The following is a 99,896-nucleotide window of genomic DNA, read 5'->3' as shown; positions in this document are numbered from 1 at the left end:
GGTTTTTTATTGTAATCCTTATCGTTTCCACTTACACTATTCTCCCCAGCATAGCTGGGGGATTAGGATTTTTCATTCATTTCCATGACCGCTGAATACCATATTCCTTTCCAAAACGTTGAGTACCGTGTTGTTTCCATCCTTCAATTGCATTATTCATAATGTTTGCGATTCCTTTGCTTTCCCACTGTTTCATCTCACCTGTCCGATGCAGTGCATCATCAAACAAAAGCTTTGTACATACATCATCGTCTTCATAATCATCAAGAAACGCCTGGATAATTCCTGCATTTGTATCTTCCGGCATAAATTCTTTCTGCAGTTTCTTCGCTTCTTCTTCAATCTCTTTTGTAAAACTAAGGTATATATTTCCCTGTTGATAAATCACCATAGCCTCTGCCCATGCCTGTACAATATAAGCTTTGCTCTCTTCTTCATTGTTCAGAATATGAACTTCTGCTTTTGTTACATCTGTCATAATCGGGGCAAATCTCCTGTTTCTGGTTCTGTCTAATGGAAGAAAATTAAGATTATTCGATGTTCCGCAGAATACGCACTGTCGTGGTCGGTCCTCTGGGTAAACCTCATAAGGAACTTTGTAAGTTTCTTTCTGTCTGCTTAAAAACGATTTAATCTGTTCAATGTTCTATGCAGTCACAGTTGCTTTCATTTCTCCCATCTCTATAATCCAATGGTTCTGTAATTTCCGGTAAATATTTTCATCATCCAGGTGAACCAGATTGTCACTGAACCAATCGTCATTTATCGCCAGATATTTGAAAAAAGTAGATTTTCCGGCTCCCTGACTTCCTACCAGACAAAGCATAATATCATACCTTATTCCCGGTTCATATATCCTGGATATTGCTGCCAGCATGTGCATTTTCATCACACCAATCGTATAACTGTTCTTGTCAGCTCCCAGAAACCGTGTCAGTAAATTCTCAATTCGTGGAACACCGTCCCATACCAGGCTCTCCAGATAGTCCCGAATCGGATGACACTTATTTTCATTGGAAACAATATCCACTCCTTTTTTATTACTCGTTCACTTGTGATCTCATGATTTTCTTCCAGATACATCTTCAGATTACTATCGTCTGTATCTGTCACTGTGAGGATCTCGCTTCTCCGTTCCCAGGGCACCTCTTTCACAATGTCCATTCTGCCGGAAAGCTCATTTCGTTTAATTGCTTTTTTCAACACTGGATCTTTTTGTAATACTGTTACGCAGTTTCTGATAGCTCATATCCAAAAAGTCCAATGTCTTCGCTTCACTGACTGAACCATCCAGTAAAATCGTGATCCAGTGCTGTTTATTCATATGGTATCCTGGTAAAAATCCATAAGTCTGAATAATCATGCTGGTCATTTCTGGATCGCACTTTACGTCCATGATGGCAACCAGATCATTTCCCTCTAATCCCAACTTAGATTTCTCAACTGTCATGAATACTGCATACCATTTTCCATTTTTATGACGAAGTACAACACTGTCTGGAGATTTACTCCATAAATATTCTGGAACTGTACCGTACTGTTTCTGCACGTATTCAAAGATTTCTTCCGTCTTCACAATCTTTTCAACTCCTGATTCTTCTGATATCCTGCCCATAATCATACCACATTTTCGTATCCCGTACTACCTGCCAAATTCTTTTGCATTTTCCCGGTTCTCCTGACTTTAACTAATAGAGGGGTAAAACAGCAGCAAGGACAGGAAGTGAGGATACACTTCCGGAAAATCCCAATTTAGGGTACCCTGCCCTGAATTGAAAAACGCTGAAAGCAACGATACTACTGCCCTCTCAGAAAGGAGAAACTGCTAATGGCTGAAAGAAAAAGAAACAAAGAAATTCATTTTTATGTCACAGAAGAAGAACGAAAGCTAATCCGCAGGAAGATGATAGAATCAAAAACCAAGAACATGGGAGCTTATCTGCGTAAGATGGCAATCGACGGCTACATCGTCAACACAGATACAACTCCTCTGAAGAAACAGTATGAGGAAATGCACAAGATTGGCATAAATATCAACCAGATTGCAAAAAAGGTAAATACCACCGGAGATCTATATCCGGAAGAAATGCAAGAATTGAAAGAGATGGTGAAAGAACTATGGCATATATTAAGATCTTCCCCATTAAAGTAACAGACAAGAAAGCTCTGGACTATATCACGAATCCAGACAAGACTGATGAAAAACTGCTGGTTTCCAGTTTTGGCTGTTCCCCGGAAACTGCTGATCTCGAATTTTCCATGACTAGAGAAATGGCAAAAAAGAATGGAATGGACAAAGGTGATAACCTGGCATTTCATCTGATCCAGTCATTTAAACCTGGAGAAGTTGATGCCGAAACTGCCCATCGCTTAGGACAGCAATTTGCAGCCGAAGTACTGAAAGGAAAATATGAATACGTGATCAGTACCCATGTTGATAAAAAGCACATTCATAACCATATCATCTTCAACGCTGCAAGCTTTGTTGATCATCACAAGTATGTTTCCAATAAGCGGAGCTACCATAAACTCTGCAGAATCAGTAATCGTATCTGCCTGGAAAATGGACTTGCCACCAGTATGCCAACCGGAGAAAAAGGAAAAAGCTATAAAGAGAACATGGAATATCATCGTGGCACCAGTTGGAAAGCCAAGCTACGTGTTGCAGTTGATAAAGCAATCTGGACTTCCATCAACTATGAGGAATTTCTACAAAAAATGCAGTTAGCTGGATATGAAGTCCGGCAGGGAAAGCATCTTTCTTTCCGTGCACCGGAACAAAAAAATTTCACTTATATGAAATCTCTGGGAAGTTATTATACGGAAGAAAACGTCCGCATCCGCTTAGCTAAAAATCGTAGCAAAGTGAAAACTCCAAAACATCTGTCCAGAGAAGCTCGCCTGTATATCAATATCTCCACGTATGTAACGACTGGCAATCGAGAAGGATTTGAACATTGGGCAAAACTCAATAATCTAAAAGAGGCAGCCCGCACCTTCAACTATCTTTCAGAAAATAACCTACTGAATTATGAGGATTTCAGGCAGCATGTTTCTGATGTTGATGCTTCTGTTAAAGCGGCTGATCAGAGAATAGCACACATCACCAGTGAGCTAAGCACGCAGAAAGTCATTCAGAAACACTGTGATTCTTACCGGCTCTGCCGTAAAGTGATAGAAGATTGCAAATCTGCAAAAAATCCAAAAGAATACCGTTCCAAGCATCTGGCAGAATACCAACTCCACGATTCACTAAAAAAAGAGCTTCAGGATCTCGGTGTTACCAAAATCCCTAGCTCTGAAAAAATCCAGAAGCGGATTGAAAATCTTGAATCTGAACAAGCTGCTACCGTCCGGGAAAAACAGAAATTACAGAAAAAGCAGAAAACACTGGATATCATTCAGCAAAATTTCTCTGTGCTGCTCGATGCTCCTGAAATCAATTCAGACTTACTTCCGGCAAAACGGGAACCTGTTTCTGTCACAAGAGATAAATAAGATTGCACTGACAACTCAATTATTCTCTTCCAAATCTTCCCAAGGTTTCAGACCCATTTCCTCCCAGGTGACACCATACGGTGCACCTCCGGAGGTAATTCCATTCTGAATGTCTCTCAGGATACGTTCTTCATAACTCTTTTCACGCTTTTCAACAATTTTATAAAATTCTTCATATTCCGTTTTAGGAGCAAGCGATTGAACTGCCGTAAACAAACTTTTGCATATATCATTCATTTCAGTAGCATCCGGCATTCGCTGATTCTCAAGATAAAACTTCAAGTGCATTTTGTATGTTTTATCTGCTATTGCACTCTTCTGTTTTTGTTTTAAGTCTTTATAGCTTCTGTCGTTCCTCTGCATCTACAATTCCTCATCTGCCTTCTTTCTCCCGTGCCATCAAAAGCATTTTTTCAAAAGACTGAGCGAATCTTTCATCATCTTCCTCCGTCCGCTTCTTCGGTCCCTTGACATGACATTTACGGGAACTTCTTCTGGCTTTTTTACTCAGGTGACGTTCCATTAGCATCTGATCAATATTATCATCCGTGTACCATTTACCTGATTGATGAATAGCATAAGCACCTTTTCCCAATGCCATTGCAGCCACACCATAGTCCTGTGATACGACAATATCTCCTTTATGGCAGATACTAATCAGTTTATAATCTACTGCATCTGCTCCTGCACCGACAACAACAACTTTACTATAAGTCGATGACAGAACATGGTTTGTATCACACAACAACATTACCGGAACACTATTATCTTTTGCAATCTTTTCAATGATCGCAACCACTGGGCAGGCATCTGCATCAACAAATATTTGCATCTTTCTATTTCTCCTCTGAACCATTATAAGAATAAGCTCTGCTGTTCGTATTCTGCCTCTCGTTTTAGCTGAACCGGTACCTGATGCAGAATTTGCTCCATTTTCCTGTCATCGAACCAATCTTTCAGCTGTCCTTTTTCCAATATCAGCGGCATACGATCATGTACTTTTATCATAGATTCATTGGCTGCTGTAGTCATAATCACAAATCGTCGTTCATTCTCAAACCAATCACAGAAGCCAGCCATATACAATACTGGTGCATCATATCTGGAAAATGTATTTTTCTCTTTTAACCGATTCCATTCATAGAACCCACTTGCCGGTATCAAAATGCGGTGATAGAGGATTCCATTTCGAAAAGAAGGTTTGTCCATAACAGATTCTGCTCTTGCATTTATAACCAGATTCTTTCCTTGTGACAATGGATATCCCCACTTGCAAACATCCAGTTTCAATCCATGTTCTGATTTTTCAATGATCGGTGCTACATTGGTTGGAAAGATATCTCCTGCAAAATGTTCCTGCCGGATCCGTTGGTCTATATCATGCACTACTTTTTCGATTTCATCTGCCATATCAGAATCAATATAATATCTACCACACATAATACTTCCTTCACTTATAGATTCTATTTCATCAAATATACATCATTTATTTCTAGGCACTTTAAACTCAGTTAATCTATAATTTTGAATCCACCCCATACATTCTTCACCATCTTCATTCTCCCAAATTATCTGTCGCCACTTTTTATATTTATCTATAATTCTAACAACTTTCCCTTCCTCAAGCTTTTCAATTACAATCGAATGGCAGTCATGCTTCAGTCGTACAATAGATTCTCTATTAACGATTCTATATTTAGTCGTATTTAGCTCCTTCGCATCATATCCCATTCCAACGATGTAATAATTATTGACTTGTTGTGTATAATTGTAATTATTTATCGTTGTTGCTGAAGAATTCGTAACTCCCAAAACAACTGATATAATCGTAATAATAAAGTTCAGCCATTCTCGTATTTCTTTAACATCTATCGTTCGTTTTTCTTCTATTGGCAAATTCTGCTTCTCTTTATTTATCGAAAGATTCGTTGCTCTTTCATATTCCGATGCAATAGTTTCTGACACCGTATCAATATCCCATTCTTCGGATTCTGAGAAAACTTGATCGGTAACTCTTCCCAATAAATTTATATGAGGCTTCTGGCATAATGGTGGAAGCCTAACACCATAAATTAACAACACCATATTGAAAAAACACTTGTGTCCTTTAATGTATTAACTGCGAAGAAAAACACAAAAGGAGTATTCACAAGTGGCTTCAGTTAATACATTATGCAAAAGTGTCCTTAATGTCAAGAACACAGTTATAAAAAATTGTAATCTTTACTCTGATAAGAATGGAGTTAAACATATTCGTATCCAAGCAAGACCTAATAAATGGCACGAGAACGACTGCCCATTCTGCCATAAATCATGCCCTGTTTATGATAAACATTCCAGTAGTATAATGCCGAGATATTACGAAGATAACTCGTAGAAAATGCAAAGTCCAGTCGCAAGTTTAGACACGATATTGCTCTTAACAGTCGTATAAAATCAACATTTGCAGGGATTTATCAAATTCCGACATACCGTCTTAGAAAATGAATAATCCCTCGCAATTCATTATGAACTACGAGGGACTGCTTACTGACTGTTAAAGCGGTAGCCGATCTCACGAACACTATCTATGGAAAAGTGAGAGTTTGTATCACAAAGTTTTTTACGAAGATTCCGAATGTGAAAGCCTACGGTATCCTTTTCATTGCCTGCTGATATTTCGCCCCACACCTTATCATAAATCTGCTCGTATGTAAGAACACGACCTTTATTGGCTGCGAGCAAGCAGAGTATATCGTACTCTTTGACGGTCAGTTCAATTTCCTGACCGTTATTGATAACTCTGCGCCGGCTCAAATTGATTTCTAAGCCGGAAAGGGATAATGTCGGCTCATATGAAATCTCTAATTTTTCAAAATCAGGGTGCTGTTTTACAAAAGCCAGCATATCGTCAAAGGCTGTTGAGTCTTGTGCTTTGAACTCCATTATTACGATTCGTCCGATATTATCACCCCCCTTGGTTAGTTTTTTTGTCTTGGACAACATAAGATTTATTGCGTGAGATAATACGATTCATCAATCGTTTTCAGAATAAAATTCACATCGTCATAACGAGAGGAATCGGACTGAGAGCCTAAACTGCATATCAAAAACTCTTTTCCGTGCTGCTGATAAAGCACAATCAAGTTATAGTCGTCAGACAGAGAGCCAGTCTTAATTCCGCATACATTTTCGTTGTAATATTCGGATGTCGGATCAAGGAAGGCGTTTGTATTCTGCCATATTTGTGTACTGCCATCAGGCAGTGTTGCCGTATAAGTGTTTTGAGATACAATTTCTCTAAACCACGAGTATTCCAACAACCGATATACTACTTCTTTCAAATCTAAAGTGGTGGTAAGTGCCTCCATATCAAAACCACTCGGATCATATAAAACTGTGTCTAAGTACCCCTGCTGTTGCAAATGCAGGTTTAAGTTCTCCATGAAAATCCTCACACGCTCTTGACAGCTTTCTGCTTGCGGCGAAAGTAATCCTCCACAATAATCAGCAACCACATAAGCTGCGTCATTCCCTGACGGTACTAACATTGCCGCAAATAGATTGTGTAAAAAGTATTCTTTTTCCTTGATTTGAGCAACAGACGAGCCAGGTTTCGTGAGTGAAATAGCACCATAGTCTGCAACAACGATACTATCAAGGTCTGCTAAAGTTGACGCATACTCAATAACAAACAGCTTGGCTAAACTTGCAGGAATTTGTGGCTCGTTCTCGTTTTTTGAAACAAATATTTCATCATCAGAACAATCCACCAAAATCAGCGATTTTGCATTATAAGAGTCAGGAAAATCTTCTTTGTAGAGAAAACCATTTATTTTATTCTTTACCTCTCTGAAATTTTCCGGCTGCATTGCCCACGGCACAAACATTATACCTATGCCGATACAAACTACAAGCAAAAACAAAAATACTCCAAATCGTTTTTTCTTACGGCGTTTTCTCTGCATATATGTGCTCACCTCCCAACACCAAAACTCCTATGTGCCATTTTTAATCGGCATAATTTGCCTGAATACACTCTGTAAATCCAGACGGATCTCCCAACTTAGCTTTATCAATATTATCACGAAGATATTTGCGTGTGGCGTCATCACAGCGATCTGTTCCCATATAAGGCATATCAAAGGCTTTTTCGAGTTCAGCTAAGGCTTTTGCCGCCCTTTCCGAATCCGTATTGTAAGTATCAAGCCATTCCTGCATCCAAGAATATTCCCAAAGGTTAGATGCTCTTGTATCGCCATATCCTATCTGAAAAGACGCTCCCGTATCTTCGCCTTCCAAAGCATCAGGCGGCGTAAAGCCCTCCGGCCAATTCAAACTCTCAATGGTCGTTAGGTATTCTTCTTCAATGGTAGCAAAGTCCGTGAAACCTCTTGTGTTTGTGTCGGAGTCCGAAGAAGTGGAGCAGCCTGCCAGCATAATCACCAGCAAAGAAATCATAACACACAATAACAGTCTGTACGGTCTTTCGGATTTTGAGATTGTTCGTTTCATTTTGTTTCCTCCTTGAATTGAGTTTTATTATCTAAGAGCCAATGCAGGCTCTAATTTTGCTGCTTTCAATGCTGGTAATAATCCGCCCAATAATGCTGTAAGCACAGACACAGCAACTGCAACAACAGCAACGCTGATTGGATAACTCGGTGTTCCCACCGGGGAATCCACAGGGAGCAACGCTCCAATACAATGCACCAAAATCAGCGAAATCAAAATAGCTGCAAAGCAAACGAATATTGATAAAATCAACTGTGAGCCTAAAACCAATGCCACAATATTTGTTCGTGAAGCACCTATCGCTCTGCGGATCAGCAACTCATGTGTGCGCTGTTCCAATGAAGATAGTCCGATATTGATCTGCCCTAATACGGAAACAAACAGCAACAAAAGCGAAGTAACCAAAAGCCCTAATTGCAGTATGGACAATACCGAATCATAGGTATCTCCAATATCACTCCGCCCAGCACTTTCCCAGTAACCGCCAATGGTATCAGTCAAAATGTCGCCAAGGGCAGAATGTATCTGTTCGATTGTCAGTCCTGTTGTGGGATGCCAATACACATTTGCATTTTGTACTTGCCACATTGCTGGTGCGAAATTGAGGATCGCCGCAGAATCCGCATAGATAGTCGGAAAATCCCTGCCATCGTTTACTACTCCGACAATATTGAATGGGGTTAACGAAAGTGTGCTTTTTACATTTCCTGCAGCATAGGGCGAATCATTAAAATAGTTTTTAGCTTCTTTGTTTATGACCACTTCAAGCGATCCGCCCTCACTCGAAGGCTCTAACCATCTACCGGATGTCATTGGAAGATTATAGACTTGACTATATGCCTCCGTGGTGCAAACTAAATCAAAAGCCATCAGGTTTTGGTAAACATCATTCGGCGGTATTGGCGTTAAATCTTTCATTGGTGCAAATCGAATATCTTCTCCCATAGAAAAAGTAACAGCGGCTACATCATCAATGGCTTCAAATCTCTGGAATAATTGTTCCATTTTATTTCTATCGTGAAAATCGGATTCCGTTATCACGAATGAGTAAGTAGGTGACCAGCCATATACCTGTGCGTTTACGGAAATCAAATACTCCCGTCCAAGCGTACCAACTAATACCGATCCAAGCATTGCGATAATGCCTACAAGCATTGAAACACTTGTCAGAATACTTCTAAGTGGAGACAGACGAAGGTCTTTAAGTATCATTTTTAGCACAAGTTATCCTCCCTCCATCCATTTCAAAAATCGTATCACAGGTATCTGCAATATCAGGATCGTGCGTAACCAACAGCAGCATAATTCCATTTTCTTTTACGACGCTGTGCAACAGTTCCATAATCTGCGTTCCCGTCTTTTTATCCAACGCTCCCGTAGGCTCATCACATAAAATGGCTTCCGGAGATACTGCAAGCGCCCTTGCGATTGCAACTCTTTGTTGTTCACCGCCGGACAAATTGATTGGGTAATCATTTTCCTTGCTTTCTAAGCCGACACTTTTTAGCAAGCCTGTAATTATCTCGTGACGCTGTTTGGCGGTAAACGACTTTTTGGCATAGAGTAGGGGTAATTCGATATTTTCCCATACCCGCAAGTGCTTAATCAGAGAGTAGTTCTGAAATACAAATCCGATATTATTGGCTCGCAGTATAGACAGATCACGGTCTTTCAAAGCAGAAATAGATATACCATCATAAAGGTACTCGCCCTCATATTCCCGATTTAACAAGCCAATAATGGATATAAGGCTTGTTTTGCCTGAGCCGGACTTTCCGACAATGGCATAACTGCGCCCTCGTTGCAATTCCATATTAGCGTTGGTTACTGTTGTCAGCATATCGCCATTATTCAATTTGACGCTTGCTTTCAAATCCTTTATTTTGATTAAAGTCTTTTCGGAAATTCCTTTCATTTTATCAAATCCCCCTCGGATCAAGGTTTGGCGGAGTAGCAGAAACTACATCGCCCTCCTCTAAGCCGGACAGTATTTCTATATTGGCTCCGTCTGTCACACCCAATGTCACTTTTGTTTCCACTCTTTCTCCATTCGGAGTAATTACAGTAACCAATCCCGTCCCTTGTCTACCCGCTATTACCGACAGCGGCAATATAAGGACATCATTTCTCGTTGTCGCCGTTATGACTACCGTTGCACTTTGCCCCGATTTCACATCGACTGTTTGACTGATCAAGCATTGCAGAATGCCCTCTTGCGGCACGATTCCCGTAAACGCATTTTCATCTGCGGCAGGCGACACCACGGCAATCATATCGGTTGGTCCTACACCATCATATACTTGAAATTTTGCTTTCAACTCTGCATACTCCGGTAAGGTACTCAAAAAATTATCTGCCTCTACATTGAGGGCAAATCCTGTATAATGCACTATCGCTACGGGATAATTACTCGGTACGCTTTCATTGGATGGGGCAATAGAGGTAATTGTACCATCCACCGGAGATTTCAATTCTTTGCCGTTCACAGTTCCAATAATTTGCCCGGCAGTGATTTTTTCTTCTAATTCTACCGCTGTATTAAATATGCCATTTTCGGGTGAGAAAATAATAAACGGTACTGCCGGAACAATAGTCGTTTGCGTTGAAACGGTTGGAGTAATTGTCCCTCGTACAACTGATACCGTTTTTTCTGCGGATGTTGCGCTATCTGTAAGATTGTTTTCGTCTGTCTGCCCAATTGCAGAGCAGGCAGATAGCGTAAATACAAGAAACAAAATAGAACATAGCAGCATTTGTTTTCTTAGCAACTTCATCATTCCTCCTTATGCTGTATCACAAAAAATACGAGCCTCTATCTTGATACTTTTATTGTACCAAAACAGAAGCCCGTATTTTCTTGATTGCTCGTAAGATATTCCTCTTTTTTTCTATGCAAATTCTTACAATTTTCCTACGCCAACGGCAAAGTAATTGAAAACTTGTTTTGATCCTCTTGGCTCTCTGCAACGATTGTACCATTGTGTAGTTCAACAATCTGCTTTGCAATCGCCAAACCTAATCCAGCTCCTCCACTGCTTGTACTTCTCGCTGCGTCAAGCCGATAAAACTGCTCGAAAATCCTGTTTAACTTTTCTTCCGGCAGAGTATCGCCGTGGTTACAAAAAATAATGCTGACCGTATCTTCCTGACATTGTGCGCTGATCGTGATATCCGTATTTTCAAAACTGTAGATAACCGCATTTCTCAAAAGGTTATCAAAAACACGCTGAATTTTGTCTGCGTCACATCGAAGCATTATATCATCATCAACACAAAGATTACATTGCAAATTCTTTGATTTGAGCATAGGCTTAAATTCATATACAAGTTGCTCCAGCAGGCGAGTTAAATTGATTTTCGTGTATTGTAATGTAATATCGTATATATTGAATCGTGTTATCTCGAAAAACTCGTTAATCAGATCCTCTAACCGTTCTGCCTTACCAAGAGTGATTGAAAGGTACTTTTCTCGAAGTTCCTTTGAGATTTGCGACTCATCACGCAGTAAAGTAAGATACCCGATTACAGAAGAAAGCGGTGTTTTCAAATCGTGTGCAAGATACATAATCAGGTCATTTTTTCGCTGCTCATTTTCTTTTGCAAGCCTTGCATTACTTTCAGCCTCTTGTTTTAACTGATTGATGTTAGCGGCGATTTCACTCAACTCCGGGGACATTTCAATGTAACTGACATTCTGATCGAACATTTTTCCTGTCGCAGCCTGTACCTCGTACACATAGGCGACTACTTTTTTCAAAAGTAGGTATGTCATGTATATAATACAGCCACCCCACACGATTACAGCCACTATATAAAGATATACTGTTCTGTAATACAAGTAATAATACAAAACATACTTGCGGAGAATTTCCTCTGCCATAATTCCTAAAAGAAAAGTACCGCCAAAAATAAGCACAGAGCAAATCGCACATTGAATTACATACCCTTTGAACAAGGTAGAGAGCAGATAGTTTTTTTCTTTTTTATTCAATTTCATACCCTACCCCCCAAACAGTTTTAATGAACTTCGGATTTTTTGAAGGTTCATTCAATTTTTCCCGAAGCCGCCCAATGTGCGCCATTACCGTATTGTTACTGTTGCGAAGATACTTTTCTTTCCACACGGCTTCAAATAATTCCTCCGAGGCGACAACTTTACCCTGATGTTCGCACAGATACCACAGAATAGAAAACTCCAACGGAGTCAAGGCTATTTCTTTGCCATACAAGTAGCACTTGTGGCTGACTCTGTTTATCAGTAGACCTCTGATGTCATACTCGTCTTTTTCTTCGGATTGGCTCAAATTAGGACTGTTATAGCTCTGATAACGCCTTAATTGCGTCTTTACTCTTGCCACAACCTCTAAAGGATTAAACGGTTTCGTTATATAATCATCCGCACCAATCGTAAGCCCCATAATCTTGTCGCTATCCTCAATTTTGGCGGTAAGCATAATAATAGGGAAGTAAAACTTTTCCCGAATTTTTTGGCAAAGTCGAAAACCATCAATATCCGGCAGCATAATATCAAGTATCGCTAAATCAATCTGCGACTGTTTGATACATTTCATCGCCTCTAACCCATTATAACATTTATATACTGAATAACCATCGTTACTCAAATACACTTCAAGCAGATCAACGATTTCTTTTTCGTCATCCACAATTAAAATCTTCTTGTTCATTGATCCTACACCTCATTTTCGGGTACGGCTTCCATTATGTCGCCAAAATCACACTCTAAGTATTCGCATATATTCAACAGCACGGGAAGGGTAACATTTTCATTTTTTCCGAGTTTCGCAAATGTACTTTTGCTTGCCCCGACCGCTTCTCGTAATTGACTCTTTTTCATTCCCTTGTCAATCAGAAGTTTCCAAAGTTTGTTGTACCGTACTTTCATTTCCGCACCTCCACCCAAATATAGTTTGTATTATAGCACTTTGAGAGTGAAATCGCAATTATTAAGTCTGTATTTTGAGACTTTTAGTTTTCAAACCGGCACAATATCTTTCTGATATGTAATCCAACCGCCTGCAAAATGCAGGCGGCTTGTGTATTTTAATAGGCAGGTGCGCCGTAGCCAAGAATCTCGTAATAACCGATAGAATACTCATTGACTCGGCAACTGTCGCCGGAGTTGCCCTCGACCGTATAAACCTTGCCGTTTTCGACCTTTTGAACAATACCCGTATGGTCGGATAATCCATCCTGACCACTTTCGTCTGCCCAATCGAAGAAAATAATCATTCCGGGGGCAGGCTCGGCGCTGCCATCCAGCCATTGTCCACGATCCTTAAACCATTGTACTCCGTTGACACAGCCTGCATATTTTGGGATAACTCCAGCGTCGATATAGCCGCACTCGTTGGCACACCAAGATACAAAGCAAGCACACCATTCTACACGGGAGTTAAAACCGTACCACGACCAATACGGCTGACCGCCCACATTGCCAACCAGAGAGAGTGCAACGGTCACGATCTGTCCGTCGCCGCCTGTAATGCCGTAAAGCACCTGTGACCAAAGGTAATTGTTTTCATCTGCAAGCAGTTCAGCGAGGTAGCCTTTCTGTTCTTCGTTAAAACCATATTGCGCCGCCATTTCCTCGGCAGTCTTGTGGCTGACGGTAATATACAGATAGGTTTGTGTGACCGTGCTTTCAGTTTCCACGATATTACCGTGTCCGTCATCGGTTTCGGTAATAACTGTTTCGGTCTTGCTCTCTGTTCGGGAAGATATTTGATTCATCTCCCAAAAGATGTCTTTTAAGAGTTGCTTTTTGCCATCGTCCATTGTGGCAACCTCTTGGGGGTTATCTTGATCCGTATTCGTTTTTACAGAGTAAACGGCAAGCACCTCTTTCCAAACGGCTCTGCTGCCACTCATTTCAAGAACATCATAGGATACCGAGTTCTTTTCCTCTTGCAGCTTGGTATCGTATCTGCAAGTGCTCCGGCAATCATAGCCTTTACCCTGATATCCTCCAGCATAAGAAGTTCTTTCACACCAAACTCTTCGCCAAATACATCCTGATATCTCCGTAAATCATCCAAAAGATATTCCGGTTTTAAATCTCTATCAATTTCCCTCCTTTTGTCTTCACCATATAAACACCAATCCATATTCTTTTCTCCTCCAACTTCAAAAAATTGGGGACTGCTCTGCACAGTCCCCATAAGCCATCGTTTTCTTTTCACTTTATAATGCTGTAGCAAGATCTCTCGCCTTACTCTTTGGGATTGTATCCGTCCCTTTTGCCTTGATTTCTGCCTTAGCTTTCTCCAATCTTCCATGGATTCCACCTTTTACTTCCGCTTTTTCGGCTACTTTTTCTTTCTCCAGACGTGCTTCCCTGCGCTCAGCATTTTCCAATACTGCGGTCTTTTTGTCACAGAACTGAACCTTATCAGAAAGCTGTTCCTGTCTTTCCACTTGTGTCTCATTGACTTCCTGTACCATCGCATTTAATTCTGGAACCTGTAAAATACCGTTATCCGGGAGAATCAGCACTTCATGAACGGAAGATGGGATGACAAAGTAATCACTTCCCAGGCATTCCCCAATCTGTTTTCGAATATCTTCCTGCAGTAACAGGGAAGCTCCATTCATCTTAGATTCATTGGTAAGGCAGAACATTGGATTCTCCACAGTTTCCATATCCAGTTTTTCATTCAAAAGATTCTTCGGTGTTCCTCCAAAAATCATAGATTCGATAATCTGTGTCATATCCACCAGTTGCACGCCTCTGTTCTTATCTGCCATCATCGCATCTGCCTGAATCTGTTCGACAGATACTCCCCATTCGTTCATCAGAGAAACAGTTACTGGAATACTGCTGATTCCCTCTCCATTTTCCTCCAGATTTACTGCATAATAAGCTGCAAAATCTCCGTGTTCTGTGACTACTTTGTCTGCCAAACGATCGGTATTCCATTCTTTGTCACAAATTCTCATCTGTAATTTGTCCTTCATCTTTTCATAATCAAGAATATCCGGAACTCCCATATCAAAAAATTCTGCTTTACCCTGTGCTTCAATACGCATATCAGCTACATCCCCAACACAAGAATCTACATCTTTCCCATTGATATATTCCTGGTAGAGGGAATCCAGATAGACCGTCGGTACGATTCTCTGATCTCCGTTTGGAATCGTAATACCTGTCAGCTTCAAACCGTTGTTTTTTTCTACTTCCTGAAGTTTAATTTCTGCGTCCCTGTAAGACTCTGGCAGATACTCCTTTACATTGTCTTTGACATATTCATAAAATTCTTTTCTGTTCATCATACGCTTTTACCCCTTTCTGATCATGTGATGGTTCATTCTTTTTCTGCTGACCATCTGCTCAGCTTTCTTCTGATAAGCCATCATTCTCTTTAAAGTTTTCTCCTGGTTTTTTCGTGCTTCCTGTCTTTTTTCCATTGCTTTCATCATAGTTTTCTGTTCCTTTCTGTGATTTTGTGTATGAAAAAGGGAGCCTCACATAGAAGCTCCCAATCATAACCGTTGGTTTCCTTATTTGTTTTTCCTTTTTCTGCTGATATAAAGTCCTGCCATACCTCCTGTGGAGATTATCAGAAGCAGGATCGGCAGCCAGATATTTGTGCTGTCACCTGTTTTTGGTGCGTTTGATACCTTCGTCTCTTCATGGGACTGTGGTGTATCCGGTGTGTTCGGTGTTTCTGGAACTTCCGGCTTCTCATTTGTCAGATTAAAGGTAACTTCTACAACTGTAAGTGTTTCATTACTGTCATCACAATCACGATATCCAAATCCTGCGGATACATCAGACTGTGGATCGGCATCAACGATTAACACTTTCATATTTTTTTGTGCTAATCCTACTGCTAAATTAGCTGTACATGCGGACTTTCCAGTTCCCCCTTTTTGGTTTACAATAGAAATAATTCTAGCCATTTTTTCATCACCTTTCAATCAATAAAAATGACCGAATCAGCTAAACAGATTTTCATCCATTACGAGCTAATTCGGTCCTGTTTTCGCTATTAAATTGTAATATCATCACTTTCGTGATACAGTAAAAGCATCTCAGATAAAAGCGAATATTTTCTTTCATCTGAATAAGGTTTTTATAAAAGATAGGCCTTTCCTTCATAAATTTGTTGATTCGTTGCAAGTTTTTTTCAGGACCAAATCGCCTCAACCCCTTGTATTTACTGGGTTTCCGTTGATTTAGTCTTATTTTATCATCATCATCTCCTTCCCTGATTCCTGTCCAGAACAGAATTTCAAATATCAGATAATCCTCACTCCCCGGCTCAATCCCGGCGATAAATCTGTCATATTCTGCTTTCGTCCAGAATTCCAGCTTATTTGCATCCGATTTCCCCATCTTTTTTACTTTCTTACATGGATTTTCCTTCAGATTGTAAATTTTCTGTGCATGGTTAAACAGTGCATTTAACTGATTCTGAATCATACGCTCATAAGTCTTGCTGTATCCTTTTTCCTGAATGGTGTTCTGCCACTGGATAATCTCTGCCGGTGTAATCTCATTCATTTTTCTTGTTCCAAAATACGGAACAATGTGCTTGTTCATCATGTGCTGCTTATTACGGATTGAATTTTCTTTCAGTTCATTCTTTTTATCTTCAAAATAGACTTGAATAAAACTGTTCATCTCCATTTTCATATCCGCTGCAGTTTTTCTTATGAATTCCTTTTCATAATTTAATGCTTCTTTCTTTGTCTTGAACCCTCTTTTCAGCTTCTGTGTTTTCTTTCCTGTCCAGTCAATATAGCGAAAGCTCACATACCAGGTTCCCTGTGTTTTGTCTTTGTAAGCTGACATCTTAAAACCTCCTTCATACTGCTCTCTGAGAGCATCCATAAAATTTTGTTTCCCAGTAGGGACGTGGAATCTTTCCACGAACTGCTACATATCCTTCCTTTGCCAGTTCATCATTGAGCTGCTTCAGAATAGAATATGTTTTACTGCGTTTCACACCTAATTCTTCCATGACATCATCAACGGTCATCATATAATTAGTTCTCATAGCGCCCTCCTTTCCAGTCATTTTTGTGACTCTTTCATTGTTCTCTTATAATAATTCACTTTTGTGAATTTCCCAACAAACATTTGCGAATTTATTTTTCCCATTCCATATCTATTGCTTGCGTATCGACAATTTGTTAAATCTCACTCTTTTGTATCATTCACTTTTGTGCTAGAATAGAAGCACAAATATTATTAAGGAGGCAGCATTATGGTTGGTAAAAAAATCCGGGCATTCCGGGAATTTAGAGGATACAGTCAGATACAATTAGCCGAGCTGTCCGGCATTAACGTAGGAACAATCAGAAAATATGAACTGGGAATCCGGAATCCAAAACCGGATCAATTAGAAAAGATAGCAACTGCACTAGGATTAAATGTAAGTGTTTTTCTGGATTTTAATATTGAAACGGTCGGAGATGTACTCTCTCTGTTGTTTTCTATTGATGATTCAGTGAACCTCTCACTCGTAGAAACGCCTGATCAGAAGATTTCACTGACATTCGATAATCCTACGATGCAGGACTTTTTCAGGAAATGGTGTCAATTTAAAAATGTCTATGAAAAGGAAAAAGCTGAAATATTAGCTATTGAAGATACTGATAAAAGACAGGAAGAACTGGATAAGCTGAACGCTACCCAGGAAGAATGGAAACTGCGTGCTATGGGAACTACGATAGGTTGCCATACTATCGTTAAGAAGGGTGCTGAAGGCAATGACATCAAGACATATGATTTGACATAAGGAGGCTTATTCTATGACATCTTATCCAGCCGGGGGAATAGTTCCACACTATACACAAGGTACAGAATTCTATAGCCATGATGAAGCTAAGGTTTTAGCAGAAACATATTACAGTATTGGAAATGATTTATATCAATCACTGCTCCCCAAACTCCAAACACAAACGCCTTCTCAAGAAGACATCTGGCGTTTGTACCCTGCATTTGTTAATCTGTCATTTTCCTGTGAAATAATTCTAAAACTCTTTTATGAAAATGATCATGGAAATATTGTCAGTGGCCATAAACTATATAAAGATCTCTTTAACAAATTATCCGATGATTCAAAAAAGATTATTTCGGACTTAACAATAAACGCTATGAAAGGTAACTCTGATTCAGATTACACTTATGAAATGTTTATTAGCGATTTAAAAAAAAGCGAAAACACTTTTGCTCATGAACGTTATTCATTTGAAATGATTCCTAGAAAATCACATAGTTTGCAATGTAGTTTTCTACTTACATTTTCACGTATGCCTTACTGATTTTAACAGGTAAGCGATTATATCTTATACGCAATCTCTGTCATCACAATTTCATCCACTCTATTTCTTATCGAATTCATCCTGCGTACCCATTCCATCTGATTACGGCTTTTCAAATCCTCACTAATACCTTCTACCGCCACTAGCTGCTTTGTGAGGCATTCTGCCATATTTTCTGCCTGTTCCTGTATATCGAGGCAGTGCTCTTTCAATGTACCCGTCAACAGCTTTCCTGTGTAAATGCCTTTATGATTATTTTTCAGAAAGCTCTCCCGGAGCATACCATACTTGGTTAGTGTCTGCTCCGGCTCCTCGTTTGTAAATATATTTGGAATTAAATAATCCCCTTCCGTCCTGTATGTAATATTCATTCATATGCCCCTTTCACTTTAAGACATTAAAGTATTATATTCGTTGTTAATACAGTTTTCAAGATTTATTTCATAATCATTCACAGCAACGAAACTCTCTGTTCTTCTCATATATTCTGTTCATAAATTCCTCTCTTTCTCCGACCATCCCGGTCTGTCTGCTCATTCCTTGCTCTTGCCTCTGCATTCTTCCTGTCTATCCTTTCCTGCATAGTTTCCTGTTCCGGTTTTCTCGTCAGATTCAGAAACTCATGCAGCAGATCCTTCTCCGTCAGAAACTTCTTCATTTCTTTTATACGATTTGTGAATTTCTCCACCCGTGTTTTCAGACAATCCACGGTCTTCTCAAGCTCGGCTATCTTTGCCCCATACTTATCCAGCAGCTTGTTTCTTGTAAGTGCTTTCTCAAATGTCGCCACGATCCTGCTCCATTCGGACTTCTTGACCTTGACATACTCCTCGCCGCCGAATATGGATTTGACAGGCGTTGCCGCTGCCTTTACTATCTTGACCTCTGCTGACACTTCCTTTGATATCTTGTCAATGCCATCAGCTCTGATGCCGTATGTATCTATTCTTTCCTGTTGCTCTTTTTCCTTTGTTTCAAGCAATTCTATCTGTCCGGTAAGCTCTACTGCACGTTCCTCCAACTGTTCCACATCGGCATTCAGTTTCCGGGCTTCCACCTTCAACTGTATATTTTCATGCCTCTGCTCCATATTATTTTCCTTAATCTTATCTGCCCGTTCTTCCAGACTCTCAACCTTCCGCATAGCCGCCTTGTACTCCGGCAAGGTCAGATTGTCACGACTGACTCCGAGAACGTCTATCTCTATTCCCTGCTCTCGGCAAAGCTCCGTCAGATATTCACGCTCCCTCTTCTGCCATGCAACAGTTTCATTCTCATTCCGGCTCTTTGCCTTATCGAATCCCATCTGCTGCAACGCCTTTGTCGTCTTTATACACACCCATTAAATCAACCCCTTTCAACAAACAAAGGTGTTAGCTAGGCTAACACCTTTGCTCAGAACTTATGCACAACTCATACCGTACCATCGCTCATTAAAATAAGCTCGTGATACTTTTCCGGGAATGGTGATGTAATTATTTGCTTCAAGCTCTGCATTCAGGCTTCTTATCATCTGATATGCTTTAGAGCGACTGATCCCAAGTAAGCCTATCAAATCATCAGCAGAATAATATATTTTCTCCATGCCATCACATCCTTTCCTTAAATTTATGTTGGGGCATTTATGCCGTTTGGTGTATGTTTTTTCCTCTCTGTATATATAATACCTTCTCCTCTATACACAGTCAAACGACCACAAAAGGCTGTAAATCTCCTCATAAACGAGTAGATTTTTCTTATCTCAAAAAAAAATCTGCTCATTTATGAGCAGAAAAAATAATTATAAAATTTTTATAAATTTTTATTTTTCGACGTTTTTCATTGCAGTAGTGGGCTTCGGCATCACCTGCTTTTGTGCCGGATACACATTCGGTAAAGATAGTAATAAACCACAAAAATAGCCGCCCACGTTTGGAAAACTAAGCGGCATTTTTGTCAAACTAATTTTCTTGGGCTAACCGTCTATCAGTAGCACCTTTTTCTGTATTCAAATTAACACGCATCTACGTGTATGTCAAAATATTTATCCCCTGTACCCTTAATATCCTATCCTTAGATCTTCCCTCTGAGATTTTTATGTCATTTGTAGGGTCAAAGCTTATTTTTTGCTCTAAAATAGGGTCAAAATAGGGTCAAAAACCATTTTCAAGCAGAAAAAAAGACCTCCGAGGGCGAACCCTCGAAGGTCTGAAAATTCTTTATTTATGCGGTTTATCAAAGATTACTCGATGATAGATGCAACTCTTCCTGAACCTACAGTTCTACCACCCTCACGGATAGCGAATGTAAGACCCTGGCTCATAGCGATTGGGTGGATGAGCTCGATTGTCATCTCTACGTTATCACCAGGCATGCACATCTCTGTACCAGCTGGAAGGTTACATACACCTGTAACGTCTGTTGTTCTGAAGTAGAACTGTGGACGATAGTTGTTGAAGAATGGTGTATGACGACCACCCTCGTCCTTTGTCAGAACGTAAACCTGTGCTGTGAACTTTGTATGACATGTAATTGAACCTGGCTTACAAAGAACCTGTCCTCTTACGATATCCTCTCTCTTGATACCACGAAGAAGGGCACCGATGTTATCACCAGCCTGACCTTCGTCAAGGAGCTTTCTGAACATCTCGATACCTGTTACTGTTGTCTTCTGGATCTCTGGCTTGATACCAACGATCTCAACTTCATCATTGAGGTGAATTACACCAGCCTCTACTCTACCAGTAGCAACTGTACCACGACCTGTGATTGTGAATACGTCCTCTACAGGCATGATGAATGGCTTATCTGTATCTCTCTGTGGATCTGGAATATATGAATCAATTGTATCCATAAGCTCCATGATCTTGTCTCCCCAAGGTCCCATTGGATCCTCAAGAGCCTTAAGAGCTGAACCCTTAACGATAGGACAATCATTGAATCCGTACTCCTCAAGCTGCTCTGTAACTTCCATCTCAACGAGCTCGATAAGCTCCTCATCGTCTACCATATCACACTTGTTAAGGAATACAACGATGTAAGGAACACCAACCTGACGTGAAAGAAGGATATGCTCCTTTGTCTGAGCCATAACACCATCAGTAGCAGCAACAACAAGGATAGCACCATCCATCTGAGCTGCACCAGTGATCATGTTCTTAACGTAATCAGCATGTCCTGGACAGTCAACGTGTGCGTAATGTCTCTTCTCTGTCTCGTACTCAACGTGAGCTGTAGAGATAGTGATACCTCTTTCTCTCTCCTCTGGAGCCTTATCAATGTTCTCGAAATCTGTAGCTGTGTTACCAGCAACTCTCTCTGAAAGAACCTTTGTGATAGCAGCTGTAAGAGTAGTCTTACCGTGATCTACGTGTCCGATTGTACCGATGTTACAATGTGGCTTACTTCTATTAAACTTTTCCTTTGCCATGATATAAAATCCTCCTTAAAAATTATACCCCACGCGGGTTACTCGGCTAAAAATCATTATATAGAAAATACTAGAGATTTTCAACCATTTTTTATCTCTTTATACCAGCAGGCTAACGATATGTAATCTTTAACCTGCCAGCATATATAATTTTTTATTTATATGACCTGAAAGACCAGGAAAATGTCTTTCGTCAAATATCTTACTTAGAATGCTCTGCGATAACCTTCTCCTGAATGCTCTTTGGACACTGAGCGTACTTCTCAAAGAACATTGAGTAGTTACCACGACCCTGTGTTGATGAACGAAGCTCTGTTGAGTATCCGAACATCTCTGCAAGTGGAACGAATGCTCTGACGATCTTACCACCGCCGATATCATCCATACCCTCGATCTGGCCTCTCTTAGCATTTAAGCTTCCGATTACATCACCGAGGTACTCCTCAGGCATTGTAACCTCAACCTTCATGATAGGCTCAAGAAGAACTGGGTCAGCCTTAGCCATAGCCTCCTTGAATGCCATAGAACCAGCGATGTGGAATGCCATCTCTGATGAATCGACCTCATGGTATGATCCATCGTATACGTTAGCATAAACACCAAGTACTGGGTAGCCGCCAAGGATACCAGCCTTAGCTGCCTCTTCGATACCCTCTCCAACTGCTGGGATGTACTCCTTAGGAATAGCACCACCGACAACTGTTGACTCGAACTTGAATGTCTCCTCACCGTTAGGATCCATAGGCTCGAACTTAACCTTACAATGACCGTACTGTCCACGACCACCTGACTGCTTAGCATACTTGCTGTCGATATCAACTGGCTTTGTGAATGTCTCCTTGTAAGCAACCTGAGGTGCACCAACGTTTGCCTCAACCTTGAACTCACGGAGAAGACGATCAACGATAACCTCAAGGTGAAGCTCACCCATTCCGGCAATAATTGTCTGTCCTGTCTCTTTGTCTGTATGAGCCTTGAATGTAGGATCCTCCTCAGCAAGCTTTGCGAGTGCCTCACCCATCTTACCCTGATCATTCTTGGTCTTAGGCTCGATAGCAAGCTCGATAACTGGCTCTGGGAATTCCATTGACTCAAGGATAACTGGATGCTGCTCATCACAGATTGTGTCACCTGTAGTTGTAAGCTTGAAACCTACAGCAGCTGCGATATCTCCTGAGTAAACCTTATCAATCTCTTTACGAGCGTTGGCATGCATCTGTACGATACGTCCTACACGCTCCTTCTTATCCTTTGTTGCATTCAGTACATATGAACCTGAGTTCAGTGTACCTGAGTAAACTCTGAAGAATGCAAGCTTTCCAACGAATGGATCTGTCATGATCTTGAATGCAAGAGCTGAGAATGGCTCATCATCTGATGAATGACGAACAACCTCGTTACCGTCTGGATCAACACCTGTGATATCAGGGATATCTGTTGGTGCTGGCATGTACTCGATAACACCGTCAAGCATCTTCTGAACACCCTTGTTCTTGTAAGCTGAACCAAGGAATACAGGAACTGCCTCACATGCGATAGTTGCTCTACGAAGAACCTTCTTCATCTCATCGATTGATGGCTCCTCGCCCTCAAGGTACATCATCATTAAGTCGTCATCTAACTCGCAGATCTTCTCGACAAGGTTCTCATGCCACTTGTCTGCAAGCTCCTTAAGGTCATCAGGGATAGTTGTGATCTCGATGTCCTCGCCCTTATCATCTTTGTAGTAGTATGCTTCCATCTCGAACAGATCGATCAGACCGATGAAGTCTGACTCTTTTCCGATAGGGATCTGTACTGGAATTGCATTCTTGCCCAGACGATCAATGATTGTCTGAACTGAGTAGAAAAAGTCTGCACCCATTTTATCCATCTTGTTGATGAATGCCATACGAGGTACATTGTATGTGTCAGCCTGACGCCATACGTTCTCTGACTGAGGCTCTACACCAGCCTTAGCATCGAATACACCTACAGCTCCGTCAAGTACACGAAGTGAACGCTCAACCTCAACAGTGAAGTCAACGTGTCCCGGAGTATCGATGATGTTGATTCTGTGCTCTAACGCGCCAGCCTTTGGTTTGTGATGATCCTCAAGTGTCCAGTGACATGTTGTAGCAGCTGAAGTAATTGTTATACCTCTCTCCTGCTCCTGCTCCATCCAGTCCATGGTAGCTGTACCGTCATGAGTATCACCAATCTTATAGTTAACACCAGTATAGTATAAGATACGCTCTGTAAGAGTTGTCTTACCTGCATCGATATGAGCCATAATACCAATGTTTCTTGTTCTGTCCAATGGATATTCTCTTCCAGCCAACGGATTGTCCTCCTTTTGCTAATTTTCGTAACACATCTATTGTGTCCCATATACACATAAGCATGCATGCAAATGCATTCTCACACAGATAATTAGAATCTGTAGTGAGCGAATGCCTTGTTTGCCTCTGCCATCTTGTGCATGTCTTCTTTTCTCTTTACAGATGCACCTGTGTTGTTAGCTGCATCCATGATCTCCTTCGCAAGTCTCTCTTCCATAGTCTTCTCACTTCTTGCACGTGAGAAAGCTGTTAACCAACGAAGTCCGAGAGCCTGTCTTCTGTCAGGTCTTACATCGATAGGTACCTGATATGTTGCACCACCGATACGTCTAGCCTTAACCTCGAGGAGTGGCATGATGTTGTTCATAGCCTCTTCGAATACCTCTAATGCAGGCTTACCAGTCTCTTCTGCGATACGATCAAATGCACCGTAGACGATCTTCTGTGCTACACCCTTCTTACCATCTAACATAATGTTGTTGATAAGCTTTGTAACGACCTTATTGTTGTAAATTGGATCCGCTAATACGTCTCTCTTTGCGATATGTCCTTTACGTGGCACGGTTCTTCCCTCCTTAATTATTTATTAAATCTTCGGTACTCACATTCTCTCTATAATTATGGAATGTGTTCGTGCTGTTATCTGTCTTAATTGTTTCTATCTGAATTATTATCTATATAAAAACATGACCTTACCAGCACAAATTAGAATTGTGTTCTAGCATGTTTTATTTTGCATCCTTAGGACGCTTTGCACCATACTTTGAACGAGCCTGACGTCTCTTTGCTACACCTGCTGTATCAAGAGTACCTCTGATGATATGGTATCTTGTACCAGGTAAGTCCTTTACTCTTCCACCACGGATAAGTACAACGCTATGCTCCTGAAGGTTATGACCCTCACCTGGGATATAACTTGTTACTTCGATTCCGTTTGAAAGACGTACTCTGGCGATCTTTCTAAGAGCTGAGTTAGGCTTCTTAGGAGTAGCTGTCTTAACTGCTGTACAAACTCCTCTCTTCTGTGGTGAGCTTGTCTCTACTGGCTTCTTCTTGAGTGAGTTGAAACTTCTCTGAAGAGCTGGTGCAGTTGACTTCTTCTCTACTGTCTGTCTTCCTTTTCTAACTAACTGGTTAAATGTTGGCATGTTTTCACCTCCTGTATATAAATTAAAAATGATAAAGCATGTTTTTACGCATGCTTTATCATTATATAGTCGAGTATTTTCTCTGTCAAGCATTTATTTGACAAATATTTTCTTAACGAACTCAAAGACTCTCTCTGTTTCCATTGCCAGTCTGGCTTGATCAAATTCTGTATAACCTTCATTTACAAGAAACGCCTGTCCCATTATATATTTGTGCATTTCCTCATTTATCTGATCTGCAACAATCTCATCACAGTGAAGTGTATCAACTAACATCTTCTCTGTCCTGGTATCCTTAAACAGTCCATGTCCCGAGTCATTGTCTGCAACGAGCTGTCTGAACAATACCCTCTCACTGTCTGCAAACTCACAGACAATAGTGGTCTGGCTGACATAATCCGCATTCTCTTTCTTACACAGACTTGTCTTCAGGGAACCGTAAACCTCATTTATACGCTCTGTTGTAATCTCTATAACGGCTCCCATATCAACAAAATTCTCATATATTGGTTGTGTTGAACAGGAAATCTCTTTTGCCAGTTTTCTTGCTGTTATTGCGGCAATTCCTTCTCTTCTGGCAAGGTTATACGCCGCTTCTAATATACCTTCTTTATTGATTTTCTTTACAGCAGCCATATTATTCCATTTCTTTCTTACTAAATATTTCCAAAAAGAAATCCGGCATATCCTATTTCTCACAGGTATATCTGAATACCTTTATGAGAAATTGACATATCCCGGATTCCCCTTATATCCTTCATGTCGAGCAGCTTCGCAGCCACTACTTTTTTATATACATCCAAGCAAATGAGTGATTACTCTTCGTCAGCATCTCCGGCTGTATCGAGGGTCTCAAATACGATCTCCTCTGAATTTACATTCTCTAACTCTTCGTAATCATCTGTATCCTCATCTTCATCAAAGAAGTTAAGCTCTTCCATATCAGTGTCAAGCTTTACTGAACGATATCTCTTCATTCCTGTACCAGCAGGTATAAGCTTTCCGATGATAACGTTTTCCTTAAGTCCGATAAGTGGATCAACCTTACTCTTGATCGCAGCATCTGTAAGAACCTTTGTTGTCTCCTGGAATGATGCAGCCGACATAAATGAATCAGTTGCAAGTGATGCCTTTGTTATACCAAGCATTATCTGTGTTCCAGTTGCAGGCTCCTTGCCCTCTGCGATAAGCTTCTCATTTGTATCTTCAAACTCAAGCAGATCTGCCTGTGTTCCTGGAAGATAATCTGAATCTCCCGGCTCATCAATTATGATCTTCTTAAGCATCTGTCTTACGATGATCTCAATGTGCTTATCATTGATATCAACACCCTGAAGTCTGTAAACCTTCTGAACCTCACGGAGCATGTAATCCTGAACTGCACGAACACCCTTTATCTTAAGGATATCATGTGGATTAACTGATCCCTCTGTAAGCTCATCACCAGCCTCAAGTACCTGGTCATCAAGAACTCTGATACGTGAACCATAAGGAATAAGATATGCCTTTGACTCACCTGTCTCATCGTTTGTTATGACAACCTCTCTCTTCTTCTTGTTGTCACGGAGCTGTACCTTTCCGCCAAACTCTGCAATGATCGCAAGTCCCTTTGGCTTTCTGGCCTCGAAAAGCTCCTCAACTCTTGGAAGACCCTGTGTGATATCGCCACCGGCAACACCACCTGTATGGAATGTTCTCATTGTAAGCTGTGTACCAGGCTCACCGATTGACTGTGCAGCGATAATTCCAACTGACTCACCAACCTGTACAGGCATTCCTGTTGCCATGTTCGCACCGTAGCACTTTGCACACACACCGAGGTGTGACTTACATGTGAGGACTGTTCTGATCTTAAGCTTTGCATCTGATCTTACAACTTCGTTTCCATCGTCATCCTTAACGGTGAATGGAACGCCGTTGGCATCGACACCCTTCTTAACAATGAGCTCAGCTCTCTTAGGAGTTACCATATGATTTATCTTGACAAGCATGTTGCCCTCTGCATCATATACAGACTCTGCAAGGTAACGTCCTGTGATTCTCTCCTGAAACTCCTCGATCATTTCCTTGCCTTCTCTGAAGGCCTCAATGACCATACCCGGAATTGAATCTCTTCCTATACTACAATCAGGCTCTCTGATTATAAGATCCTGTGATACATCTACAAGTCGTCTTGTCAGGTATCCTGAATCGGCTGTACGAAGAGCTGTATCTGACAGACCCTTACGAGCACCATGCGCTGAAATGAAATACTCCAGAACGTCAAGTCCCTCTCGGAAGTTAGACTTGATTGGGAGCTCAATGGTCTTACCTGTTGTATCTGCCATCAGTCCTCGCATACCTGCAAGCTGCTTGATCTGCTGATTAGAACCACGGGCTCCAGAATCAGCCATCATGAATATATTGTTATATTTATCAAGACCTGCGAACAGGAGATCCTGCAGATGCTTATCTGCCTTCTCCCAGATCTTAACTACTGCCTGATATCTCTCCTCGTCTGATACAAGACCACGTCTGAACTTCTTGGTGATTTGGTCAACGAGCTTCTGTGCATCCTCAAGGATATCCTTCTTCTCATCAGGCACCTTCATATCTGAAATAGATACTGATATAGCACTTCTTGTTGAATACTTATATCCTATTGCCTTGACATCATCAAGAACCTCTGCAGTCTTTGTTGCACCGTGTGTATTGATACACTTGTCAAGGATTGGCTTGAGCTGCTTCTTTCCTACATGGAAATCTATCTCAAGCTTCAGAGCGTTCTCACGAACAGTTCTGTCTACATATCCGAGATCCTGTGGAATGATCTCATTGAAGAGAAGCTTTCCAAGTGTTGTATCGATAACACCTGTAACTTCCTCGCCCTCGAACTCACCGGTTCTTCTTACATGGATCTTGGTGTGAAGTGTAATTCCACCATTCTCATATGCAAGTATTGCCTCATTCTTGGACTTAAAATATCTTCCCTCTCCGATCTCGCCTTCCTTTTCCATTGTCAGATAGTAGATACCAAGTACCATATCCTGTGAAGGAACGGCAACAGGCGCACCATCTGATGGCTTCAGCAGGTTGTTAGGTGAAAGCAGAAGGAATCTACACTCAGCCTGTGCCTCTACTGTAAGTGGAAGATGGACAGCCATCTGGTCTCCATCGAAATCGGCATTGAAGGCTGTACATACGAGTGGGTGAAGCTTTATAGCCTTACCGCCTACAAGCACTGGCTCAAATGCCTGGATTCCAAGTCTGTGAAGTGTAGGGGCACGGTTAAGCATAACCGGATGCTCCTTGATGACATCCTCAAGAATGTCCCAAACCTGTGGCTCAAGCTTCTCTACCATCTTCTTTGCCTGCTTGATATTGTTTGCCTTACCTGTAGCTGTAAGCTCCTTCATAACAAATGGCTTGAACAGCTCGATAGCCATCTCCTTAGGGAGACCGCACTGGTAAATCTTAAGCTCTGGTCCAACTACGATAACTGAACGTCCTGAGTAGTCAACTCGCTTACCAAGAAGGTTCTGACGGAAACGTCCCTGCTTACCTTTCAGCATCTCTGAAAGTGACTTCAGTGCTCTGTTACCAGGGCCTGTTACCGCACGTCCACGTCTACCGTTATCTATAAGTGCATCAACTGCCTCCTGAAGCATTCTCTTCTCATTTCTCACGATGATCTCAGGAGCACCGAGATCAAGGAGTCTGCGGAGACGATTATTTCTGTTGATAATTCTTCTGTACAGATCGTTGAGGTCTGATGTTGCAAATCTTCCACCTTCAAGCTGTACCATAGGTCTGATATCTGGTGGGATAACAGGTATTACATTCATGATCATCCACTCAGGTCTGTTCTCTGATGTTCTGAATGCCTCCATTACCTCAAGTCTCTTGATGATCCTTGTACGCTTCTGGCCGCTGCATGTCTCAAGCTCTTTCTTAAGCTCTGCGCTCTCGGCATCAAGGTCTATTGCCTTGAGAAGCTTCTGTATAGCCTCTGCGCCCATCTCTGCAACGAATGAACCGTAACCATACTCCTTCTCTGCCTCTCTGAACTCCTGCTCGTTGAGGATCTGCTTGTAAGCAAGCGGAGTATCCTTTGGATCTGTTACTATATATGATGAGAAGTACAGTACCTTCTCAAGCACTCTTGGTGATATATCAAGGATCAGTCCCATACGGCTAGGGATTCCCTTGAAGTACCATATATGTGATACAGGAGCAGCGAGCTCAATATGTCCCATACGCTCTCTACGAACGTTGGACTTTGTTACCTCAACTCCACACTTATCACACACGATTCCCTTGAATCTGATCTTCTTGTACTTACCACAATTACACTCCCAGTCCTTCTGTGGCCCAAATATTCTCTCACAGAACAGACCGTCCTTCTCAGGCTTAAGTGTTCTATAGTTGATAGTCTCAGGGCGCTTTACCTCACCATGTGACCATTCTCTTATCTTTTCAGGAGATGCAAGTCCGATTTTTATTGCGTCAAAGTTCAATGACTTTTCCTGTTCTGCATTGTCTACATTGTATTCTGGCATCTTACAAAGCTCCTTTCTTATTCTTCCTCATTATTATCCATATAATCTGAATCGCCGAGGTCTTCCATATCACTTATATCGTCGTTCTCATCAACCTCTGAGAATCCGCTTGCCTGAAGCTCATCTGCGTCATCGCCTCTGAACACCTCAGGTGCATCGCTCTCATCCATATCATCGTCTCTGTCTGATGATCTGTCGCTGAGAAGTCTCTTGATACTTGTGTTGTAATCATAAGCTTCCATGGTCTCGCTGAGATCAACTTCAACCATCTTCTTGTTGCCTTCCTCGTCCTCTTCCTCTCTTACGACTCTTACATCAAGTCCGAGAGCCTGGAACTCCTTGAGAAGTACCTTGAATGACTCAGGCACACCAGGTGCTGGTATATTGTCGCCCTTGATAATAGCCTCATATGTCTTAACACGTCCTACAACATCATCAGACTTAACTGTCAGAATCTCCTGCAGTGTGTATGAAGCACCATAAGCCTCAAGAGCCCAAACCTCCATCTCTCCGAAACGCTGTCCACCAAACTGAGCTTTACCACCCAGTGGCTGCTGTGTTACCAGTGAGTACGGACCGGTTGAACGAGCATGGATCTTATCATCAACCAGATGGTGCAGCTTGAGGTAATGCATGTAACCGATAGTTACAGGGGCATCAAAGTTCTCACCTGTTCTACCATCACGGAGCTGAACCTTACCTGTTCTGTTGATAGGCACGCCCTTCCACTCTGCTCTGTGGTCTCTGTTCGTGTAGAGGTAATCCATAACCTCAGGCTTTACTGTATCCTTGTACTTAGCCTCGAAGTCTTCCCATGTACCATTTGCATAGTCATTGGCCATCTCCAGTGTATCCATGATGTCAAACTCTGTAGCACCATTGAATACAGGAGTGGATACCTTGAATCCAAGAACCTGTGAAGCAAGTCCGAGATGGATCTCGAGGACCTGTCCGATGTTCATTCGTGAAGGAACGCCCAGTGGGTTAAGCACGATATCAAGAGGACGTCCGTTTGGAAGGAATGGCATATCCTCAACAGGGAGCACTCGTGAAACTACACCCTTGTTACCATGACGACCAGCCATCTTATCTCCGACCTGGATCTTTCTCTTCTGTGCTATATATACTCTGACCTTCTTGTCTACGCCTGCCGGAAGATCGTCTCCATCAGCACGTGTAAATACCTTTGCATCTATAACAATACCGAATGCTCCGTGTGGAACCTTCAGTGATGTATCTCTTACCTCTCTTGCCTTCTCACCGAAGATGGCACGAAGAAGTCTCTCCTCTGCTGTCAGCTCAGTCTCTCCCTTTGGAGTAACCTTTCCAACGAGGATATCACCGGCACGAACCTCTGCGCCGATTCTGATGATACCATTCTCATCAAGATCCTTGAGGACATCATTTGACAGACCTGCAAGATCTCTTGTGATCTCCTCCTTACCAAGCTTGGTATCACGAGCCTCACACTCGTATTTCTCTATATGAATTGATGTGTATACATCATCCTGTACAAGTCTCTCGCTGAGAAGAACCGCATCCTCGTAGTTGTAACCTTCCCATGTCATGAAACCGATCAGTGGGTTCTTACCAAGTGCGATCTCTCCGCCAGATGTTGAAGGGCCATCTGCGATAACCTCTCCAGCCTTTACGTGGTCACCCTTGAACACGATAGGTCTCTGGTTCATACAGTTACCCTGGTTGCTTCGTGCAAACTTGATGATGTGATATACATCCTTTGTTCCATCCTCATCTGCTCTTACACAGACCTCTGTGCTGTTTGAATATTCTACAACACCGTCTCTCTTGGCAACGACGCAGACACCTGAATCTACAGCAGCCTTTGCCTCCATACCTGTTCCAACCACTGCTGACTCTGTCATCATAAGAGGAACCGCCTGACGCTGCATGTTTGATCCCATGAGGGCACGGTTAGCATCATCGTTCTGAAGGAATGGGATCATCGATGTAGCAACTGAGAATACCATCTTAGGTGATACATCCATGAGATCAACCTTTGACTTAGGGAACTCGGTTGTATCAGCTCTGAATCTTCCTGATACATTGTTCTTGACAAAGTGTCCATTCTCATCTATAGGCTCATTAGCCTGTACTACTCTGTATCTGTCCTCCTCGTCTGCTGTAAGGTAAACAACCTCATCTGTAACAACAGGGTTAGAAGGATCTGTCTTATCAAGCTTTCTATATGGAGCCTCAACGAAACCATACTCGTTGATACGCGCATATGTAGCCAGTGAGTTGATAAGTCCGATGTTAGGACCCTCAGGGGTCTCGATAGGACACATTCTACCGTAATGTGTATAGTGTACATCTCGGACCTCGAATCCGGCTCTGTCTCGTGAAAGTCCACCAGGGCCAAGGGCTGAAAGTCTTCTCTTATGAGTCAGCTCTGACAGAGGGTTATTCTGATCCATAAACTGTGACAACTGTGAACTTCCGAAGAACTCCTTAACAGCAGCCGTTACAGGCTTGATATTGATAAGGGACTGAGGTGTGATAGACTCAGCATCCTGTGTTGTCATTCTCTCTCTTACAACTCTCTCAAGTCTTGAAAGACCGATTCTATACTGGTTCTGAAGAAGCTCTCCAACCGCTCTGATACGTCTGTTGCCCAGATGGTCGATGTCATCGTCATTACCAATGCCATACTCGAGGTGAATGTTGTAATTTATGGAAGCAAATATGTCTTCCTTTGTAATATGCTTTGGTACGAGGTCTGACATGTCTCTCTCTATGGCAGCCTTGAGCTTCTCTGTATCATCACCATACTCCTCGAGGAGTCCCTCGAGAACCGGATAATATACTCTCTCCACAATGCCAAGCTCAGCAGGATCAAAATCCACATAGTTGGCAATGTTGACCATCATATTAGAAAGAACCTTAACGTTTCTCTCCTCTGTCTGGATCATAACATAAGGAACTGCTGCATCCTGAATTGTGTCTGCAAGCTCCTCTGATACTGTTGTTCCAGCTTCAGCGATAACCTCTCCTGTGCTAGGATCGATAGCATCCTCAGCAAGGACATGTCCTGCTATACGAGCCTTGAGAGCAAGCTTCTTGTTGAACTTGTAACGTCCAACCTTTGCAAGATCGTATCTTCTCGCATCAAAGAACATAGCATTAATAAGGCTCTCTGCATTCTCAACTACTGAAGGCTCGTCTGGTCTGATCTTCTTGTAAAGCTCTACCACGCCCTCTGCATATGACTTTGCAGGATCCTTGTTAAGACTCTCCATGATCTTTGGCTCCTCGCCAAATAAATCTATGATCTCCTGATCTGTTCCAAGACCAAGTGCACGGATAAGAACAGTCACAGGTACCTTTCTGGTTCTATCCACACGAACATAGAATACATCGTTGGAATCTGTCTCATACTCCAGCCATGCACCTCTGTTAGGAATTACTGTACATGCATACAGCTTCTTACCAACCTTATCATGTGTTATATCATAGTAAATACCAGGTGAACGCACTAACTGGCTTACTATAACTCGCTCTGCACCATTGATAACGAATGTTCCTGTCTCTGTCATAAGAGGAAGATCACCCATGAATATCTCATGATCTGACATCTCCTTAGCATCTCCGACTCTGAGTCTGACCTTGACTCTGAGAGGCGCCGCATATGTTGCATCTCTCTCCTTGCATTCCTCGATACTGTACTTCAAGTCATCTTTACAGAACTGAAAATCTACGAACTCAAGACTATACTGTCCAGAGTAATCAGTGATAGGAGAAATATCCCTGAATGCTTCCTTCAGACCGTCAGTTAAGAACCAATTGTATGAATTCTTCTGAACCTCTATGAAGTTAGGCATCTCCAGGACGTCCTTCTGCTTAGCGTAGCTCATTCTGTAGCCTTTTCCAGACTTGACAGGACTAATTCTGTTCTTTTCCATCGACACATTCACCCCTTGGAATTTATTTTTATGCTTTTTAAGACAAACCTTAGTTTAAATAAGTGTTTTAAAGCCATTTATCACCATATTATGATGTGTATGCACACGAAGCCATAATAGTGACAGTTTACTATCCTAACAGCAAATGCAATATTTGTCAACTATATTTTGGAAATTTTTTAGATTTTTTTATTAATTGAGAAAAGATGTATAGAAAAACCGGCCCGGCGGGATGAGATCCATCTCCGCCAGGCCGAATAAAGTCTGATAATAAAATAAGGATCAAATTACTTTAATGTAACCTTAGCGCCCTCAGCCTCGAGCTTTGTCTTAGCTTCCTCAGCCTCTTCCTTAGTAGCGTCCTCCTTGATTACCTTTGGAGCACCATCTACAGCGTCCTTAGCTTCCTTAAGACCTAAGCCTGTAAGCTCACGAACAACCTTGATAACCTTAACCTTGTTAGGACCAACCTCTGTAAGCTCTACGTTGAATGAATCCTTCTCCTCGGCTGCTGCTGCACCGTCTGCACCTGCTGCTGCAACTACAACACCTGCTGCTGCTGATACGCCGAACTCCTCTTCACAAGCCTTAACTAAGTCGTTTAACTCTAATACTGATAAACCTTTGATTACTTCAATAATTTCCTGAGTTGTCATTATGTTTTTCCTCCATATAATATAATTTGTTATTTTGTAATGCATCCGCACATCATTCTCGTATCATGCGGATACCATTTGTCCATGATATAGACAGTTGAATATCTGACAGCATATGATCCCGGCAGTGCCGATATATACATCAGATGTTCTATCAGGCTTAATATTAAGCCTCCTTCTGCTCTGCGATCTGCTTGATAACACGAGCGAAGTTTGCGATAGGTGACTGGATACTTCCAAGGAACTTGGAAATAAGCGCGTCTCTTGAAGGGATCTTTGCAATAACCTGGATTCCTTCTGCATCGTAGAATGTACCTTCTACAACGCCGCCCTTAAGCTCAAGAGCTGGGGCATTCTTTGCGAAGTCTGCAAGAACTCTTGCAGCCGCTGTAGCGTCATCCTTGCAGATTGCAAGACCAGTCGGTCCCTCTAAACAACCCTTAAGGCCTTCGAACTCTGTTCCCTCGATAGCGAAGTTAACCATTGTGTTCTTGTATACCTTGTATACAACACCAGCTTCTCTTAAATTCTTACGGAGCTGTGTATCCTGCTCAACTGTAAGACCACGATAGTCTACAACTACTGCAGTAGCAGCGCCTTCAAGATTTGCCTTGATCTCTTCTACTATTGGCTTCTTTAACTCTACCTTTGCCATAATGCGCCTCCTTATTTTACTAATGACTGCACATTCCAAGATATAAAAAAACTCTCAAAGCCCTAAGACCTGAGAGTAGATTGTTAATTCAATAACGATATCTTTCCTCGGTAGGTGATATAACATCTTACGCCCTAAGGCACCTACTGTCTTCGGCAGTTCATCGTTGCTTAATGTAACACACTGCAAATGCAATGTCAACAATTTTTTTATTTTTTACCCGACCTGACTCAAATCCGTTTATTGCCAGGCTCACGCTCACGCGCCGATCGTCTCATCCACAGCATTTGCTATTGCGTCTGCTATGGCTTCAAAATTGTAATCATACAGGTAATTGTCGTAATCGTTGTTGATAAAGCCTGTTTCTATGAGCACTGCGGGCATTTCAGTCCGGCGCAGCACCGCCAGCCCCGGCCTCTCCTCAACATTTATATTTCGAAAGCCCAGCTTTTCAAGCTCGCTGTTGATTTCCTGTGCAAGATTGTATTTCACTCCGCTTTTATCGTAGACAAGGGTCTGCACTCCGCTGTACTTGTTGGCCTCCGGTGCAGAGTTGCGGTGAAGCGATATAAAATAATCTGCTCCGCTCTCATTTCCCTTCTGTGCTTTGCGGACCGGAGAATCGTATACATCCTCCGTTCTGGTGTATACCACATCATATCCCCTGCGGGTGAGTTCATCCCCAAGTGCCAGCGCCAGGTTCAGGTTATCGTTTTTCTCAAGCCTGCCCTCATACGATGCACCGTTGTCATATCCGCCGTGCCCGGCATCTATCATAATTTTTGTTGCCATATAAAACATCCAGCCCCGGTTGTTTATTCCATTTATAATATGTAACAACCGGGGCTGTGATAACACGTTTATTCAAGGTTTATCATTTGAACCAGAGATCCAGATCCACGTCTCCGGATATACCGTCAACGGTTCCGGACTCGGTGTACTGCCATCCTGTATATTTGTATGGGAAATTAGGAACATTTGCATAGTGTGCAAGCCACAGCTCGTAATCCCCAAGTCTGTCCATGTCAAGGCACTGTGCGAACATATTCCTGCTGGCATATATCATCGGCGTGTAGCCTGCCGCCTTTATCGTCTCACAGAAGCCGACTATGCCATCCGTTCTCTCATCATTCGATGCGTTGTCGCCTCTCGCCTCACTGTCGCCGATAAGCTCCGAGTCGATAACTATAGGATACTTGACGTTCATCTTGCCTATCTGTTTGAGGACAAAATTCGCTTCCTCTACACCCTCGTCATATGTTATCGCCTGGGTGAAGAAGTAAAGCCCTGTCGGTATTTTGTATTTGATGACGGCCGCCTTGCTGTCCTCAAAGCTTGAATCCAGCATCAGTCCGCCCTGCGTGTAGCCTCTGTAACCCACTCTGAGCATAACAAAATCTATGTCTTTGTTCTTCGCCAGAGTCTCCCAGTCTATGTCTGACTGGAATGTTGACAGATCCACACCCACCAGTGTGTCCTTTATATTGTCATCGCTGTAATGCATATATCCATCGTCGCCCGTGTAGAACTTCTCAACATCGAGATTGTTTCTCTCCACCTTGTCGCTGATCTTGTACAGCAGCGCATCAGGGCCGAGTTCTCCGACATTGATGTACGCTGTCGGTATATAGTTCCAGTAATTGTCATATATAAGACTGGTTATCTCCGTATCCTCGAGCGTATATCCCGATTCATAGGAAAGCCCCGGAGATGCCTTGGAGTTGGTAAATCCTCCCGATCTTCCTATAAATATTCCTATAACAATTCCAGCAATAAGACATACCGATCCAACCAGTATGCACCAGTTTCTGGTAAATTTCTTTATCTGTTGTGTGTCCATATCTCTACCTGTCTCTTCCTTCTTAGCTTAGTCCGCCTTAGTCCGCATACACTGATTACATATTATCAAGGAAATGTTCCGTGCCAAGCCGCAAATGTATGACCTTGTCATACTTCTTCTTTATGGCATGTCTGAACCTTCTCGCCTCACTGTGTGAGAACATTCTCTCAAGATCCGCTTCTCTGAGTATCGGTTCATCACAGAGTATCTTGTACTTGATGTTCCAGTCATACATAAGACTTGTACAGTTATCTATGCTCACCCGCAGCATCGTTCCTTTGTTTTTACCCATGAACACTCTTCTGTTCCATCTGTGTTTTGCAACCGAATTCTTGGCATCAAATACAACCTCAGCCCCCGGATACTTCTTCCATATCGCATCCAGGAACAACTTCAGCTTGTCCTTGTCAAAATATCTCATCATATCGTATACAACAAACAGGATCGCCACATCCTGAGGCTTCTGCACTTCATCAAGCCATTCGTAATCAAATATTGAACTTCCTATGTTGACCTCTCTGTCCCGGATCTCCATGTATTTTCTTCTTATATCTATGCGCTCTGGGAGATCAACATTGTACCACTTTATACGGCCGTTATCCACACGGGAAAACATGGTATCCAGTTCGCATCCGACATTGACGATAATTCCGTCCGCATATCTATTTATGAAGTTTCGAACTCTCTCGTCCACAGCGACCAGCCTCTCCATCATGACTGTCCTGTCGTAAAATGTGTATCTGGCATTCCTCTTCTTATGCTCGATGCCTAATTTGTCCGTGAGCTTTATGGCCTCGTTGTCCTCATATAACTTTGGATAACGCTCAGCCATCATCGCCCTGCACCAGATGTCATTCTCTATGTCAGCAGGTACAAAATCCGAATCTCCCTTGATGCATCCGGCGATCTTCTTCATGATGGTCTTGCACTCCGGTATGAGGGGATGCTCGAGATAATCGTGTGTCACCGCATAATACTGATAGTAATGCACCTTCATATTCGTCCTGCTCGCGTTATCATACAGCCTTCTGGCATAGCAGTTGAGCATGTCGTCATTTGTCGTGAATATATCCATCTCATCGCATATATCCGTTATGTCGTAATACACGGGACTTGTCATATCCGTCCTGCCTGCCGCATCCTTCACCCAGTAAGCAGAGAGGAAATGCTTTATCCCCGGCGTGTAGTAATATCTGTACATAAAACGGCTCTTGTCACTCATCTTCTGTTCAAGCTCCGTGTCCTCAAATTCCGTGTCAAGAACCGGGGAGCACAGTATGAGCTTGTCCGGTCTTCTCCTGCCCTTCTTCCACAACTGTATGGCAAGCGATAACGCCAGACAGCCTCCGGATGAATGTCCGAGAAGCACCAGACGCTGGACATCCTCCGAGTCACACAGCTTGTCATACGCACCCGTAAGCATATCCAGTGCCTCTGTCACCGAATGCTCCGGCGCAAGCGGGTATATCGGAACCACCGCCCCATAGCCGGTTCTCTCCACCGTGTCGAACACAAACTTCCATTCATTGTGTGTTATCCTCGACACAAATCCTCCGCCGTGTATATACATGAAGAACTCCGTCGCCCTGCCGTCTTTAGGCATCACATAAAAGCACAGTCCGCCCTTCTCAAACACCGATCTGACCTTAAACTTATCTTCATTATAAGAAGGCGGATTATAATCCTCTTTTTTGTGAAGCTTAACCGCTGTTTTATATATGTCAGAGGCTTTCATATGCCTGTCATCAAGCATGACGTGCCCCATCTTTTCTATTGCAATAGTTAAGTAATTCTGACTCTCCATTGTCCACCTTTCCAAATGTCCGGTCTACAACTCTCTTTCAGTTATTTTTGCACATGTCAATAATATAATCAAGAAATGATTTTATTTACTGTTGCAATATTGTCAATTTATGATATTATAATTGCGGTAAACAGGATGCATACAGCATAGAAAGGCAAATCTTATGAATATTACGATGTTAAAGAGTAAGATACACCGCGCAGTTGTAACTCAGGCTGAGCTCAATTACGTCGGCAGTATAACTGTAGATTCTGAGCTTTTAAAGGCCGCCGGAATCCTTGAGTATGAATTAGTACAGATTGTTGACATAGAAAATGGTAATCGTTTCGAGACATACACCATAGCAGGAGAGCCGGGATCAGGAGTTATGTGCCTCAACGGTGCTGCTGCCCGTCAGGTCCAGGTCGGAGATCACATCATTCTCATGTGCTACGCATCAATGACACCTGAGGAGGCAAAGGAGCACACACCTAAGGTCGTATTTGTAAATGATGACAACTCCATCTCACGTATTACCGATTACGAGAAGCACGGAGAGCTTTTCAGCTAGATCATATATAGAATAAAAAGAACTATTCGTTTTAACTAAAGACGAATAGTTCTTTTTTATATTCGGATATGACCGGTCTTATCTGTCGGCATCCTCAAGGATAAGTCTGCACATCTCCGGCACATTTACCTCATCCATAATTATGTCTGCTTTTATGTCTCTGTCGGCATCATCCACCGGGGATATATTGGAGTGTACATAACAGGTGTGGAGTCCGACCTGCTTCGCCGCCAGCACATCACATACCGCGTCATTTCCCACCATTATGGATCTGTTCGGATTGATATGATTTCTGTCCAGGAGCTGCTGATAGAACGCTGCATCCGGCTTCATTGCACCGAAATCCGAAGAGAGCGATATATCTGTAAAATATCCCTCTATGCCAAGTGACTGAACCTCAGGGAAGGTGAAAACTCTCTGTGCATTTGACAGGATGTATAATTTCTTTCCGGCCTGCTTGAGCTGTTCGAGCATATCCGTCACGCCGTCATACAGTCTTATATATCCTGTAGACGCCTTGCGGAACTCCTGAGCCGCAGCCACTGTCAGCTCTGCACAATCGGACGGTGTCTGATCTTTTTTCAACGTGAGCTGCTCAAATACCTCAAGTATCTGTATCTCAGGGAATTTGAACCTCTTCTTTGCCATGGCCTGTTCTGCGCGTCTGATCTGTCTCTTGTACCTTGATCTGAGTCCTGCCGGATTGTATTTCACTCCGTGCTGCGCATAGAACTCACACATATGTTTCCACACAGCGATGTCCTCCTCATCAGTGTGAATGTCTATCAATGTTCCATATAAGTCAAATATAATATTGTCGTACACGTCATACCTCCGGGTAATTCTTTATTTTTTAGCGATAGCAGGCTCTCGCACCGCCAATGTATTTTGCACGGGTTCTCGCCATAACCACATGTGCACTTCCAACCATGCTGTGCTCAGATCTGACCGGAACGGCCACCGGCGCAAGATGCATGCCTATGAGAGTATCTCCTATATCAATGCCTGCCTGTGCCTGTATAGCCTCGATAGCCACTGGCTCCTTCATATCTGCGTATGCCGCTGTGGCAAATGAACCGCCCGCCTTGAGCTGTGGCACAACATTGACTATCGGTATCCTGTTCGCCTTTGCATATTCCTTCTCAACTATTATTGCCCTGTTCAGATGTTCACAGCACTGCGCCGCCATGTAGACACCTGTGTCTTTGAGTTCATCGAGTATTGCTCCCGCTATACATTTGCCGATCTCCTCACTGGAGAATGAGCCTATCCTCATATTTGCAACTTCGCTGGATGAGCAGCCGACCACCAGCGCATCGCCGGGTTCAAGTCCCGCAACTGCAAGAAGATCCTTCACAGCGCCACGGACCTCATCTTCGATCTCCTTCAAATGGTCAAAGGCTTCTGTTGAAACGCCCTGTCCCGCAGGTCTGAGTCCTTCCTCAATGCTCGTAGGTTCAGCTTTCTCCGGCTCAGAAATATCCTGAACCTCCTCATATTCATCCTTATCTATGGACACCGGCACACCGGTCTTGCCGAGCACAGTCACGCCGCCGTACCATGTGCTGTCCACCTTGAGCACATCGCCCACTTCATATTCCATTGAGTATTCATCTTTCTTTTTTATTATCTTCACCATCTTTGCCATGTCACAGATCTCCTTTCCTGTACATTTGCATTTACATGCGCTTTATTATCTTATATAGAAGAGAGCCATACATAACTCTCATAACCTCTTCGTATTCGTCCCGTGTCACGTACTCTCCGTAGGTCATCATCTCATATGTAACACCGGCTTCTCTGACCTGGTAATCCAGGCAGGACAGGCCATTGCGCTCGTAGAACGCCTTTCTCCGGCACCTCTGGTCGTAATTCGGCGCATTCTCATCAAGGGGCTCGATATTCAGAAACAGCTTCTGATCCGGATACTCTGCTCTCACCTTTTTTAATATTGCAGAGCCGTATCCACCATCTCTTGCCGATTCATCTATCGCAAGGAACATGAGCGTTTTCACCCTGTCATCACCTATCACATATGTCAGTCCGACAAATCTGCCCGAGTCCACAACCGCACGAAACCTCGCCTTTCCCTGTCTGCATCTTCTGGTGAGCATCCACATAGGAGGTCTTTCTTCCCTTGGGAACGCAGTCACGAACAGGTGCTTTACCTGTTTTCTATAATCATCAATATCAACAAATTTTAATTCCATATTATAACCTTCTAAGCTCAGTCGTCCTATCTGTCAACATATTTTATCTGAACATCGCCCGATGCGGTATCGACAATGCACTTGTTTTCATTTGCCATATGGGGCTCAGGTATGTCCACCTCTCCGCTCTTGCTGTTCACAAGGAAACGTTTCTCCGACAAGAATGATATATCCACGTTACCACTCTCCGTCGCAAACCAGAGCATATGTCCATCGCACGCATCTACATTTATATCTCCTGAAGATGTCATGAACTGTCCAACCTTTGCCGCCTTTATATTATACCCCTCAAGCAAACCCTTGCCCGCGGATATTATGACATTGTCGCCGTGGACGTTCATTATCGAAAAGTCGCCGCTGCTGCCATTCACCTTCACACTGTCCGCATCCACAGAAGCCATGGTGACCTCACCGGAATCTGTGACGACATTTACATTTTCTGCGGTTATATTGGACAGATACGCTCCGCCATTCACCTCAGTTACTTCAAATGTCCCACAGGATATCTGCACACTGGACACCAGAGTTCCCGTCTTCGAGGTCATGGATATATCTCCATACTCTCCCTCCGGTATACTCACCACGACATAAGGATCGTCTCCAAAGCCCATGTCTGAGCCAAATGTCCTGTTGTCGGCACAGGTCATGACCAGTGCATCATCCTGCACCGTCACGGAATGTATGACGTCGGGCGAATCGAAATATGTGACGTGACATTTGTCATCGTCGGATTCCACCAGTTTCACATCCATGTCGTCTGCCACCTGTATGTTAATGTCCCGGAACTTCTCAGTTATGGTCATCTCTTTTTCTGTGTAAGAGTTTTTCGCTTTTGCCTTTTTTTCTTCTTTCATCGTCATACGCGCCTGTCTTCCAAGCCCAGCGGATATGATCACCGCAGTCAGCATGACTCCGACCACCAGAACAACTATGGCACGCATGATCCATTTTGCAACTTTCAAATGCATTTACCTCAATACAAATATGTTTTTCATCCAACCCATTATATATACAAAACGGATGTATTGCAAATCCTGCAATACATCCGCGTGTTGTAACTCTATAATTCTATATATCCAGTGCCTTGTGGTTCATTATTTCTTAACCACAATATTTTTTGCAGCACTCCATGTTGAATAATATGTCACCTTGCCGGTATCCTGTGCCCAGGCGGTCACTTCCGGCATATTCACCGAGGTCAGCATCATAGCCGCCGACAGTACAAATGCCATAAATCATTTCATCCTTCTCATAAGCCTCTCCTTTTATTCACATAATTTTTTTGACAACATTCTGGAAAAATTATACCGCCGATGGAACCAGGCCCCTCCACTATCTCTGCCTAAAATAGAAAAAATCCACAGGTCGGCTGACATTTGCCAGATATCCTGTGGATCCTTAGACTTCATTATCACTATACAATTATTTCCCCAGCGTGTTCGCCCTGTTGTCGATATTCTTCTGGAAGTTGATGACCTTATGGTCGTATGGCTCATCCATCAGCTTGGACTGGATCATGAAGTCCGCTGTGGCTTTGTTGTTCGCCATCGGTATGTCGTACACCTGAGCGATACGGAGCAGAGCCTTCACATCCGGATCGTGTGGTGCTGCCGTGAGCGGATCAGAGAAGAATACCACGAAATCTATCCTACCCTCCACTATCTTGGCACCGATCTGCTGGTCTCCTCCAAGCGGACCGCTGTTGTAGCCCTTCACCTGAAGGTTTGTCCTGTCTGTTATCATGCGGGCTGTAGTTCCCGTTCCACACAGCTCATGCTGGCTCAGTATGTTCCTGTTGTCCTCGCACCATCTGATGAGCTCTTCCTTCTTCGCATCATGGGCAATAAGAGCTATCCTTTTCTGCTTTGGTATGGTCATTGTGATGTAATCTGCACTCATGTCTGTACCTCCTGTTCCTGCTATTTGCGAGCATTACTCCCATACCCTTACTCTACCCAATCCATCCATCATTTTCAATATAAAACACTATAATATAGAAAAAATTTACTGCATTATTACATTTGCAATTTTGCCGAACTTTCCTCTGTTTTTTCTCCCATCTGTGTGGTATTCTCTTATAGGACGCTTTATAAATTTAAGTATTCTTACTTATTACATTATTTCATAAAGAGATACACAGACAAAACCATATGTCTGTTCAATTATAGTTTAAGGAGATTCACAAGATGAGAAAAATTGGCTTTGACAATGACAAATATCTGTCCATGCAGTCTGAGCATATCAGAGAGAGGATCGGACAGTTCGGAGACAAGCTGTATCTGGAATTTGGTGGAAAGTTATTCGACGACTATCACGCATCCAGAGTCCTTCCAGGATTCGCTCCGGACAGTAAGCTTCAGATGCTTCTCCAGCTTGCAGACCAGGCTGAGATGATCATATCTATAAATGCTGCCGACATAGAGCGCAACAAGATCAGACACGATCTCGGCATCACTTACGATCAGGATGTCATCAGACTTATAGGCGTATACAAAGAAAAGGGACTGTATGTGAGCAGTGTGGTAATCACCAGATACGCTGGACAGTCTTCTGCGGATGTTTTCCAGAAGAAGCTTGAAGCAATAGGGATCAAGGTTTACCACCACTATTCAATCGACGGATATCCAAACAACGTAGAAAAGATCGTCAGTGATGAGGGATACGGCAAGAACGAGTATGTTGAGACTACCAGACCTCTCGTCATCGTCACAGCACCTGGCCCTGGAAGCGGCAAGATGGCTACATGCCTCTCCCAGCTCTACCATGAGAATAAGCGCGGTGTGAAGGCTGGCTATGCAAAGTTTGAGACATTCCCTATCTGGAATATTCCTCTCAAGCACCCTGTAAACCTGGCATACGAGGCTGCAACTGCCGACCTCAACGATGTGAATATGATCGATCCGTTCCATCTGGAAGCATACGGTGAGACCACAGTCAACTACAACCGTGATATAGAGATCTACCCTGTCCTTGCGGCTATGTTCGAGGGAATCTACGGACACTGCCCATACAAGTCACCTACAGACATGGGTGTCAACATGGCAGGAAACTGCATCGTTGACGACGAGGCTTGTCAGGAGGCTTCAAAGCAGGAGATCATCAGAAGATATTATCAGTCCGTGAACAGATTTGTCAGAGACGAGGCTACAAAGGATGAGGTCTACAAGCAAGAACTCATCATGAAGCAGGCAAAGATCACCGTGGATGACCGCGCCGTTGTCCCTGTTGCTAACAAGCTTGCCGAGGAGACCGGTTCTGCTGCCGCTGCACTTGAGTTGCCAGACGGAACCATCGTCACAGGTTCTACCTCAGACCTTCTCGGACCTTCATCAGCAGTCCTCCTGAATGCCATCAAGATACTTGGCGGCATCGACAAGAAGACACACCTGATCTCAAGAACATTTATCGAGCCTATACAGAAGCTCAAGACTCAGTACCTTGGCAGCAAGAATCCAAGACTCCACACAGACGAGGTTCTCATCGCCCTGTCCATGTGTGCAGTATCAGATCCAAATGCCAAGCTTGCTCTGCAGCAGCTTCCAAAGCTTGCCGGATGCCAGCTTCACACATCTGCCATACTGTCGGCGGTTGATATGAACACATTCAAGAAGCTTGGAATCGAGTTCACGAACGAAGCGGTGTATGAGGGTAGGATGTAAGCGCATAATATTTTCGCATTTTTATGAAAAACGGCAGAAAGATACAAAATAATTTAAAATTGTATCTTTCTGCCGCTTTTTTGCTATTTAGCGATAATTTTGTGATATTTTGAACATCCAGCTACTCTTCAGATAAAAACAGTGTGTTATCTCTTCTCCTTATACATCATGAGATGTGCCACCATAAGAAGTGCACTGGATATCCAGATCGACTTGAACCCCAGATGCAGCGTGCACACGCCGCCAGCTCCGGCGCCAAGTGCGAATATGATGATGATTCCATAATAGTGCATGGCCTTTCTGAGTGCCCCAGGCTCTTTGTCCCTGAGGTATACCGACAGACTCTCCGTTCCGCTTCGGAGATTTCCTATACACATCGTGCTGGCATAGCCGTAGCCATTTACCTTTCTGAAAGTCTGAACCTGCATGGAGCAGGCAAATGACACAAGCATCGTGGCGAGCAGATTGAACCTCACCGGTATGAATCCAACCGCAAACAATATCACGATCTCCACCAGCACAACTATCTGTCTCCAATGTATGCGGGATGCATTCTTGTATCTATGGCTTATCCTCTCCGCCACCAGCACGCCAAGTGCAAATGCGATCAACGGAAAAAGGTATCTCAATGCAATCTTAAAATCTCCCATCATAAGATGCTGGCTCATGAGAACCACATTTCCTGTCTGGGCGTTGGAGAACACCTCATCTCTGGCATTGTATGTATATGCATCCTGAAATCCCCCCGAAAGCGCAAGTATCGCACTGAGCAGGAATGTTTCGGATGTCTGTCTGAGTTCTCTGTTCTTTCTTAGCATACGCATCGTCTCTTTTCTATCTATATTTAATATTTGCAGTCTGTCTCATGCAGTAGGTAGTTCCCTGATACAAACTGCAATCCAATTAAACAAGATAACACAAATTCTTTATTTTACAATATGTATTCTTTTATAAACATTCTGTTAAATATCCTTGGCTGTTATTGCATTTTTTACCATAACAAATTATTATACTTACACAACTTGACAAATGCTGGTTCTATGCTATTCTATAGTCATATGGAGAGTCCTACCAATTATATAAGTGGACATTCAGCAGAATAGCGTCACCTTTCAGGTGAACTATAAAAAGGACTATGTACGCATAGTCCTTTTACATTTTATAAGGAGGCATATTGAAACACGAATTAAAATTATATTGGATAGATATGAAATATATCCGCAATCTACACGCCAAAGATGACAGAATATACAACTCAAGTCCACAACTAGCTAAACATACTCGACCATATATCGGAATTATAGTCACTTGTAATGGTCAAAAATATTGTATACCATTAACATCCTTCAAACCAAAACACGAAAACATGTCTGATAGGATTGATTTTTCTCGAATTATTATAAATAGCAAAATCATCGCCGCTCTCAATTTCAGCAGAATGATTCCAGTTGAAACATCCCAATTATCAAGAATAGATACCAAAATAAGAAAGCACGATACCTCTGAAATTGCCAAAAGAAAGCAACTCTACAGGCAGGAGCTCCAATGGTGTAATGAAAATTACGACAAAATAGTCAACAAAGCCAACGTTCTTTACAACAAATACATGTCCGGCGAATATTTTAAACGAAGGCATGATTGCTTAAACTTCGCAGAATTAGAAAAGATATGCAAGCACTATAATTCACAATAAAAACCGCCACAGTCGGAAACCCATCCGGCTGCAGCGGTTTGCTATCCTTTATATTACAATTTACATTGCCTTCTTATATATCTCAGCGATCTCCTCCTGTGTGAATACCACAGGGTTGTTAGCTATGCTGGCTGCCGAAACCTTCATACAGTTCTCAGCCATCCAAGGAATATCCTTCTCCTCTATGCCGAGGTCTGAAAGCTTGACATCAAGATCAAGATTCTTCAGAAGAGTTCTGATCTTCGGTGCCAGATCATCCGCCGTGATACCTCCAAATATTCTGGCGATCTTCGCGAACTTGAAGTGATCTCCCTTGTAGGATGCCTCGATGATAACCGGTGTCAGAGCTGCGAGTCCCTTGCCGTGAACTATATCCTTAAGTCCGCTGGCCGGATGCTCCATTCCGTGAGCCAGTGTAACTCCGGCTGTGTTGATGACCATACCGCCTATGGTGCTGGCCAGTGTTATCTTCTCCCAGCTCTCCTGGGTTCCTCTGCCCTTATATACATCCACAAGATTGTGGGCAATAAGATCAATCGCATATAGTGCAAGCGCATCTGTAAATGGCTGCGAGATCTTTGATGTGTATGCCTCCATGCAGTGACACAGTGCATCAAATCCAACTGCTGCAAGCACATGCTTTGGCATGGTCTTCATGCAGTCCGGATCCACGATGGATACCTTTGCCACGATGGCATTGCATCTGAGTGACTTCTTGTCGCCATTTTCCGGATTGGTGAGAACCGCAAATCCATTTCCCTCTGAACCTGTTCCGCAGGTTGTAGGAATAAGCACAAGCGGAAGTACCGTATCGCTGACCCAAGCGAAAATACAACCTCAACCTGATATCCGGCGGAAAGGGAATGGAGAACATCGTAAGCTGGGTATACATATCAGAGGATATATCCACATCCACATTCTTGAACGGAGGGGAACCTGCGGACTCATTCTGAATACCGGCAGATATATATTTGAGGAGGACATAACCGATGAGATCGTCAGACTGTGCCACCGCTATTCATTTCCTCTTTTTACCATGCCATGGGACACAAGGATATTCGATATCACCCACGACTACTACAACAGGATATTTGAAGACTCCAGGGATGATGGCAACATGACCGCAGCATTCCAGAATATCCTCATGGGGAATTCCCTGACCGACGAGCAGACTGACACAATAAAAGGCTCCGGATTCAACAATGGCTGCTACAACGTTCTGTCCATCGATACAGAAGCAACAGATGAGTTCATGTATATCCTGCAGAAGGTCTGCAACAATACAGATCTTGTCTTCCATGCATTTGTATATGATGGCAATCCGACAGTTATCCTGAGATGCCCTTCCTCCGGATCCATCGCAGACAAATGCAGTGACATCGCAGAGCAGCTCGGTGGTGTCATAGAGTACGACAAAACCCATCACTCAGCTCTGACGGACACTCTGTACGAATATCTTAAGTGCAGCGGCAGTGTCCAGCACATCTCTGAGAAAATGTTCTGCCACAGGAATACGATAAATTACAGGCTCCGGATAATAAAAGAAGAGCTGGAATATGATCTCTCCAATGCGGAGGTCAGATTCCAGCTCATGGCTGCATATAAGCTCAGAGAGATACGAAAAGTATATCTCTCTCCAATTATATCTATTACATAAAATGTGCATACACCGATGCAAGTATAACCGTAAGTATTCCCGTAACTGCAATCGACAGACTGCTCATGGCTCCTTCAACCTCGCCGATCTCCATCGCCTTGGCAGTTCCGATGGCATGGGCTGATGATCCCAGGGCAAGTCCCTTTGATATAGGTTCTTTGATACGGAATATCCTGAATACGATCTCTCCGATTATATTGCCGATCACTCCGGTCACAACTATGACTGCAACCGTGATGGTCACATATCCGCCAAGTTCTTCCGAAACACCCATTCCGATAGCTGTGGTTATGGACTTCGGAAGAAGTGTCACATAATCTTTATGGGAAAGTCCCATGACCTTGCACAACACAAGGACTGTAGTCAGACTCGTTATAACTCCGGCAAATATACCGCCGAGCACAGCCTTATAATTGTGCTTTAAAAGCTCCCACTGCTCATAGAGTGGGATTGCAAGACACACTGTAGCCGGTGTGAGGAACCAGCTCAGATACTTTGCGCCTTCATTGTACACATCGTAATCCACATCAGCCACAACCAGCACCACTATAGTCACTATGATGGACACCAGCAGTGGGTTAAGTATAGCTATCTTAAGTTTCTTTTTAAGTACACTTCCAAACATATATGCCAGAAGGCTTATAGTCACCCCTGCAAATATGGACGATTCAAACATATCACTCATTTTCAGTCTCCTTCTTCTTGTCTCTCCTTATTATAAGCTGTGATACCCAGCCTGAAGCAAGCATGACCGTGATGATGACGACCACCGTTATGACGCTGACTGGCACAAGCACAGGCTTAAGCGTTCCCCACGACGACATAAGGCCCACACCAGCTGGTATGAACATGACCGGCATGATCTCTATGAGAAACTTGCCCACACTCTTCACATCGTCCAGCTTGAGGATCTTGGTCTGTAGGCAGATAAACATGATAACCATACCATATATACTCGCCGGAATCGGTAGTGGAACTATGTACTTAAGTATCTCACCGATAAAGGATATGGCGAGGATTATAAGAAACTGCTTCAAATATTTCATCTTTTTTGTCTTCCTTCTATATATTTATCATGCACATATGGAGCAACGATTCATAACTTTGGTATACATGCCTGTATACAGCCTCCGCATGTCGGGCCTTTTTCACAAAAAAGGAGGTTCGATACACAGATATAATTACTCTGTATATTCAAACCACCCTTTAACCCTTTGATTATTATATTCTCACTCTGATTTTATTCAATAGAATATTCTGCTTTTTCTAATTTTTGATAAATATAACAAATTTTTTAATTCAATCTGAAAATATTTCGTAAATATTTCTATTGACTATTATTTTTTGCAGGAATCTCATCCTATGAATTTTTCATGATCACTGTGTTCACAATATCCGCCGCATGCTCGCACACATCCATACAGTTCTCTATGCAGGCATATATGTTTTTCCACACGACCACAGTCCTAAGGTCACTCTCACCGTACAGTCTGTGCATATTCTCCACATACAATCTGTCTCCCTGCTCCTCAAGATCATTTACCCTGATTATGCTCTGCCCAATGGTCTTTGAACTTTTGAATCTCTTCAATTCTCCGATCACATCCTGCAGTGCCTTGATGCACTCGAGGAGCAGTTCTACCATCTGGGGTACATCCTCTCTGATAGTATCCACATTGCACATATAAATCTGTAGGAACACATCCTCAACAGCATCGGTAATATCATCCAGATAGTTAGACAGGGCAACCAGATCCTCCCGTTCAATCGGTGTTATGAACGCCTGACTGAGCACAGTCATCATCTTATGTTTCTTGCCATCGGCCTTCTGCTCAAGCTCATGCATACGATCAAGATTTTCCTTGATGGTGTCCACCGAAAAATCCACGACTACGTTCTTCAGAAACTCCGCAGCCTGATACGAGATCTCCACACATGTATTCAGATTTTTAAAATAAAACTCGTCCTTTTTCTTCTTCATAGTTTTTCTCCTTATAATAAAAACTCTGTGTTTGTAGGTGGTTGAAAAACTCGTACGCTGCAATCGTGTAAGTGATTTTTGCATTACCAAATCAGGGGAATACGCAGCCGCCGGTCCTTAGGTGGAGCCTCAAGCGGCACCTTAGTACCGCTGCAGGCTAAGTTAAGTGGGAACGACCCCTGATTGGTATGTCAAAATATCACTTGCACTTCTCAGCCTGCATTTTCAACCACCTACAAACTACCCCAGCCACACGATCAGCAGCTTTGCCATGCCATATCCTATGACACCGCAGCCAGGGAATGTGAGCACCCAGGCGAGCACCATATCACGCACCACCTTGAGGTTAATCGCAGATGCCCTCTTCTCAGCACCCACGCCCATGATGGCTGTCGTCTTCACATGGGTGGTGCTGACCGGGATTCCACATACCGTCGAGAGCAGGATACAGAGTGCCGCCGACAGATCAGCCGCAAATCCCTGGTATTTCTCAAGCTTTACCATATCCATTCCAACAGACTTGATGATCTTCTTTCCTCCAATTGATGTTCCAAGTCCCATGACAACCGAGCAAAGTATCATCATCCATATTGGTATCATTACATTTTCTGCACTGCTCTGTCCATTTACGAGAAACAGCCCAAGCAGGAGAACTCCCAGGAACTTCTGACCGTCCTGGGCTCCGTGCATGAATGCCACCGCCGCCGAGCCGGCCACCTGTGCTTTTGAGAAGAAAGCATTTGTCTTTCTTCTGTCAAAGCGGTAACAGATAACCGCGAGCAGCTTGCACACCACAAATCCGACTGCGAATCCGAGAACGGTTGACAGCACAAGACCATATATTACTTTTATCCACTCTGAAGGATTTACACCGTCCAGTCCTCCCTGAAGTGCTATGGCTGCGCCCGTAAGTCCGGCTATCAGTGCATGGCTCTCACTTGTTGGTATGCCAAATGCCCATGCACCGATTGCCCATATTACGATCGCCGTCATTGCCGCACACAGAGCGATCATAGCTGAGTCTGTGTCACCGCCGAAATTCACCATGTTCTTGATAGTCATGGCTACCTTTGAATTGACAAGCGACATGATAAGCACCCCAAGGAAATTGCAGGCAGCCGCCATAATTATCGCCTTATCCACATCTATACATCTGGTAGACACACACGTCGCTATGGCATTTGGTGCATCCGTCCATCCATTTACCAGAATTACTCCAAGTGTCAGCAGGACGGCGATCAAAAGCGCCGGATGGCTCACAACCTGCTCTGCAAAATATGAAAATGTAATATTCTCCAGCATGTCTATCTCCTATTATCCTGTATGGCCTTAATGATCTGTATTATCGCAGTTGGTGCAAATGCAAGTCCCGCTATCTTCAGCACATCCGCTGCTCCAAGACTTACCACGCTGAACAGACTGTGAAGTCCCGGTATGAACAGGACCGCAGCCAGAAATGCCACTCCGGCTAAAAATGCATATACGCTGTATTTATTTGATCTAAATCCAAGCTTAAACATCGACTCCTCACTTCTGCAGTTAAAACCATGGAACAGTCTGGCAAGTGTCAGTGTTGCAAATGCCATGGTAGTGGCTTTTGCCGGACTTACCGGCAGTCCAAGATGGAATGCTGTCATGGTCGCTACAGCGATGAGAAGGCCCTCCGAGAGCATCTTTGCCATAAAGTCAGATGTCAGGATTCCCTTCTTAGGATCCCTCGGTTTTTCTGATAGCAGCGATGGGTCAGCCGGCTCCATTCCTATCGCGAGCGCAGGAAGAGAATCTGTGAGTAGGTTGATGAACAACAGATGTACCGGTGCAAACGGAACAGGCAGGGCGGCTATCGAGGTGTAAAGCACCGCCAGTATTCCAGCTGTGTTTCCTGACAGCAGGAACAGTATCGCATTCTTTATGTTCCTGTATACATTTCGTCCATTTGACACAGCCTTGATGATGGTTGCAAAGTTGTCATCTGAGAGGATCATGGCCGCCGCGTCCTTGGACACCTCCGTGCCGGTTATTCCCATGGCAACACCTATGTCTGCCTTCTTGAGTGCAGGGGCATCATTGACACCATCGCCTGTCATGGCTACTATATTGCCGTTCTTCTGCCATGCATCGACTATCCTTATCTTATTCTCCGGTGACACCCTGGCATATACAGATATCTTTGTTATGTCACGTGCAAGCTCCTCATCAGACAGAGCGTCAAGCTCCTCTCCCGTGAGTGCCATGTCCCCATCTTCGTATATTCCGATCTGCTTCGCTATGGCAACCGCTGTGATCTTGTGGTCTCCAGTTATCATGACCGGCTTTATGCCCGCACGCCTTGCATCGGCAACCGCTGCCATAGACTCCGGACGTGGTGGATCCACCATGGACACAAGTCCAAGAAATGTAAATCCATACTCTGTATCAACACCCAGTACCTCGTCACTTTCCTTATATGCAAATGACAGTACACGGAGGCCATTCTCTGAGAATGCCTTGTTCTGAGCCTTGATCTTCGCTTTTTCTTCATCTGTCATAGGCTTTACGCCATCGCTATATCTCACGCTCACGCATCTGTCAAGCAGCACATCCACAGCACCCTTGGTGAGTATGGTCGGAACCCCATGAAGCAGATACTTTGTACTCATAAGCTTTCTGTCCGAGTCGAACGGAACCTCCTCCATTCTGTCCATGCAGTCCCTGAGTACATCCTCCTTCAGACTCCATTTTACAGTCTCCGCAGGAACAGAGATACCTGTACCATCCGTCTCCATGCCTGGCATCATGTGGACCTGACGGAACATCTCAAGCAATGCATATTCCGTCGGATCTCCTATTCCTTTTCCATCCACTATGCTGGAATCATTGGTGAGAACCGCATCATATAGCAGATATCTGTGGAGCTGGTTATGGGAATCAAGCTCCTCCGGCTTGTAAAGTTTTCCATCCAGATATATCTCCTGCACGGTCATCTTGTTCTGTGTAAGTGTTCCGGTCTTGTCTGAGCAGATGACTGACACACATCCAAGGCTTTCAACCGCCTTGAGGTTCTTGATGATCGCATTCTCCTTCGCCATCTTCTGGGTGCCAAATGCCTGCACGATGGTAACTATCGAACCAAGAGCCTCAGGTATAGCTGCAACTGCAAGGGCGACTGCGAACATCATGGAATCAAGCACCGCCATCTTCCTGTATATACAGAGGACAAATACCAGCGCGCACACGATCATGATGAATGCCGCAAGCCTTGCACTGAACTTGTCAAGACTCTCCTGAAGCGGAGTCTTTCTCTCCTTTGCCGCATTCATAAGTCCTGCGATCTTACCGAGCTCCGTATCCATTCCTGTTCCGGTCACAAGCACCTCTGCTCGTCCGTATGTAACAAGACTTCCTGAATACACCATATTTGTCCTGTCTGCAAGAGGCACGGAACCTTCTATTATTGCATCATTCTTTTCCACATTTGTAGATTCTCCGGTGAGTGAACTCTCATTTACCTGGAGTGAGAAGTTCCTGAGTATCCTTCCATCGGCAACTATCATATCGCCCGCCTCGAGCAGCACGATATCACCCGGAACTATCTCGCGGGACGGAAGCTCCTGCTTCACACCATCTCTCATAACTTTTGCATTTGGGGATGAAAGCTGTTTCAAACTGTCAAGCGAACGCTCGGCTTTCACATGCTGCACCGTTCCAAGCACAGCATTCATGACGAGTACCGCCAAGATTACTATGGTACTCTCGATATTGTCAGAAAACATAGAAATGACCGCTGCTATGATCAGTATGATCACCAGCAGGTCACAAAACTGGCTGAGGAACACCTGTAATGTGCTCTTTCTCTTGCCTTCCTGGAGAACATTTTCTCCCTTTTCACTGCGGATCTCCTCTGCCCGCTCCGTCGACAGTCCGCGGCTGTCTGTCTTGAATTCTTTTAGTAATTCATCACCGGAACAGTTCCAAAAATTTTTCTCTGTCATACACACCAGACTCCTTTTCTTCTTAATCTCTGTAAACAGGTTGTGTGTGTCATGCAAAGAAAAAGGAACGAGACCTTCATTGCATGATAAACACACAATAAAAGTCTCGTTCCTTTCAAGTTCTATATACGCTACTATATATACTCCGAAAGCGTGCGTCCCGGTTCCCTGCACAGGTATGTCCCAGCCAGAAAACGTGATGACGAGATCGCACAACATCTTATAACCGATGTGAACTACTCCCTGATATTTCCGACATAATAACACGGGAACCCTTTGATTGTCAAAGGATTCCCGGCTAGTATTTGGTAAAGAATTTATAAACTTTTAATTCAACGCATCATATCCGCTCTCCTTTGTACGGATCTTAGTTGCAGTACGGATCTCGTAGCTGAATATCTTGCCGTCTCCAACCTCGCCTGTATATGCCGCCTTCTGGATAGCCTCGATGGTCTTCTTCTCCCATTCCTCAGATGACACAACTATCTCAAACTTGATCTTCGGCTGCATCACCACATCTACCTCCGTACCACGGACAAGCTTCTTATATCCTCTCTGTGCTCCGCATCCCATAACCTGAGATACTGTAATTCCATTTACATCTATGGCATTCAACGCTTCCTTGACGTCCTCAAAGACCTCCTCGCGCACGATAGCCTCAACCTTTATCATCATAATAGATCTCTCCTTCCTATATCTTTGCTGTCCTACGAATCAAGTCCATTGAATGTTGGATATGCACTCTCGCCGTGCTCTGAGATATCCAGACCTACCTTTTCTTCTCTGTCTGTTACACGGAGCGGTGTGAAAAGTCTCACAATTCCAAGACAGATAAGTGTTCCGACTACGGCAACTACGATCGTAACCACAATGCCAACAAGCTGCATCAGGAACAAATGTACATCTCCGAATACCAGACCATCCCAACGAGCTACACTGTTGATCGAGCTCTTTGCAAATAAACCTGTTGCGATACCTCCCCAGATACCGCCGATACCATGACATCCAAATGCATCAAGTGCATCGTCTATCTTCAGCTTACCCTTAAGGAATGATATTGTAAAGCAGCAGATCGGGCTGACAAGCGCACCGATGATGAATGATGACCAGATCGGCACAAATCCAGCGCCAGGTGTTATAGCCACAAGACCGACAACAAGACCTGTCGATGCACCGACCAGGGTAGGCTTTCCATCCTTTATCACATCTATTATCATCCATGAGAGCATTGCGCTGGCACTGGCAATTGCCGTTGTCATGAATGCATGTGCTGCAAGACCATTTGCGCCGAGGGCACTTCCGGCATTGAAACCGAACCATCCAAACCAAAGGATGAATGCACCGAGTGCTACAAATGGAATGTTGTGAACTCTGTATGCTGTGTTCTCATATCCCTTTCTTCTTCCAAGGATGATAGAGAATACAAGAGCGCTCACACCTGAACTTATATGTACTACATTTCCTCCCGCGAAATCAACTGAACCGATCTCTCCGAGGAAACCACCCTGGCCCCATACCATGTGAGCCATCGGATAATAAACGATGATCGACCAGAGCATGATGAAGAAGAACAACGCCTTGAACTTCACACGTCCGACCAGTGAACCGGTGATAAGCGCCGGTGTGATCATGGCGAACATCATCTGAAATGCAACGTATACAAGATGAGGTATATTGTCCGCATAAGGACCAGCCTCATCCATCTTTATCCCGTTAAGTGCAAACCACTTGAGATCTCCTATAACACCTCCGTGATTAGTGCCAAATGAGAGTGAGTAACCGAACAACACCCACATGACAACTGAAAGTCCCATGATGGCCGTACATGCCATGATGGTATTTACAACATTTTTCCTCCTGACGAGGCCTCCGTAGAAGAATGCAAGTCCGGGTGTCATGAAGAACACCAGAGCCGCACAGATCATAATAAAACCAGTATCTCCCGTATTCATAGTTTCTTCCTCCTTAATTATACTCATCTGGGGAACGCGATATCTCATTCTCCCATGGGGACGGAGGTACCTGTCCCCTCCGTCTCCATTGTCGAAACAAAAAAGGCGCCAAACGAATCTTTTCGATTCATTTGACGCCTTTGTCGTGATTTATAATAGCAGACTTCAGAAAATAATGCAAGGGGTAATTTTAAATTGTTTTTCGCAAGCTATTATGTTGTTTTTGTGAAGTTTCTTAACTAAATCTTTATCGTGCACTCAATTTAGACATATCAGATTTTTTACGGCTGCTATTTCTACGCCACCCCTGTAGACTCCATTCCAGTCTTGCCAGCTGCTGCCATACTTGCATTTGCCGTAACCGGGATATGTTCCTTATATGCAATTACAACATCCCGCATGGATGGCACTGACACACTCTCTGTCTGCCAGAACCGCTCTGTAACCACGGATATTGCATGTGTGATATGTCTGTAATCATTCTCGCATCCCAGAGCCTCACTGACATACCTGTCATGCATTTCTCTGAGATATTCCACTATGTCTCGCCCATCATCTATGCTTTCCATATTGACACCTACTGAAGATATCGTCTTATTCACATAGTCATGCAGCTCTGTCTCGTACTGGCAGTGTTCTCTAAGATTCCCAGGAAATATACTGTTGTGCGGATATGTGAATGAATCTGCCACGTAGTGAACAAGCTTTCCGAGAAGAAAGCTCTGTCTTATAGTTCCCATTCCGCCTTTTTCAAGTTTCTTTGTAAGTTTTTCCATATACTTTTGGACATTTTCATAGTTGTGTCCTCTAAGCTTCTCCTCGCCATGGATGCTGCCCCTGAAATAAGTCAACATATTGATATCCGGCTCTATGCTGCCAAATATGAACGCCGCCTTCTTCAGCTTAGATGCGCCGGCATCCATATGATCCATAATATATCTGCTCAGATTCATGTGGTCTGCTGTTCTCATATTTAACGCCTCCTGCCTGTTCTGCCATCAAGCACAGCTTGATAAGCTTCTCATGTACAAATGTATCCTCTATACCTTTTTCGTTGTATATAGTGTAAACGATAGATATAAAATCCACAGGAAGAAACTATAAATACTTTCTAAATAGACCGTAAAATATTCAGAAATTCATGGCAATTAAGAGAGTTCCAGCAGTGATGCATACCACGCCAACAGCCGCTTTCTTGGTCAGCTTTTCATGGAACACGATTCCTGAAAATGCAATGGTGATGAGCATGCTCAGCTTGTCTATCGGTACTACCACGCTTGCCGGTCCGTCCTGAAGTGCCCTGTAATAACACAGCCAGGATGCTCCCGTGGCTATTCCGGAGAGCGCAATAAACAGCAGCTCCTTCATCTCTATGCCATTTATCTCATGCTGTTTTCCTGACACAAACACCATAAGCCAAGCCATGACAAGAACCACCGTTGTCCTGATCGCCGTGCCCAGATTTGAGTTGATATCCGATATCCCTACCTTGCCGAGTATCGCTGTCAGACTGGCAAAAACAGCTGAGAGCACGGCGTACAACAGCCAGCTGCCATGCAAAAGTCCCATTCCCCGCTGTTTCTGTGCCACACTGCCACCGTCTGTTGACATATGTTCGACATCTTTCCCTGACAGCTCCTGATCATCTGCAGTTTTCTTTTTGGTGATCATAAGCATAGTGCCCACACCTATCATAACTATTGAGATACCCTTAACCCAGGTGATCCCCTCATGTAGGAATATAAGGGCAAGCAGAATCGTGAGCACGGTGCTTGATTTGTCTATGGGAACGACCTTGTTGATATCCCCTTTCTGCAGCGCCCTGAAATAACACAGCCAGGATGCGCCGGTTGCAAGGCCGGAGAGGACCAGAAAAAGCAAAGTCTTGCCGCTGATATATGTGTCTGCAGTCCAGGCTCCTGTGACAAGAACCATCAGCCAAGCAAACAGCAGAACCACAACTGTCCTTATGGCCGTCGCCACATCAGAATCCGTCTTTCTTATACCGCATTTTGCAAGTATCGCCGTGATTCCCGCAAAGAACGAAGAACCAGCAGCAAATAATATCCACATTTTACGCGCCTCCCATTTATATGTGACCGTAAGACACACTTACATTTATCATTTTGTATCATCTTTATAGCTAACAGGAAAATGATTAGAAAAAATTTTGATCTTTGATTAAGGTTGCGGGCGTAACAGTTACTGCAAAGTGATTTATTCTACAATGGCGGCGTCCGTCAGTCTGGAATAGTGAGCAGTATATTTCCGTAAAAACAGCAAAGCCGCCCGGTTTCGGACGGCAAATTGGCACAGGCTGTGTTTTATACTCCCCAAAGCAAAGCCAAGCACTTTTCTATTGCATATAAGTTCAAATCCTTGTTTTCTCGCTTTTCTCAGTCTACCCGTAGCATACGGTAACCGACGCCGATATGCGTCTGAATGTATTGCGGACTGTCCTTTTGCGACTCCAGCTTTTTGCGCAGGGTCGCCATAAACACCCGCAGAGAAGCAATATCTTTTTCCCAGCTGCTGCCCCAAATCTGCTGCGTGATATAGGTGTGCGTCAGCACCTTTCCGACATTATGAGAGAGCAGACACAAAAGCTTGTATTCAATCGGGGTCAGGTGCAATTCCTCCCCATTTAGATAAGCACAGCCGGCAGCATAATCAATTTTAAGCTTGCCGTTTTGGAAAACGGGTGAGTCGGCGTCGCCGCTTGCCTGAAGCAGCAGCAGCCGTCTTTGCGTGACCCGAAGGCGTGCCAAAAGCTCCTCTATGGAAAAGGGCTTTGTCAGATAGTCGTCCGCCCCGGCATCCAGCGCCGTGATTTTGTCTTTATCCTCGCTGCGCGCACTGATCACAATAATGGGCATATTTGACCATGAGCGGATGCTTTCGATCACCTGTGTGCCGTCGATATCCGGCAACCCCAGATCCAGCAGAACGATATCCGGGTTATGGGAGGTCGCTTCTATAATAGCGCTGTGTCCGTTCTCCGCGGTCAGGTAGCGGTAATCGTGCGCCTTTAATGTTGTTACGATCAGATTGCGGACGGGACGGTCGTCCTCCACAACGAGAACAAGGGGTTTATTCATTCAGAGTCACCTCGCTGAGCGGTAAAGTAAAGGTAAATATGCAGCCGTGCGGTACGTTATCCGTAAGCGTCAGCGTTCCGCCGTGCAGCTCTACGATAGATTTACACAGGGTAAGCCCGATCCCGAAGCTTCTGCGGCTGTCTGCAACGGTATTTTTCCCGGTGTAAAACATCTCAAAAATATGCGGTTTCATATCGTCTGCAATTCCGTTTCCGTTATCGGCGACTCGGATTACGGCATCCCCGCCCTGTTTTTCGGCACTTACGCAGATCTCGGAGCCTTGTTCGGTATATTTCAAAGCATTATCAATAAGGTTGACAATGACCTGCACGATAAGCTGTGCGTCCATACGGGCAAGGATCAAATCGTCGCACCTTACCGTCACCTTGTGTCCGACGGATTTTTTCTTCAAGTGCGAAACGGCTTCGTTGACCACTTCGTCTACAAGCTGGTCGGTAAGCTCCAGCTTCAGGCGTCCGTCATTCAGCCGTGTAACATACAGCAGATTTTCCACCACGCCGATCAGCCATTCGGAATCGTCATAAATATCTTTATAGATCTGCTGCTTGGTTGCTTCGTCCAGGCAGTTTCCGTTATGCAAAAGCGTGTCCGCATTACCCGAAACGGAGCAAAGCGGCGTGCGCAGATCGTGTGAGATCGACCGCAAAAGGTCGGCGCGTAGCTGCTCGCTTTTTGCAAGATCTGCCGCCCGTTCCTTTTCGGCGGCGTTGTGAGCATTATCCATTGCCAGCGCACATTCGTTCACAACCGAAAGTACGATGCTGCTCTCAAATGAATCGGGCTTTTCGGGTTTCATCGGTATCCCGATTACACCGTATACTCTGCCGCCTGCCCGGATCGCAAGATAAAGACATTCGGATTTTCCAAACTGTGCTGTCGCTGCTCCTGCACGGCAACCGTTTTGAAGCACCCATTCTGCGGTCTGCCGCTCTGCATCGCTTAGCAGCTTTTCAGCGTGTGTATCCTTTTTTTCGGCATACAGCCGCCCGGACAACATTCCGTTTTCGCCTTTCGTATAGGCAACAATGCTTCGGTCAAGCAGCCGCGAGAGCTGCATACAGGTCACGCTTAAAACATCATCGTTGCTTTTTGCTTTTTGCAGCAGACGATCAGTGTCGAACAGCACCTGCACACGGAACGCGGAGCGTGCCGAGAGCCTTGCATGATCTTTCAGCTTCGAGGCAAGCGTGCCGGTGAGAACGGAAGACGCCAGCATGACTGCAAAGGTAACGGGATAGCCTACGGCATATGTCTGAAAGGACAACCTGGGTTCGGTAAGGAAAAATCCGAACAATACAACACTTAGAAGTGAGCCTGCCATACTGCAAAGGTATCCTTTGGTCAAAACGGAGATCATCAGCACACCTAGGATGTATACCGTAACGATATTGGTATCGGGAAAGTCGAGATGGTCGAACAGAAACCCGATCGCCGTACATACGGCAAGCGCCAGGACGGTCACGGCAATATCCCGCAGCGACGGTATCTCTGCACCTAAGAACAGACGGCGTCTGTGCGGCTTTGTGTAGTTCAGTGCATCGGGAATAATATGAATGTCAACATCGGGGGCGGAGGAGATCAGCTTTTCAGTGAGAGTCGGTCTTCCGAACAGCCATCTGCGTCTGGCACTGCTTTGCCCGATCACAATTTTTGTGACATCGGAAAGCCTGACATATTCCGAGATCTGCAGCGGTACATCCTCGCCGTGCGTCATAACGATCTCGGCGCCGAGCCTTTGCGCGAGCTGTATGTTCTGCGAAAGTCGGGACTGATCCTCATCATTTATGACCGTATCCGTCTGCACATAGATGGCGGTAAATCTTGCATGAAGGGTCTTAGCCATCTTTGCGGCGGTGTGTATGATCCTTGCATTGGACGGAGAAGAGGATAGGCAGACAAGGATATGCTCGTCTGTATCGAATTTTGACTGTTCGTTTTGTACTTTCATCGGTTTCACCGCCATTTTTATTTTATTATTATACAGTAAAACTGTAAAAAAATCTACCGCAGTCTAAAAATCATTCTTCTGCCCATCGGAAAGAATAATATCGACATTTCCGTGCGTTTCACGAAAACGGCGGATCTCACATAATATTTCACTTTCGGACAGCCCCTGCGGCAGCAGAATTTCGGAAGGCTCACGGGATTCGTTTTCCTTTAACAATGCTTTTCTGTTTTCTTCAAGAAATCGATCCAGCCTGCTCATAAGATAAAATCCGAAAGCAAATATGCCAAGCAGGCTGACGATCAGCAATAGTTCAGCCATCCTCACTCACCTCTGTTAAATGCGAAAACACTTTTGCAGTTCTTTGTAAGCACCGAGAACCAAAAGAGTGGTCTTGTTCGTAAGAACGGTTTCCGGTGAAACTGCCATATTGATTTTTCCGTTCTCCTTGGTCGCCATGATATTGATGCTGTATTTTCTGCGGATATCCAGCTCTCCGACGGTTTTTCCGATCCACCCCTCCGGAACCTCTACCTCAAAAATGGCATGAGCCTCATCGACCTCGATGTAATCCCGTATGTGATCGGCGGTGTACCGAATAGCAGCCCAATTTGCTACCTGTTTTTCTGGGTAAACGACCTCGTCCGCTCCGTTACGCAGAAGAAATTTCTCCTGCACATCACGCTCGGCACGGGATACAACTAATTTTGCGCCGAGTTCTTTCAGCAAAGAAGTGGTTTCCAACGAATTTTGAAAATTTCCTCCTATGGTGACTATGCACACATCAAAGTTTCCGATTCCGAGCGACTTTAAAAATTCCGTGTTTGTGCTGTCACCTATCTGTGCGTTAGTAACGATCGGCAGAATTTTATTGACCCTTTCTTCGTTGCTGTCTACCGCCATCACCTCATGCCCGAGCTTATTCAGCTGCAAAGCGATATGCCTACCGAATCTGCCGAGACCTATCAACAATATGTTTTTCATAATATAGTAACTCCTTTATCCGACTGTGATATTTTCGAGCGGCAGCTTTGCACCGCTCTGATTTTTATTGGAGATCGCCGCGTAAATCAGGGTAAGTCCGCCGACTCTGCCGAGATACATCAAGACGATCAAAATAAGCTGAGAAAGAACACCGAGCTGCGGTGTGATCCCAAGGGTAAGCCCGACCGTTCCGACAGCGGACGCCGTTTCGTAAAGGCAGGTGCTAAGCGGCAGACCTTCTGCCGTGCTGATAACAATGCCGCCGACAAAAAACAGCAGGAAATACATTACGGCAACGGCTGCGGCGTTTTTCACTGCCGAACCGTCAATGCGCCTGCCGCAGACTTCGACATCGTCCTTTTTGCAACAGACGGAGAATGCACTCAGAATCAGAACGGCAAGCGTGGTCGTTTTCATACCGCCTGCCGTGGAGCCGGGCGATCCGCCGACGAGCATCAGCAGAATCATAATTGCCTTGGAGGAACCGGTCATAGCGGGAAGATCGGCGGTATTGAAACCGGCGGTTCTCGGTGTGACAGACTGAAAAAGCGACGCAAGAATCCTTTCGGCGAGCGGCAGCCCCGTAAAATCACAGAAGAAAAAGAATACTGCGGGAGCGATAATGAGGATTGCCGTTGTTACCAATATGACCTTACTTTGCATACGGTATTTTTTGAAATGCCACTTGTTTGTGTAAATATCATCCCAGGTCAAAAATCCAATACCGCCCACAATAATTAAAAGCATAATTGCAATGTTTATTGTAGGCTCTCCGATGTATCCCGTAAGAGACGGGTATTTGTTTTCTGCGGTGCCGAGTATGTCAAAGCCGGCGTTGCAAAAGGCGGAAATCGAATGAAATGCCGCCATCCAAATTCCCTTGATACCGAAGTTTCTACAAAATGTCGGCAGCATGACGATCATTCCGATAAGCTCGATCAAAAAAGTTCCCCGTACAATAAAGCGGGTCAGGCGGACGATCCCGCCGACCTTCGGGGCAGAGATGGCGTCCTGCATGGTACTGCGCTGCATCAGCGATATTTTTCTGCCGGACAGCATGGCGAAAAATGCCGCAACTGTCACAACACCGAGCCCGCCTATCTGGATCATCAGCAGTATTACCGTCTGCCCGAAAGCGGACCAATAACTGCCCGTATCCTGCACGACCAGCCCCGTAACGCAAACGGCCGAGGTCGATGTGAACAGCGCCTCGTGAAACGGCGTAACAACTCCGGCAGTCGATGAAAACGGCAGCATCAATATCAGTGCTCCGAGCAGAATAACCCCGGCAAAGCCCAAAACGATCAGCTTAAAGGATGACAGTCGCTTTTTTCTATGTGTAATTTCAGACATATATACTTCTCCTATTTTTGTTTGTTTACAAAGAGTATATCATGAAATATAAAAAAACGGTGTAATGATCCGGTGTGCTGTATTAAGATTGCATTAAGGCTCTCGGCTTTGACAAAGACACCGCCGAAGGAGCCATATCAATTCTGACAGAACTCGGCATCATATCATGATCAGACATTTGAATAAAATATCCCCATATAATTTCTGGGAATAAATAATTTCAGAATTATATGGGGCATTTTATGTCTGTTCTATATTTCTACTAATAAATTATTCATATAAACATATCTATCATAGATAATCATATACTTTACAACAATCCCTTAACGTCCTCTGCGATCATCTCCGCATCAAGACGATTATCCTTAAGAACCTCTTCGACATCGTACCTGTCAAGGAAGTCCTTCTTAAGACCATAATTCAGTACCTTCATATCCGAATCACCGTAGAATCTTGCAATCTTCTCACCGAATCCGCCGTCCAGTATACCATCTTCAATAGTGATGACAACCGAGTGGTCTGCCTTGAGGCTTTCGAGAAGCTCCTCGTCAAGCCCTGTGATATAGTAAGGATTGATGACAGTGGCATCTATTCCAAGCTCACTCTTCATCTCGTCTGCAACGGCATTTGCCAGACTGTAGAAGGTTCCAAGGCCGAGTAGGGCAACCTTGCTTCCCTTCTGTGTCACCTCATACTTATTCAGATCTCCAAAGTTCTTCGTCACAGGGCTTCCACTTACCATTGCACCGCCTGGAAGCTTGATGGCCACCGGATGCTCATTCTGCTCTATGCTCCAATCAAGCATGGCAATATACTCTTCCTTTGTTGTCGGAGCAAGATATACAAGATTCGGGATATTTGAAAGCATCGGGATATCCTGAAAGCCCAGATGTGTCACATCGTTCATTCCATATACAGACCCTGCAAATGTCACTATAGTGGCTGCATTGTTGTTGATACAGAGATCCTGGGATATCTGGTCAAATGTTCTCTGCACAAATGAGCTATACACACCGAACACTGGCTTTCCGCCGCCTGCTGCAATTCCCGACGCAAGTGCCACCGCTGTCTCCTCTGCAATTCCCACGTCAACAAACTGCTTTCCGGCCTCACGTCTCTTATCCTCTGTAAATCCTATAACTGTCGGTGTTCCCGCTGTGATGGCAACGACCTTTGGATCCTTCTTCATCTTGTCAAGCAGGTAATCACAGGACACGCTTGAGTAGTCCTCCTCGTCACCTTCAAATAACGATCTTCCTGTCTCTATATCAAATGGTCCGCTGTAGTGCCACTGCTCCTTGTGCTCCTCGGCCGGGGCATACCCCTTTCCCTTGAGGGTTCTGATGTGGACCACAACAGGCTTCTTTGAATCTTTTACCTTCTGGAATGTGTCTATGAGGGCTGCCACATCATTGCCTTCATGCACGTAATAATAATCAAGTCCCATGGCGCGGAACAGATTGCACTCTGCTGTTCCCTTAGTGTCTCTGAGTAATCTGAGATTTGTATAGAGTCCTCCGTGGTTCTCGGCTATGGACATATCGTTGTCATTTACAACTATGATGAGGTTGCCATCCAGTTCTTTAGCGTAGTCCAAGCCTTCAAGGGCCTCTCCTCCTGACAGGGAGCCATCGCCTATCACCGCTATCACATTACCCTCTGCCCCTTGGAGATCCCTTGCCTTTGCAAGGCCTGCAGCCAGACTGATGGATGTTGAAGTATGTCCAACCGTGAAGAAGTCGTGCTCGCTCTCATGCGGGTTGCTGTAACCAGTCACATCATCATAGTGCTCCTCATAGAGGTAGGCATCCTTTCTTCCAGTAAGCATTTTATGAGGATAGCTCTGTTGTGACACGTCATACACAATCTTATCCTTAGGTGACTCAAATACATAGTGAAGTGCTATGGTTGCCTCAACCATACCAAAGTTCGGTCCAAAATGTCCGCCGTGTTTGCTGGCTCTGATGAGAAGTGCATGTCTCATCTCGTCTGCAAGTGTTCCCATCTCTTCTACTGTCAGTTTCTTTACATCCTGTGGTCCGTTGATATTTTCAATATACATTTTTCTTTATCCTCCTGTTTTAACATAGTGCATTCGCCATCGGTAATTTACCTGTCCCATACAAGCTTGCCGGTCTTCACGGCCTCCTCATATTTGGATATCTTGTAATGTAATCTATCCATGGTGGCTTCGATCTGTTTTCTCTGCTCCTCAAGTTTCTCATACTGCTCCTTAAGGAGATCCAGCCTCGCGCCAAATGTAGCATCTCCCATCTGGAACAGTTTTACATATTCAATAAGCGCCTCTATCGGAACACCAGCATTTCTCATGCATACAGTGTGTTCAACCCAACTGACATCATTTTCCTTATAATCCCTGTTGCCACTAGCATTTCTCGCTACAGGAGGGATAAGCCCGACCCTCTCGTAATACCTGAGCGTATCAGCGGTGATATCAAACTTTTCACTTACCTCTTTGATAGTCATATTGCCACCTCTTTCCTAATTTCAAGAAAACCTTTCTATTTATAGCTATATGCACTCACACAATACCTATATGTTACATTGAATATATCACTTGGAGCTCACTCCAAGTCAACCCCCAATTTTCTCCCCCCTGGGGACGGAGGTACCTGCCCCATACAGTGTCCCCATGGGGACGGAGGTGCCTGACCCCATACAGGATATAAAAGAGGCGGGCAACGTAGTTACCGCTGTCCGCCTTTATATACATGAATATGTAAATTTTTATGCTACGCACTGATTCCAACTGTCGAGCAGATGTTTACTGCAATGATATCATCCACTGTTACACCAAAGATGGCGGCCAGAATGATCAGGTTGTCTACGGTTGGCATAGCCATACCCTTCTGCCACTTGTATATCGCATTTGGAGTGGCAAATCCAAATATATCCTGCAGATCCTTTACAGAAAAACCTGCATTCTGTCTAAGCTTCACAATATTTCTGCCTGTTCCTGTCATGTCAATTGTTGGTACATTACACATAATACTTCCCTCCCAAAATTCTCATCTCATCTGCATTGCTACAATTGTGGCAGATTTCTTCTTCACAAAGACGAGTTCAAAAACACGCAAAAAACGCCCATCCACATGAATACTTCTATAATACTCACATGGATGGACGCTTTTTCGTACATCATGATTCCAATCTATAAATGCTGATAGATCTGGCTGATCTCAGTCTATCGAAACCTATTTGATCTGTTATGCATTTGCTCAGATCATTCAGGTCAGCATATTTGTATGATCATGTTCCGTACGCTCTCGCCCTGTACCATATGAGTACATATGTTCACGCAGCTTATCATCTGTATGTAAAGTATTCCCTGCCACATCACTATTAAACTCTCTGGTTATGTATTTAGCGAAAACTATACTTAACATGATTCTTTCCTTTCCTGACTACCCTTCCGGGTTCCTTTTCCTAAGTCATTTTTTATTGGTGTGTCCTGATTTTCTTCTTTTATTTGACCACCTAAACTGTACTCTACCACAAATATAATTATTTGTCATTACACCGCTGGTATAAAGTTATATTTTTCCTTCGCTATATCAAAGTGTATCAAAATGGCTTAAATACACACTTTCTCAAGTGTCTTTTATCCAGGACTGTATCAAACCTTTTCAAAATTTTGCCCCTTTTTTGCCCCTACGATATCATCACGGCCTCTATTCTCGTATCGGCATTCAGGGTGTTGTTAAACACTATCTTATATCCGCTATCAGTGTCTTCTGTAAGTTCGATAGTGTAATCATCTACATCTGCAAGTACACCGTTAATGTATATCTGCAAATTAGTGTCAAAGGTGTATCCATAGTGATCTGGTACAGGTATCTCTGTCACCTTAGATGTATGATTATACTTGTATCGCCTATAGTTCACTTTTGCCGCCGCAGGAATAAATGTCACATACGATCGTCTATCGATAATATCGTCATCTGTGATGCCGTCTGTGCCAGCCTTAACCAATACATCTGCAATTACAAGATCATATATGTCTGTTGTCTGCGTTGCTTCAGGTGGCTCTGGCGACTCATCCGGTTCGCCATCGATTGTAACAAGTTCTATTGATCTTGCTGTGCGATCATATCTGATAACCACTCTTGTATATCTATTCTTAACCGGATGCGCTGCAGATATGTTCAAGTATTCAAATGCATCAGACTTGATCCAGTGTCCAGCCACAATGGCTTTGCCTGACTCAATGATAATCTGCATATTTGCATCTGTATTTTGTGTTGCTCTGAAAGCGTTGCCATATCTTTCAAATACACCTTCGGATAATACCCCATCAAAGAAGCTGTTAACATCGTCACTTGAATATATCCTGTCTGGCTGTCCGTTGTCTGCTATCACCGCATCAAAAAATCCGTATTTTATCATCCTGTCCTAATCTCCTATCCATGTGCTCAATGTAGGTACTATAGTTACTCCGTCATCGCTTACACTTTCTATCACCTCTGTTATTCTTGGATTTGCTGATATGCCATACTTGTTTATTACAGTAACTACGTCTCCTAACCCATAATCACTGCCATATTCATATATGCTACCGGTCTCTATGCTTCCTTCATATTTCTCTACAAATCCTGATTCTGCAATCAGCTTTGCGCCGGCAGCTTGCAGCATATTCTGATACTCTGAATCCGATACGTCTCCGTTGTTTGATGACACATCCCTTGCATCCTTATACGTTTCGTACCGGTCTAGCCCTTTAGCCTTTCCTGACACAGCCCGCCGACGTGCTGTACCTTCTCCCTCTCCCGCTACAAGCACAACATTTGTATACTTTGTATAATCAATCGAATACGTATCATCAATGATATTTTCGTTCTTAGCGCTGAACACGACATGTGGGATATCGTCCTGCTCTATAGATCTATCCTTGCCTTTGTATAAGGTCATTGTGTAATACCCCTGTGAATCTATGTATATATCCCAGCCCGTGTTATATTCGGTTAAAATAGTCGTGACTGCGGTAAGCAAATTGTCACCAGTGAGCTGTTGCTGCAACACATCATTACATACATCTTTAAAATCAAGTCTGAAGTTGGATATCTTTCGATCAGAGTCCGCTGGAGAAATTACATTCTCATTCAGCAGCTTCTTAATACCGTTATCAACTGTTCCAGAAAGTACAGTCTGATTCCATATAATTCTTTGGCCGATTATAGACTTCAGGTCATAGCCGGTAACAATAAGGTAATCACCATCCTCATCATCTGTAGAGAGGTTAACTTTCTGGACGAGCATTACATGATGCAAAGATCCATCTGCAGATATATCTACATCCCTCACAAGTCTATTTCCTTTTCTGAGTAGTTGTATCATATAATCATCCGCAGCTATATAGAGCTCAAACTCACCCGCATCATAATATTTCAAGTGCCATATTGCACTCTGGTACGTGTCTATTATATCAAGCCTCTCGTTGTCCTGATTTAATACGTATATGTCCATTTATACTCCTTCATATTCGTTCGTATAGATTATATTAGTACAAATATGTTCACGCCCCTCATTTGCAGTCTGACCAACATGATTTATTCCAGGGCGCAGGCTTAACCAGCTTGATGACGCCGTCATCTTATTGATAAGATTTCGTGTTTTATTATGATATATTCCTTTGATCGACTTACGCCCCGTGTGTGAATCTATCTCAATGACCTCGCCTTTGTTATAGCTTCCTTTAATTTCGATATATTCACCCGTCTCTATCATATATATTTTAGGGTCGACTACAGTAGCATTGAACTGCATTCTGCATATAAAGCCTATCTCATCATCTGACTCGTTATATATAGATGCCTCCATATTTTGATCATATATTCCAAATACAATATACTTTGTCAAAGATGCATTATCATAATCGCACACTATGTCTCCAGCGTTTACTACAAGATGATATATCCTGTATGTGCCGCTCGTGAGGCAAATATTAACCGAACACCTATTACTTGCATCAAAAGCAAGTTTCACTTTGTTCCAGCCTTTCCGGAGCTCTATCTTTTTTATAAACTGACCCACCGTTACAGACGTAAATTTATCCGTATCTGACCAGACCCAGCCACACATTACATATGATCCTTTTGCCTTTATTACATCATATATTCTTAATACAGCATCTGAAGAGAGTGATATTTCGCACATTGTATCAATCTCACCAAGGGGATTTTCCTTCATGCAAGTGTATTTTTTGTTCATTTTCCCTCTCAATTCTTGATTTTATTACTGTTCTGAATTTGGTAGCTCTATTGCTATTCTCCAAATTGAACTTGTATTGCCTAGAATGAAATACTCTTGGTCATTTATAATAAAACTTTCACCAGAAGCACCTGATGCAACATCTGGCCCAGCTAATATATAGTATGCTGATGGAATTACGAGATACCCTGCAGGATACACATATTGAGCAAGACTTACCACGTCATGTATGTTGCTATCCTGACTCCAAGCCTGAGCATAATAAGATGTCTCGTCTACATCAGAATAAATGATGTACCTAGCAGAAGTGAATGACATATAAGCTATTCTATCTTCATTTGTTTTTAGATCTTTTGCAGGCAATACGATATGTAATAGATCAGTAATGTTAGATCCCTCACTGAATATTCCAATTCCGAATACCACTCCTTCTTTGCATGATACAAAATGCAAAAATGCATTAGCCGCACCACTATTGGCTGATCTAACCAAACTCATGTTATACGAATAACAATATGTAGATGCGGACGGAGTAGCCCCCTGAATCACAGTTGTCATAATCAGATTAGCTCCAGAAAGACTAAACTTAAAACCTGTTGTGTTGTGCTCATCATCTCCCATGTATAATATCCACGTAGTGTTAGACTCTACAATATTTAGTTTCATGCCAAGGGCTGCCGCAATCTCCTGCATTTTTAAGTCATTTACGTCCGCATTGTAAAACGTTGAATCCGCCTCTTTTTTTCCCAGTCTTATTCTTTGTACAGTATATCCCATCAACTAACCTCCGTTTCTGTTGGCAATAATCCATATATGCCGCATACATACCCATATGGTTTTGTATATAAAGATGTATTAATAATCATCCCATACGCTCCTGTACTAATTTTTTTCGCATTAGCAATCATATCATCAAAAGATTCATTGCTTGCGGTCGGCACTCCCTTCTCAGTGATGACGTCCGCAAGCCTTTCTTTGACATCACTGACATGTTTTTTTACATCTTCAAGTGTCTCAATAACATTTTTTTCTATCTCAACAAGTCCTTCTTCTATGTGGTCCATCTGTGCAGCCGATAGCACTTCCCCAGGCCGAAAGTTCTGCTTCTTGTACATAGTCATACCTCCATTTTCAGTTGCACCGGTGCAACTTACCCTAATGTACTCTCTTCGAGTTTGTCTGAATTAAGTATCAATGTCGTATCTGTCATATTTATAAGTTCACATCTGATGTCATCAAGCCCCGCTCCTCCTGGCACGAGATTTGATGCGATCAGTGTATAGAATGGGAACGAAAATTTTGGTGTGGAAACAGAATTGACAACTGTCATCTCCTGCGCATCAATGAACGCTGGAACCGGACACAGGATACTAACCTGCGCTACCTGTGTCCGGGCAAATAGATCTGTTTCAAACGATTCCACATATCCATCTATATATACATTTCTTGTACCATTCCTAAAAAACACCCTGATCCATGCACCTGTAGATATGTACTTATACAGATTGATTCTGCTTGTCTCTATATCACGCTGTGGATATATCATAAGGACTATATTTCTCTTTTGCTTTTTCGAGCTTATGTACTTTGCACCGGGCATATTTGCCACTGTTGCAGTGACAATGTTTGCATTTTCCGGAGACAATCCCGATGCGGTAACTATATAGTCCTTATTCTCCGTCAGCTCTAACCTGTCACCTGTCGCATTCTGTATAGCAATCTGATACATCTATGACACCTCCGGCTTCCTTGGATCGATAAGATTCTTTGTCTGTCTGTATATTTCAAGGCGGTTCAGTGGTTTTGGTGAGGTATTGTTCTGCACAAAGTTGTATGTAGTGGTATTATTCGTGGTTGATCCGCCTTCTCCTCCACCTCCTGACTTTGGTCTCGGCATATGTTTCTTTACATCGTCAAGGTTAAAGCCTTCATCTGTGACACTCTTTGCCTCGTCTACTATTCGCCTCAAAGATTCATACACTTTATGCTTGTACAGATCCACACCATCCGCCACACCAAGATCAAGGAATTTTCCAATTTCGTCTCTGGCTCTTCTCGATGGTGAATGTATGCCAAAGAAGTTCTTGAGTTTGTCCATGACGCCATCGGCAAATCCTTCGAGCTTATCTGTCAGCCAGCCAAATTTGTCTGTTATTCCATCCCAAAAGCCTTCGATGAAATGCCCTCCAATGTCCTTGACATCGTCAGGCAGCCCCTTTATCGCATCCTTTATAGTATCAACAAATTTTCTTCCGGCGTCCTTGGCCTTCTCCTTGAGGTTGCCGCCAAACTCAACAACCTTTTGTATTCCCTTATCGAATATGTCCTTGAGTTCGCCTGGGATGCTTTCTATTTTTTCAGCAAGTCCATTGACGAATTTCAGTCCATACTCAGCAGCCTTAGCAACCATATCGCCAAACCAAGCTATTACTTTTGCAAGTATCTCCCCGCCAAATGTGGCCAGTTTTGGTCCTAATTTAGCAAGGGACATCATGATAGATGCTATTATCTGAGGGACAGACTTTCTAAGCTCTAATATGATCTGTGGAATGGCCTGGACAAGTGTCATGAACAGTTCGACCGCACAGTCTAAGAGCAAAGGTATGTTCTCGATCAGCACCTCTATGATGGTCGTTATGATCTGAGGCAGCGCATCTATGATGGCAACTGTGATCTGAGGCAACGCATCTATGATGGCCATCCAGAACGATATGCAAGCCTCCAGGAGCTGTGGTATAGCGCCAAGAAGTCCAGATATCACTGAATCTATAATCTGAGGCAGCGCAGCGACCAGCGAATCTATGATCTGAGGCACCGCCGAAACTATCGCCATTAAGAGGGATATAGCCCCATCGGTCAAAGCCTGATAGCCAGATAAAAGCCCGTCTATCAGCGCCTGGATAATCTGAGGAGTCGCAGCGACCAGTGAATCTATGATCTGAGGAAGAGCTGACACCAGCCCTTGCACAAGCGTTATGCCTGCAGCTATGAGGTCAGGCAGCTTGGCCAGGATAGCAGTAATGATCTGAGGCACCACATCTGCTGCCTTGGTTGCTATTTTCGGAAGCTGTTTTGACAGTCCGGATAATATCTCGGATGCCATGTCTATTGCCGCATCTGCTATATCAGGTAAGGAATCAAGCACTCCTTGTATAAGACTGCCTGCAATGGATATACCGAGATTTGCAGCCCTTGGCAGCATTGATGTTACTTCATCAAGTGCCATAAGTATCAGATTGCTGACAGCCTCTCCAAGCGCTTCGTCCGCGCCTTCCACACCAGTAATAGAATCTTTGATGGCTGGCATAAGATCATTAGTAACTTCCTTCACAAACTCTCGCATTGAGCCTGTAGCAGATTCATATATAGTAATACCAAGATCTTCGTAAGCACTGTTCAGAGCCTTCAGGTCGCCTTCAAGGTTGTCATTCATGACATTTGCCATGTTCTCAGCGGAGCCGCTGCATTTTCTCAGTTGCTTCTCGAAGTCTTCTGCATTGCTTACCCCTGCATTAAGGATAAGGTTCAGACCCTTAATTGAATCTGAGGTAAACGTTGACGCAAGAGCTGTGGCCTTCTGAGCATCACCCATGCCATCCGTGGCTTTCTCGACGTCTTTCAAAATATCAGTAAGATTTCTGTAGTTTCCCTCAGCGTCCATGACCTGGACATTTGTATCACCGATGGCAATAGCTCCATCTTTCATTTTAGCAGTCATATCTCGCATGACTGCTGTAAGAGCTGTTCCACCTTCGGAGCCCTTAAGTCCCTGATTTGCCATCATTGCAAGAAGGCTTGTAGTTGTCTCAATGTCCTGTCCGGCAGCATTGAGATTGGCAGCACAATTCTTATAGGCTTCGCCAAGCTGTTCGGCTGATGTATTTGAATTACTCTGCGAATAAGCAAGCAGGTCGGCAAAATACGCACTGTCTTTTGCCTGCATACCAAATGCAGACAGGTAGTCCGTCACCATGTCAGATGCCTTGGCCAGATCCATGCCTGATGCCGCCGCAAGGTTAAGTACACCTCCCAGTGCATCTGTACTCTGGTGTGCATCCCAGCCGGCGAGAGCCATGTACTTTAATGCGTCCGCTGACTCGCTTGCGCTAAATACCGTAGATGCTCCAAATTCTTTTGCTGTGTCCGACAGGAGTTTCAGGTCTTCACCTGTTGCCCCGGATATAGCCTGGACTTCGCTCATAGAAGATTCAAAAGTTCTTCCGGTCTCAAGTGCATCTGCAGCAAGATCCTTAAGTCCGTCAAGCGCCTTGCGAATTCCTTCAGCAACAAGATTTGCCAACACACCTTTCATCACAGTGAATCCTTCGCTGGATTCCTCTGCCGCTGCTCCTGCATCTCTGGCACCATCTTCAAGATCATCATAACTGTTGTCGAGTGCGTCTGCCGCATCATTAGCATCTTTTAATGCTTTCTTGTTGTCTGACAGATCTGTTGACAGATCATCTATCTGCTTTGCAAGATTCTTTGCCGCTTCCGAATTCTTACCCTGTGTCAATACTACAGATGCATATTCTTTCTTGATATCAGTAAGGCTCTTCTCCTGAGCGTTGATTGTATCTGAGAGATGATCTGTTGCAGATACAGTCTTGTTCTGCTCCTGCGTAAGCTCGGCAAGCACATTATTGTACTTATCAATACTTTTTTCAGTGGTTTTAATCGCTGCTTCCTGATTCTCGATCTTGATCTTGAGATCGACTGCAGCCTTTGAGTTCTCTCCGTACTGATTTTTAGTGAGCTCATACTGCTTACGATAGTCCGTTAATATACTTCTCTGTGACTGCAGATTCTTGCCGAGCTGGGTCAGCTTACTGCTCACCCCATCAGCACTTTTAGACCAGTTGTCCAGTCCCGCTGTAGAGTTCTTGAATTCTGCAGATGCCAGAGCCATCTGCTTCTTTGCTGCCGTGATATTTTTAGTCAGATCACTGATGTCTACTTTAAATTTAGTTGTCGCTTCGTCTGTCTTCTTCGCCAATCATTGCATTACCACCAGCCTGCATCATCACTCGCTCTGCGTCGTCTCGGCTTGTCCTTTGTCTGTGCCTCCCGGATCTGCATCCGCCTCACGTCTGCATACATCACAAGTACATCGTGATATGATGTTTTAGTGAGCGTCAGCGGATTAAGCCCTGGATATAATACGCACAAATTATTTATGATCAAAAAAAGTGTCTCATCAAGGGGGATATCTTCCCCCTCATCTAGTTTTTTGGGTCTGTCGGGATACTGAGCATATCCTTTATAGCAACTACAGCTATATTCTTAATTACGATAAGGAGCTCCTTCATCTTGACATGATCCCAGTCGTCATTTTCCATGTCTGGAAAAGCTTCAGAAAGGATTGATACAAGATCATTCCATTCTTCGAATATCAGTGAGAGCAGTGTGGCATTATCGAGATTCTTGTAATCAAACAGGGCCATGAGCCTTCTGACAGTGCCAAACTCCAAGTCAACGGTATCTGCCTTGCACTCCTTCTTTACCGTCTTTTTATCTTTCTCATATACTTTAATTGTTATATCCATCTTATCCTCCTATTAATAAGCGTGAAGAGTATACCCCTCCACGCCGTTTGTAAACATGATTTACTGATGTGATTCCGCCTGATCTACTGTCGCCTGAGAAGCTTCGATCCAACTGTCCGGAGTATGTACTTTCTTGAAGAACTCATCCTCATCAACATCCTTGTATCGGTCGTCAATGACTATTCCCTTGACAGAACACTTCTTCCACTTACCATCCTCAAGCTTTCCGTGCTCAAACTTATGCTTCGTCCTGATTGCGGTAAATGTAAGCGACTGGTTATTTGACGTAGTGCCATTGTCCTCTGTCTGGGATGTCTCGTCAGGGATTGCAAATGTGCCTTTATGTCTTACTACATACCTATACTTACCATCTGTACCCTTCGTCCTGTAGCCAAGCGCATAATATGTGGTATCTCTATCACCTTCTACAAGCATCCCTGACCCCTTGTCAAAGGACTTACCTGTAATCTTTGCATACATATCAAGCTCAGGAACTGAAGTAGTCAAAGTGATCGTATCAGGCCCCTCAGAGCTGATGACAAGCATAGGCTGATTGTCATAATACTTTGACTCGGAGCTCGTCTCCACCGTCTTGCTGACTTCTGCTACCGGAGCAAGCGGCTCCCAGTCGCCTGTTACATATCCATGTTCCGCCTCTGTGCTGTTGTCGTCACACTTAACCTCCGCTATGCAGAGCATGTCAACGCCACGGAATTCTATTACCTTATCGTTCATTGCTTAATCCTCCATGTATAAGACTCCGATACCTCTTCCTGTGTGTGTCGGCCTGTCACTGCCCACATCATGCCCGGAGTCATAAATTATAAAACTTTTTTCCTTGAGCTTCTTTTTTGCTGCACGCAGGACTGAGTATGTTTTTTCAGGATCAACTGAATAAAAATTGACATCAAAATCCTGTACTTCCATCGTTGCCGTGTTGTCATAATAACCAGCCTCTTCTGATGAGTTATTCCAGAATGTAAAGAAATGTTCCGGGTATTTATCACCATCAGTGAAGCTCCCCTGTCTGTATGCCTCATACCCTACGCTTTCGAGAATGCTTATCAATATATCTTCCATATCAGCCTCCCATTCTCTTATGTATAGCTTCTGAAAAGATCTTTTTCTGTTCCTCAGCTATCATATTCTTTGTTTTTCTGCCATACACAGCATTTTTTAGGCCCTGCACCGGACGCATCGTCGGTGTACCATACATCAGGAATATTGACGTAAGCCCGCCTTCCGCAAAATCAAATCCAACCTTGGTTGAAGCTGTTAAACCCTCCCATTCGATTGGATAATTATCACGGATCGAGCCAAGGGTTCTACCGGTCTGCTTATGTTTTTCCATGATAGGTGTAAGCCTTTCAGCTACAATCTGATTAGCAACCTTGAGACTTTCCTCCGTGGCCTTCTTAACATCACCTTCAAGGCTGTCAAGCTGGGCCACTATGTCCTCAAATCCTTCAAACTCAAGCCCTATCCGGTTTCTGCTTTTTGCCATCACGCACCGCCTTTCACAGCCTTAACCTTGAACTTTAGGTAAGTATTCGCCATGTTGATATTTTCAGGTGTGCCAAGGACTTCATAATCCTTGCCATACACCCTTATCCTTGATGCAGATGTAATGTCTGGCCTATACCAGGTTTCCACCGTGGCCGTATCCTCTACAGCAATAACCCCATTGTCCTGTGTCTCTGTGCCGCCAAAAGTCTTAAAGCTGATATAGATATCATCAACTTTTGTGAATATTTTCTTGTTAGTTCCTTTGACCTTTTCATAAGATGGCGTCATAAGCTCTGCCGGCACGGCATACGGCAGATTTGGTGTATATGCTTTCATGTCTCCGCCTTTCTGCATGTCTTTCTACAGCCAAGATTCACTATACGCATATGCGTGTACTCACTCAGTTTTTTGTAGTTAAAGAGATCATCGACAGCGCAGCATATTGTTCCTATCGCCTCATCCGAATTAACAAGTTCCTCCGACGCACCAGCGTCAACCAGCATCTGCTTGACTTCATCAAGGAGTCTGCCTATGCGGGCGTCTTGATATGAACCTGTTATATTCATTGATTCTTTACAAGCGGTAAGCTGGTCTTCTCTGGTCATTGCTACTCTTTACTCTCCCTTATTCTCTGTTGGCTCTGTTGATGATGCCGGCTCCTCGCCCTTCTTGATGATAAGTACACCATTCGGATCAACGAGCTTTCCATCAACAATCATGATACACTTGTTCTTAATTTCGTTGGTGTCATGATCAACCCACTTGACTGTGGTCATCTGCATGTTTGTGTTGATTGCATAGTCTGTTCCCTTGAAAAATACTGCAACAACATCACCCTTAGCCGCATCATCCCACGATGATATGAGATCATCCTCGACAGTCTCAACATCCTTTCCCAGGAAGCGGTATGATTCCTCGCCATTAATGCCGTAGTTAGTCCTTCCGATAGGCTGTCCGTTCTTATCAACCATGCCGTCTATATGTTCGTCAAAGGTTGACTGATTCATGAAGAACGCACCATTCCTATATGCTTTCTTCATCTTTGCCTTAACCTTTTTATGCCAACCTTCCCAGGATGCGAATTCTGATGGTGTCATTGTTATAATATTTGCCTTTGGAATCCTAGTATCTGTAAGGATTCCAAGAGGCTTTGATGTTCCGTTACCCTTAAAGACTGATATCTCTATAGCCTTAACTATAGCCTCTGTAGCAAGTGGTACGAACAGCGCCTGAAATGCCTCCAGTGTAACTACGTTAGCAAGCAGCGTCTGAGCAATCTTACACTCTATGCCATAGTATGAGAATGTAATCTTCTCATCAGCCTTGATTTCCTGTGAATCAGACTTTCCTTCTCCAACCCACGTAGCCTCTGGCTTAAGAGAAAGAACAGGTATCGCAATGCCTCCCTGAACATTCAGCTTACGGATGATCTTGTATACGTTTCCATAGGTATCCATCTTCGTAATGATCTCGTGCATGAGTGATGTTGGTATCACTGCGCTGGCATCTGCCACGCCTGTCACCGCATCAGCTCTGAGTTCATGTGGGATTTCTACACCTCTACACACATATTCCATGAACGCATGACGATACTCTGGGGTATCATGGCGATCTACATTATCATCAGATCTCTTATTAGTTGCAAATGCGGCAAATGGTGTGCCCCCACGGAATTCAGCATTAGCAGGCACCTGTGCTCTAGAATTGTCGCCGTCATCTCCAGGGTTACCATCATCTCCTTCGTCATCAAGCTCTGCAAGCTGTGCCTTTGCATCCTCAAGCTCTGTAAGTACTTCATCTAAAGTATCTCCAAGGCTACGGACTTCATCAGCTGTAGTAGCTGTCTTGATGCGATCCCTGAGTTCTGTGGCTCTCTTGTTCTTCGCATCAATAGTCTTTTGTAAGTAAATCCTTAATTTTTTCTTCATCTTTTCTTTGCCTCCTTATTTGTAAAGAATCTCTGCTTTCAGCTTTGCAAGCTCCAAATCCGTGTCAGACTCCTCCGACTTAGCCCTCACGCTGTCCAGCGTGGATTTGACACTATCCAGCGTCTCCTTCGCTCTTGCTGAGATTTCAGTAGCTTCATACGCCGGGAAGGTTACCGCAGATACTTCAAACACACTACTCACCTTCCTGATGTGTCTGAGGGGATGATCACTTTCAAGATTCTCCCACTCCTCATCATCTATGGTAAACATAAACGACATGCCGCTTATGTCTCCTCTCTCAACTGCACTGTACAGATTTGCTGCATCAGTATTTCTCTCCGCATCGAGATTAACCCTGATGTGCATTCCTTTATCGTCAACACTCATCTGCATTGTCGAATTCTTGTTATTCCGCCTCGACCTGGCCAAAGGGATCATGTTCGTGTTGTGATTCACAAGGAATCTGACGTCTCTAAGATCAGCCCCATCCAGCGCACCAGGTTCTATGATCTCATCAAAGTAGCCAAGGTCTGTTCTGCTGCCATATATGATTGGGCGACCTTCCAGATAATATCCGTGCTCGTCATCGTGTTTAGCCCTGACTTCAAAATCATATGCCCTTGTTACAGTCATTTTTTCTGTATCACTTTTTCTCATCGTTCTGCCCTCCAAGTTTCTTCTGTTGATATATCCACGCCTTGTTGACGTCAATATAATTAAGCGACTGCATTCTCTTACCTTCGAGCTCTGCAAGTGGTTCAAAGCCAAATGCATTTCTCTTTTCATTTGCATAAAGGTCGCCCGAATCACCTAGGATTCTTACCATCTCAATTACCTGATCCGTCGTCATGAACTCAAGAGTCTTCGTATAGAACCGGATCTCATGGCCTCTTGCTTTCTCCCCAGGAGTGAAAATGGTTTTAGTGAACGCCTGCCCTACTTTTACAACAATAGGTTCTATAGCTTTCTGGAAAAAAGCCTCATACTGAGCTTTTGTATAATCGCCTGTAAGGATCGGGATAGATGTGCCATAATTTCTCAGGATCTTCTCGTCGACAAATTTCAAGGTATCTGGATCAATGAGCTTAATGTCCGGGGTAATAGGTGTATATTCTGTCTTCAGATCGAGAGGAAGAAATCCGCTCAAACTCTGATTGATCTTCTTCTCAAAATTCTTCAGCGCCGTCTCTGTCGCATTGTCATCATCCATGTATGTGTTGAACTTAACTATTCCTGTTATGTTCATCCCTCTCTTGGCTGCCCTGCTCACACTTTCAAGAAGGTCCTGATTGATCTGCAGAGTCTTCAACAAGCTTTGATTATCCGGTTGGCCAGCTTCATTTCCGCCCATGAGTTCATTGACACTATATCTATATCTGATATGTATCACTTCACTGTATGGCAATGTCATCTCATAGCCATTTGCAAATCCAAGCTTGACATACAGGGTGTTGTCCTTGTCCTGCTGCCATTCGACACTGGTCGGAAGCACCGGATATAAACCGGTGTACTTCCTCTGCTCCTTTCCGTTCGCATCCTTCCAGGTGTAGAATGTCGGGATTATCCAACTGTTATAATTCAGCATCAGATTCCACATGAACTTTTCAATAAAATCTGCTGTAGTCATCAATTCATTTGGCTGCCTTAATAACCGCTGTATGTCACTGTTTACCGGGATGATATCTGATCCCTTGGTCTTTATGTGCTTGGGGATCAGCTTAATGCATTCCTGGACGATGCAGCTCACAGCCTGCTGTACTACGTCACTTGCGTATATATCCTGTCCAAACTGGCTATATATAGGTGCATATCCACTTAGCATATCTGCAAGATATGTATTTGTTTTTTTCTTTCTAATCAGGTTATTAAACCAGCCCATTCTACTTACCTTTCTTATTCACCCTTGACAGGAATTCACTCTTATGTCGGCGAAACATCTCATATACACCTATGAGTGTTACCGAGCCATCTATCTTATTTTCATCGTTAGTCTTGATACACAGTGCCTGACGCTTATCATCCATCTTCAGACACGAGTTTTTAAAGTTCCATCTATCTACCGGATTCTCGTTATAGTTGATCAGACGGCTCTTCAAGTCAGCCTCGACAAGTCTCAGTGCATTGTTCAGTGTCGCCGCATTCTGCAGCACCATCTCAAGCTCTTTGCCTTCTCTTGTCCAGCCATACATGGACATTCTCTCTATCCAGTCTTTGGAAAACCTCTGATCGTAACCGCAATATATGATCCTGATCTTATAGTCCTTGTACAACTGATAGAACCAATCTGCCACTACCGCAAGATCTATCTCGTTATCCTGGCATACTGCTATATATCCGGCGTCCGCCCATTCCTTATAGCGGGCACCCGCTTTATGATCGTCCTTATCGGCGTCCAGTTTTTGCCGTGGGATGAAATACTTTGTATATATATACTTTGTGTCATCGCCTGGTCTCATCATGAGCACCTTTGCGCAGCATAGATCTGTTGTCTCCGCAAGATCGACCATTCCAAGGGCAATAGCTCCTCGCATATCTTCAATGTCATATACCGCCTTGTATGTGTAATCCTCAATATTGAGCCAGCTCTCTGTACCATTCTGCTTAATGTTAAAATCCTTCGACAGCACGAATATACGGTCTGCCTTTGACTTCTTTGCAAGTTCAACCTGTTCCTCAAGATATTCAAGTTTTTTCACCATTCCAAGTGTAGGGTTCGACTTGTACCAGCTCTTTGGATTTGTCCAGATCTCCATCTCCGAATCCTGTGTGTATAGCCAGTCAAGTCTTCGCTTGCTTGCCATCGAATCATCTTCACGGTATATAGCTGCATGAGCTTTCTTAAGCTCATCATCAAGGAATCCCTCAAATACAAATCCATCTGTCGTGATCAACCATAGTTTTGGATTATCCTTAATACTCTGGGACTGCTCTATTGACTTCACAATGACATTCTGTTTCATCTCATGAACTTCATCGACCACAGCAAAATCAATGTTGCGTCCTTCCTTATTTCTTGTACGGTCCGTGAGCTTGGTCATCTTTGATCCATTGTTCAGATTGGATATTCCAAACTGATTTTTCCAGGTGTCCTGACTCTTCGGATCAACAAGCAGCCTCATAACATCCACGGCATTATATGTAATATTTGCCTGAGCATCATCATTCGAGGATGCGACTATATCTGATCCAGGATTTCCAACTATAAGTTCCGCAAATGCCAGGCCTGCACATGTCTCTGTTTTGCCGTTTTTTCTTGCTATCTCAAGCAGCACTCTCTTAAACCGGTCAAACCCGGTATCAGGCATTTTGAAGCTGTATGCAGCTTCGATGAGTGCCTTTTGCCAGTCCATAAGGACCATGGCTTGGTTATAGAACGGCGATTTTGTGAGCCTGACACAATTCTCCATGAAATTTATTCTAAGAAGAGCATCTTCTGTATCATATATATACTCACCGGTCTTCAGGTCTTCAGACAAATTCACAAGCTGTGTCTTCAGATCCTCGCCGATGATGTATGTTCCAATCTCACAAAGTTCTTTGTACCGGAGTAAGTTACTATTGTCCGGTGTCCATATCGGTTTATTCTGTATCAGCATTTATCAAGAAACTTCCTCGCCCACGCTCTAAGAGGCGACTCTTCGTCGTCAGCATCAAATCCAGCACATTTCGCAATGATCTTGATGCAGTTTGTGTATTGCTGCATTGTCTCCTTGTAGAGCTTCGCCGCCGGAGTGGCACGCTGTCTCTCAGGCCTTTCCTTATCGACCCGAATCTGTGGCAACGATCTGTAATATTTAAGCTGAGTTTCCATGTACAATATCTCGTCAACAAGTTGTTCCATGAGCTCACTGATATTACCTGTCAGCTTTATCAACTCTTCTTTTCTACCCAAATTAATCACATTCCCCTACTATCAAAACATCGCAGTCATGAGATATAGTTGTTTTTGCTGATCCAGCATTGTAAGCATATGTAGTGACACTATACTTGCCACTTATATCCATCGTTACACCCGAGCAAAAATTGACCGATGCTGCTTCTAAATCCGGTGTATTACACTTTCCTGATACAAGTACCGTTACTGAAAGAGGGTTGACAAATAATTCTCCTATCTTGCCAATCCCTATAGCGTTTGCGGTTCCCGTTTTCCCTGGCTCAATTCCTTTTGCAACCGAAAGGGATGTTTTTATTATTCGAATGTTGTGAGGTTTACAAGGCACCACACAGCCATACGCTGAGTCATCTCCAAAATCCTTCTCCGTGAGTACCTCCACCTTGTTTAAAGCCTCATCAAAACCATATACAGCCACTTTTGCTCTCCTTTCTGCTATCTTCATGCATTTTCAAAACCGAAAATCTCATTTTTCGGTTTTCGGTGAAAATTACCACCCCCCAACAGTCCCCATCAGGGGGCCAATCACAGCTCAGGTGGGGGGGAGTATTTTTCCCACCAATCGTTTATGTATTTCTGCCACAACTCCGTATTTCTGTTACCATCTGAATACAAGCGTGACAAACACTCTTCCTTGCCTGTGTCTATAAATATTTCCTGGGCTCCAAGCTCACGGCACAGGCGGTCTCGCTCGCTTATAAGCGGATATCCTCCAACTATATACGCATTCTGCCATTTGCCTGTCCTGTACTTAACACAGTCAAGGAGATAGTCTCTCATACCAAACACAACAGCGTTAAGTCGTGCCGGCTTAACATATGGCTCACATCCCGAAACACACAACCAGATGCGGTCCATGTCTACGATAAGATCACCGGCAGACTTAACACTATCGACATAGGAGGTCTTGCCCGCAAGTGGCGATCCATACACCAGATATACAGACCGCCTGCTGGCAAGTTTATCGTGAATCACATTATGGCATCTGTGATGCACAAGCATTATGTTGTCCGGATTCAGAGATACTGACACATCCCTGTAGTTATCTTCGGTCAGATATATCTTGTGATGGCAAATACAGTCATAAGCCTTCGTGATCGGCTTGTGACAGTATTCACATATGATCTGTCCTTTATCATCTACTCTTTCACTTCTAACTACATATGTAAACTTCTGCCACTCTCTCGAGTGATAGAAGTCTGATAATGTCCTAGAATTCATCGAATCCTCCTATGCTCTTAGCTAAAAGCTCTGATGCTCTCAGCCTGTCCTTAATGTCGTACCTGTTTGAGTCCATTACATTTGTCCAAAATCCCTGAATCTCATTGATTGTAGCTATATGCAAGATAGGGCTTGTAGGATTAACACTCTGCAGATATCTGAGATATGCTATGTACTGTTGCACATCCTGTCTCGCTATAAGCTTATATGCATTACCTCTTGCATACTTCTTCGAGTAGCCGGCACGAATCGCAGACTGTTCTGCATTGCCGGCACACTCACCAATGTAGTATGTGGCCATCAGCTTGAGCTGCGGCTTGAGCTTTGGCTCGTCCATGGCCTCACCCCTTTATATCTTCCGTGTATAATCGAGGGCAATCCAGCCGGCTTTGCTCTTAAGCCGTCCCCATTTCTTCGCTCCTGTTCCACTTTTTTCAGCGATGATCGTATACACTCCCATATCCGTTATCATTCCATTCACCTTGTAATTTGTTCCGGCACCGGCACGGATATTAAGAGCCGGATCCGTTACCTTTACCCTGTACGACTTAAACGATGATGTTGTAGTTGTCGTTTTATTCGTTGTTAATGTTGTAGGCTTTTTCGTGGTCGTAGTTGTAAGCCCCTTCTTGACCTGCTGCCTGAACCAGTCCATATTTTTTCCAAACTTAGCAAGCCAATGATTGCAATCCACATGGTCGGATGCATAGCCTCTATCATGTGCCTCCTTGTGCGATATGACATTGTTGATACTGATGTTGTACTGTTTCATCAGGTATCTTGTGACTTCCATGGCAACTGCAAAAGCCTTCTCAAAATACTTCTCATCCGTAAGATCATCCTCACAGACCTCAATCTGTATATATCCTCTGTTGTAGCTGCCCTTCCAGCCGCTACTACAACCCCAGCACTGGAAATTCCACGGCAGTGTCTGAACAAATCTAACGTCACCCTTCAATGTCTTGCCTACAAATCCATGTACACACACATCGGTCTCAGGATGATTCCAGTCGTTCTGATATATGTTGTATCCGATGATGCCATCATCCGGCTGCACATATCTTCTGAGGTTTGGATTGTTACACCCTGTAGAATGTATGATGATTCCCACAGGAGTCATCCTCTTCGCCTCTTTATAGCAGCCATTATTTGTTAATAAGCACTTAAGCATGTTCATTCTCCTCATGTCTTTCAAGGTCGTGTATTCGCTTGTTAGCAACCTCTATCTTTTCCTCGAGGACTGGGATGCGCTCTGCAAAGTTATTATGCTTATCAACTTTCTTTTCAAGCTGCTCTATCCGATAGCTTGTCATCCTCAGTCCGCTAAGTGATCCTATACATGTACCAGCCAGGCTGAGCAGGCCGACGATGATTGTATCTGTCATTCCTACTCCTTATTCTGCTTAACAAGCTGATTCACATATACTGCTGCCCCTGCTACAAGTATTCCCTGCGTGACCGCCGTAAACACGCTCATGAGACATATGCCGCTGACTGCTGCCACATATATTGCACTGAGCACTATGCCTATAATTCCGAGCATCACCGGGATATACTTGTCATTAATCTTCTCTGTCTTCTTCATCATCAAACCTAAGATATAAAGCACCGGTATCAGTACCAGAAGCTCCGGCTTGATGTAATCCTGTAACTTATCCATCTAACCACCTCCGCATAGTGTGGACATGCACCTGATACTTGTCAGGTGTCATGCCCCTTTTTCCTCATTTTCAGATATTTTCATGTAAAACACCAGTGCGCCCATAGGCATATAAAAAGAGCCGGTAATAATACCGACTCTGTAAAATGTTGCACCGGTGCAACTGCATGGGCTGTCATCCCAATTCAATCATATCTGGATACTTGTTGTAAAACTCAAGACAAAGCTTTCTCTTGTTGCGGCGGATGGTGCTTACATCAACATTATATTTTTCGGCTATGACCTCGAGCGTCATATGATCTCTGTAATACATTGCCAGGATATCGCTGTAGGTATGATCACTCAGCTTATCAAGAGTGTCCTTGATTGTTATATCCTTCATGTCGCTATCGTAGTATCTTGTGAGAATATTCCCAACCGAGGATAGTATAACGTTATCATTATAGCGCAGCATATTCTTCCGCAGCATAGAATCAATTGTAGCATTTACCACTTTCTTGATATCCGCATCAGTCACCTGCCACACCCCCTACATATCGTCTACATGGCTTGCAAGCATATCTGCCATGTGAGTAAGCAGCACTCCAGAGCACTCACGAACAGCATTACCATAATAACTCCATTCCTTTTTATCCGTGTACGCTCCCATGTGGTATCTTATACACATTTTTTCTTCCTCCGTAAGATCCACATGCCCCATGAGTATTATGAGGCTCTTATCGCCATGCCCCAAATACCTTGTTTCGTCGTTCCATTCGTACCCTTCTTTTGTTGCCTTGTATTCGTCGCACTTGCACACATCATGCAGTAACCCTATGATAAAAGGTGACTGCCATCTGTCCCAGTTGTATCCCAGAGCACTTGATATTTCACTGAGATATTCAGCCACACGCCATGAATGCTCATACAAACCGCCCTCATGGGATCCATGATACTGTGCAGATGCTGGCGCATTAAAATATCCTATTGACTCAAGCCAGGGTACTATCTCTGGCATATTTATTGAGTCAAATATTCTTTTCCGATCCTTTAACACCATATCTTTTATAACGTCCACGCTTACGTAGTTACTCATATTTATCTTCTTCACTTGTACCGCCTCTTTCCTTGTCTTTTTTTCTGTAGATATTCTCCGTATTCCTTAGGAGTTTTCTTTTTCATAACAGCCAGCAGGCCGTTATAGATCTCCAGTGCTTTACCACAATCCTGCGATGCTTTATTCACTACTTTTGACACCTCCTCTAGTGCATGCTCTATCTCATCATATTCGGTGACTGCTGCCCTGACTGTCCCAGTAGGCATTATCTATCTCCTCCCTTGTTATATTTTGCCTTGCAGCTCTATTTTGCAGCGCACTTATTTTTCATATATCTAGCCGCAAATCTGCTGCTCTCTTTCTCAAACTCTCTCTGTCCCAGGCATATAAGATCTGCAACATACTGTTCAGCCTCTCTGTAACTGACCGGTTCGGTGAAGTCTATGTATACTGATACCTTATGTGTACTCATACAGTCCTCACACTCTACGGCCAGGCTATTCATTTCAATGTCCTTTGTCTCTCTCATTCGTTACTCCTTATCTATCTCTTTGATGTGTAATATATAATACTTCTTCCCTGGTTCAGCTCCCCAGGCCGGCTTGCCTGTGCCTATACTAAGCGTACACATCGCTTTTATCTGCCGACTGGCCGCTGAATATCCATTACGGAACACAATTGGCACTGGCCACTCTATCTGATCCATCTCTGGTAATACATTGTGCAGCACCTCATCGCCTACGCATATTGCACCAAAGGCATTCAGAAGTCTGCTGTCGTAATATTCTTTTATCTCTCTGTATTCCTCTTTCTTCTCGCCAGACGCAATCATATCAAACCACATACGTTTGATCGGTAATGTCAACATTCGTTTTATCCTCCAATAACCATACATGGAGCTACAGCAAGCGAACTATTCCCGGTCTGTCTGCGGTAGTAACCACCGCCGCAGCACCAAGTACCGGTTTCCGCCCAGGCTGACGGACACCTCAACCAATATGCCTTATATTCTCCATCTCCATTTGTTTTGATTGTTCTCTCCTGTATCCTGTAATACTCATATCCGTTTACCATTTCATCAACAGATAAAATGAAAATTCTATCAATAGTATCATCCCCTATGGTATTGGTGCTTTTTCGTACTGTCAGAAGTTTCTTAAAGTCATCATCCAGTCCTGGGAGGAAAATATGATGCAGATACTTGCGGATATCTGATGATTCCCACGCAAGCATTCCTTTCTCGCTGTACTTCATAATATCATCAAGTGTGTAATGAGTCTGAACCGTTACGGTTCCCACACCATCCTTGTTCAGGTCTATTACATCAAGCAACAGTATCTTATCCCTGTATCCAACTGTAAGCTGATCTCCTACGCTGAGTAATTTTGTTAATCTGCCTTTGCGGACCAGATCAGTAAAATCTTCAACTGACAGATCTGCTTCTCTCTTTGCTATTATTTTCAACTACGCTTCCCCTTTCTTCACCAGCATATCTTTCTCAAGCAAACTTGTATCCTCTATCAATGACAACAGTTCTGTTTCAAGCTCTGTCTGTCCGTGGTAATAGTTGCAGTATAAGGTCATCACATTATTTGTGATATAGATCAATCCATGCTGGCCAGTCGTCCATTTCTGAGGCTGAATCTCTCCTCTCTCTGTTTCGACATTCATCGCATCGATAAGCTCTGTAAACACAGAGTTTATGTACAGCTTGCTCATATCATCGCTTTCATATATCTGATACAGGCTCCCAAAAGTCCTTACATATACATCCGTCTTGCTGTATCTCTTGCCGGGCTTATACATAAAGTATCCTTCAATAGTCTCCATGAGTTCTTCCTGCTTTTCCATGTTTTTCCCATTTTTTATATAGCTCCATGCCTCTCCCTGCGGTGGCAGTTCTCCAATAAACTCGGCAAGTGCAGCCATCACCTTGTTGTGAAGGAAGCTCCGCCGTACACTTATGCCCCATTTGGCGCTCTGTATTATTACAAGATCCGGTGTGCAAGCTACTGTAAGGACATGATGCTCATATGCCGCCTTTATCATTTTCTTAAGTATTGAATAATTAACAAACATAAATTACCTCCATTTTCTGTAATACAATTCTTCTTCGTTCCAGTTATCATAGTGATTCTGTAAGTACCCTTTAAACATCTCAAGCATTTCTGCCCGTCTGCCTTGATAACCGTTATCCAGCATCGTGTGATGATACTGACACCCCAGCGCGCCATTCTGCTCTATTCCAAGGCCGCCCTTTGACCTTGGAATGTAATGCATTATTGACATAATCTGTGAATCAAACCAGTTGATGCTATCCATCTGATAGTTCATCCTGCAGAAGATGCAGCCTCCATCTCTTCTCTTAATAACTTCTCTGACCTTTGGTGAAAACTCCTTTGCCCTTGCCTGCTTACTCGCCATTTTCCGACTCCTTACCGACTAATGTCTCTACAGGTGTTGTCATCTTTTTAAGTGTAATAAGCACTTTTGACCAGTCTCCTCTATCTATGGCTATCTGCAGATCAAATATTAGTGTACTAAGGTGCGTCTTCAGTCTGTTTTCATCTTCCGAACCTGCTGCAGTATGCAGTTCTGTCTGTGTTTCCGCCTGCTCTGGAGGTGTCATTATTTCGCCACTGACAGGTGTCTCGGTTTTCTGTGTTTCATTGCTATCTAAAACAGATCCCACCGTAGCAGTTACTTCGACTGATGCCTTTTCCGGTTGTACCGGTGCAACTGCCTTTTTTTCAGTTTTCTGCACTCTGCTGACTGCTTTCTGGATAGTCTTCGATGGTTTCTGAGCACTTTGGGGCTTTTTCTGCTCATTTTTCGCCGAAGTTGTATTGCCTGATCTCTTCTTGTAGAGCTTCACAACTTCCAAAAACGTTGAATTTACTTCGGCTGACGGGTATCTCCAGAATTCACCTGTTCTAATATTAGTGAGAGTTACCTCGTCCTTGCCGTCCATGATCGTCATACCAAGTTTACCTATACCTGACACTCTTGCAGACACATAACCATCCCCCTGCGGAGCAAGCAGCTCTATTGCTGTGTAATTTTCATCATCCCATCTATCCGGCATGTCAATAGCTTTCAGGAACGCAAGGAGGCGATCATCTGTCTGCGGGTGTTCCATCTCGTCAATCATGGCCTCAATGTCGCTCACCTGTTTTTCGGTATCAACATCCTCCTTGATCTGTTGTATGTCCGCTTTGCTGTAGGCCGGTGTAAGTGTTTCGTTGATTGAATCAGGGATCTGCAGCATGAGTGACAGCTTTGCGTAACCGAAGCCCCTGTACTGCTCAAGTAGCTGATCGCTGTACCCGCCTTCCGAGAATTTATCATTGATACGCATCCACCTGCTGACGGTGGTCTTATCGATGCCATATTCGGCCTGTGCAAATTCCGTCACACTCGAATACCTGCCTGCAAGCACGTCTGTATCTCTTGCAAGTTTCAACAGATATCCTATTCGGACAAATCCCTCGGCACTCTTGCTAAGTTCCGTATCAAGCTCGGTCTTGAATTCCTCGTAAGTTGTGCTTGGTGTTGCCCTTGTCACATTCGTTATATCTAACATATTTCCTCCAGTCCTAAGAAGTCAGCCTCAAGCACATCTGCAAGGAGTTGCCCCTGTAGTTTTCCATGCCAGACCCTTTTTTCTGCGGCCCTGATCTTCTTATAGTTTTCTTTTCTCTTCTTTTCACTGATCTTTGCAAGTTTCTTATCCTCATCGCTGAGGATCTTCTGTAGCCACTGCTGCCACTCATGAAGGAATGTGACTGCTGCCTTCAGGTCATTGTTTTGGTTATCGCCAACCGTTCGCTTCTGTCTGATGTTACCCGACGGCTCAACTTCAAGCGTATACCACGGCTTACTCGGATTGTCGTTTTTCCGGAGGAAAAGAATGAATGTCTCCCTGGTTTCATACCTTGAAAAATAGAAATCACAGGTATGGATGCAATGCCTGAGCAGAGATCCTTCACGTACGATATCCGTCACCGTCCGTGGTGCCACTATTTGGTAGGCCGAGCCCTTATACTCATACTTCAAGAATCGTGGCAACTCTTTATCAACTTTTGGAAACTTTTTCATGATCTCCTGAGCCGTCTTATCCCACGACTCCTGACTCAACAGATCAATCACTTTTGCATGGTTTTTTTTCAAATTTTTGGGTTTATATATCTGTTCTGCAGATGTATCCATCTGCAGCCTCACCGCCATGTTCATGTAGTCGTTATACGTTGTAAGTGCTTGGCTCATCGGATTTTTGTCAGATGGATCACTCTGCCTGACAAGATAGTTGTATGCCTTGACCAGAGTCATGTGTTCAAGCATGATTTTTAAATTTGGTAAAGCAATATGTTTCTCTGTTAGATCAAGCAAAATATCATCCGGGTATATTGTATTGTCTATCTTCTCTCTCTGCAGATATGACAGATATAACGAGCCTCCGTCATGTGCCACTAATCTTGACAGCCTCATGCGGTCAATTCCAAGAGCCTTTGTGAGCTCTGTCGCTCTCCTGTTTTTAATCATTCCGTCGTTCTTCACCATCTCGCCTGCAAGTCTATATAATCCGGCTTTTGCACACCTTTCGATGTTCGAGTTGTACTTTTCGGCATCAATCCAATCCACCACTGCATTTGTTGTCTTTTTATTATGCTTGAGCACCAGCGGCAACGAACTATGTGCCAGCCCAGTCTTACTCAGATGATACATATTGTCGGTATATATCAGTCCGCCTTGCCAGTTTCCATAGTTGCTATAGCTTGACCGGCACCATCTATGCTCTATATTCTTGTACAGTTCCCATGAATACTGCCATTTTGTGCCGTCCATAATTAGTGTTCTTGTATCTTCATGCAGATGCAACGCTGCATTTATTGTTCCTTGCCAGTATTTTTTTGCATTAAAGTGTCTAACTACAATTCCACCAGCTATATTCTGTATAAGCTGTACCCTATAGTAACCTGTTTCAAGTGTATTTATCTTGCCCGACGACTTGTATGTTATCTCTCGTTTGCACCGAGGGCATATTCCAATCTTGCCATGTAGAGGTTTTTCCTTGAGCTGTACTGTTCTCTCGCAATACGTGCACCAACCTTCTTTTGCACCTGTTTTGCTGTATGTATATATCATGTAATTCTCAGATACAGCCTCGTGAAACACCCATCTTCTAAACGTTTTCGGTGCTTCTGGCACTCTTGCCATGTCTTCATCCCAGGGAGTAGTCTCCCGGCGGCGCTTTTCTGCAAGATTCTGCTGCCGACATTTACGCTGATATTCTACGATGGCCGCATACCCACTCTTATTCGTCTGCAGCGTTTTCTTGATATACGCTGCCTGGTGCTCGTCCATCCACGGATCCTCAGCGCCACTTCCTGACATAAGACTGTCATTCCAATATCTGCCGACAATTTTTACATCGTCGACATTCTTCAGGTTATCGACCATCGCATCCGTCCAGCCTGTCTCTATGTAGTCTTTTGACAGTTTTCGTGTTATAAACTGTCCGTTCTCATAGTCGATAAATATCTCATAGCACGGTGTACATATCCCCTGGCGCATCCATTCCGTTGCGAACACCGCAACTTTAAGAAATCCTTTCAGATGCTGTGCCCTAAGATATACCCCGTACTTGTAAGGGTATTTAATATCTGTCTTCCACCACTTGTTACTGGCTGTTGGCTTGTCTGCTTCTGCCTTCTGCATCATTTCCTTTGTTGCATTTAGCTGTCTAAGGGCTCTGAGTGTCTTTTTGATCATTACTCCACCGCCCTTCTGTCAATGTCGTAGTACACCATCGGTACATACTTCTTGCCATCGATGTGGATGAGCTGCAGCGCCTGGATCTCTTTCGAATCTGCCGCCTCCTGGAGCAGTACCACGTAGTCGCCTTTCTTACCAGCTCCGCAAGGATCTTTGCCCCGCACAAAGACGAAGGATTCACGGCCTGTTACACTGCTCTTATCTTCATGCACCTTGCGGCAAGGCACTTTAGGATGTTTCAGCAGATACTGTGCAGAGGCAAGTATAAAGCTCTGCAGGTCAAGCTGTTTAAGCAGACGTATCTTTGTGCAGCATATTCTGCTCACATCATCTTCATCTACATCTCCAGCGACCTCCACCGCATAGAATACATTGCTGCCATTCCAGCCGTAATATGTCAAACATTCGAGGGGATTCTCGCAGCAATGAAAGCCTGTACTTGCTGTCTGGGCGTCCTCAGTCTCATACCATTTACCAACCTCGTATGTCATCGTGCCTGATCCAAGTACCGCTTCCGGAAGACCTTTCTTGCCTTTTCTGAAACCCTTGTATGCGATCATCGCCTGTCACCTCCGTAGTATTTGTGAACAATTTTCTGCAGTTCTGCTCTACTTGGTACTCCAAGATAAAGCGGCCCACGGAGTTTCTCTTTCTTTCCGTTGTGTGTGATCATCGTTACGTCTACTATCTTGCTATCCACCTGTGTCTTATTCTCAAACGAAAAACTGATAATCTCTGCGAGGCAGTGAGTGAGGTCCTTATCATCATGCTCTATGATATCGTTCGCAAGGGCCGTGTCATTCTGTGCCATCTGAGTGATAGTCTGTACCCAGTCCTTTACCACTCCCTTGCATTCAAGAGATTTGCCCTGAGTCTCTATAATGGATCCGGCCAGATATGTAGCTGTCGCCAGCTCTTCGACCATGCCGTCGATATAGTCCTCTGCATCATCTTCTGTGAGCCCAATCTTCTTTGCATACTCACAAAGTTCATTTGTCTTTCCTGCAGCTTTAAGCTCTGCTGCCTTGGTGTTAATCTCGCTTAATTTCATTTCTTTTTCTTCTCCTTCCGTGTAAGTTCATCCGCCATCCAGCGGCTGTATTCATGTGATATGTCGTAAACTACCGTGCACTGATGCGTCGACAGGAGATACATAAGTTGCTGCCACAAGTCTTTGCTGACCACATCCCGACCCTTCTTTGTTTTCCAGTCGTTCTTCATCCAGTCACCGACATAGTTTTTGGATATAGCGGTTGCAATATATGTCTCTGATACATGCATAGTCAGCTCACAAGGCTCTGTGATCCTTTCGAGTGCCTTGATTGCAGTGGCAAGGGTTGCGCTCCTGGCATTGCACTCTGTCAGTTCTACCATATCCGTGAGTGTCGCCTTGCCCCTAGGGCTTATCCACTCTATGCAGTAGACTCCATATCCTGATACCGGCGTCACCGCCCGAATATCAGTCATCATGTAGATGTCCATCTTCTTCATGTTGCAATCCCCCATTCTTTCCAGTGTGGTGAGCTCCTCGTCCCGGCTCTTATCTCTGTGTACTTGATATAGCTCAAGCCGCTGTAAGGGTTCACGCCCATTCTCACCGAGTTCTTATCTATGTAATATCCCGCCGTCGGCTTCGGCCCTTCATCGATGATCTTTCTCACCGTCCTACGTGTGTAGATCTTCGTCTCCGGTTCCGGCCTGATCAGATTCCGGCTTGATGAATAATTGGTAAGCACTTTCTGATCCTCGGCATCGAACATTGATAGCTGTGTATCTGTCTCATAGTCCTTGACAAGATACTCTGCCAACTTGTCATAGTCCTCATCCTTATATAGCTGCGTGTAGTTTACCTTGTGGGGTTTCCATTTTTCCCTTATGAGCTTGTCCGTGGGTGGTCCTTCCCTAATCCTGTTTATGACCATGTGTATATGTACACCACCTCGCTTGCCAATCTCTATGCGGCGCACCCACTTGTACTGCTCTCCGTACTTCTCATATTGACACCTCATGCGGTCGTTGAAGTTCTTCAGGTCTTTCTTGACCTGATCTATGCACGGCCTTGCTCCCGCCGGATATTTAAGAGTCACCCAGTAGTCATCCTCGGTGAAGTTCGCCTTGAGAAGCCGCCGAACCTTGATCGCCTTGTTTGTCCGGTTCTGTCTCCTGATAGTCTCCGGGGATGCCTTGTTCCTCTTCGCCCGCTTCTCTCCCTTGGCTCCGTACTTACCCATGTATTTGATCTCCACCTCATTGCTCTGTGGAAATCTGTATATATACTCCTTGTATGCCATGAAACCTTATCTCCTGTCCGTCTATGTTTAATATAGTTAAGAGTGTTTTCTTCCGCCCTTCCGGGCGGTTCAAATTGACATATATAAGGCCTTATGCTATACTAAATATGGTGTTAATAAAGCTTAAGGCTTAAGCGGCTCTGTTCTTTGCAGAGTCGCTATTTTTATGCCATGAGCGGCATCTTTCGACCGCCATCTTCTCAATCTTGTCTGATAGTTCACCGCACAAGATTGCAAGGAGAATATAAACGGTTATGAGTGTCCACTTTGCAGGACTCGGATTCATGATGATTAACAACATCACTGCAACGCCAAACATGCCTCCTGTCATGAAAAGTGATACATTGTACACCAGTCTCAGATCCCTATTTCTTTTGTCTTTAAGTTCCCTTCTCATTTCATCCTTTCTGGTGGTCATCTTGTAATGATCTCCACCTCCATACATCACTGCATCTCCTGTGTCATTGATCCCCACGCTATCGCCTCGGCTACTTTCTTCGGATTGTAAGGCGGCACTCTCCGGCCAGCCTGGAGTTTGTCCTTGTATTTCAGGAAGTCAACGAATGCCAGATAGTTGATGTATATTGCTCCACCACCATCAAGTATCGTGTATTCGTTATATCGTCCTTTCTGCACCATCTCGTCCAGCTCATCAACTCGTCTGTTGATCGTTGACCTTGAACAGCCAAGTTTCTGTGCCAATTCTGATTTTGACAGGTACGGAGTTGCAGCCACGTACCTGATGCTTGTTATTTCCATTGTTTTTGCCATGATTATCCCCCTTTCTGTTACTTGTCGTATTCCGCAAGAATCCGTTTAATATCGTCAATAAACGGCTGTATGCTTTCTCTGTCAAGACTGCAGGTAAGCATTTCCATGTCCAATGTCGTCCGAAGTGTCCTCAGAAACGTCTTCCGTGCATCTGCTCTTATTTCATTTGGATCCAAGTGCATACATTCAGGTTCTTTACACACATATGTACTTGGCGACAATATGTAAGAGTTCTGCGCTATTTCATCCAAAGAAACAGTGCGACTAATACCGTCATTTTCTATGACTATATCTGTAGTTGTTCGATTCTTCCTCAATACAATTAGACATGTAGCTATCGCCGTATCTTCAAATGTGTTTTCGGGTATGTGAACAACCCTATCTATGTAATTGTTCTCTATAAACCACTGCCGGATTTTTCCCTCACGCTGTCCCCTGTACAGTATTCCAGGGAATTCTAAGACGACGGCCACTCCATCATCTGAGAGGTGATATAGTATGTGCAGCATGAATGCCCAGTCTGCTTTTGATGGTGGTGCCATCACGGGCGCAATACTGAATCTCAGGTCTTCAGCCAACTTTTCCGGCTCCCACTTGACAGAAAACGGAGGATTCGCCACCACGCAATCAAACCTCATATCTGAAAATGCATCATGCAAAAGCGTGTCACCTGCTGCCCCATGGAAGTTCGAAATATTTATTCCGTGAAGCTGCTCGGCATCGATCTCCTGACCGTATTTGTCCACTTCGTCATCAAATACCCGCAAAAGATTTCCTGCGCCGCAAGTTGGGTCATATACATTCTTAGGTTTTATATCCACATATTCTTTTAACTTTTCAGCAAGCTCTGGAGGGGTGTAGAATACTCCACCTTTGCGGAATTCCTGCCTTATGCTCTTGATGCTTTTCTGTTTCATGAGCCACCATATCCCTTCGTTTTCTTACCTGTGGGATGGTGGTATACCGTAGCTTTTATAAGAAGATCCTTGTCACTCGGCATAACAAACACTCCATTATTCTGTCTAAGACCATTTATCAGCATGCTATATGCAAGCTGTGTATCGTCATAGTTGTTGTATTTACCAAGGACTCCTCCTCGTGTAGCTGTTCCAGCACAAACCTTTATTGTGCACTCATCCTGATATATGTTCACAATGTGATCCGTGTTGTACACATCGTTGCAGTCTTTATTAAGTATGAACATTTTTTCACCTCGCTTTTCTGATCGTCGTTTTCATCCAATTCCGTATAAACTGCATACATGACATAAATCAAATATTGCAAATGCCCCTAAGATAACTGTTGTATATAGCGGATACCACCATGCATCTTCCTCGAGCTTATGCATGATTAATATTCCGGCAATATCAACCAGCCAGAGTATGATTAGCCAAAATATATATTGATTCATACTTTTCCCGCCTTTCTTAACTTGCTGAATCTTTTCTTATCAATTATTTCATCTGTATTCATTCTTCGTCCTCCTCACATCCTTGCTTTGTCTCAAATAAACTACCTTTCAAGATAGTTAATCAGTCGGATTTTACGTATTGGCTGTCCCGGATTGGCTAACTGCACAAAATACATAAGCATTTCTTCTGATACCAGTATCGTCTCCGTATCTTCATCAAATCCCAGTGGCCATGGCAACTGATTATCTTCCGGAAATTTCCATCTGAATCCTTCATACATCATCATTGCTGCATTTAACTTTCTGCACTGCTTGCATTCTGTATTGGATGTATTCTGATATGTAATATTCTCGGCTATCTTGTTCACTACTCTGAGCTGTTTTAAAGACATCGATTTCAATATCTTTTTCCTGTATGGAAAGTCATATGGTGCCACTCCTGAAAGCCGTCTGATCAAGTAACTCTTCTCCGCTTTTCTACTTAATTCCACTGTCTCACCTCCTCTGCCAGTGAGCTCGCATTATGCGAGTGTGCGATTAAAAAAAATATCCTGTACCGAGGTGCCGTAATACACAGATATTTTTATTTTAATTTCATCTGTTGGAATTCTTCGACCTGTCTCATACATGGCATATGTTGACTGACTGATTCCTAATGCCTTTGCCACTTCTAACTGTGTTCTTTCGCCTCTAAGATTTATCAGCCTTTTGGCAATTATTTCCTTGTTCACTTCTCAACCTCCTTTTTCTTATTTATCGCTTGGTGCGATATTTCTGTACCCGATATTATCGCATTTCGCGAGTATTGTCAATCACTTTTTGCGATATTTTTCTTGACTTTATCGCATTATGTGATATTCTACTATTAAAGGAGGTACTAATATGGCCGAATTAAAGGATATTTTAAAGAAATTGCGCTCCGAAAGAAATATGAGCCAAGCAAGCTTAGCAAGCGAATTAAAAGCAGGCGTAAGCACTGTCGCCTCATGGGAAGTCGGAAAACGATTTCCAAGTCGAGAAAATATGGAACAATTAGCAGATATTTTCAATGTAGACTTAGCATATTTATATGGTGAATCTGAAATACGTCAACGTATACATATAGACAATGATGGAAATGCAATGTTTTCTATGGATAATCTTGCAACAAAAATACCAGTTCTCGGACGTGTTGCTGCTGGAATCCCTATTCAAGCGATTACAGATATTGTAGACTACGAAGAAATACCAACCAGTTTGGCAAAAACAGGTGAGTTTTTTGCCTTAAAAATTAAAGGTGATAGCATGGAGCCTAAAATCAGTGATGGCGATGTTGTAATTGTGAGACAGCAGGATGATGCAGAAACTGGTGACACTGTTATCGCTCTGATAAATGGAGACGATGCAGTCTGTAAACGTCTCCGAAAATATAAAGAAGGGCTGGAACTTATCTCTACAAACCCAAGCTATGCACCGCTCTATTTTGACGAAGAAACTATAAAGAATAAGCCCGTCAAGATTATTGGAAAGGTAGTAGAGCTAAGGGCAAAATTTTAATTTTCTTATACGAGGGAGGATATTCATGAATAATACTATTATTTACAACGGGAAACAGTACGATAAAAGCAAAGTCAAGACAAATAGAACAATTTTTCAGATTTTGGGAGGTGTTTTATTTATTGCTTCAATATGTTGTTTCTTTGCTATTGCCATTGGCGCATTTTTGTTCACTTTAATTGCAAGCTGGGTATCTGTATTCATTGCATATAGATATGAAAAAATATTGAAGTATGAAAAACCTGTTAATCAATATGTGGCACCTTTGCCTACACAGAACACACCGAATCCTGGTTCACCTATACCACAGCCATTACCGGTTCCTGGCAATCCTATTATGAATGCTACCTTACACACTAATATCAATCCAGATGTTAAAAAGCCAAGTATTACAAATAATATTCAAACATCGAATTTGATTCAGGCATCTGATAATGTTCAAACATCCGTATTACCACCAAGTGAAGGTAATAATACGCCACTACCTACGGAACAACGAGCAAATTTACCTGACTATGATGAAGAATATTGTTTTAAAGCCACAGGGACAAGCTTTAGGGACAAAGATATATTATCATTACTTTGCGAAAATGATATTTATACAATGTCAAAGAAAGAATTAATTGAGAACTACATGACTGATGAGCCTATTTACAAATATGAAACTGCTGCCGGATCCGCTGAACTCATTCCCGAACCAGAGAATGAATATGACTCAAATGCCATTGCAATATATCTTGACAACATACATATAGGTTATGTTCCAGCAAAAAAATGTTCAAAAGTTAAAAAGTTACTGGATTCCGATTCTATTGCATTCATATTTGCAGAAATAACAGGCGGTCCATACAAAATTATTGAAATGAACGAGGAGGGCAACTATTCTTCTTCTAATAGAAACCATAGTTTCAGTGTAAATATCACTTTATGTATAAAAAATCACTAACTAATATTATAGACTGAAAGGTCTTTTAAGTGTTTTTCTAAGTGTATTTTTACAAATTCATATAGCTATCAATGGCAGAATTGATATATTCATTAACACTTTGGCCTGCTGCCTTGGCGGCGGCTTTGATCTTCTCCTTTTTGCCCTTCGGCACTGTGAGATTAACACGATCATATTTTTGTTTGATGAATTCATTCTGATATTTTATTTGATTGAACTTCTCTTCTTCCATTGTTGTTATACCTCCGTTTATAAAGGAGAACCCGGTTGACCTTAGCCATCATCTGTGATAAATTGTAATCAAGCAAGAGGTGGTTTACTGGTTGCTTATCGGGTATGTCTTAGGTGGGCTACCCGATTTTTTTATTTCAAGTTCTTAAGTATGTATATTATGATGATTGCTACTATTGCTATTTTTATTACCACTGTAACTACTATTGCCATCCGGGTTCTCCTTTCAAATGAACCCCTTGCTTGATTACATTATTAGTATACTGCATAT

At 43.5% G+C, this 99,896-nt stretch carries 117 protein-coding genes, 3 pseudogenes and 1 other annotated feature; of the genes and pseudogenes, 11 read left to right on the top strand and 109 right to left on the bottom strand.

The window, feature by feature from the left end:
- Window positions 1-76: 76 nt before the first annotated feature.
- Together AB5150_RS10805 and AB5150_RS10800 are read right to left on the bottom strand one after the other, a co-directional pair.
- Window positions 77-1,030: pseudogene (locus AB5150_RS10805) on the bottom strand (VapE domain-containing protein).
- A gap of 156 nt (window positions 1,031-1,186) precedes the next feature.
- Window positions 1,187-1,576, bottom strand: a complete 390-nt coding sequence (locus tag AB5150_RS10800) for an MmcQ/YjbR family DNA-binding protein (protein ID WP_368291860.1) — start codon at window positions 1,574-1,576, stop codon at window positions 1,187-1,189.
- A 252-nt stretch (window positions 1,577-1,828) separates the two neighbouring features.
- Between AB5150_RS10800 and AB5150_RS10795 the strand changes: the two genes are divergently transcribed.
- Both AB5150_RS10795 and AB5150_RS10790 read left to right on the top strand, forming a co-directional pair.
- Window positions 1,829-2,152 (top strand): MobC family plasmid mobilization relaxosome protein, encoded by a 324-nt coding sequence (locus AB5150_RS10795; protein WP_012744273.1) that lies wholly within the window; start codon window positions 1,829-1,831, stop codon window positions 2,150-2,152.
- Window positions 2,119-3,498 (top strand): relaxase/mobilization nuclease domain-containing protein, encoded by a 1,380-nt coding sequence (locus AB5150_RS10790; RefSeq protein ID WP_015514505.1) that lies wholly within the window; start codon window positions 2,119-2,121, stop codon window positions 3,496-3,498. The genes AB5150_RS10795 and AB5150_RS10790 overlap by 34 nt, the downstream gene beginning before the upstream one ends.
- A gap of 15 nt (window positions 3,499-3,513) precedes the next feature.
- On the opposite strand, the gene AB5150_RS10785 is transcribed toward AB5150_RS10790, so the two are convergent.
- The 20 genes and pseudogenes from AB5150_RS10785 to AB5150_RS10690 all read right to left on the bottom strand — a co-directional run bounded on the left by AB5150_RS10785 (window position 3,514) and on the right by AB5150_RS10690 (window position 17,012).
- Window positions 3,514-3,861, bottom strand: coding sequence for a hypothetical protein (locus tag AB5150_RS10785; RefSeq protein ID WP_173728246.1), 348 nt, complete (start codon window positions 3,859-3,861; stop codon window positions 3,514-3,516).
- Between the two features lie 10 nt (window positions 3,862-3,871).
- Window positions 3,872-4,330, bottom strand: a complete 459-nt coding sequence (locus tag AB5150_RS10780) for a YaiI/YqxD family protein (RefSeq protein WP_015514506.1) — start codon at window positions 4,328-4,330, stop codon at window positions 3,872-3,874.
- A gap of 23 nt (window positions 4,331-4,353) precedes the next feature.
- Complete coding sequence (locus AB5150_RS10775) at window positions 4,354-4,938, bottom strand: SOS response-associated peptidase (protein ID WP_012744277.1); 585 nt, start codon at window positions 4,936-4,938, stop codon at window positions 4,354-4,356.
- 42 nt (window positions 4,939-4,980) lie between these two features.
- A complete protein-coding gene (locus AB5150_RS10770; protein WP_015514507.1) occupies window positions 4,981-5,583 on the bottom strand; it encodes a hypothetical protein in 603 nt (200 codons plus the stop codon).
- Between the two features lie 441 nt (window positions 5,584-6,024).
- Window positions 6,025-6,423: a winged helix-turn-helix domain-containing protein gene (locus AB5150_RS10765; RefSeq protein WP_015514508.1), complete on the bottom strand. Its 399-nt coding sequence runs from the start codon at window positions 6,421-6,423 to the stop codon at window positions 6,025-6,027.
- A 65-nt stretch (window positions 6,424-6,488) separates the two neighbouring features.
- A complete protein-coding gene (locus AB5150_RS10760; protein WP_012744280.1) occupies window positions 6,489-7,445 on the bottom strand; it encodes a D-alanyl-D-alanine carboxypeptidase family protein in 957 nt (318 codons plus the stop codon).
- 43 nt (window positions 7,446-7,488) lie between these two features.
- Complete coding sequence (locus tag AB5150_RS10755) at window positions 7,489-7,992, bottom strand: hypothetical protein (RefSeq protein ID WP_015514509.1); 504 nt, start codon at window positions 7,990-7,992, stop codon at window positions 7,489-7,491.
- 27 nt (window positions 7,993-8,019) lie between these two features.
- The gene (locus AB5150_RS10750; RefSeq protein ID WP_117456454.1) at window positions 8,020-9,204 is read right to left on the bottom strand and encodes an ABC transporter permease; all 1,185 of its coding nucleotides are present in this window, start codon (window positions 9,202-9,204) and stop codon (window positions 8,020-8,022) included.
- Complete coding sequence (locus tag AB5150_RS10745; protein ID WP_004853372.1) at window positions 9,194-9,907, bottom strand: ABC transporter ATP-binding protein; 714 nt, start codon at window positions 9,905-9,907, stop codon at window positions 9,194-9,196. The genes AB5150_RS10750 and AB5150_RS10745 overlap by 11 nt, the downstream gene beginning before the upstream one ends.
- A gap of 4 nt (window positions 9,908-9,911) precedes the next feature.
- A complete protein-coding gene (locus AB5150_RS10740; protein ID WP_226841040.1) occupies window positions 9,912-10,766 on the bottom strand; it encodes a hypothetical protein in 855 nt (284 codons plus the stop codon).
- Between the two features lie 137 nt (window positions 10,767-10,903).
- A complete protein-coding gene (locus AB5150_RS10735; RefSeq protein ID WP_008703821.1) occupies window positions 10,904-11,989 on the bottom strand; it encodes a cell wall metabolism sensor histidine kinase WalK in 1,086 nt (361 codons plus the stop codon).
- Window positions 11,976-12,677, bottom strand: a complete 702-nt coding sequence (vanR, locus tag AB5150_RS10730) for a VanR-ABDEGLN family response regulator transcription factor (protein WP_004853366.1) — start codon at window positions 12,675-12,677, stop codon at window positions 11,976-11,978. Before vanR ends, AB5150_RS10735 begins: the two co-directional genes overlap by 14 nt.
- Window positions 12,678-12,682: 5 nt before the next feature.
- Window positions 12,683-12,895 carry a helix-turn-helix transcriptional regulator gene (locus tag AB5150_RS10725; RefSeq protein ID WP_008703822.1) on the bottom strand — a complete coding sequence of 71 codons (213 nt, stop codon included), beginning with the start codon at window positions 12,893-12,895 and terminating at the stop codon, window positions 12,683-12,685.
- A 158-nt stretch (window positions 12,896-13,053) separates the two neighbouring features.
- A pseudogene (locus AB5150_RS10720) lies at window positions 13,054-13,935 on the bottom strand (CHAP domain-containing protein); the annotation flags it as partial.
- Window positions 13,878-14,117 carry a hypothetical protein gene (locus tag AB5150_RS10715; protein ID WP_368291856.1) on the bottom strand — a complete coding sequence of 80 codons (240 nt, stop codon included), beginning with the start codon at window positions 14,115-14,117 and terminating at the stop codon, window positions 13,878-13,880. The gene AB5150_RS10715 and the pseudogene AB5150_RS10720, both read right to left, overlap by 58 nt.
- A 76-nt stretch (window positions 14,118-14,193) precedes the next feature.
- Window positions 14,194-15,282, bottom strand: a complete 1,089-nt coding sequence (locus AB5150_RS10710) for a DUF5688 family protein (protein ID WP_118342922.1) — start codon at window positions 15,280-15,282, stop codon at window positions 14,194-14,196.
- 58 nt (window positions 15,283-15,340) lie between these two features.
- Window positions 15,341-15,496, bottom strand: coding sequence for a hypothetical protein (locus AB5150_RS10705; RefSeq protein WP_368291855.1), 156 nt, complete (start codon window positions 15,494-15,496; stop codon window positions 15,341-15,343).
- A 14-nt stretch (window positions 15,497-15,510) separates the two neighbouring features.
- Complete coding sequence (locus AB5150_RS10700) at window positions 15,511-15,912, bottom strand: AAA family ATPase (protein WP_368291853.1); 402 nt, start codon at window positions 15,910-15,912, stop codon at window positions 15,511-15,513.
- A 52-nt stretch (window positions 15,913-15,964) separates the two neighbouring features.
- Entirely contained in the window at window positions 15,965-16,885 is a 921-nt protein-coding gene (locus tag AB5150_RS10695) for an Arm DNA-binding domain-containing protein (protein ID WP_368291852.1), read from the bottom strand.
- On the bottom strand, window positions 16,821-17,012 hold the full coding sequence (locus AB5150_RS10690) for a DNA-binding protein (RefSeq protein ID WP_368291851.1): 192 nt from the start codon (window positions 17,010-17,012) through the stop codon (window positions 16,821-16,823). The genes AB5150_RS10695 and AB5150_RS10690 overlap by 65 nt, the downstream gene beginning before the upstream one ends.
- A 210-nt stretch (window positions 17,013-17,222) precedes the next feature.
- Between AB5150_RS10690 and AB5150_RS10685 the strand changes: the two genes are divergently transcribed.
- The gene (locus AB5150_RS10685) at window positions 17,223-17,756 is read left to right on the top strand and encodes a helix-turn-helix domain-containing protein (protein ID WP_368291850.1); all 534 of its coding nucleotides are present in this window, start codon (window positions 17,223-17,225) and stop codon (window positions 17,754-17,756) included.
- A 13-nt stretch (window positions 17,757-17,769) separates the two neighbouring features.
- Window positions 17,770-18,282, top strand: a complete 513-nt coding sequence (locus AB5150_RS10680) for a hypothetical protein (protein ID WP_368291849.1) — start codon at window positions 17,770-17,772, stop codon at window positions 18,280-18,282.
- A 17-nt stretch (window positions 18,283-18,299) separates the two neighbouring features.
- On the opposite strand, the gene AB5150_RS10675 is transcribed toward AB5150_RS10680, so the two are convergent.
- The 15 genes from AB5150_RS10675 to AB5150_RS10605 form a co-directional block, all read right to left on the bottom strand.
- The gene (locus tag AB5150_RS10675) at window positions 18,300-18,653 is read right to left on the bottom strand and encodes a TnpV protein (protein ID WP_368291848.1); all 354 of its coding nucleotides are present in this window, start codon (window positions 18,651-18,653) and stop codon (window positions 18,300-18,302) included.
- Window positions 18,654-18,760: 107 nt separating this feature from the next.
- On the bottom strand, window positions 18,761-19,588 hold the full coding sequence (locus AB5150_RS10670; protein ID WP_368291847.1) for a hypothetical protein: 828 nt from the start codon (window positions 19,586-19,588) through the stop codon (window positions 18,761-18,763).
- A gap of 96 nt (window positions 19,589-19,684) precedes the next feature.
- Entirely contained in the window at window positions 19,685-19,867 is a 183-nt protein-coding gene (locus AB5150_RS10665) for a hypothetical protein (RefSeq protein ID WP_055271913.1), read from the bottom strand.
- Window positions 19,868-20,503: 636 nt separating this feature from the next.
- Window positions 20,504-21,691, bottom strand: coding sequence for an elongation factor Tu (tuf, locus tag AB5150_RS10660; RefSeq protein ID WP_055147771.1), 1,188 nt, complete (start codon window positions 21,689-21,691; stop codon window positions 20,504-20,506).
- Between the two features lie 202 nt (window positions 21,692-21,893).
- Window positions 21,894-24,011 carry an elongation factor G gene (gene fusA / locus AB5150_RS10655; RefSeq protein ID WP_071849530.1) on the bottom strand — a complete coding sequence of 706 codons (2,118 nt, stop codon included), beginning with the start codon at window positions 24,009-24,011 and terminating at the stop codon, window positions 21,894-21,896.
- Between the two features lie 92 nt (window positions 24,012-24,103).
- On the bottom strand, window positions 24,104-24,574 hold the full coding sequence (gene rpsG / locus AB5150_RS10650) for a 30S ribosomal protein S7 (protein ID WP_004850607.1): 471 nt from the start codon (window positions 24,572-24,574) through the stop codon (window positions 24,104-24,106).
- Window positions 24,575-24,740: 166 nt separating this feature from the next.
- Entirely contained in the window at window positions 24,741-25,160 is a 420-nt protein-coding gene (gene rpsL, locus AB5150_RS10645) for a 30S ribosomal protein S12 (RefSeq protein ID WP_004850608.1), read from the bottom strand.
- Window positions 25,161-25,253: 93 nt separating this feature from the next.
- A complete protein-coding gene (locus AB5150_RS10640; protein ID WP_368291846.1) occupies window positions 25,254-25,796 on the bottom strand; it encodes a hypothetical protein in 543 nt (180 codons plus the stop codon).
- A gap of 179 nt (window positions 25,797-25,975) precedes the next feature.
- The gene (gene rpoC / locus AB5150_RS10635; RefSeq protein WP_015534192.1) at window positions 25,976-29,698 is read right to left on the bottom strand and encodes a DNA-directed RNA polymerase subunit beta'; all 3,723 of its coding nucleotides are present in this window, start codon (window positions 29,696-29,698) and stop codon (window positions 25,976-25,978) included.
- Between the two features lie 17 nt (window positions 29,699-29,715).
- The gene (locus AB5150_RS10630) at window positions 29,716-33,618 is read right to left on the bottom strand and encodes a DNA-directed RNA polymerase subunit beta (protein WP_055224423.1); all 3,903 of its coding nucleotides are present in this window, start codon (window positions 33,616-33,618) and stop codon (window positions 29,716-29,718) included.
- 287 nt (window positions 33,619-33,905) lie between these two features.
- Window positions 33,906-34,274 (bottom strand): 50S ribosomal protein L7/L12, encoded by a 369-nt coding sequence (gene rplL, locus AB5150_RS10625; RefSeq protein ID WP_015534196.1) that lies wholly within the window; start codon window positions 34,272-34,274, stop codon window positions 33,906-33,908.
- A gap of 166 nt (window positions 34,275-34,440) precedes the next feature.
- Window positions 34,441-34,929: a 50S ribosomal protein L10 gene (gene rplJ, locus AB5150_RS10620; protein WP_015534197.1), complete on the bottom strand. Its 489-nt coding sequence runs from the start codon at window positions 34,927-34,929 to the stop codon at window positions 34,441-34,443.
- Between the two features lie 36 nt (window positions 34,930-34,965).
- Window positions 34,966-35,103, bottom strand: a sequence feature (ribosomal protein L10 leader region).
- Between the two features lie 84 nt (window positions 35,104-35,187).
- Complete coding sequence (locus AB5150_RS10615) at window positions 35,188-35,721, bottom strand: N-acetylmuramoyl-L-alanine amidase (protein ID WP_015534198.1); 534 nt, start codon at window positions 35,719-35,721, stop codon at window positions 35,188-35,190.
- Between the two features lie 82 nt (window positions 35,722-35,803).
- On the bottom strand, window positions 35,804-36,769 hold the full coding sequence (locus AB5150_RS10610; protein ID WP_055147774.1) for a glycoside hydrolase family 25 protein: 966 nt from the start codon (window positions 36,767-36,769) through the stop codon (window positions 35,804-35,806).
- A 55-nt stretch (window positions 36,770-36,824) separates the two neighbouring features.
- Window positions 36,825-38,573, bottom strand: a complete 1,749-nt coding sequence (locus AB5150_RS10605) for an alpha/beta hydrolase fold domain-containing protein (RefSeq protein WP_055147777.1) — start codon at window positions 38,571-38,573, stop codon at window positions 36,825-36,827.
- A 163-nt stretch (window positions 38,574-38,736) separates the two neighbouring features.
- Between AB5150_RS10605 and panD the strand changes: the two genes are divergently transcribed.
- The gene (panD, locus tag AB5150_RS10600) at window positions 38,737-39,123 is read left to right on the top strand and encodes an aspartate 1-decarboxylase (protein WP_015534201.1); all 387 of its coding nucleotides are present in this window, start codon (window positions 38,737-38,739) and stop codon (window positions 39,121-39,123) included.
- Between the two features lie 78 nt (window positions 39,124-39,201).
- On the opposite strand, the gene AB5150_RS10595 is transcribed toward panD, so the two are convergent.
- The 6 genes from AB5150_RS10595 to AB5150_RS10570 all read right to left on the bottom strand — a co-directional run bounded on the left by AB5150_RS10595 (window position 39,202) and on the right by AB5150_RS10570 (window position 43,232).
- Window positions 39,202-39,948 carry an HAD family hydrolase gene (locus AB5150_RS10595; RefSeq protein ID WP_022216757.1) on the bottom strand — a complete coding sequence of 249 codons (747 nt, stop codon included), beginning with the start codon at window positions 39,946-39,948 and terminating at the stop codon, window positions 39,202-39,204.
- A 28-nt stretch (window positions 39,949-39,976) separates the two neighbouring features.
- On the bottom strand, window positions 39,977-40,513 hold the full coding sequence (locus tag AB5150_RS10590; protein ID WP_117550523.1) for a TIGR01440 family protein: 537 nt from the start codon (window positions 40,511-40,513) through the stop codon (window positions 39,977-39,979).
- 289 nt (window positions 40,514-40,802) lie between these two features.
- A complete protein-coding gene (locus tag AB5150_RS10585) occupies window positions 40,803-41,333 on the bottom strand; it encodes a GNAT family N-acetyltransferase (RefSeq protein ID WP_055147780.1) in 531 nt (176 codons plus the stop codon).
- A gap of 26 nt (window positions 41,334-41,359) precedes the next feature.
- A complete protein-coding gene (locus AB5150_RS10580; protein WP_172674902.1) occupies window positions 41,360-42,295 on the bottom strand; it encodes a DUF4097 family beta strand repeat-containing protein in 936 nt (311 codons plus the stop codon).
- A 132-nt stretch (window positions 42,296-42,427) separates the two neighbouring features.
- Complete coding sequence (locus tag AB5150_RS10575) at window positions 42,428-42,565, bottom strand: hypothetical protein (protein ID WP_156329420.1); 138 nt, start codon at window positions 42,563-42,565, stop codon at window positions 42,428-42,430.
- 190 nt (window positions 42,566-42,755) lie between these two features.
- A complete protein-coding gene (locus AB5150_RS10570) occupies window positions 42,756-43,232 on the bottom strand; it encodes a methylglyoxal synthase (RefSeq protein WP_055147786.1) in 477 nt (158 codons plus the stop codon).
- A gap of 287 nt (window positions 43,233-43,519) precedes the next feature.
- Between AB5150_RS10570 and AB5150_RS10565 the strand changes: the two genes are divergently transcribed.
- The gene (locus tag AB5150_RS10565; RefSeq protein ID WP_015534206.1) at window positions 43,520-44,992 is read left to right on the top strand and encodes a DUF1846 domain-containing protein; all 1,473 of its coding nucleotides are present in this window, start codon (window positions 43,520-43,522) and stop codon (window positions 44,990-44,992) included.
- A 146-nt stretch (window positions 44,993-45,138) separates the two neighbouring features.
- On the opposite strand, the gene AB5150_RS10560 is transcribed toward AB5150_RS10565, so the two are convergent.
- On the bottom strand, window positions 45,139-45,810 hold the full coding sequence (locus tag AB5150_RS10560) for a YoaK family protein (RefSeq protein ID WP_055224431.1): 672 nt from the start codon (window positions 45,808-45,810) through the stop codon (window positions 45,139-45,141).
- A gap of 356 nt (window positions 45,811-46,166) precedes the next feature.
- On the opposite strand from AB5150_RS10560, the gene AB5150_RS10555 reads away from it, so the two are divergent.
- The gene (locus AB5150_RS10555) at window positions 46,167-46,685 is read left to right on the top strand and encodes a type III toxin-antitoxin system ToxN/AbiQ family toxin (RefSeq protein WP_118649377.1); all 519 of its coding nucleotides are present in this window, start codon (window positions 46,167-46,169) and stop codon (window positions 46,683-46,685) included.
- Between the two features lie 60 nt (window positions 46,686-46,745).
- Here the strand turns inward: AB5150_RS10555 and AB5150_RS10550 are convergent, their stop codons facing one another.
- A complete protein-coding gene (locus AB5150_RS10550) occupies window positions 46,746-47,480 on the bottom strand; it encodes an iron-containing alcohol dehydrogenase (RefSeq protein WP_368291843.1) in 735 nt (244 codons plus the stop codon).
- Here AB5150_RS10550 and AB5150_RS10545 point away from each other — a divergent pair.
- Window positions 47,377-47,763 (top strand): annotated as a pseudogene (locus tag AB5150_RS10545) (PucR family transcriptional regulator ligand-binding domain-containing protein); the annotation flags it as partial. The gene AB5150_RS10550 and the pseudogene AB5150_RS10545 overlap by 104 nt on opposite strands.
- A 39-nt stretch (window positions 47,764-47,802) precedes the next feature.
- Window positions 47,803-48,342, top strand: coding sequence for a helix-turn-helix domain-containing protein (locus AB5150_RS10540; RefSeq protein ID WP_368291858.1), 540 nt, complete (start codon window positions 47,803-47,805; stop codon window positions 48,340-48,342).
- Here AB5150_RS10540 and AB5150_RS10535 read toward each other — a convergent pair.
- The 63 genes from AB5150_RS10535 to AB5150_RS10225 form a co-directional block, all read right to left on the bottom strand.
- Window positions 48,335-49,027, bottom strand: a complete 693-nt coding sequence (locus AB5150_RS10535; RefSeq protein WP_368291842.1) for an LrgB family protein — start codon at window positions 49,025-49,027, stop codon at window positions 48,335-48,337. The two genes, AB5150_RS10540 and AB5150_RS10535, sit on opposite strands and share 8 nt — an antisense overlap.
- A complete protein-coding gene (locus AB5150_RS10530) occupies window positions 49,020-49,388 on the bottom strand; it encodes a CidA/LrgA family protein (protein ID WP_022216747.1) in 369 nt (122 codons plus the stop codon). Before AB5150_RS10530 ends, AB5150_RS10535 begins: the two co-directional genes overlap by 8 nt.
- 314 nt (window positions 49,389-49,702) lie before the next feature.
- Window positions 49,703-50,323: a DUF47 domain-containing protein gene (locus AB5150_RS10525; RefSeq protein ID WP_015534211.1), complete on the bottom strand. Its 621-nt coding sequence runs from the start codon at window positions 50,321-50,323 to the stop codon at window positions 49,703-49,705.
- Between the two features lie 240 nt (window positions 50,324-50,563).
- Window positions 50,564-51,625: an inorganic phosphate transporter gene (locus tag AB5150_RS10520; RefSeq protein ID WP_015534212.1), complete on the bottom strand. Its 1,062-nt coding sequence runs from the start codon at window positions 51,623-51,625 to the stop codon at window positions 50,564-50,566.
- 2 nt (window positions 51,626-51,627) lie between these two features.
- Window positions 51,628-54,294: a cation-translocating P-type ATPase gene (locus AB5150_RS10515; RefSeq protein ID WP_055147798.1), complete on the bottom strand. Its 2,667-nt coding sequence runs from the start codon at window positions 54,292-54,294 to the stop codon at window positions 51,628-51,630.
- A gap of 327 nt (window positions 54,295-54,621) precedes the next feature.
- Window positions 54,622-54,969, bottom strand: coding sequence for a P-II family nitrogen regulator (locus AB5150_RS10510; protein WP_004850656.1), 348 nt, complete (start codon window positions 54,967-54,969; stop codon window positions 54,622-54,624).
- 32 nt (window positions 54,970-55,001) lie between these two features.
- Window positions 55,002-56,246 carry an ammonium transporter gene (locus AB5150_RS10505; RefSeq protein WP_022058952.1) on the bottom strand — a complete coding sequence of 415 codons (1,245 nt, stop codon included), beginning with the start codon at window positions 56,244-56,246 and terminating at the stop codon, window positions 55,002-55,004.
- Between the two features lie 296 nt (window positions 56,247-56,542).
- On the bottom strand, window positions 56,543-57,217 hold the full coding sequence (locus AB5150_RS10500; RefSeq protein ID WP_055147801.1) for a zinc dependent phospholipase C family protein: 675 nt from the start codon (window positions 57,215-57,217) through the stop codon (window positions 56,543-56,545).
- A gap of 160 nt (window positions 57,218-57,377) precedes the next feature.
- A complete protein-coding gene (locus AB5150_RS10495; protein ID WP_055147804.1) occupies window positions 57,378-58,319 on the bottom strand; it encodes an EamA family transporter in 942 nt (313 codons plus the stop codon).
- A 323-nt stretch (window positions 58,320-58,642) separates the two neighbouring features.
- Window positions 58,643-59,344 (bottom strand): response regulator, encoded by a 702-nt coding sequence (locus AB5150_RS10490; protein ID WP_015534217.1) that lies wholly within the window; start codon window positions 59,342-59,344, stop codon window positions 58,643-58,645.
- Window positions 59,337-61,313 (bottom strand): DUF4118 domain-containing protein, encoded by a 1,977-nt coding sequence (locus tag AB5150_RS10485; protein ID WP_015534218.1) that lies wholly within the window; start codon window positions 61,311-61,313, stop codon window positions 59,337-59,339. The genes AB5150_RS10490 and AB5150_RS10485 overlap by 8 nt, the downstream gene beginning before the upstream one ends.
- A 63-nt stretch (window positions 61,314-61,376) precedes the next feature.
- Window positions 61,377-61,631, bottom strand: coding sequence for a hypothetical protein (locus AB5150_RS10480; RefSeq protein WP_015534219.1), 255 nt, complete (start codon window positions 61,629-61,631; stop codon window positions 61,377-61,379).
- A 15-nt stretch (window positions 61,632-61,646) separates the two neighbouring features.
- Complete coding sequence (locus AB5150_RS10475) at window positions 61,647-62,294, bottom strand: TrkA family potassium uptake protein (protein WP_015534220.1); 648 nt, start codon at window positions 62,292-62,294, stop codon at window positions 61,647-61,649.
- A 15-nt stretch (window positions 62,295-62,309) separates the two neighbouring features.
- Window positions 62,310-63,647, bottom strand: a complete 1,338-nt coding sequence (locus AB5150_RS10470) for a TrkH family potassium uptake protein (RefSeq protein WP_055147807.1) — start codon at window positions 63,645-63,647, stop codon at window positions 62,310-62,312.
- Between the two features lie 310 nt (window positions 63,648-63,957).
- Window positions 63,958-65,709 (bottom strand): 1-deoxy-D-xylulose-5-phosphate synthase, encoded by a 1,752-nt coding sequence (locus AB5150_RS10465; protein ID WP_368291841.1) that lies wholly within the window; start codon window positions 65,707-65,709, stop codon window positions 63,958-63,960.
- Between the two features lie 47 nt (window positions 65,710-65,756).
- Window positions 65,757-66,134: a MerR family transcriptional regulator gene (locus AB5150_RS10460; RefSeq protein ID WP_055147813.1), complete on the bottom strand. Its 378-nt coding sequence runs from the start codon at window positions 66,132-66,134 to the stop codon at window positions 65,757-65,759.
- A gap of 266 nt (window positions 66,135-66,400) precedes the next feature.
- Entirely contained in the window at window positions 66,401-66,655 is a 255-nt protein-coding gene (locus AB5150_RS10455) for a helix-turn-helix transcriptional regulator (protein ID WP_015534224.1), read from the bottom strand.
- A gap of 664 nt (window positions 66,656-67,319) precedes the next feature.
- Window positions 67,320-68,054: a hypothetical protein gene (locus AB5150_RS10450; RefSeq protein WP_368291840.1), complete on the bottom strand. Its 735-nt coding sequence runs from the start codon at window positions 68,052-68,054 to the stop codon at window positions 67,320-67,322.
- A gap of 6 nt (window positions 68,055-68,060) precedes the next feature.
- Window positions 68,061-69,131, bottom strand: a complete 1,071-nt coding sequence (locus AB5150_RS10445) for a siphovirus ReqiPepy6 Gp37-like family protein (RefSeq protein WP_368291839.1) — start codon at window positions 69,129-69,131, stop codon at window positions 68,061-68,063.
- Window positions 69,132-69,875: a hypothetical protein gene (locus AB5150_RS10440; protein ID WP_368291838.1), complete on the bottom strand. Its 744-nt coding sequence runs from the start codon at window positions 69,873-69,875 to the stop codon at window positions 69,132-69,134.
- Between the two features lie 24 nt (window positions 69,876-69,899).
- The gene (locus AB5150_RS10435; RefSeq protein ID WP_368291837.1) at window positions 69,900-70,652 is read right to left on the bottom strand and encodes a hypothetical protein; all 753 of its coding nucleotides are present in this window, start codon (window positions 70,650-70,652) and stop codon (window positions 69,900-69,902) included.
- Window positions 70,652-70,990 carry a hypothetical protein gene (locus AB5150_RS10430; RefSeq protein ID WP_368291836.1) on the bottom strand — a complete coding sequence of 113 codons (339 nt, stop codon included), beginning with the start codon at window positions 70,988-70,990 and terminating at the stop codon, window positions 70,652-70,654. The genes AB5150_RS10435 and AB5150_RS10430 overlap by 1 nt, the downstream gene beginning before the upstream one ends.
- A gap of 35 nt (window positions 70,991-71,025) precedes the next feature.
- On the bottom strand, window positions 71,026-71,604 hold the full coding sequence (locus AB5150_RS10425) for a phage tail domain-containing protein (RefSeq protein ID WP_368291835.1): 579 nt from the start codon (window positions 71,602-71,604) through the stop codon (window positions 71,026-71,028).
- Window positions 71,605-74,871, bottom strand: a complete 3,267-nt coding sequence (locus AB5150_RS10420; RefSeq protein ID WP_368291834.1) for a phage tail tape measure protein — start codon at window positions 74,869-74,871, stop codon at window positions 71,605-71,607.
- A gap of 8 nt (window positions 74,872-74,879) precedes the next feature.
- Entirely contained in the window at window positions 74,880-75,059 is a 180-nt protein-coding gene (locus AB5150_RS10415; protein ID WP_368291833.1) for a hypothetical protein, read from the bottom strand.
- A gap of 38 nt (window positions 75,060-75,097) precedes the next feature.
- Entirely contained in the window at window positions 75,098-75,421 is a 324-nt protein-coding gene (locus AB5150_RS10410) for a hypothetical protein (RefSeq protein ID WP_368291831.1), read from the bottom strand.
- Window positions 75,422-75,481: 60 nt separating this feature from the next.
- Window positions 75,482-76,156 (bottom strand): major tail protein, encoded by a 675-nt coding sequence (locus tag AB5150_RS10405; RefSeq protein ID WP_368291830.1) that lies wholly within the window; start codon window positions 76,154-76,156, stop codon window positions 75,482-75,484.
- Between the two features lie 3 nt (window positions 76,157-76,159).
- On the bottom strand, window positions 76,160-76,501 hold the full coding sequence (locus AB5150_RS10400; RefSeq protein WP_368291829.1) for a hypothetical protein: 342 nt from the start codon (window positions 76,499-76,501) through the stop codon (window positions 76,160-76,162).
- A gap of 1 nt (window position 76,502) precedes the next feature.
- The gene (locus AB5150_RS10395) at window positions 76,503-76,925 is read right to left on the bottom strand and encodes a hypothetical protein (RefSeq protein ID WP_368291828.1); all 423 of its coding nucleotides are present in this window, start codon (window positions 76,923-76,925) and stop codon (window positions 76,503-76,505) included.
- Entirely contained in the window at window positions 76,925-77,263 is a 339-nt protein-coding gene (locus AB5150_RS10390) for a phage head closure protein (protein WP_368291826.1), read from the bottom strand. Before AB5150_RS10390 ends, AB5150_RS10395 begins: the two co-directional genes overlap by 1 nt.
- Window positions 77,260-77,532 carry a hypothetical protein gene (locus AB5150_RS10385; protein ID WP_368291825.1) on the bottom strand — a complete coding sequence of 91 codons (273 nt, stop codon included), beginning with the start codon at window positions 77,530-77,532 and terminating at the stop codon, window positions 77,260-77,262. The genes AB5150_RS10390 and AB5150_RS10385 overlap by 4 nt, the downstream gene beginning before the upstream one ends.
- A 9-nt stretch (window positions 77,533-77,541) precedes the next feature.
- Window positions 77,542-78,855, bottom strand: coding sequence for a phage major capsid protein (locus tag AB5150_RS10380; RefSeq protein WP_368291824.1), 1,314 nt, complete (start codon window positions 78,853-78,855; stop codon window positions 77,542-77,544).
- A 15-nt stretch (window positions 78,856-78,870) separates the two neighbouring features.
- On the bottom strand, window positions 78,871-79,512 hold the full coding sequence (locus AB5150_RS10375) for an HK97 family phage prohead protease (protein WP_368291823.1): 642 nt from the start codon (window positions 79,510-79,512) through the stop codon (window positions 78,871-78,873).
- Window positions 79,499-80,734, bottom strand: a complete 1,236-nt coding sequence (locus AB5150_RS10370; protein ID WP_368291822.1) for a phage portal protein — start codon at window positions 80,732-80,734, stop codon at window positions 79,499-79,501. The genes AB5150_RS10375 and AB5150_RS10370 overlap by 14 nt, the downstream gene beginning before the upstream one ends.
- Window position 80,735: 1 nt before the next feature.
- Window positions 80,736-82,451 carry a terminase TerL endonuclease subunit gene (locus tag AB5150_RS10365; protein ID WP_368291821.1) on the bottom strand — a complete coding sequence of 572 codons (1,716 nt, stop codon included), beginning with the start codon at window positions 82,449-82,451 and terminating at the stop codon, window positions 80,736-80,738.
- Window positions 82,445-82,747, bottom strand: coding sequence for a hypothetical protein (locus tag AB5150_RS10360; protein ID WP_368291820.1), 303 nt, complete (start codon window positions 82,745-82,747; stop codon window positions 82,445-82,447). The genes AB5150_RS10365 and AB5150_RS10360 overlap by 7 nt, the downstream gene beginning before the upstream one ends.
- 1 nt (window position 82,748) lies before the next feature.
- Complete coding sequence (locus tag AB5150_RS10355) at window positions 82,749-83,165, bottom strand: hypothetical protein (protein ID WP_368291819.1); 417 nt, start codon at window positions 83,163-83,165, stop codon at window positions 82,749-82,751.
- A 107-nt stretch (window positions 83,166-83,272) separates the two neighbouring features.
- Window positions 83,273-83,968, bottom strand: a complete 696-nt coding sequence (locus AB5150_RS10350; protein ID WP_368291818.1) for an HNH endonuclease signature motif containing protein — start codon at window positions 83,966-83,968, stop codon at window positions 83,273-83,275.
- Entirely contained in the window at window positions 83,958-84,305 is a 348-nt protein-coding gene (locus AB5150_RS10345; protein ID WP_022058529.1) for a terminase small subunit, read from the bottom strand. The genes AB5150_RS10350 and AB5150_RS10345 overlap by 11 nt, the downstream gene beginning before the upstream one ends.
- Before the next feature lie 12 nt (window positions 84,306-84,317).
- Window positions 84,318-85,139 (bottom strand): N-acetylmuramoyl-L-alanine amidase, encoded by an 822-nt coding sequence (locus tag AB5150_RS10340; RefSeq protein ID WP_368291816.1) that lies wholly within the window; start codon window positions 85,137-85,139, stop codon window positions 84,318-84,320.
- Window positions 85,132-85,353 (bottom strand): hypothetical protein, encoded by a 222-nt coding sequence (locus tag AB5150_RS10335; protein WP_368291815.1) that lies wholly within the window; start codon window positions 85,351-85,353, stop codon window positions 85,132-85,134. The genes AB5150_RS10340 and AB5150_RS10335 overlap by 8 nt, the downstream gene beginning before the upstream one ends.
- A gap of 2 nt (window positions 85,354-85,355) precedes the next feature.
- A complete protein-coding gene (locus AB5150_RS10330) occupies window positions 85,356-85,628 on the bottom strand; it encodes a phage holin family protein (protein WP_368291814.1) in 273 nt (90 codons plus the stop codon).
- A gap of 175 nt (window positions 85,629-85,803) precedes the next feature.
- On the bottom strand, window positions 85,804-86,145 hold the full coding sequence (locus AB5150_RS10325) for a hypothetical protein (RefSeq protein WP_368291813.1): 342 nt from the start codon (window positions 86,143-86,145) through the stop codon (window positions 85,804-85,806).
- Window positions 86,146-86,157: 12 nt separating this feature from the next.
- Window positions 86,158-86,718 carry a hypothetical protein gene (locus AB5150_RS10320; RefSeq protein ID WP_368291811.1) on the bottom strand — a complete coding sequence of 187 codons (561 nt, stop codon included), beginning with the start codon at window positions 86,716-86,718 and terminating at the stop codon, window positions 86,158-86,160.
- Entirely contained in the window at window positions 86,715-86,930 is a 216-nt protein-coding gene (locus tag AB5150_RS10315; protein WP_368291810.1) for a hypothetical protein, read from the bottom strand. The genes AB5150_RS10320 and AB5150_RS10315 overlap by 4 nt, the downstream gene beginning before the upstream one ends.
- Window positions 86,931-86,968: 38 nt before the next feature.
- Window positions 86,969-87,193 (bottom strand): hypothetical protein, encoded by a 225-nt coding sequence (locus AB5150_RS10310; RefSeq protein ID WP_368291809.1) that lies wholly within the window; start codon window positions 87,191-87,193, stop codon window positions 86,969-86,971.
- Between the two features lie 3 nt (window positions 87,194-87,196).
- Window positions 87,197-87,532, bottom strand: coding sequence for an ASCH domain-containing protein (locus tag AB5150_RS10305; RefSeq protein ID WP_368291808.1), 336 nt, complete (start codon window positions 87,530-87,532; stop codon window positions 87,197-87,199).
- A gap of 5 nt (window positions 87,533-87,537) precedes the next feature.
- Window positions 87,538-88,128, bottom strand: a complete 591-nt coding sequence (locus AB5150_RS10300) for a DUF6273 domain-containing protein (protein WP_368291807.1) — start codon at window positions 88,126-88,128, stop codon at window positions 87,538-87,540.
- Entirely contained in the window at window positions 88,129-88,743 is a 615-nt protein-coding gene (locus AB5150_RS10295) for a hypothetical protein (RefSeq protein ID WP_368291806.1), read from the bottom strand. It abuts the gene before it with no gap.
- Window positions 88,744-88,746: 3 nt separating this feature from the next.
- Complete coding sequence (locus AB5150_RS10290) at window positions 88,747-89,088, bottom strand: hypothetical protein (protein WP_368291805.1); 342 nt, start codon at window positions 89,086-89,088, stop codon at window positions 88,747-88,749.
- Window positions 89,078-90,247 (bottom strand): hypothetical protein, encoded by a 1,170-nt coding sequence (locus AB5150_RS10285; protein ID WP_368291804.1) that lies wholly within the window; start codon window positions 90,245-90,247, stop codon window positions 89,078-89,080. Before AB5150_RS10285 ends, AB5150_RS10290 begins: the two co-directional genes overlap by 11 nt.
- Window positions 90,241-92,436 carry a PcfJ domain-containing protein gene (locus tag AB5150_RS10280; protein ID WP_368291803.1) on the bottom strand — a complete coding sequence of 732 codons (2,196 nt, stop codon included), beginning with the start codon at window positions 92,434-92,436 and terminating at the stop codon, window positions 90,241-90,243. Before AB5150_RS10280 ends, AB5150_RS10285 begins: the two co-directional genes overlap by 7 nt.
- On the bottom strand, window positions 92,436-92,999 hold the full coding sequence (locus tag AB5150_RS10275; protein ID WP_368291802.1) for a hypothetical protein: 564 nt from the start codon (window positions 92,997-92,999) through the stop codon (window positions 92,436-92,438). Before AB5150_RS10275 ends, AB5150_RS10280 begins: the two co-directional genes overlap by 1 nt.
- Window positions 92,996-93,490, bottom strand: a complete 495-nt coding sequence (locus AB5150_RS10270) for a hypothetical protein (protein ID WP_368291801.1) — start codon at window positions 93,488-93,490, stop codon at window positions 92,996-92,998. Before AB5150_RS10270 ends, AB5150_RS10275 begins: the two co-directional genes overlap by 4 nt.
- Window positions 93,487-93,930 (bottom strand): RNase H family protein, encoded by a 444-nt coding sequence (locus AB5150_RS10265; RefSeq protein ID WP_368291800.1) that lies wholly within the window; start codon window positions 93,928-93,930, stop codon window positions 93,487-93,489. The genes AB5150_RS10270 and AB5150_RS10265 overlap by 4 nt, the downstream gene beginning before the upstream one ends.
- Entirely contained in the window at window positions 93,927-94,730 is an 804-nt protein-coding gene (locus AB5150_RS10260; protein ID WP_368291798.1) for a hypothetical protein, read from the bottom strand. The genes AB5150_RS10265 and AB5150_RS10260 overlap by 4 nt, the downstream gene beginning before the upstream one ends.
- Window positions 94,731-94,860: 130 nt before the next feature.
- Window positions 94,861-95,175: a hypothetical protein gene (locus AB5150_RS10255; RefSeq protein WP_368291797.1), complete on the bottom strand. Its 315-nt coding sequence runs from the start codon at window positions 95,173-95,175 to the stop codon at window positions 94,861-94,863.
- Entirely contained in the window at window positions 95,175-95,501 is a 327-nt protein-coding gene (locus AB5150_RS10250) for an HTH domain-containing protein (protein ID WP_368291796.1), read from the bottom strand. Before AB5150_RS10250 ends, AB5150_RS10255 begins: the two co-directional genes overlap by 1 nt.
- Window positions 95,502-95,518: 17 nt before the next feature.
- Complete coding sequence (locus tag AB5150_RS10245) at window positions 95,519-96,418, bottom strand: N-6 DNA methylase (RefSeq protein ID WP_368291795.1); 900 nt, start codon at window positions 96,416-96,418, stop codon at window positions 95,519-95,521.
- Window positions 96,415-96,705, bottom strand: coding sequence for a hypothetical protein (locus AB5150_RS10240; protein WP_368291794.1), 291 nt, complete (start codon window positions 96,703-96,705; stop codon window positions 96,415-96,417). The genes AB5150_RS10245 and AB5150_RS10240 overlap by 4 nt, the downstream gene beginning before the upstream one ends.
- Window positions 96,706-96,735: 30 nt before the next feature.
- Window positions 96,736-96,912, bottom strand: a complete 177-nt coding sequence (locus AB5150_RS10235) for a hypothetical protein (protein WP_368291792.1) — start codon at window positions 96,910-96,912, stop codon at window positions 96,736-96,738.
- 101 nt (window positions 96,913-97,013) lie between these two features.
- A complete protein-coding gene (locus AB5150_RS10230; RefSeq protein WP_368291791.1) occupies window positions 97,014-97,403 on the bottom strand; it encodes a hypothetical protein in 390 nt (129 codons plus the stop codon).
- A gap of 30 nt (window positions 97,404-97,433) precedes the next feature.
- The gene (locus AB5150_RS10225; RefSeq protein WP_368291790.1) at window positions 97,434-97,643 is read right to left on the bottom strand and encodes a helix-turn-helix transcriptional regulator; all 210 of its coding nucleotides are present in this window, start codon (window positions 97,641-97,643) and stop codon (window positions 97,434-97,436) included.
- Between the two features lie 151 nt (window positions 97,644-97,794).
- Here AB5150_RS10225 and AB5150_RS10220 point away from each other — a divergent pair, with 151 nt between their 5' ends.
- Together AB5150_RS10220 and AB5150_RS10215 are read left to right on the top strand one after the other, a co-directional pair.
- Entirely contained in the window at window positions 97,795-98,448 is a 654-nt protein-coding gene (locus AB5150_RS10220) for a S24 family peptidase (protein WP_368291789.1), read from the top strand.
- A gap of 25 nt (window positions 98,449-98,473) precedes the next feature.
- Complete coding sequence (locus AB5150_RS10215; protein WP_368291788.1) at window positions 98,474-99,394, top strand: HIRAN domain-containing protein; 921 nt, start codon at window positions 98,474-98,476, stop codon at window positions 99,392-99,394.
- A gap of 49 nt (window positions 99,395-99,443) precedes the next feature.
- Here AB5150_RS10215 and AB5150_RS10210 read toward each other — a convergent pair whose 3' ends face one another.
- Entirely contained in the window at window positions 99,444-99,626 is a 183-nt protein-coding gene (locus AB5150_RS10210) for a hypothetical protein (RefSeq protein ID WP_368291787.1), read from the bottom strand.
- Between the last annotated feature and the right edge of the window lie 270 nt (window positions 99,627-99,896).

Origin of the sequence: Coprococcus sp. RTP21281st1_F1_RTP21281_210402, assembly GCF_040915325.1 — a bacterium.
GTDB classification, from domain to species: Bacteria; Bacillota; Clostridia; order Lachnospirales; family Lachnospiraceae; genus Coprococcus; species Coprococcus aceti.
Note: the sequence above shows the minus strand (reverse complement) of the source record. Positions and strands in the feature narration are given on the sequence as shown.

Bases quoted from the DNA above. Each gene is read 5' to 3' on its own strand.
- AB5150_RS10575 (WP_156329420.1), bottom strand. From the start codon at position 42,565: ATGGCATTTGTACTGTCGGCGGCTATGATGCTGACCTCGGTGAATATG.
- AB5150_RS10765 (WP_015514508.1), bottom strand. From the start codon at position 6,423: ATGGAGTTCAAAGCACAAGACTCAACAGCCTTTGACGATATGCTGGCT.
- rpoC (WP_015534192.1), bottom strand. From the start codon at position 29,698: ATGCCAGAATACAATGTAGACAATGCAGAACAGGAAAAGTCATTGAAC.
- AB5150_RS10240 (WP_368291794.1), bottom strand. From the start codon at position 96,705: ATGTTCATACTTAATAAAGACTGCAACGATGTGTACAACACGGATCAC.
- AB5150_RS10505 (WP_022058952.1), bottom strand. From the start codon at position 56,246: ATGAATACGGGAGATACTGGTTTTATTATGATCTGTGCGGCTCTGGTG.
- AB5150_RS10340 (WP_368291816.1), bottom strand. From the start codon at position 85,139: ATGCTTAAGTGCTTATTAACAAATAATGGCTGCTATAAAGAGGCGAAG.
- AB5150_RS10460 (WP_055147813.1), bottom strand. From the start codon at position 66,134: ATGACTATCAAAGAGGTAAGTGAAAAGTTTGATATCACCGCTGATACG.
- AB5150_RS10500 (WP_055147801.1), bottom strand. From the start codon at position 57,217: ATGAGAACAGCAGACCACATGAATCTGAGCAGATATATTATGGATCAT.
- AB5150_RS10565 (WP_015534206.1), top strand. From the start codon at position 43,520: ATGAGAAAAATTGGCTTTGACAATGACAAATATCTGTCCATGCAGTCT.
- AB5150_RS10430 (WP_368291836.1), bottom strand. From the start codon at position 70,990: ATGTACAAGAAGCAGAACTTTCGGCCTGGGGAAGTGCTATCGGCTGCA.
- AB5150_RS10315 (WP_368291810.1), bottom strand. From the start codon at position 86,930: ATGCCTACTGGGACAGTCAGGGCAGCAGTCACCGAATATGATGAGATA.
- AB5150_RS10560 (WP_055224431.1), bottom strand. From the start codon at position 45,810: ATGCTAAGAAAGAACAGAGAACTCAGACAGACATCCGAAACATTCCTG.
- AB5150_RS10495 (WP_055147804.1), bottom strand. From the start codon at position 58,319: ATGTGGATATTATTTGCTGCTGGTTCTTCGTTCTTTGCGGGAATCACG.
- AB5150_RS10410 (WP_368291831.1), bottom strand. From the start codon at position 75,421: ATGGATATAACAATTAAAGTATATGAGAAAGATAAAAAGACGGTAAAG.
- AB5150_RS10375 (WP_368291823.1), bottom strand. From the start codon at position 79,512: ATGAGAAAAAGTGATACAGAAAAAATGACTGTAACAAGGGCATATGAT.
- AB5150_RS10465 (WP_368291841.1), bottom strand. From the start codon at position 65,709: ATGTATATTGAAAATATCAACGGACCACAGGATGTAAAGAAACTGACA.
- AB5150_RS10525 (WP_015534211.1), bottom strand. From the start codon at position 50,323: ATGAAGAAGAAAAAGGACGAGTTTTATTTTAAAAATCTGAATACATGT.
- AB5150_RS10480 (WP_015534219.1), bottom strand. From the start codon at position 61,631: ATGGCTGAACTATTGCTGATCGTCAGCCTGCTTGGCATATTTGCTTTC.
- rplJ (WP_015534197.1), bottom strand. From the start codon at position 34,929: ATGGCAAAGGTAGAGTTAAAGAAGCCAATAGTAGAAGAGATCAAGGCA.
- AB5150_RS10760 (WP_012744280.1), bottom strand. From the start codon at position 7,445: ATGCAGAGAAAACGCCGTAAGAAAAAACGATTTGGAGTATTTTTGTTT.
- AB5150_RS10515 (WP_055147798.1), bottom strand. From the start codon at position 54,294: ATGACAGAGAAAAATTTTTGGAACTGTTCCGGTGATGAATTACTAAAA.
- AB5150_RS10780 (WP_015514506.1), bottom strand. From the start codon at position 4,330: ATGCAAATATTTGTTGATGCAGATGCCTGCCCAGTGGTTGCGATCATT.
- AB5150_RS10400 (WP_368291829.1), bottom strand. From the start codon at position 76,501: ATGGAAGATATATTGATAAGCATTCTCGAAAGCGTAGGGTATGAGGCA.
- AB5150_RS10685 (WP_368291850.1), top strand. From the start codon at position 17,223: ATGGTTGGTAAAAAAATCCGGGCATTCCGGGAATTTAGAGGATACAGT.
- AB5150_RS10775 (WP_012744277.1), bottom strand. From the start codon at position 4,938: ATGTGTGGTAGATATTATATTGATTCTGATATGGCAGATGAAATCGAA.
- AB5150_RS10270 (WP_368291801.1), bottom strand. From the start codon at position 93,490: ATGAAATTAAGCGAGATTAACACCAAGGCAGCAGAGCTTAAAGCTGCA.
- AB5150_RS10535 (WP_368291842.1), bottom strand. From the start codon at position 49,027: ATGAGTGATATGTTTGAATCGTCCATATTTGCAGGGGTGACTATAAGC.
- AB5150_RS10445 (WP_368291839.1), bottom strand. From the start codon at position 69,131: ATGGACATATACGTATTAAATCAGGACAACGAGAGGCTTGATATAATA.
- AB5150_RS10540 (WP_368291858.1), top strand. From the start codon at position 47,803: ATGACCGCAGCATTCCAGAATATCCTCATGGGGAATTCCCTGACCGAC.
- AB5150_RS10785 (WP_173728246.1), bottom strand. From the start codon at position 3,861: ATGCAGAGGAACGACAGAAGCTATAAAGACTTAAAACAAAAACAGAAG.
- AB5150_RS10770 (WP_015514507.1), bottom strand. From the start codon at position 5,583: ATGGTGTTGTTAATTTATGGTGTTAGGCTTCCACCATTATGCCAGAAG.
- AB5150_RS10255 (WP_368291797.1), bottom strand. From the start codon at position 95,175: ATGTATGGAGGTGGAGATCATTACAAGATGACCACCAGAAAGGATGAA.
- AB5150_RS10455 (WP_015534224.1), bottom strand. From the start codon at position 66,655: ATGTGTAATGTACCAACAATTGACATGACAGGAACAGGCAGAAATATT.
- AB5150_RS10250 (WP_368291796.1), bottom strand. From the start codon at position 95,501: ATGGCAAAAACAATGGAAATAACAAGCATCAGGTACGTGGCTGCAACT.
- AB5150_RS10385 (WP_368291825.1), bottom strand. From the start codon at position 77,532: ATGACCAGAGAAGACCAGCTTACCGCTTGTAAAGAATCAATGAATATA.
- AB5150_RS10605 (WP_055147777.1), bottom strand. From the start codon at position 38,573: ATGGAGAGTCAGAATTACTTAACTATTGCAATAGAAAAGATGGGGCAC.
- AB5150_RS10530 (WP_022216747.1), bottom strand. From the start codon at position 49,388: ATGAAATATTTGAAGCAGTTTCTTATAATCCTCGCCATATCCTTTATC.
- AB5150_RS10425 (WP_368291835.1), bottom strand. From the start codon at position 71,604: ATGTATCAGATTGCTATACAGAATGCGACAGGTGACAGGTTAGAGCTG.
- AB5150_RS10435 (WP_368291837.1), bottom strand. From the start codon at position 70,652: ATGGGATATACTGTACAAAGAATAAGACTGGGAAAAAAAGAGGCGGAT.
- AB5150_RS10740 (WP_226841040.1), bottom strand. From the start codon at position 10,766: ATGAAGTTGCTAAGAAAACAAATGCTGCTATGTTCTATTTTGTTTCTT.
- AB5150_RS10710 (WP_118342922.1), bottom strand. From the start codon at position 15,282: ATGATGAACAGAAAAGAATTTTATGAATATGTCAAAGACAATGTAAAG.
- AB5150_RS10220 (WP_368291789.1), top strand. From the start codon at position 97,795: ATGGCCGAATTAAAGGATATTTTAAAGAAATTGCGCTCCGAAAGAAAT.
- AB5150_RS10705 (WP_368291855.1), bottom strand. From the start codon at position 15,496: ATGATTGGGAGCTTCTATGTGAGGCTCCCTTTTTCATACACAAAATCA.
- AB5150_RS10280 (WP_368291803.1), bottom strand. From the start codon at position 92,436: ATGATCAAAAAGACACTCAGAGCCCTTAGACAGCTAAATGCAACAAAG.
- AB5150_RS10405 (WP_368291830.1), bottom strand. From the start codon at position 76,156: ATGAACGATAAGGTAATAGAATTCCGTGGCGTTGACATGCTCTGCATA.
- AB5150_RS10260 (WP_368291798.1), bottom strand. From the start codon at position 94,730: ATGGCATACAAGGAGTATATATACAGATTTCCACAGAGCAATGAGGTG.
- AB5150_RS10470 (WP_055147807.1), bottom strand. From the start codon at position 63,647: ATGTCTGAAATTACACATAGAAAAAAGCGACTGTCATCCTTTAAGCTG.
- AB5150_RS10610 (WP_055147774.1), bottom strand. From the start codon at position 36,769: ATGGACACACAACAGATAAAGAAATTTACCAGAAACTGGTGCATACTG.
- AB5150_RS10330 (WP_368291814.1), bottom strand. From the start codon at position 85,628: ATGGATAAGTTACAGGATTACATCAAGCCGGAGCTTCTGGTACTGATA.
- AB5150_RS10335 (WP_368291815.1), bottom strand. From the start codon at position 85,353: ATGACAGATACAATCATCGTCGGCCTGCTCAGCCTGGCTGGTACATGT.
- AB5150_RS10585 (WP_055147780.1), bottom strand. From the start codon at position 41,333: ATGGAATTAAAATTTGTTGATATTGATGATTATAGAAAACAGGTAAAG.
- AB5150_RS10745 (WP_004853372.1), bottom strand. From the start codon at position 9,907: ATGAAAGGAATTTCCGAAAAGACTTTAATCAAAATAAAGGATTTGAAA.
- AB5150_RS10670 (WP_368291847.1), bottom strand. From the start codon at position 19,588: ATGGGATTCGATAAGGCAAAGAGCCGGAATGAGAATGAAACTGTTGCA.
- AB5150_RS10310 (WP_368291809.1), bottom strand. From the start codon at position 87,193: ATGAGAGAGACAAAGGACATTGAAATGAATAGCCTGGCCGTAGAGTGT.
- AB5150_RS10345 (WP_022058529.1), bottom strand. From the start codon at position 84,305: ATGGACGAGCCAAAGCTCAAGCCGCAGCTCAAGCTGATGGCCACATAC.
- AB5150_RS10490 (WP_015534217.1), bottom strand. From the start codon at position 59,344: ATGAATAAACCCCTTGTTCTCGTTGTGGAGGACGACCGTCCCGTCCGC.
- AB5150_RS10365 (WP_368291821.1), bottom strand. From the start codon at position 82,451: ATGCTGATACAGAATAAACCGATATGGACACCGGACAATAGTAACTTA.
- AB5150_RS10450 (WP_368291840.1), bottom strand. From the start codon at position 68,054: ATGATAAAATACGGATTTTTTGATGCGGTGATAGCAGACAACGGACAG.
- AB5150_RS10390 (WP_368291826.1), bottom strand. From the start codon at position 77,263: ATGAAAGCATATACACCAAATCTGCCGTATGCCGTGCCGGCAGAGCTT.
- tuf (WP_055147771.1), bottom strand. From the start codon at position 21,691: ATGGCAAAGGAAAAGTTTAATAGAAGTAAGCCACATTGTAACATCGGT.
- AB5150_RS10725 (WP_008703822.1), bottom strand. From the start codon at position 12,895: ATGAAAGTACGGTACAACAAACTTTGGAAACTTCTGATTGACAAGGGA.
- AB5150_RS10290 (WP_368291805.1), bottom strand. From the start codon at position 89,088: ATGGCGAGTAAGCAGGCAAGGGCAAAGGAGTTTTCACCAAAGGTCAGA.
- AB5150_RS10380 (WP_368291824.1), bottom strand. From the start codon at position 78,855: ATGAAGAAAAAATTAAGGATTTACTTACAAAAGACTATTGATGCGAAG.
- AB5150_RS10440 (WP_368291838.1), bottom strand. From the start codon at position 69,875: ATGAACAAAAAATACACTTGCATGAAGGAAAATCCCCTTGGTGAGATT.
- rplL (WP_015534196.1), bottom strand. From the start codon at position 34,274: ATGACAACTCAGGAAATTATTGAAGTAATCAAAGGTTTATCAGTATTA.
- AB5150_RS10215 (WP_368291788.1), top strand. From the start codon at position 98,474: ATGAATAATACTATTATTTACAACGGGAAACAGTACGATAAAAGCAAA.
- AB5150_RS10715 (WP_368291856.1), bottom strand. From the start codon at position 14,117: ATGGATTGGTGTTTATATGGTGAAGACAAAAGGAGGGAAATTGATAGA.
- AB5150_RS10755 (WP_015514509.1), bottom strand. From the start codon at position 7,992: ATGAAACGAACAATCTCAAAATCCGAAAGACCGTACAGACTGTTATTG.
- AB5150_RS10700 (WP_368291853.1), bottom strand. From the start codon at position 15,912: ATGGCTAGAATTATTTCTATTGTAAACCAAAAAGGGGGAACTGGAAAG.
- vanR (WP_004853366.1), bottom strand. From the start codon at position 12,677: ATGAACAAGAAGATTTTAATTGTGGATGACGAAAAAGAAATCGTTGAT.
- rpsL (WP_004850608.1), bottom strand. From the start codon at position 25,160: ATGCCAACATTTAACCAGTTAGTTAGAAAAGGAAGACAGACAGTAGAG.
- AB5150_RS10210 (WP_368291787.1), bottom strand. From the start codon at position 99,626: ATGGAAGAAGAGAAGTTCAATCAAATAAAATATCAGAATGAATTCATC.
- AB5150_RS10285 (WP_368291804.1), bottom strand. From the start codon at position 90,247: ATGTTAGATATAACGAATGTGACAAGGGCAACACCAAGCACAACTTAC.
- AB5150_RS10295 (WP_368291806.1), bottom strand. From the start codon at position 88,743: ATGTTTGTTAATTATTCAATACTTAAGAAAATGATAAAGGCGGCATAT.
- AB5150_RS10485 (WP_015534218.1), bottom strand. From the start codon at position 61,313: ATGAAAGTACAAAACGAACAGTCAAAATTCGATACAGACGAGCATATC.
- AB5150_RS10305 (WP_368291808.1), bottom strand. From the start codon at position 87,532: ATGTTGACATTACCGATCAAACGTATGTGGTTTGATATGATTGCGTCT.
- AB5150_RS10235 (WP_368291792.1), bottom strand. From the start codon at position 96,912: ATGAATCAATATATATTTTGGCTAATCATACTCTGGCTGGTTGATATT.
- AB5150_RS10510 (WP_004850656.1), bottom strand. From the start codon at position 54,969: ATGATGATAAAGGTTGAGGCTATCGTGCGCGAGGAGGTCTTTGAGGAC.
- AB5150_RS10690 (WP_368291851.1), bottom strand. From the start codon at position 17,012: ATGAGAACTAATTATATGATGACCGTTGATGATGTCATGGAAGAATTA.
- AB5150_RS10735 (WP_008703821.1), bottom strand. From the start codon at position 11,989: ATGAAATTGAATAAAAAAGAAAAAAACTATCTGCTCTCTACCTTGTTC.
- AB5150_RS10630 (WP_055224423.1), bottom strand. From the start codon at position 33,618: ATGGAAAAGAACAGAATTAGTCCTGTCAAGTCTGGAAAAGGCTACAGA.
- AB5150_RS10350 (WP_368291818.1), bottom strand. From the start codon at position 83,968: ATGAATTCTAGGACATTATCAGACTTCTATCACTCGAGAGAGTGGCAG.
- AB5150_RS10795 (WP_012744273.1), top strand. From the start codon at position 1,829: ATGGCTGAAAGAAAAAGAAACAAAGAAATTCATTTTTATGTCACAGAA.
- AB5150_RS10675 (WP_368291848.1), bottom strand. From the start codon at position 18,653: ATGAATATTACATACAGGACGGAAGGGGATTATTTAATTCCAAATATA.
- AB5150_RS10680 (WP_368291849.1), top strand. From the start codon at position 17,770: ATGACATCTTATCCAGCCGGGGGAATAGTTCCACACTATACACAAGGT.
- AB5150_RS10790 (WP_015514505.1), top strand. From the start codon at position 2,119: ATGGCATATATTAAGATCTTCCCCATTAAAGTAACAGACAAGAAAGCT.
- AB5150_RS10665 (WP_055271913.1), bottom strand. From the start codon at position 19,867: ATGGAGAAAATATATTATTCTGCTGATGATTTGATAGGCTTACTTGGG.
- AB5150_RS10475 (WP_015534220.1), bottom strand. From the start codon at position 62,294: ATGAAAAACATATTGTTGATAGGTCTCGGCAGATTCGGTAGGCATATC.
- panD (WP_015534201.1), top strand. From the start codon at position 38,737: ATGAATATTACGATGTTAAAGAGTAAGATACACCGCGCAGTTGTAACT.
- AB5150_RS10395 (WP_368291828.1), bottom strand. From the start codon at position 76,925: ATGGCAAAAAGCAGAAACCGGATAGGGCTTGAGTTTGAAGGATTTGAG.
- AB5150_RS10750 (WP_117456454.1), bottom strand. From the start codon at position 9,204: ATGATACTTAAAGACCTTCGTCTGTCTCCACTTAGAAGTATTCTGACA.
- AB5150_RS10245 (WP_368291795.1), bottom strand. From the start codon at position 96,418: ATGAAACAGAAAAGCATCAAGAGCATAAGGCAGGAATTCCGCAAAGGT.
- AB5150_RS10570 (WP_055147786.1), bottom strand. From the start codon at position 43,232: ATGAGTGCAGATTACATCACAATGACCATACCAAAGCAGAAAAGGATA.
- AB5150_RS10615 (WP_015534198.1), bottom strand. From the start codon at position 35,721: ATGGCAACAAAAATTATGATAGATGCCGGGCACGGCGGATATGACAAC.
- AB5150_RS10275 (WP_368291802.1), bottom strand. From the start codon at position 92,999: ATGATCGCATACAAGGGTTTCAGAAAAGGCAAGAAAGGTCTTCCGGAA.
- AB5150_RS10370 (WP_368291822.1), bottom strand. From the start codon at position 80,734: ATGGGCTGGTTTAATAACCTGATTAGAAAGAAAAAAACAAATACATAT.
- AB5150_RS10640 (WP_368291846.1), bottom strand. From the start codon at position 25,796: ATGGCTGCTGTAAAGAAAATCAATAAAGAAGGTATATTAGAAGCGGCG.
- AB5150_RS10265 (WP_368291800.1), bottom strand. From the start codon at position 93,930: ATGAAGAAGATGGACATCTACATGATGACTGATATTCGGGCGGTGACG.
- AB5150_RS10520 (WP_015534212.1), bottom strand. From the start codon at position 51,625: ATGCTGGAGAATATTACATTTTCATATTTTGCAGAGCAGGTTGTGAGC.